A 115,343-nucleotide genomic window follows, 5' to 3' on the forward strand; every position below is an offset into this window, starting at 1 on the left:
ACGATCGCGAGGTCGATCCGCTCGCCGGACAACTGCCCGGCGAGCAGGTCCCGGGCCATCGCCAGGAAGGGGTTGCCGCGCGCCCGCGTCACCCGGTCGGGCCGGAAGCCGATGTCGTGCCCGCGGCTGAGGTCGGCGAAGTACCGGTGCAGCGCGGGAACGTCGATTTCGCGGTCACCCGGACCGAACTCGCGCCGGGTCGCCAGCGCCAGGCGCAGCGGCAACGGCCGCAGGCCCGGCGACGGGGCGGTGGACAGGGTGGTCGCGGACGCGCGGTACATCGCCTAGCGCTCCGCGCCCACCGCGACCGGCGCGGCGAACTCGTGCAGGTGCTGGCGGCGCAGCAGGTCCGCGGGCTGGTCGCGCTCGCTGACCAGGTAGTGCTGTCCGTTGTGGACGATGACCTCGGCCGGGTAGCCGTGGCTGAGGAACAGCACCGGCGACGCCGTCGGGCCGTAGGCACCGGAGCGGGTGACGCCGATCAGGTCGCCGGGACGGACCGGGGGCAGCGCGGCCTTCTTGGCGAGCACGTCGTTGGGCGTGCACAGCGGCCCGGTGATCTGCCAGGTTTCGGTGGCGGGCTCGTCGATGCGGTTGAGCAGCCGGATCGGGAAGTCGCGCTTGACGTAGGAGCCGATGCCGACGGCGGCCATGTGGTGGTTGGTGCCGCCGTCGGCGACGGCGAAGTTCTGGCCCAGCGAGGTCTTCGTGTAGCGGACGCGGACGACGTAGGTCCCGGCCGTGGCGGCCAGGTACCGGCCGAGTTCCATGACCAGCCGCGTCGCCGGGTGCCGCTGCGCGAACTCGTCGATCACCGGGTTCAGCATGGCCGCCAGCCGATCGCGGTCGAGGTCCCGTTCGCCGTCGAAGTAGGCGACCCCGAGGCCACCGCCGACGTCGACCATTTCGAGCGGGAACCCGAGCTGCCGCGAAACGCGTTCGGCGAGCTCGAAGATGCGCCGGGTGTTCTCGACGATCGGTTCCTCGTCGAGGATCCGCGTTCCCATGTAGACCTGCACGCCCATCAGCCGCAGGTTCGGGTGCCGGTCGGCCAGGTCGGTCGCGGCGAGCAGCTGTTCTTCGTCGATGCCGAACTGGCGCGGCTTGCCGCCCATGGTGAGGCCCGAGCCCTTGACCGCGAAGCTGGGGTTCACGCGCAGCGCGACGCGGGCTTCGATCCCGCGCTCCCGCGCGAGGTCGTCGAGGATCCGCAGTTCGCCGAACGACTCGACGACGACGGTGTAGACGCCTTCGTCCAGGCAGGCGGCCAGTTCCGAAGCGCTCTTGCCGGGGCCGAGGAAGATGATGTCCTCGCCGGCGACCCCGGCCCGGCGGGCCGTGATCAGCTCGGCCATCGACGACACCTCGGCCCGGGCACCGTGGGCGTGCAGCAGCGCGCACACCGAGATGTTCGGATTGGACTTCAGCGAGTAGAAGATCTCCAGCCGCGGGTGCAGCCGCTCGCGCAGGCCGAGCAGCCGGCCGCCCAGTTCGTCGCCGTCGTAGACGAAGAGCGGGGTGCCGTAACGCTCCGCGAGCTCGGCGACGCCGACCCCGGAGATCTCGAATTCGACACTCATGCAGCGCTCCTCATTTCCGGAAGACCATGGCGGAGAACGTCGACCCCAGGCCGACGGAAATCATCAGGTAGCGGGCCCCGGGCGCGATGAGCCCGAGGCCGTCGGCGGTGTGGTGGTTGAGGAAGGGGTCGGCGCAGAAGCAGTGCCCGGTCACCCCGACGTTGCGCAGGAAGATCTTCGAGCGCGGGATGCCCAGCGCCGCGCTCGCGCGGACCCAGGAGATCTTGTTGACGTTGTGCGGCAGGACGAGATCGATGTCGTCGACGGTCAGCCCGGCGGCCGCGATGGCTTCCCGTGCGACGTCGGCGACCGCGCCGGGGTAGATTTGCCGGAACTCGGCGGCCTGTTCGTCGTCGAGGATGACTTCGCCGCCGGGCCCGCCGAGGGTGGTGGTGGCGTAGCCGAGCAGGGTGTCCTGGTCGTCCCCCGGGCCGACGAGCACCGCGGCGGTGGCCTCCCCCATGATCGCGGTGTCGGGGATGACCTGCGCGGAGTGGGTGAAAGCCTTTTCGCCGGTGATGATCAGGGCGAGCGCGTCGGGATCGCCGTCGGCGGCCAGCAGCGTGCCGCACAGGTCGACGGCGAGGAGGCCGGACGCGCAGGCGTGGTCGGTGAGGGTGAACAGGGTGGCGTGGGTGAGCCCGAGCGCGGCCCGCACCTCGATCATCGGATCGACGGGATAGGGATTGGCGGCGGGCATCGTCTTGGCGCGCACGACGTACCGGACGCGGTCTTCCCGGCCGCGCAGCGAGTCGAGCTTGCTGACCGCGCCGAGCACCATGTCCGCTTCGGACTCTTCCGACCGGCAGACCTCGTCGAGGCCGTACATCCGCCGGAAACGGCGCAGCTGCCCGGGTTCCAGCGCCAGCTCGTCCTGCAGCGACTCGATCGGAACGGTCGTCGGCACGTACGTGGACACCGCCACCAGCGAAGTCATCGCGCCGTTCAGCTCCCATCGGGGTCCGCCACGGTTCCTCGGTCCGCACAAGGATCGCGGCGCACGCTGACAGCGCACTGACCGGCTGCTGACCGGGTCCGGAGACGCCGGCCCGGGTCGTGACCCCGGCCGGCGTCCCCGGTTCGAGCGCGGCGCTCAGCTGCCGGAGCAGTCCCGGGAAGGGCTCGGTGGGCCGGCGGTCTCCCCGGCCGATGTCCACCCGCCCAATGCTGCCGGCGCTGCCGGGGTCACGGCGTGCCCGTGAACGGGATCAGGTCCCACACCCGGTCGGCGGACTGCGGAGTGCAGTCGTACTGGGCGGCGGCGACGTCGTTGCCCGAGGCGGCCACCCCCGCGCACCGGCCGGTCGCGCGGTTCTTCAGCTGGACGTGCCCGTCGGCCGCGACGACGTCCCACAGCTGGTCGGTGAACTGCGGCAGGCACTCGTACTGCAGCAGCGGCGTCCCGTTGCCGCTGCCGTCCGCGTGGACGATCAGGCACTTCTTGGTGAAGTGGTTGCGCACCAGCACCCCGCCGCCGGCCTGCGGGTCGATCTCCCACGCCTGGTCGGTGAACTGCGGCAGGCAGTCGTACTGGAACGCCGGCGCGCCGTCGGCGTTGTTCGCGCCGTGGACGATCAGGCAGCGGCCCGAGGAGCGGTTCACCGCCTGCACCGGGTCCGGCACCGGCGCGGTCTCCCAGACCTGGTCGGAGTACTGCGGCAGGCAGTCGTACTGGGCGGCGCCGGCCCCGTTGACGTTGTTCGACGCGAACACGACGGCGCAGCGCCCGGTCGCGCGGTTCTTGAGCTGGACCCCGCCGTCGACCCCGACGACGTCCCACAGCTGGTCGGTGAACTGCGGCAGGCACTCGTACTGCTGCAGCGGCGTCCCGTTGCCGCTTCCGTCCGCGTGGACGATCAGACACTTGCCCGTGGCCTGGTTGCGCAGCAGCGCGCCCCCCGCCGCCTGCGGTTCGAGGTGCCACGCCTGGTCGGCGTAGGCGGACGGGCAGTCGGCCTGGAACGCCGGGGTGTCGTTGCCGGGGTTCGCGCCCTGGACGGCCAGGCAGCGCTTCGAGTAGTGGTTGACGAACCGGACGGCCCGCGGGGCGACCTGGTCGGCGATCCAGCTCGCGAGGTCGTCGGTGCGGGCCGCGACCGCGCCCTGCCGCGTCTCGGAGACGGCGAGACAGCCGTGCTGCCACGACCGGCTCAGCACCCCGGCGAGCTCGAGGCCGCCGGCGCCGTCCGGCCGCAGCAGGGGTCCGCCGGCGTCGCCCAGGCACGGGTCCTGGCCGGCCGGGCTGGTGACCGCGACCGTCGTCGGCGTGACGGCGCCGAGGGTGAACGACGCGGTCGTCAGGCGGTTCGGTACCCATTCGGTGGCCGTGCGGCCGTACCCGACGGCTCGCACGGTCTCCGCGGCCGGCGCCTGGGTGCCCACCCGCAGCGGCGCGACGTCGGTGACCGGGTGGGTGAGCTTCGCCAGCGCCACGTCACGGTCGGCGCGGGCGACCACCGTGGCCACCCGGCGGACCTGTCCGTTCGCGGAGCGCAGGTCGGCCTGCCCGGCGTACACGGTGGTGGGCTTCGCGGGTGCGGCCGGCTCGGCGGTGGCGCCCGGGAAGCAGGCCGCCGCCGTGACGATCCACTGTGGAGCGATCAGGGCGCCGGTACAGGCCGCGGTGTCCGTCGTGATCTTGACGGCGAACCGGTCGGCCCCGTCGGCGACCGGCTGCCCGCCGGCGAGGGCGCCGGCCGGGGACGGGACGAGGACCGCCCCGGCGCAGACGGCGGCGGCGACGAACGGGATACGGAATCTTCGCATGGGTTCCCCTGCTGGTAGCTCGGAAGGGTGCGGACGAGGGGCCGGCCTCTAGGTGGCGGCCTCGAGGTGGCGGCCTCGCCCGGCCATCCGGCGCGACGCGCACGACGGCACGGCGAACTCCCAGCACTCTGCGTCCCCCCTCGCGTGCAGATTCGCTGGGCCCAAGCTAGCCAAGAACCGTCGGCGAAACCACCCATTTCGCCAGGCTGTCACCAAGGTGGACGATCGGCTCGGATGTCTCCGGCGCGACCCGCGCCGGGATCAGGCCGGGAGCTCACCGGAGGCCTCCGGCAGCAGCCGGTGCAGCATCTCCGGCTCACCCGCGCCGGGATCAGCCCAGGAGCTCGCCGAACGCCTTCAGCAGCAGCCGGTGCAGCGTCTCCCCGCTCACCCGCGCCGCGATCAGGCCGGGAGCTCACCGAACGCCTTCAGCAGCAGCCGGTGCAGCATCTCCCCGCTCACCCGCGCCGCGATCAGGCCGGGAGCTCACCGGAGGCCTCCGGCAGCAGCCGGTGCAGCATCTCCCCGCTCACCCGCGCCGGGATCAGGCCGGGAGCTCGCCGAACGCCTTCAGCAGCAGCCGGTGCAGCGTCTCCTGCTCCCCGGGACTCAACCGGGCGAGCAGCTCGCCGGTGACCGCGCTCGACACCTCCTCGACCTTCCCCACCGTGGCGTGGCCGTGCTCGGTGAGGGTGAGGACGTGCCGGCGGCGGTCCTCGGTGTCGCGCTCCCGTGACACCCAGCCCGCCGCCTCCAGGCGGTCGAGCACCTTCACCAGGTCGCTGCGGTCGAACCCGAGCCGGTCGGCGACGCGCTGCTGGGACAGCGGGCCCGACTCGCCGATGCAGACGAGGACGTAGTAGTCGCGCACGGCGACGCCGTGGCCGGCCAGCGCCGAGTCGATCCGGCCGACGCCACTGCGGTACAGCTGGCCCATCACGTAGGTGGGCCAGCGCAGCAGGGCCCGGGGCCGGCCGAGCTGGGAAACGGGCATGCCGGCGAGCATAGGACCGGCCGCAGGCCGGCACAATTGGCGGATTCCCCCACAAACCGGACGACGTCGAGGGCCGCTCCCCGTGGGGAGCGGCCCTCGACGTCGGTCAGACGGCGGCCGGGCTCAGTGCCGGCGGCCGAGCGCCTCGCGCTTGACGAACCCGATCACCCCGGTCGCGACGAACAGCACCGCGCCCACGATGATCAGCCAGAACAGCCCCTTGACGACGATGCCGAGCACGACCAGCACGGCCCAGATCACGAGCAGGGCGACGAGGATTCCCATGGCGGTTCCCTTCTGAACGGTCAGGAGGGAAATACCCCGCGCGCGGGCGGTCTACTCATTTCCGGGGCAGGCCCCGCGGGTTGATTTCCGAAGCGGGCAGCGCCTCCGACGTCAGATTCCAGCGCTTGAGGACCTCGGCGTACCGGCCGCTCTTGATCAGGCTGTCCAGCGCCTGCTGCAGGGCCTTCACCAGGCCGTCGTCCTTTTTCGTCATCGCCGCGATGTCCGCCGGGATCGTGCCGCCACCGGACACCGTGCCGACGATCTTCGTCTTCTTGTCGACCGCGACGTGGTAGGCCGACGTCGGGTTCGGGCCGACGTAGACGTCGATGCGGCCGGACTGCAGCGCGAGGTAGTAGTCGGAGGCCGCCTGGTAGTACTGGAACTTGACCGGCGCCAGCCCGGCCGCCTTGTTCTGCTGGTCCCAGCGCAGCAGGATCTGCTCCTGGTTCGTGCCGGCACTGACACCGACGGTCAGCCCGGCGATGTCCTTCGGTTCTTTGACCGAAATGTTCTTTTCGGCCCGGACTTCGAAGGCGATGGTGTCCTGGCGGTAGGTCGCGAAGTCGTATTTGTCCTTTCGCTCTTCGGTCACCGTGATGTTCGAGAAACCGGCGTCGAACTGCCGGTTCTCCACCGAAAGGAACAGGTTCTCCCACGACGACGCCTGCAGGTCGAGCTTGAGGCCGAGGACGTCGGCGACCAGCTGGGCCAGGTCGGGTTCGACGCCGATGACCGTTTTGTCGTCGTCGGCGCGGAACGACAGCGGCGGGGTGCCGTTGCCGGTGGTCCCGACGACCAGGGTGCCACGGGTGCGCACGTCGGCCGGGACGAGCGCGGCGATCGCGTCCACCTTCTGCGCCCGGACGCGGTTCTGGTTCGCGGTGATGTTGACGCCGCCGGGCTGGTCGGCGGCGGGCGCGGTCGCCGCCTCGGGGCTGCCGCACGCGGCGAGCGCGAACACCGAAGCGAGCAGCAGGGTTCTCAGTTTCATGACTCTCCTCAGAGGACTTTTTCCACGAAGGCCCGGGTACGGGCGTGGCGGGGGTGGTCGAGGACCTCGGCGGGCGGGCCCTGCTCGACCACGCGGCCTTCGTCGAGGAACACGACGGTGTCGGCGGCTTCGCGGGCGAAGCCCAGCTCGTGGGTGACGACGACCATCGTGGTGCCCGCCCGCGCCAGGTCGCGGAGCACCGCCAGGACCTCGCCGACCAGCTCGGGGTCGAGGGCGGAGGTCGGTTCGTCGAAGAGCAGGACGTCCGGTTCGAGCGCGAGCGCCCGCGCGATCGCCACGCGCTGCTGCTGCCCGCCCGAGAGCCGCCTCGGGTATTCGGCGGCCTTGTCGGCCAGGCCGACGCGGGCCAGCAGCTCCCGCGCCCGGCCCTCGGCTTCGGCACGCGGGCGGCGTTGCGCGGAGATCGGCGCCTCGACGACGTTCTCCAGCACGGTCAGGTGCCCGAAGAGGTTGAAGTTCTGGAAGACGAACCCGATCCGGGTGCGCTGCTTGAGGATCTCCCGTTCCTTGAGCTCGTGCAGCCGGTCGCCGGAGCGGCGGTAACCCATCAGTTCGCCGCCGACGCTGATGAAGCCGCGGTCGGCGCGCTCGAGGTGGTTGATCAGCCGCAGCAGCGTCGACTTCCCGGACCCGGACGGTCCCAGCAGGACGGTGACCTCGCCGCGGCGCACCCGCAGGTCGACGCCGTCGAGCACGGTCAGGGCCCCGAAGCTCTTGTGGACGCCGCGGACGTCCACCATGTAGTCCGTGCTCACGCCCGCCTCCAGGCCGCACGCAGGCGCTGCCACGGCGTCGGCGGCAGCGTGCGCTGCGTGCCGCGGCCGAAGTGCCGCTCGACGTGGTACTGCGCGACCGACAGGACGGTGGTCAGCGCCAGGTACCAGGCGGTGGCGACGAGCAGCAGCGGGATCACCCGGCCGTTGCGCGTGTAGACCACCTGGACCTGGTAGAAGAGTTCGGGCAGCGCCATGACGTAGACCTGCGAGGTCGCCTTGAGCAGGCCGACGATCTCGTTGGCCGCGGTCGGCACGATGGTGCGCATCGCCTGCGGCAGCACGATCCGGCGGAACTGCCGCCCGGCCGGGATGCCGAGCGCGGCGGCGGCCTCCCGCTGCCCGGCGTCCACCGCGAGGAACCCGGCGCGCACGATCTCCGCGGCGTACGCGCCCTGGTGCAGGGCGAGCCCCAGGCCGGCGGCCAGGAACGGCGGGATCAGGCTCATCGTTCCGACCGACACGAACGACGGGCCGAACGGGACACCGAAGGAAATCTCGTTGTACAGGATCGCCAGGTTGTACCAGAACAGCAGCTGCAGAATAAGCGGGACCGACCGGAAGATCCACGTGTACGTCCAGCTGACCGCACGCAGCAGCGGATTGCGGGAAATGCGCATCAACGCCAGTACGGTCCCGAGCAGGAATCCGGCGACCACGCCGAACAACGTCAATTCGAGCGTCAGCGCGACCGCTTCCAGGATCGATTTCTGGAAGACGAACCGGCTGAAGGTCGGCCAGTCGAAGGCGACGTTCGTCACCAGCGCGTGCCCGGCCATGGCGACGAGCACGGCCACGACGGCGGCGGCCACCCAGGTGACCGGGTGCCGCGCGGGGACGATCTTCAGCGACTCCTCCGGCGCTGCGGCGGGCGCGGGCCGGGTACCGAGATCGCTGCTCACCGGACCCCCACGACGGCGGGCAGTGCCTTGGAAAACTGCAGCGGGGCCACCGGAACGGCGTCGACGTCGAAGTGCGGCGTGTACCCGGTGGCCAGGTACAGCCCGCGTGCTTCGGGCTGGTTCGGCCCGGTGGTCAGGTGGATCCGCCGGTACCCCCGGTGCGCGGCTTCGGCCTCGAGTTCGCCGACGACGCGGCGGGCCAGCCCGCGGCCGCGGTGCGCCCGGTGCGTCCAGATCCGCTTGAGTTCGGCGGTTTCGCCGTCGTACCGCTGGAAGGCTCCGCCGGCGAGGGCCCGGCCGTCCCGCACGAGCAGCAGCAGGCCCCCTTCCGGCGGCGCGAACCGGTCTGCGGGGTATTCGCGGAGTTCGAAGTGGACATCGACGAGCACGCGGTGGTACCGCGTCGAATATTCGCGCGCGAGGTCGGCGAGCAATGGCCGGACCCGCGGATCAGACTGGGCGACCCAGACGGATTCGGGCATGGGAATACCTGCTCCGGAAAAAGGGAGGGAGAAAAGCGCTGACGTCTCCGACCCTAGGAACCCGAAGCGGCCCGGTCAACGAACACCCCGCCGGTTCCAGATCCTGGACGGCGGGGTGTCCCACGCGCTGGGCACCGTTGCGCCGCCGCCCGGCGGGGTGTCCACTGAGCACAGTTCCCGCCGGATCAGTGGACTTCCGCGGCGTAGCCGCCGTCGATGGCCAGGGTGGCGCCGGTGATGTTGCCGGCCACCCGGTCGCTCGCCAGGAACGCCACCAGGTTCGCCACTTCGGCGGGCCGGGTGAACCGGCCGGTGGCGGCGTGCCCGGCCGCCTCCGCCGCGACCGAGTCCGGGTTCGCGCCCGTCGTGGCCGCGAGCGTCTCGGCCACGCCGCCGGCGCCGAGCCACAGGTCCGTCGCGACCGGGCCCGGGTTGATCGCGTTGGCGCGGATGCCGCGGGGCCCGAACTCTTTGGACACCGACTTCGTGAAGTTGACCAGCGCCGCCTTCGCCGCGCTGTAGTCGATGACGCCGGGGTCGGGCAGGACCGCGTTGACCGAAGCCACCGTGACGATGCTGCCGCGGCCCGCGGTCACCATCGTCGGCAGCACCGCCCGGGTCGCGCGGACCGCGCTCAACAGGTTCAGCGTCACCGAGCGCGTCCACTCGTCGTCGGTGACCAGCAGGAAGCCGTTCGGCCGCGGGGTCACCGCGCCGACGTTGTTCACCAGGACGTCGATGCGCCCGTACTCGGCCAGTGCCAGCTCGGCGAGCCGGCCCGGGCCGTCGGCGGTGCCGAGGTCGACGGCGAGCGGGTGCACCTCGCCCGCCTGGGCGAGGGCTTCCAGGTCCGGCCCCGGGTCCCGCGCGCCCGCCACGACGTGGGCGCCTTCGGCGACGAGTACTTCGGTGACGGCCAGGCCGATCCCCCGGCTGGCTCCGGTGACGACGGCGACCGCGCCGTCCAGTCCGAGGTCCACCGGCCTAGATCCCCTGCTCGCGCAGCCAGCCGAGCACGGCGTCGGCGACCTCGCGCCAGCCGCTGTCGATGGTGAGCGAATGCCCGCGGCCCTCGAACTGCTTCAGCTCGGTGACCGCGGCGGAATCGCGGTACTGCTTGAACGTCGAGCGGGTGACGACGTCCGGGACGGTGTGGTCGGCCGTCCCGGAGATCAGCAGGAGCGGGCCGCGGTCCGGGCGGTGGGTGTCCACGGCCGCCTGGGAGTGCAGCACGAAGTTCGCGGCCGCGGCCTGGAACAGCGGCCGGGCCGGGGACGGGATCGTCCAGCGGCGGAACAGCTCCGCCGATTCCTCGTCGCTCAGTGCGTTGCCGAAGCCGAACCGGAACTCCTTTTCGGTCAGGGACACGGACCGGTGCAGGTTCGCCGGGTTGCCCAGGGCCGGCAGGCCCGCGCGCAGCTGGGCCAGTGGCAGCGGCAGGACGCCCTTGATCTGCGCGGGGTCGATGGCGACCCCGGCCAGGCCGATCCCCTGCCCCAGCAGCTTTTCGGTGATCAGGCCGCCGAACGAGTGCCCGATGAGGACCGGCGGGGTGCCGAGGCCGTCGATGATCGAGGCGAAGTGCTCGGTCGCGTCGTCGATGCCGATGTCCGCTACGGCGTCCGGGTCGGCGCGCGCGAGCTCGACCGTCTCCGGCTCGTGCGGCCAGCCGGGCGCGACGGGCGCGTAGCCGGCCGCCCGGAAGTGGTCGAGCCAGGGGGTCCACGAGGTGGCGTGCAGCCACAGCCCGTGGATGAACACGACGGGGGTGTCGGCCATCGGATCCTCCAGTGCGTCCCGGTTGTCCCCGAAGCCAACCCGATCGGCGCGACCGCGTCCAAGACCTGTTGCGCCCGGATCGATAGCCGTGGTGGCATCGTCGGCGTGGACCTCGACCTCAGGCTGGTGCGGTACTTCGTGACCGTCGCCGACGAACTGCACTTCGGCCGGGCGGCGGCCAAGCTCTTCATCAGCCAGCCGACGCTGTCCAAGCAGATCCGCAAGCTCGAAACCGACGTCGGCGGCGCCCTGCTGGTCCGCGACAGCCGCCACGTGGCCCTGACCCCGCGCGGCGACCGGTTCCTGCACCTGGCCCGGCAGCTGCTGGCCACCGCGGACCAGATGCTGCGTGAACCCACCCCGCACCACCTGCGGATGGCGCACATCTTCGAGCTGGACACGAGCCGGGTGGTCGCGGACGCGTTCCACACCGCCCACCCCGCCATCCGCCTGGTCCAGAGCCAGATGGACAGCGCACGCCAGCTCGCGGCGCTGCTCGAAGACCACCTCGACGTCGCGATCATCCGCGTCACGAGCACACTGACGGCGGCCCACCCGGCGGGCTGGCAGCACCGGCTCCTGCGCCTGGAGCCGTTCCGCCTGGTCGGCCGCCCCGGCGACCCCCGGCGGCCGTCGGTCTCGCTGCACGAGCGTCCGATCGAGGTCTTCGCGGACGCCCCGGGCACGGCGCTGTACAACGTGCACGGCCGCTACTTGAGTTCGCTGGAGCAGCACACGGGCCTGGAACTGCGCTGGCTGGGCAACCCGGGCACGTTCGACACGTGCCACGCGGCGCTGACCCGGGCTTCCGACCGCGCCTACCTGCTGGAGTTCGCCAGTTACGCCCGCCGGTACGAAGAGTTCGGGATCCCGGCGTACCGGCCGCGGGAGCTGCAGCCGGTGTACCCGTGGTCGGTGGCCTGGCGGGAGGGCGAGCAGCCGGAGAGCGTCCGGGCGTTCCTGGCGGTGGCCGACGACGTCGCCGCGCGGCTGCACTGGCTGCACCCCGAGCGCGGGGACGGGGTACCGCTGTGGGCGCCGCCGGAGGACCTCGCCGTCGCGTGACCGACCACTCCCCCGCCACCCTCACCCGGCCGGGAACGCCGTGGGGACCGGCTCGAAGCCCAGCCGGTCGATCGCCGCGGTGATGTCCAGGGTGCGTTCCAGCGCGAACTGGCTGATCACGTACCGGTTCAGCCGCCCGCCCGGGAACACGCGGGCCAGGGGCGTCAGCAGCCGGGCCGGGAGGTGGACCGGGCGCGCCCGGACGCCCGCCGAGGCCAGCAGGCCACGCAACGCCCAGTCGATCGTCACCGGGGCGCTGTCTGCGACGTTATACACACTCGGCCACGCCTTCTCGGCCACCGCCGCCAGCAGGCAGGCGCGGGCCAGGCTGTCCACGTGGGTCATGCTGGTCAGCACCTTCCCCGTGCCGGGGACCGGCAGCAGACCGCCCCGCACGTTCTTCAGCAGCCGCGGGAGCAGCGTCGTGTCGCCGGCGCCGTACACCGCGTGGGGCCGCAGGACGACCGGGTCCCGGGCGATGGACAGCACCAGTTGCTCGGCCGCCGCCTTGGCGGCCGCGTACGCGTTCAGGTACCGGTCCACCGGCGCCTCGTGCTCCTTCGCGCGCACGGTCGGCCGGTGCGGGTCGTACACGCTGGCGCTGCTGACGTGGACGAGCCGGCAGACCGGGAACGTCACCAGCACGTGGTGGGTGCCGAGCAGGTTCGTCCGCCAGACCTCGTGGGCCACCCCCGTGTCGGTCGCCGACGCCGCGCAGTGCACCACCGCGTCGACGGCGGGCGGGTCGGCCAGCCGGCCCGCCCCGATGTCCCACGACCGGTACGCGGCCCCGCCGATGTGCCGTGGGTCCGCTTCGGCGCGCCGGCCGAACGCCGTGACCTGCCAGCCCTCGGCCACGGCGGCCCGGCAGACCGCGCCGCCGACGAAGCCGGTCGCGCCGGTCACCGCGAGCCTCACGGCCGGCTCACGGCCGGCTCACGGTCACCAGCTCGCGCAGGCGGCCCCGGTCGAGCTTGCGGGACCGGCCCGAGCGCGGCAGCTCCGGCAGGACGACGATCCGGTCGGGCACGGCTTCGGCGTCGATCAGCCCGGGCAGCTGCCGGCGCAGCCGCCGGACGAGGCGGGCCGGGTCGGCCGCCGGATCGGCCACGACCGCGAGCACCACGGTTTCGTCCTCGGTCACCGGATCCGGCGTCCCGACCATCGCCGCCTCCCGGACGCCCGCCAGCAGCGCGATCGACGGCTCGTACAGCCCCGGGTAGATGTTGTGGGACCCCCGGATCAGCATGTCCTTCTTGCGGCCGGTCATGACGATCCGGCCGTCGCCGTCCAGCCGGGCGAGATCACCGGTGGCGAGCTCGGTCAGCGGCGGCGCGCCGAGGTAGCCGAGGCAGGTGTTGGGCCCGGACACCAGCAGTTCGCCGTCGGCGGCGATGCGGGCGGTCACCCCGCGGGACGGCGTCCCGAGCAGATCGCCGGGCCGGCCCCGCTCGACGTGCGCCAGCTTGTCTTCGGCGCGGGCGACCGCGAGCGGGATCGCCTCGGTCATCGCGTAGATCGAGAGCACCTGGCCGCCGGGGACCGCGGCCAGCGCCTGCCGCAGCACGGCCGGGGCCGCGGGCGCGGACCCCAGCACCAGGTGGCGGACGTGCCCGGGCCACCGCGGGCGGACGCCGAACACCTCGGCCAGGTGCACCGGCACGCCGTAGGCGTGGGTCACCCGCCGGTCCGCGAGGTCCTTCGCGAACCGTCCGGGCGGGGCGGACGGCTTCGGCAGGGACAGCGTCGCCCCGCCGAGCAGGGCGGGCAGGCCCGCCATGATGCCGTCGGCGTGCATCACGTCGCCGGGCGCGAAGGGCAGGTGCTCCCCCAGCATCGTGACCGCCGCGGTGAGCGTTCGCAGTGAATGCACGACACCCTTCGGCTCCTCCGTCGTGCCGGAGGTGAACACGACCAGCGCCGGCGCGTCCGGGTCCCGTTCGGGAAAGCTCGCCGTCGGACGGCCGAGAAGCTGCTTCAACGACAACGCCGAGCGCGGCACCCCCGGCAGGCGCGGTCCGATGTGGACGTGCCGGATGCCGGGGTCGCCGATCGGCTGCCGCAGATCCGGCACGGACCAGCCGCGGCGGCGGCAGAAGGCGCGGACCGGCCCGACCACGCTGGTCGGGTAGAACAGCGACTCCGCGATCAGCCGGCGCGGGCGGCAGGCCCGCAGCCGCGCGGACACCAGGGCCGGGCCGACGGCCGTGTCCGCCGCGATGAGCACCGCACCGGCCTGCAGCGCCCCCAGGAACAGGCCGACCGCCGTCACCGAATTCCGGACGGCGAACAGCACGCCGTCACCGGGCTCGAGACCGTCGGCCCGCAGCCCGGCGCCGACCGCCAGGACGAGGCGCCGCAGGTCGCCGAAGGTCGTCGTCCGGCCGTCCGGGTCGATGACGGCCACCTCGCCGGGGCGCTCGCCCGCCGTGTCCAGGAACCGGGTCACGAAGTCGTTCATGCGCGGCTGACCTCCAGGCGCCGGTAAGCGGGGAAGAGCACTCCGGGTGCGGCCCGGCGGGCGGTGATCCGCAGCGGTCCCGCACCGGACAGGGCGCCGAGGACGGCGTGGATCTCGGCCATGGCCAGCGGGTAGCCGAGGCAGAAGTGCGGGCCGGCCCCGAACCACAGCCGCCGCAGCTCCGGCGGGTGCGCGCGGGCGAGGTCGAACCCGCCGGGCGCCCGGGCGCAGTTGACGGTCGACAAGACGACCCGGTCGCCGGCCCGGACGGCCACCCCGCCGATCCGCCCCGGCCGGACGGCGTTGCGCAGGATGATCGAAGCCGGCGTGATCAGGCGAGCGGTCTCGTGGATCGCGGCCTCGGCCGGTCCCGGGTCGCCGTCGCGGTACGCCGCGGCGACGCCGGCCAGCTCGCCGTGGTCGTGCAGCAGCGCGACCGTCCGGGGCAGCAGGCTGGTGATCGTCTCGGTGCCCGCGATCAGGAACGCCGACGCGAGTCCCCGGGCCTCGGCTTCGGTGAGCCCGAACCGGCGCATCCGGCCGACCGCGGTGGTCTCGTCCCCCTTTTCCCAGGCGAGTGCCGTCGTGACGCCGATTTCCGCGACGATCGCCCGGGCCCGGGCAACCTGCTGGGCCGTCAGGCTGAGCCTGCCCAGCTTGACCAGCCCGATGATCGCCGCGGCCTGGCCGGTCATCCGCAGGTACGCCGCCTCGCGCTCCGCCGTGGACCCGGTCACGGTGAACCCGACCAGCGCGCTCGTCACCGCCCCGGCGACGATCTTCGTCGTCCGCACGACGTCCACCGGGCGGCCGCTGCGCAGCGTCTCGGCCGCGCGGGCCAGCGGTTCGGTGCAGGCCGCCTCGATCAGCCGGCGGACGTAGGACGGCGTGAAGAACTCGGCGAGCTTGCGCCGCATCGCCCGGTGCGCGGGCCCGTCCATGTTGACCAGCATGGACGGGCCGAAGACCGGCGTCCACAGGTCCGCCTCGGTCCCGCCGCCGCTGCGGAAGGTGCCGGTGTCGGTCAGGACTTCCCTGGCCACCGAGGCGTCGTTGACGACGACCCCGAGCCCGGGCACCCGCACCGCCGGGCCGAGCCGGCCGAGGAAGCGGACGACCGGGTACACGAGCGGGTGCGCCGCCAGCTGCAGCCGCAGTTCGTGCCCGCCCGCCCTCATCGGACGTCCACCGGTTCGCCGCGGTAGCCGTGGCTCGTGTACCAGGCGAAGGTGTTGCGGATGCCCCACGCCTTCGTCCGCCGCTGCGACCAGTACACGACCATGTCCCGGCGCCTGCCGTAGGCCCGGGTGACGCACCGGACGCGGTTGACCAGTGTGCGGTCCTCGTGGTCCTCCTCGATGCACGAGCGGGGGTAGCCGCCGCACCGCTCGTACAGGCCGGCCGTGATGGCCGTGTTCCCGCCCGCGCACAGCAGGTACGGCCCGAGGTACGCCGGCCCGCGGTTGGCGCGGCGGAAGCGCGCGGTGTACCCGCCGAACGCCACCAGGAACGCCAGCACGGCCCGCTCGGTCCGTGGTACGGCGAAGTCGTCGGTGCGGGCCTTGAACCGGCCCCCGATCAGTTCCAGCCCGGCCGCGAAGCCCCGCATGACGGCCTCGGTCCACTGTGGAGCAACGAGGCAGTCGGCGTCGGTCCGGGCCAGGTGGGTGGCGCCGTTCGCGATGGCGTGGCGCACGCCGGTGTCGCAGGCGGCCCCGGTCCCCTTCTGCGGCTCGCCGATCACCCGTACGTCCATCTCCGGGTGCGCGGCGGCGAACGCGCGGACGACGTCGCCCGTGGCGTCCGTGCTCGCGTTGTCCACCACCAGCACGGTGAAGTCACGGTGGCGCTGGGCGGCGAGCGAGCGCAGCGGCCCCTCGATCCACTTTTCCTCGTTGTGGGCGGGGATGACGACCCACAGGCGGCCGGTCATGACGGCAGCTCCGCGAACACGGTGCCGATGCTGACGCCGCCGGCCAGCCCGATCAACGCCACCTTGTCGCCGGGACCGCACCGGCCCGACTCGAGCGCGAGGCTCAGCTGCAACGGCAGGCTGCAGGAAGCGACGTTGCCGTGGTCGGCGATCGTCACGACGAGCTTGTCTTCGGGCACCCCGCTGCAGTCGAGGAACACGCGCAGGTGCGAAACGCCGACCTGGTGCACGCAGAAGAGCGCGAAGTCGTCCCGGCTCAGGCCGGTCCGGGCGAGCGCGGCGTCCAGCTGCGGCCGGATGCCGCGCACGACCGACTCCATCAGCGTGCGGCCGTCGCCCCGGAGGTAGCCGTCCGTGCGCGGGTCGCGGGAGTTCGCGCCGCCGTGCCCGGGAATCGAGCTGACGTTCCAGCGCGAGGAATCCGCCGAGAACTCGCGGTGGAAGATCCCCGGCGCGGCCGAGGCCTCCAGCAGCATCGCGGCCCCGGCGTCGGACAGGGTGTACCCGGCGAGCGAGTCGACGAACTGCGCGCGGTCCGCGACCGGCCACCGGACCACCCGGGAACCGGTCTCGCCGGTGCAGACCAGGACGCGGCGGTACTGCCCGGAGCGGATGAGCGCCTCGGCGACCTGCACGCCGTTGAGGAAGCTGTTGCAGGCGTTCTTGACGTCGAACACCGGGCAGGACGCCCCGAGCTTCGCGGCGACGACGTGCGCGGTGGCCGGCTCGACGAGGTCCTGGGACGCGGAGGCGAACAGGAGCAGGTCCACTTCGGCCGCCCCCAGCCCGGCGCCGGACAGCAGTTTCGCGGCCGCGGCCACGGCGAGGTCGGAGGCGAGCTCGCCCTCGGCGGCGCGGTGCCGCGTCCGGATCCCGCTGAGTTTCCGGATGGCTCCCGGCCGCGGGGTGAACCCCGGGCTTTCGCGCGCGATGCGCTGCTCGATCTCCCGGTCGCCGACCAGCGCCGGGGGCAGGTGGGCGGCCACGCCGCCGATCGCCACGTGCATGGAACCGTCCTTTCTAGACACCGGCGAACGCCAGGGTCACGTTGTGCCCGCCGAAGCCGAACGAGTTGCTGACCGCCGCTGTGAGCGTGACGCGGCGGGGTTCGCCCGTCACGACGTCGAGGCCGATGCGGTCGTCGAGCGTTTCGAGGTTGGCCGTGGGCGGAACCAGGCCGTCGCGGACGGACAGGACGGTCGCGATCGCCTCCACCGCGCCGGAGCCGCCGAGCAGGTGACCCAGCGCCCCCTTCGGCGCGGTGACGACCGGGCCGTCGCCGAGGACGCGCCGGATCGTGGCGCTCTCGGTCAGGTCGCCCAGCGGGGTCGACGTCGCGTGTGCGTTCACGTGGCCGATGTCGGCGGCCGCGAGGCCCGCGCGGTGCAACGAGGCGGTGATGGCGGCGCACTGCCCGGCGCCGTCCGGGTCCGGCGCGGTGATGTGGTGGGCGTCGTTGCTCATGCCCGCGCCCGCGAGCCTGGCGTACGCCTTCGCGCCGCGAGCCGCGGCGAAGTCCGCGCGCTCCAGCACGACGATGCCGGCGCCCTCCCCCAGCACGAACCCGTCGCGGTCCGCGTCGAACGGGCGGGAGGCCGTCTCCGGAGTGTCGTTGCGCGTGCTCATCGACCGCGCCCGCGTGAACCCGGCCATGATGGCGGGCGTGATGCACGCGTCCGTGCCGCCCGCGACGACGACGTCGGCCTCCCCCGCCACGATCATCCGCCACGCCCAGGCGATCGCCTCGGCCCCGGACGCGCAGGCCGACATCGGGGCGTGCACCCCCGCGCGTGCCTTGAGCGCCAGCCCGACCAGCGCGGCCGGCCCGTTGGGCATGATCATCGGGATCAGCTGGGGCGACACCGCCCGCAGCCCCCGCTCGCGCAGGGCGTCGTGCTGCGTCACCAGCGTCGTGGCGCCGCCGATGCCGGTGCCGATCACCACGCCGCAGCGCACGGGGTCCACCGTGTCGCCGGCCAGGCCCGCGTCCCGGCACGCCTGCCGGGAGGCGAGCACGGCCAGCTGTTCGGCGCGGTCCATGCGCTTGAGCTCGACGTGGTCCAGCTCTTCGCCGGGTTCGACGGCCAGCCGCGCCGCGATGCGCACCGGGAACGCGTGTGCCCGCGTCCATTCGGTGTCCAGTGTGGACGTTCCGGTGCGGCCGTCGAGCAGCCCCCGCCAGGTGGCGGGCACGTCACCACCCAGTGGCGTGGTCGCGCCGACGCCGGTGACGACGACCTCGACGTCGTTGCGGGGCGGCCCGTTCACGCCGCGGCGCGCAGGTACTCGGCGACGTCGCCGAAGGTCCGCAGCCGGTGCAGGCCGTCCTCGGGGATCGTCAGGCCGTAGCTGAGCTCGATCTCGTCGGTCAGCTCCACCATGGCCAGGGAATCGATGTCCAGTTCGTCGCGCAGCGACAGCCCGGTCAGCGGGCGTCCGGTGGACAGCGCCACGGGGTCGGTGCCGGACACCTTGGCGATCAGCTGGGCCAGGGTGCGCTCGATGTCGTCGGACGGGCTCACGGGTCACCTCTCACGGTGCTGGGGCGGGGAAACCGGGCCGGCAGGGCCACGACGAGCAGGCTGGCGGCGCGCGCTGACCGACGGCTGACGGACCGGGCCGGGCCCGGCCCCGATGTGCGCCGCGCACAACCGATTCGCGGCACCTGCCCACCCCCGGCGGGCTAGGGTCGGCGGATGCCGGGGCATCCGCACGCGTCCAGGAAGGTCATCCGCGAGGTGGCCGCCGTCGTCCTCACCGAGCTGCCGTCGTTCGCCGACCGGCTGACCGAGCGGGGTGCGGTCGAGGAGAAGGCGTTCTACGCGCGCGGAGACCGGGTGGCGCCCGCGGACATGCGGCAGTCGTTCATGGACAACGCCCGCAGCGCGCTGGTCCTGATGACCGAGGGGTTCGACACGCGGGCCGACTGGCTCTCGGCCCCGGTGACCACCGGCCGCCGCCGCGCCGAACAGGGCGTCCCCCTGGAGGCGGTGCTGCACCTGTTCCGGCTGGGCACCGAGCTGCTGTGGGAGATGCTGCTGGCCGCGGCCCGGCGCCGGTCACCGGCCGAGCTCACCGAGTTCGTCGACAGCGTGATGGTGCTGTGGCAGGCGACCGACCGCGTCTCGACGGCGATGGTCGAGGGGTACCGGTCGAGGGAGAGCCGGCTGCAGGCGCGGGCCGACCGGCGCCGGGAGCGGCTGGTCCGGGTGCTCGTCGAAGGCCGGGGTGCCGACCCGGCCGTGGCCGCCGACGTCGAGGCCGACCTGCGCCTGCCCGGGCACGGCCGGTACGCCGTGGTCCTGGTGGCCTGCGACCTGACGGCCGAAGACGTGGCCCCGCCCGGGCCCGAGCTGGCCGCGCTCGGGGTGCGGGTGGTCGCGGCGCCCTACCGGGACCGGGTGGTGTGGCTGGCCGAGCTGGGCGGCGTCACCGCCGGCCGGCTGGCCGGCGTGCTGGCACCGCACCTGCACCACCGCGCCGGCCTGTCCGGCGAGGTCGACGGGCTGGCCGAGATCGGCATCGCCTACCGGCAGGCGGAAATCGCGCTGCACACGCAGGCACCCGAGGTGCCGGGCCTCGCCGTGCTCGACGACCGGCTGCCCGAGGCCCTCGTCGCCGCCAGCCCGCGGCTCGCCCACCGCCTGGCGGCCCGGACCCTGGGCCGCGTCCTCGACCTCGAGGCCGACGAACGGGCCGTGCTGCTGGACACGCTGCGGGCCTGGTTCCGCGCGGACCGGTCCGCCACCCGCGCCGGGGAACTGCTGTACTGCCACCGCAACACCGTGCTCAACCGGCTGCGCAAACTGGAGCAGCTCACCGGCGCGTCCCTCGAGGACGACCGCCACCAGCTGTGCTGCCGGCTGGCCCTGATGGTGCACGGCGAAACGCCGTGAAGGCCACCTCGGGGGAACCCCGAGGTGGCCTTCACGCACTACGGACCGATCAGGAGGCGCTGCAGCTGACGCTGGGCCAGGTCCAGTTCCCGTTGGTCATGATGGTGACACCCCAGTTGTTGCCACTGCCGTTGGGTGTCGCGACCAGCACCTGGCTGCTGGGCCAGGTGGCGTTGATGTTCCACGTCGTGCTGATCCGCTCGGGGCTGGGCACGTTCATCGTGACCGTCCACGAGGACGAGCCGCTCACCGCGACGTTCAGGTTGTACCGGTCACCCCACGACTGCCCGGCCGAAAGCGTTGCGGTGCAACTGCCGCCGCCCGGTGTCGTCGTCGTGGTCGTGGGCCCCGTCGGTGTCGTCGTCGTGGTCGTCGGACCCGTCGGGGTGGTGGTCGGTGTCGCGGTCGTGCCGCCGGCGTTGAGCGCGTTCAGCACCGAGTTGTAGGCGGCCTTCTTGTTGCCGCCGCCGTCGAACAGCAGCGGGCTTTCGCTGGAGCGCCAGGAATCGCTGTCCCGCACACCCCACACGGTGATGCCGACGCAGCGCGCGACGTTCATGCACGCCTGGGTCAGCGCCGAGTACTGCGAGGTGTTCGCGTTCGTGACGTCGACCTCGGTCAGCGCCACGTCGACGCCGAGCGCCGCGAAGCTGGAGATCGTCTGCTGGAAGTTGCCCGGCACCGAGCTGCCGCCGGTGAAGTGGGCCTGCAGGCCGACGCAGTCGATCGGCACGCCGCGGGACTTGAAGTCCTGGATCATCCGGTAGACGCCCTGGGTCTTGGCGTAGCTCCAGTTGTCGATGTTGTAGTCGTTGTAGCAGAGCTTGACCGACGGGTCGGCCGCGCGGGCGGTCCGGAACGCGACCTCGATCCAGTCGTTGCCGGTGCTCTGCAGGTTCGACTGACGGCGGCTGCCGTCTTCGTTGAAGGCTTCGTTGACGACGTCCCAGTAGGCCAGCTTGCCCTGGTAGTGGGCCATCACCTTCTGGATGTGGTTGATCATGGCGTTGCGCAGGTTGCTGCCGCTCATGCTCTGCATCCAGCCGGGTTGCTGCGCGTGCCAGGCGAGCGTGTGCCCCCGGACGCGCGCGCCGTGGCTGACCGCCCAGTTGTAGACCTGGTCGCCCGACGAGAAGTTGAACTGGTTCTGGTTGGGCTCGGTCGCGTCCGGCTTCATTTCGTTCTCGGGCGTCACCATGTTGAACTCGCGTGCCGCGATGGTGGTGTAGGCCGAGTCGCCGAGCCGTCCGGCGGCGATCGCGGTGCCGAAGTACCGGCCCGACTGCGCGGCCGCGGCACCCAGCGTGCTCGCCGCGGCGTCCGCGCCGGGCGCCGCCACCAGGACGGTTGCGGTCGCGGCCACGGTCGCCACGCCCGCCAGTACTCGAGTGGTCGTCGACCGCCACCAGCGCCTGGGGCGCAGGTCCGACGAACTTTCCGCCATCCGTGGTCTCCTTCGGTGAAATTCCCCCGTTACCAGCAGCAGAGCACGCCGCCGGAGCGCCACGCAAAAAGTTTCGATCGACTTTCGGACTCCTCACCCCCCGCCCTGGCCGAAACGTCGAGCGGTCCAGGTGGTGGCCCGGAGGAAGAACCGCCCCTTCGGCACGCGGGCCGTCGTGGCCTCGCCGCCGAAGTCGCGACGCCGGTCGAGATCGGTGAAGGAGCAGGAGAAGTTCGGCGTCGGCTTCCCCCGTGCGTCCAGGAATGGCGCGCGGTGCCCTTCACGGACCGGGGCGCGCTCCTGGTGCACCCGGCGGGGGCGAAGACGGTGTCCCTGAAGGCGACCGCGACCGATCCGGCGGGCAGCCGGGTGGAGCCCGTCGAAGACGAGCGCACCGGCCGCGGTGCCGGTGGTCCTGCTCCTCCGCCCGTGAAACTTTCAGCCGCCGCCGGGCTCCGGCCAGCGGGGACGGCGCGGGGGCCGTGAATCGCTTGCCAGAACCGGATGCCTTGCGAACGATGGTGACGGACCAGCCTGCGAACCGGCGGTTCCTCCTCGGCCGGCGGCGCGCCAGTCCCCTGGCACGGCCGGAGCACCCAGCCCATCGACTTCTGCGACGGAGATCCGATGTCCTTGCGCTTCCCCGGCCGGCGACGGGTGCGGCTGACTGCCGCGCCCCTGCTAGCCGTGACGATGACCGCGGCCACGCTCGTCCCGGCCGCCTCGGCGGCCCCCGCACCGGCGGCCCAGCTGCCGGTCTACCGCGACACGCACTACAGCTTCGCCGAACGGGCGGCCGACCTCGTCGCCCGGATGACTCTGCCCGAGAAGGTGCTGCAGCTGCGCACGAACAGCGCGCCGGCCATCCCGCGGCTCGGCGTGCAGCAGTACACCTACTGGAGCGAGGGCCAGCACGGCCTGAACACGCTCGGCGCGAACACCGACCACGGCACGGCGAGCGGCGGCGTCCACGCCACGAGCTTCCCGACGAACCTCGCGAGCACGATGTCGTGGGACCCGGAGCTGATCCACCAGGAGACGACCGCGATCTCCGACGAAGCCCGCGGCATGCTGGACAAGTCGCTGTGGGGCGTCGCGCAGAACAACATCGGCCCGGACAAGAACAACTACGGCTCGCTGACCTACTGGGCGCCGACGGTGAACCTCGACCGCGACCCGCGCTGGGGCCGCACCGACGAGGGCTTCGGCGAAGACCCGTACCTGGTCGCGAAGATGGCCGGCGCGTTCGTCAACGGCTACCAGGGCCAGAGCGCCTCGGGCCGGCCGCAGACGCCGTACCTCAAGGTCGCGGCCACCGCGAAGCACTACGCGCTCAACGATGTCGAGAACGACCGGCACGCGGACTCCTCGGACACGACCGAGGCCAACATCCGTGACTACTACACCCGGCAGTTCCGGCACCTGATCCAGGACGCGCACGTGTCCGGCCTGATGACGTCGTACAACGCGATCAACGGCACGCCGTCGCCCGCCGACACGTACACGGCGAACGCCATCGCCCAGCGCACCTACGGCTTCGACGGCTACATCACGTCCGACTGCGGCGCGGTCGGCGACGTCTACGCACCGGGCAGCCACAACTGGGCGCCGCCGGGCTGGACCACGTCGACCGCGGGTGCGGCGACGCAGTGGACGAACACCGCGACCGGGCAACAGGTTTCCGGCGCCGCCGGTGGCCAGGCGTACGCGCTGCGCGCGGGCACGCAGCTCAACTGCACCGGCTCGGAAGCCACCGTGGCCAACATCCAGGAGGCCATCAAGGCCGGGGTGCTGTCCGAAGGCGTGCTGGACACCGCGCTGGTGCACGTGTTCACCGTCCGCATGCAGACCGGCGAGTTCGACCCGCCGGACCGCGTGGCGTACACGAAGATCACCAAGGACACGATCCAGAGCGCCGAGCACCAGGCACTGGCGGAGAAGGTCGCCGCGAACTCGCTGGTGCTGCTGAAGAACGACCCGGTCGCCGGCACCGGCGCGCCGCTGCTGCCCGCCGACCCGGCGAAGCTCGGCAGCGTGGTCGTCGTCGGCGATCTCGCCGGCAAGGTCACCCTCGGCGGCTACTCCGGCGAACCCGCGCTGCAGGTGAGCGCGGTGCAGGGCATCACGTCCGCGGTCAAGGCCGCCCGCCCGGACGCCACGGTCACGTTCGACGCGTGCGGCACCTCCACCGGCACCACCACGGCCGCGAGCTGCTCGGCCGGGACCCTGGCCGCGATGAAGACGGCCGACCTGGTCGTCGTGTTCGCCGGGACCGACGGGAACGTGGCCACCGAGGGCCGCGACCGCACCAGCATCGCCCTGCCGGGCAACTACGACTCGCTGATCGACCAGGTCAAGGCGGCCGGCAACCCGCGGACCGCACTCGCCGTGCAGGCGGGCGGCGCCGTTTCCCTCGGCCACGCCGCCGGGATCCCGGGCGTCGTGTTCAGCTCGTACAACGGCGAAAGCCAGGGCACCGCGCTGGCCGAGGTGCTGTTCGGCAAGCAGAACCCGAGCGGGCACCTGAACTTCACCTGGTACGCCGACGACTCGCAGCTGCCCGCCATGAAGAACTACGGGCTGACGCCGTCGCAGACCGGCGGTCTCGGCCGCACCTACCAGTACTTCACCGGCACGCCGGCCTACCCGTTCGGCTACGGCCTGTCCTACACGAACTTCACCTACTCCCACGTGCACGCCGACACCCGGGCCGTCGACGCGAACGGACGGATCACCGTGCACGTCGACGTGACCAACACGGGCCGCACGCCCGGGGCCACCGTCGCCCAGCTGTACGCGGCCACCGCGTTCGGCGTGCCGGGGGTGGAACTGCCGCGGCAGCGCCTGGCCGGCTTCGAGAAGACCGACGTGCTCGCCCCCGGCCGGACCCAGCACCTGGCCATCCCGGTGCGGATCGCCGAGCTGGCGTTCTGGAACGAGGGCCAGCGCCGCGAAGTGGTGTACCCCGGCCCCTACCGGTTCGGCGTGGGCGCGGACTCCGCCCACCTGGCCGGCACCGCGACGGTCGCCGTCACCGGGGCTCTTGCGCCGAAGACGCGGTACGTGACCGTGCAGCCCGGCCAGGTCGTGTTCACGCCGGGCCAGAGCCTGGACCTCACCGGCAAGAACCCGTGGATCGCCGACGACACCGCCCAGGCGGCCCAGCACGCGCCCGCCGACCACGTCGTCGAAGCCGTGCACGACGACCAGTCGTTCGTCGACCTCTCCCGGGCCCGGATCGGCTACCGCAGCAGCGATCCGCGAGTGGCCCAGGTCAGCCGGACCGGCCGGGTGACCATGGTGGCGCCCGGCGTCGCGACCATCAGCGTCACGGTCGACGGCGTCACCGGCACGACGCCGGTGGTGGTCGAGCAGCCGTTCACGCTCACCGCACCGGCCCAGGTGCAGGCCGGCACGACCTACTCCGCCACCACGACGCTGCCGAACCCGGCCGGTGCCCGGCCGCTGCGGGACGTGGCGATGACGCTGAGCGTGCCCGCCGGCTGGACCGTGAAGGCCACTTCGCCTTCGACGTTCGTCACCGTGCCCGCCGGGCAGACCGTCCGCACCACGTGGGAGATCGGCGTGCCCGCGTCGGCGGAACCCGGCAAGTTCGACGTCTCGGCGCAGGCCACGTTCACGTCGGCCAACGGCCGCGGGTCGTCGGTGGACGCGACCACCGTGCTGCTGCCGCACCCGCCGTACCCGTCGTTCGCGGCGGCGTACAACAACGTCGGCGTCAGCGACGACGCCACCCCGGGCGCGGGCAACTTCGACGGCGGCAACGCCAGCTACTCCGCGCAGGCGCTGGCCGCGGCGACGCCGAGCCTCACGCCGGGAGCCACGTTCACCCACGACGGGCTGACGTTCACCTGGCCGGACGTCCCTCCGGGCAGCCCGGACAACGTCGTCGCGGGCAGCTCCGCCGGCGGGCAGACCATCGCCATCTCCGGGTCCGGCCACACCCTCGGCCTCATCGGCGCGGGCGACTACGGCAGCCCGAGCGGCACGGCGACGGTGACCTACACCGACGGGACGACCGAGTCGCACTCGGTGAGCTTCGCGGACTGGTGGTCCAACGCGGCCACCGGCGGCGACGTCCTCACCACGCTGCCGTACCTCAACAACAGCAGCGGGCAGCTCAAGCAGCAGGTGAGCCTGTACTACGCCCCGATCCCGCTGCAGCCCGGGAAGACGGTCCGGTACCTGACGCTGCCGGACGTCAGCGACGGCGCGAACATGGGCACCGCGGCGATGCACATCTTCACCGTCGCCATCGGCTGACCGAGGAGACTGTCCCGCCGGCCCCCCGCCGGCGGGACACTTTCCTTCACCGCACGCAGCGGAAACTCGCCGCGCTGTCCGGGTCACCCCCGCGGTAGCGGGGCCACTCCGGGTAGGCGCACAGCGGCCGGGTGCGCGGGTGGGCCAGGTCGGCGACGACCGGGTGCACCGGCGCCCGGCCGGTGTCGACCCACCGCTCGAGCGCCGACAGCGAGTCCCAGCCGGCCGCGAACGCCGGCGTCCCGAAGTTGGCGTGGTTGGCGCCCGGCACGACGTAGTAGCGCAGGAAGGCATCGGTCGCCCGCGGCCCGGCCACCGCGCGGACCCGCTCGTAGTAGTCGCTCGTCGAGTACGGGGAGACCAGCTCGTCCGCGGCGCCGTGGAGCAGGATCAGCTTGCCGCCGGCGCGGGCGAACGGGCGCAGGTCCGCGTCGTTGCGGTCCTGGACCGCCGACAGGGCGCTGATCCGGGCGAGCCACCGGCCGGGGTGCCGCGGGTCGACGTCCAGCGCGGAGTGGCCCGGATCCCGGGTCAGGAAGTACTTGACCCACTGGTCCCAGTACTGCATGCCGTAGCCGCTGGTCACGGGCATCGGATCGGCCGGTGCGGTGGTGCCGAAACCGAGGAACGGCGTCCGCATGTCCGCTCCCGACAGGAACGGGAAGCCCGGGTACCGGGTTTCCCCGCTGGCGATCCGGTAGGGCCACCGGAACGGCGACGACATCGCCGTCACGGCCCCGATCTGGGCGTCCGACAGGCACGCCGGGCCCGTGTCGGTCCCACCCGGGCAGCGCAGCGCGCGGGGGTCGAACCGGCACCCTCCCGGGTTCGAGACGACTTTGTCGGTGACCCCGTCCAGTCCGTCGCACGCCTTGATGACACTGTCGTAGAGGAGCGTCTGCTTCGCCGGATCGGGGAACGCGCCCGGCCGGGACAGGACCTGCGTGAGGTAGCCCAGGTCGAGGAGCTCGGCCAGGTTGTTCCAGGCCGGGTATGCGGAAATCACGCCGTCGAAGGCGGACGGCCACCGCTGGGCGACGACGAGCGCCTCCCGGCCGCCGGTCGACCCGCCGGCGAAGAACACCTCGGTCGGCGTCGCCGCGTAGGCGCGCCGGATCAGGAACAGGCTCGCGTCCCGCGTCTTCTTCAGGGCGTCCCCGGCGGCGAAGTTCTTCAGGGCTTCGTCGTTCAGCCCGAACGACCCGTCCAGTGACGGCGGCCGTGCGGGATTCTGCTGGTGGCCGGAGTCGCTCGCGAAGGTCGCGTACCCGCGGGCGAGCGGGGCCGGCCGGTCGGCGGGACCGAACGGCACGTTCGCCGTCAGGTCGGGGATGGTCCCGTCGTACCCGCCGCCGCCGAACATCAGCGCCTTGTGGTTCCACGCGCGGGGCAGGGCGACCCGCAGCTTGATGGCGGGCGCGGCCGGGTCGACCGGGAAGAGGTCGGCGTCGACCCGGCAGTAGTCGCCGGGCACGGAAGAAGCCGCCGTGACGACCCCGCCGGACGTCGGCAGGCTCAGCACCGACGCCGGGATCCGCAGCCCGGCCAGCCCGGCGCACGCCGGACCCGCGGGCGACGCGGCGGCGGGCTGCGGGACGCTGGCCGCCAGCACCACGGCGGCCCACACCACGAGCTTCCTCATCGCGACCCCTTTCCGTGGAGGTGTGCGCCCGGTACGGCGTCCGGGTCGGCCCGGACTTCGGGCGGGTTGGTCTCGGGCAGGAACCACGCGCTGGCGAAGGTGATCAGCCCCATCAGCGTGATGTAGAGCGCGACCGGCCACGTGCTCCCGGTCCCGGCGATCAGCGCGGTCATCAGGAACGGCGTCCCGCCGCTGACGACGATCGCGGACAGCTGGTAGGCCAGGGACGCGCCGGAGTAGCGGACGTCGGGCGCGAACAGCTCGCCGAGGAAGCTGGCGATCGGGCCGTAGGTGAGGCACTGGAACACGAACCCCACCGCGACCGCGACGAAGATCAGCGGCAGCGACGCGGTGCCGACCAGGCCGAAGTACGGGAACGCCCAGCCGGCGACGCCCAGCCCGCCGATGAGGATCAGCGGACGGCGGCCCACCCTGTCCGAGAGGTGCCCGGACCACGGAATGGTGGCGAGCATCGCCGCGGAACTGAGCAGCACGACGGCGAGCAGCGAGTCACGCTGGAGCTTGAGCGTGCCGGTGCCGTAGCTCAGCAGGCCGGAAATGCTGACGTAGAACAGGCTGTTGGTGGCCGAGAGCAGGCCGCAGCCGAGCAGGATGGTCCCCCACTTGCTCCGCAGCACCTGCGCGAGGGGCGCCCGGACCACCGGGCCGTCCTGGTCCGCCACTCGTTCCTGCAGCTGCCGGAACTCCGGCGTGTCCTCCACCTTCGCCTGGATGTACAGCACCACACCGAACATCACGACGCTGAGCAGGAACGGGATGCGCCAGCCCCAGCTCAGGAACGCGGCGTCGGGCATCAGGCCGCTGGCCGCGACGAAGATCAGGTTGGACAGGACCACCGCCACCGGCACGCTGGTCTGCCCGAAGGTCCCGGCGAACCCGCGCCGCTTGGGACTGGCGGATTCGGTCAGCAGCAGCACGATGCCGCCCCACTGCCCGCCGGCCGCGAGACCCTGGACGAACCGCAGGACGACCAGCAGCGTCGGGGCGAGCGCGCCGACGCTCGCCGCGCTCGGCAGGCAGCCGATCAGGAAGGTCGCGGCCCCCATGAGCGCCAGGCAGGCGACGACCACCGGCTTGCGCCCGTACTTGTCCCCCAGGTGCCCGGCCAGCACGCCGCCGACCGGCCGCGCCACGAACCCGGCCCAGAACGTGCTGAAGGCCAGCAGGGTCCCGGTCAGCGCGGAGGCGTGCGGGAAGAACACCTTGGGGAACACGAGCGCGGCCGCGGTGCCGTAGAGGAAGAAGTCGTACCACTCGATCGAGCTGCCGATGAGCCCGGCCGCCAGCAGTTTGCGGAAGGCCCGGCGCGGGGCCGCGGGCAAGCCAGTGCCGGACTGCCCTTCGGGTTGGGTGAGCGGAATGGCCATGGTGCCGCCTTCGTCGAGGAGGTCAGGCAGGTGCTGGCGGTGATGGTAGGGCGCCGTTACGCTGCGATCTGAGGTGTGGACCACCCACTCCTCCCGCCGCGGCGGTGGGTCTTTCGCCCACCCGGTGCCCGAGGAGGACAGCCCCGTGACCAGTGCGGCCGAACCGCGCCGGCAGCGTGAACTGGCGTCGTTGTACGCCACCGTCAAGTCGCTCACCGCCCTGGGCGAGCTCGACGAGGTCCTGCGGTCGATCGTCCACCACGCCCACGACCTGATCGGCACGGACTTCACCTACCTCTCGCTGGTCGGCGCGGACGGCCGGCTGTCGGCCCGCGCGTCGGAGGGCACGATCTCCGCGGAGTTCCTCGCGGCGACCATCCCGGCCACCGTGGGCCTCGGCGGCAAGGTGCTGGCCACCAAGAGCCCGCACTGGGTGCGCGACTACGCCACCTCGACGCTCATCCAGCACGACCCCAACTTCGACCGCCTCGTCGTGACCGAGGACCTGGTGGCGCTGCTCGGGGTGCCGCTGGTGATCCGCGGCGAAGCGGTCGGTGCGCTGTTCGCCGCGGACCGCTCCGCACGGTCCTTCCAGGCGGAGGAGATCGCGCTGCTCAACGCGTTCGCCGATCACGCCGCGGTCGCTCTCGACAACGCCCGGCTCTACGAAGCGAGCCGCACGGCGTTGCGGGAAGTGCGGGTCGCGTACGGGAAGATCGAGCGGGCGCAGGCGATCCACGAGGCCCTGACCGGGGTCGTGCTGGGCGGCGGGACCCCGGGCGACGTCGCGCAGCACCTCGCCGAGCAGCTGGGCGGCCGCGTCACGCTCGTCGACCGGACCGGGAGTCCACTGGGGACGGACCTGGCGGGTGCGGTCGCGGACGCCCGCCGCACCGGCCGCTGCACGACGTCGGCCGGCGCCGACGGGACGGACCGCAGCGTCGCGGCCGTCCAGGCGGGCGACAGCTACCTCGGCGCGCTGGTGTGGACCCGGCCGTCGGGCACCGGCGACGACACGGACCTGCGGACCCTCGAGCGCGCCACGCACATCCTCGGGCTGCTCATCCTCAAGGAGCAGGCCGTCGCGGAAGCCGGTGAGCGGCTGAGCGGGGAGCTGCTGACCGAGCTCATGGTCGGCAGTCCGGGGATCGGCCCGGCCCAGCGCGCCCGCGCCCGGGCCCGCAACATCGACGTCGACCGCCTGGACCTGGTGCTGGTCGCGGACTCCCCCGCGGTCGCGCCGGGCGACCTCGCGCGGCACCTGCACGACATCGCCCGCGAGCGCGCCGGGCTGGCCGGCGAGCACCTGGGCCGGGCCACGACGATCCTCCCCGGCGCCGACGCCGAGGCGACCGTCGCGGAAGTCCACACGAGACTCCGGCGGGCGCTGGGCGGCCCGGTGGTCGTCGTCGGGGAACGCGCGGCCGGCCACGACTGGTCGCGGGCGTTCTCCCTGGCCGGGCGCTGCGGGGCGGTGCTGCGCGCGCTCGGGCACACCGACGGGGGCGCGACCACGCGGCAATACGCCCTGTACGCCATGGTCTTCGACCCCGAACGGGCCGGCGAGCTCGACCGGTTCCTGGCCGGCTCGATCGGCCCGCTGCTCGAGTACGACCGGCGGCGGGGCACCGACCTGGTCGGCACGCTCGGCGCGTACTACGTCCACCGCGCCAACGTCGCCGCGACCGCCCGCGCGCTGCACCTGCACGTCAATACGCTGCTGAAGCGCCTCGACCGGGCCGGCACGGTCCTCGGCGGCGACTGGCGCCGGGACGACGACCTGGAGCTGCAGCTGGGCCTCCGGCTGCACCGGCTGCGGGCGAGCACGTCCTGAGGGTCAGCCGGCCCGCACCGAATCCCGCAGGGCCGTCTTCGAAATCTTACCCGTGCCCGTCTTCGGCAGGGCCGTGACGAAGACGAATTCGTCGGGCAGCCACCACTTCGCGACCCTCGGCGTGAGGTGCGCCAGGAGCTCTTCGGCCGTGGTTCGGCTGCCCTCGCGCAGTACCACGTACGCCACCGGGCGTTCCATCCACCGCGGGTCCGGGCGCGCGATCACCGCCGCTTCGAGGACGTCGGGGTGGGCCACGATCGCGCCCTCCAGCTCGACCGAGGAGATCCACTCGCCGCCGGACTTGATCAGGTCCTTCATCCGGTCGACCAGCCGCAGGTAGCCGTCGGCGTCGATGGTGGCCAGGTCGCCGGTGCGCAGCCAGCCGTCGGCGGTGAAGCTGCCGTCGGCGCCCACCCGGTAGTAACCGCCGGCCACCCAGGGGCCGGCGACCTGCAGCTCGCCGACCGCGTCGCCGTCCCGGGGCAGCTCCCGGCCCGTCTCGACGTCGACGATCCGCACGTTCACCAGGGGCAGCGGCTGGCCCTGCGCGGCCCGGACGGCCACCTGGTCCGCTTCGGACGTGCCGCGGTGCTGGGTGCGCGTACCACCGATCGCCCCGACCGGGCTGACCTCCGTCATCCCCCAGGAATGCGTGATGGGCACGCCGATCGCGGCGCGGTAGGTCTCCGACAACGCCGGCGGGACGGCCGACCCGCCGCCGAGCAGGAACCGGGTGGCGCTCAGGTCGTGGTCGCCCAGCCCCGGCGCCATGCTCGTCCACACCGTGGGGACGGCACCGGCGACCGTCACGCGTTCGGCGGCCATCAGCCGCAGCAGGTGGTCCGGGTCCGCGGACGGACCGGGCAGCACCAGCGACGCGCCCGTCATCATCGCGCCGTAGGGCAGGCCCCAGGCGTTGGCGTGGAACATCGGCACGATCGGCAGCACCACGTCGCTTTCGCAGAGGCCGACGAGGCCCGCGGCCAGCGTCCCCAGGCAGTGCAGGACGGTCGACCGGTGGCTGTAGAGCACGCCCTTGGGCGGCCCGGTCGTCCCCGAGGTGTAGCAGAGCCCGGACGCGAGGTGCTCGTCCGCGAGCGTGAACGTGTCCTCGAACGAACCGGGGTGGGGCTCGGCCGCGGCGACCAGTTCGTCGTAGTGCCGGACGCGGGGGTCCGCCGGGATCGGCTCGCCGCTGTCGTCGGGCAGCACCACCCAGTGGCGCACCCGCGGCAGCCGGGCGGCGCTCGGCCAGATCCGCGGGAGCAGCGCGCGATCGACGAACACCACGTCGTCCTCGGCGTGCTCGACGATGTACTCGAGGTGCTCCGCCGTCAGCCGGATGTTGATCGGGTGCAGCACCCGCTTGGTGACCGGGACGGCCAGGTACAGCTCGAGGTGGCGCCGGTGGTTGCCCGCGAAGGTCGCGACCCGGGCACCGGGCGGGACGCCGAGGGCGTCGAGGGCCGTGGCGAGGCGCCGGGTCCCGGCGGCCACCTCGGCGTAGGTGAGCCGCTCGCCCGCCGCCGTGACGACCTCCTTGTGCGCGTAGAGCCGCTCGGCCCGCTCCAGGATGTGGGCGAGGGTGAGCGGCCGCGGCTGCATCAGCCCGTCCATGGCGCCTCTTCCGGTCGGTGGCTGCTGGTCGCGAGTGACTCTAGGAGCGGACCAGGGCCGGACGAGAGGTGCGAACCGCCCACTCGTCCGCCCGCTCCGGTGGTGATCACCTCCACACCGGGCCGTTGCCCGCCGCGGACATCGATCGGGGAATTTTCGGGCAGCCGGATCGCGGCTGAGGTGTCCCGGCGACCAGCGCTGCTAATTTTGCCTGAACTTCAGGTGAAAAGAAGGTCAACAGTGGCGAACCCGTTGGTGGCGGAGACCAAGGACTCGACGAAGGCGTATTCGGGCGTCTCGCTGCTGGAGTCGGCGAACGACCTCAAATCGGCCATCGAAAGCGGCGACTGGGCCTCGGTGGCGCTGGGTGCCGTCGGGACGGCGCTGGACGCGTTGTCGATGGCGATGGACCCCTTCGGCGCGATCCTCGCGGCCGGGGTCGGCTGGCTGATCGAGCACGTGGGTCCGTTGAAGGAAGCGCTCAACGGGCTGACCGGCAACGCCGACGAGATCGCCGCGCAGTCGGAGACGTGGAAGAACATCGCCACCGAGCTGGGCAGCGTCGGCCAGGACCTGACCGGGATGGTCCAGGCCGACGTCTCCTCGTGGACCGGCACCGCCGCGGACACCTACCGGCAGCGCGCCCAGGACACCGTCACGCTGCTGGAGACCGCCCAGAAGGGCTGTGAAGGCGCGTCCAGCGGCGTGAAGACCGCCGGCGAGGTCGTCGCGGCCGTCCGGGCGCTGGTGCGGGACATCATCGCCGAGTTGGTCGGGCACCTGATCAGCTGGGCGCTGCAGGTGGTGTTCACCCTGGGTATCGGCCTGACCTGGGTGGTCCCGCAGGTCATCAACGCGGTGGCGAAGACCGCGTCGAAGATCGCGGACCTGGTGAAGCGGCTGGTCACGGCGTTGAAGGCGCTGATCCCGCTGCTCAAGCGAGCCGGAGACCTGTTCGCGGACGCGGCGAAGGCGCTGAAGAACATCAAGCCGGGCAAGACCGCGCCGCCGCCGAAGCACGCCGACATCAAGAGCGGCCCGAAGGACATCGGTGGCCCGAAAGGCAAGGGCGGTCCGGACGCACCGCCCCCGAAGACCGACCCGCCGAAGACGGACCCGCCGCCCAAGACCGATCCGCCCCCGAAGGGCGACGACAGCACCAGCGCGGCGGGCGCGAAGGCGGATCCGCCCCCCAAGACCGATCCCCCGCCCAAGACGGACCCGCCGCCGAAGAGCGACCCGCCCGCCGACACGCCGCCACCGCCGAAGGGCGACACACCGCCGGGCGGCACGCCGAAGGGCGGCGCCGACGGCGGTGGCAAGCCGAAGGGCGACCCGAAGGGGGACGGCCCGCGCGACCGTGCGGTGCCGGACGACAAGAAGGTCTGCGTCTCCGACCCGGTGGACGTCGCCACCGGCGAGGTCGTGCTGAAGCAGGTCGACCTGACCCTGCCCGGCGACGCGGGCGACCTGGTGCTCTCCCGCACGCACCTGTCGGCCTACCGCGCCGGCCGGTGGTTCGGCCGCTCCTGGGCGTCCACAGTGGACCAGCGGCTGGAGGCCGACCGCCAGCACCTGCGGTTCTTCGCCGAAGACGGCATGGTTCTGGTGTACCCGCGGCCGGACGGCGACCGGCCCGTGCTGCCGCTCGAAGGCCCGCGCCACCCGCTGCGCCGGATCGCCGGGGGCTACCGGCTGTCGACGGGCGCACGCGAGCTGGTGTTCGCCGACGGCCCCGGCCGGGTGCGGCCGCTCGCGGCCATCGAACAGGGCGGCTCCCGCACCACGATCGAGTACGCCGAAAGCGGTGCGCCGCGGCTGCTGCGCCGGGACGACGGCACCGAGATCAGCTTCGAAGCCGGCGGCGGCCGGATCACCGCGCTCGGCGTGCCCGGGGGCGCGCCGGTCGTCCGGTACGGCTACAACCGGCTCGGGCAGCTGACGCAGGTCGCCGGGTTCGCCGGCCGCCCGGTGAACCTCGACTACGACGTCGACGACCGGATCGTCGGCTGGCAGGACCGCACCGGCACCTGGTACCGGTACGTCTACGACGCCGAGGGCCGCTGCGTCCGCAGCGTCGGCGCCGAGCGCTACCTCAACGGCACCTTCGCCTACGACACCGCGACCCGGACCACCCGACACACCGACGCGCTCGGCCACACCTGGACGTACCGGATGAACGAGGCCGGCCAGCTCGTCGAGCGGACCGATCCGCTCGGGCACACGCGCCGGTACTCGTGGACCCGCTACGACGACCTGCTGTCGCAGGCCGACGAGCTGGGCCGGATCACCTTCTACGGCTACGAAAACGGCGTGCTGACGACGGTGACGCGCCCGGACGGCTCGGTGGTGCGGCTGGCGCCCACCGCGACCGGCGAGGTGGAGCTGCGCGCCGGTGACGCCCGGGTCGTGACCGCCGCGTCCGATCCGTACGCTGCCCTCCCGGGCGTCTCGACCCGCCTGCGCGTCGACGGCCCGGCGGACTCCTTCGGCGAGGAACCGGTGCTCACGGCGGCGGTGCGGCCGGGCGACCGCGACCCGTTCGGGCGGCCCCGGCTGGTGCACACCGCGTCCGGCGGCGCGGCCCGGCTGGGCTGGACGGCCGAAGGACAGCGCGCCTGGCGGACCGGCCCGCACGGCGAGCGGGAAAGCTGGCGCCACGACGGCGAAGGCCGCGTCGTCGAGCACCGTGACGCGGCCGGGCGGACGACCCGCCGCACGTACGGCCCGTTCGGCCTGCCGATCGAGGAGTTCGACGCGGCCGGCGCGCGCACGGCGTACCGCTACGACGCCGAGCTGCGGCTGCTCGCCGTCACCAACCCGCGCGGCCAAACCTGGCGCTACACCTACGACCCGGCCGGGCGGCTGGTCGAGGAATCCGACTTCGACGGCCGCCGGCTGACCTACGCCTACGACGAGGCCGGGCAGCTGCGCCGGATGACCAACGGCCTCGGCGAAGTCACCGAGTACCGCTACGACGCGCTCGGGAACGTCGTCGAACGGCGCACCGCGAGCGGGGTCACCGGGTACGCCTACGACGAGCTGGGGCAGCTCGAGTACGCCGTCAACAACGAATCGGTCCTCCAGATCGTGCGTGACGAACGGGGGCGGGTGCGTGAGGAGACCGTCAACGGCGTCGGCGTGCGCTGGACCTACGACGCCGCAGGTGTCCACCGCACCACCTTGTCCGGTGTGGACAGTGAGTGGCGGTACGACGGCGAGCTCCCGGTGGCGCTTCGCGTCGCGGGCCACGAGGTCGCGTTCGAATACGACGAAGCCGGCCGCGAGACCGCTCGTTCGGTCGACGGCTCGGAGGTGCTGCGGCAGGTCTTCGACGCCGCCGACCGGCTCGGCGAGCAGGCGATCACCGGCGTCGGCCGGCGCAGCTACGCGTACACCCCGGACGGCAGGCTCGCCGCGATCGACGACCCGCGGCCGGTCCGGTTCGGGTTCGACGCGGCGGGCCGCGTCGATCAGGTGCACGCGCCCGACGGCGTCGAACGCTTCGGCTACGACGCGGCGGGGCGCCTGACGCCACCGGCCGGGACGCGGTACGGCGTCGACCCGCAGGGCCGGGTGACCAGCCGGGTGCGCGCGACCGCGGCCGGGGAGGAGGAGTGGCGGTTCGTCTGGGACGAACTGGACCGGCTGGTGGCCGTCATCGCCCCGGACGAGTCGTTCTGGACCTACCGCTACGACCCGCTGGGCCGCCGGTTCGCCAAGCGGCGCTGGGAACTCGGCGACGACGGCGCACCGCGGCAGACCGCCGAGACGTGGTTCGTCTGGAGCGGCGCCGAGCTCGTCGAGGAGGTCGAGGTGGCCGACGACGGGTCCTCGCGCGTGCTGACGTGGGAGCGGCACCCGGCCGACGGCCGTCCGGTGGTCCAGGTCGAGCAGCGCGGAGCCGAAGTGCGGTTCCACACGGTGGTGACGTCCCCGGCCGGTACGCCGACCGAGCTGCTGGGCGCGGACGGCCGGGTCGAGTGGCAGGCGCGCACGAGCTTCTGGGGCGAGCTGCTGCCGTCGACGTCCGGCACCGCGCCGATGCCGCTGGCCTTTCCCGGCCAGTACCGCGACGCCGAGACCGGCTTGCACTACAACGTCTACCGCTACTACGACCCGCGGACGGGCCGGTACCTGAGCCAGGACCCGCTCGGCCTGGCCGCGGCGCCGGACCCGGTCGCCTACGTCGGGCAGCCGCACCTGCAGAGCGACCCGCTCGGCCTGGTGCAGAGCCCGTGCGGCAAGACGGGTGGGCCGAAGGCGCCGGACAGCCCGGCGGGCGGCGGCGACGCGGGCAAGCTCCCGCCGGGGGCGAAGAAGCCGGACGGGCTGGCGGAGTTCCGCGACCCGGACGGCAAGATCCGCCCGCACAACATGACCGACGAGCAGTACGCCAAGTTCTCGAAGGAGTGGGACGAGATGATGGCGCCGGGCAAGGACAAGTCGTGGTTCTGGTCGGGCGGCCACATCAAGGACGCGCAGGTCGACCCCGTCACCGGCGCCAAGATTTCGGACGCGAAGTACCACGGTTCGATCGAGGACCCGGCGATCAACCTGGCGAAGAAGAACGGCGGCAACACGCTCGAAGGCCTCCTGAAGGACAACCAAGTCGAGATGCCGAAGTTCTCCGACAACCACCCGAACGGCGAGAAGGTGTGGAAGGACGCGTCGAAGGCGCTGGCGCACAACGCGGAAGGCGACGTCCACATCGCCCTGCCGAACACGCCGGGCAAGTCCAGCGGCTGGCCGAACCAGGGCGACGAGCTGAGCTCCCGCCGTCCCAACAACGTGTTCGACATGGACGAGTTCCCGATCCTCCGCCACAACCCGAAGGTGGACCGGGTCATCGCCCACGACACGAACTACCCGGACGCCCCGCCGGTGGTCATCTGGAACCGCACCACCCGCTGACCACCGGCGATGCCCCTTCGATCACGCCGGGCCCGGTGGGAGGGTCGACGCGCCAAGGCTTCGCCGTGTCGACCCTCCCATCACGCGTGTCGACCCTCCCATCACGCGTGTCGACCCTCCAATCACGCGTGATGCCCCTTCCATCACCCCGGGCTCAGTGCCCGGCCGGGTACATCCGGTTGAAAGGCGGCGGGACGTAGCCCAGATACCGTCCCGCCGCCCCGTCCACCGCGGCGGACAGGGTGTTCATCGTCCGCGGGGCGGTGTCCGGCCAGTGCCCGGTCCGCAGGCGCGTCAGCATCCGGTCGACCGCCGCCTGCTGTTCGCCCGTCGTGTACGTGCAGTGGCCCGCCGTCTGCACGTACGTCTGCCGGAGCAGGGGCTCGTGGCCCGCCCGGCGCACCAGGGAGCCGTACGACTGCTGCTGGGCCACCGTCGAGATCTGGTCGCCGGTGCCGTTGACCGTCAGCACCGGGATCCGGAGGTCACCGGTGAAGACGATGCCGCGCTCCAGGTAGCGGACCGCGGCCGGGTCGGCGGAGACACGGGGTGCCGCGGCCAGCCGGCCGAAGTCCGCGCGCAGGTCGAGGCCCGCGCGCTCGTACAGCCGGCGTACGGCGTTCCGCTGCTCCGGTGCCGCCGACGCGAACTGCTGTGCGTAGTCCACGCCCGTGTTCCAGGACGGGTTGCCGCCCGCCAGCTGCTCGATCGCCCGGCGGCTGCTGACCGCCTGCCCGAGGTACGGCAGGGGGCCGCCCGCCAGCGCGAGGAACATGCCCCGCTCGACGCCGTCGACGTCCCGGCCGTCCGGCACCGGCGTCGGCGAGCCGTCCGGGGCCAGGCCCCAGCCCGGCAGCTGCCCGATCGCCGCCGCCAGCGCGATGCGCGCCCGGCCCGCCGGCGTGTCCTGGGCCGACGCCACCGCCGACAGCCACTGCTGCTGCGTGCCCGGGACGTCGGCCGGGATGCCGGTCACCGGCAGGGCCGAGTCGCGGAACAGCAATGTCTTCAGCGTGAACACCGTGTCCAGCTTCTGGTTCCACTGCCCCACCGCGCCGCCGAGGCCGCCGCACATCGGGATCGCCGCGTCGAACCGGTCCGGGTACACCTGCGCGACACCGGCGGCGACCATCCCGCCCATCGACCGGCCCTCCGCGATCGCGTACCGGGCCCGGCCGAACGCGGTTTCGAAGCGGCCGAGCGCTTCGGCCTGGTTGCCGATGGCCCGCGCGATGTTCCAGCTGCTGACCGTGCGCGTGGTCCCGCCCACCGCGTAACCCCGCTCCAGCAGGCTCGCCGTGAGCGGGCTCGCGAGGCCGCCGGCGGCGAAGTCGAGGTCGACCAGCACGGCCCCGTTCCACCGGGCGGGCTTGGCGAAGGTGTACGGCGTGCCGTCGGCCAGCTGCCCGCCGGTGCACCTCGCGGCCGCGGCCGGGTCCGGGCACGCCGCCCCGGCGTCCGCGGCGCCCGCGGTCGCGGGAAACGCGGCGGCGAGGACGGCGACCGCGGCCAGAAGGGTGATCCTGCTCCCCATGAAAGGCTCCTGTCAGAAGTTCTTGCTGGTGACGGTCCAGCCGGGTGTGGCGCAGAGGCCACAGCCCGCACCGAGGAAGTAGCCGCGCGCGGTGCGGTTGCCGTTGAGCGTGAAGTCGAACCAGGCGACCAGCACCCGGACGGCTTCTTCGCGGACGCTCGGGTCGGGGTTGCCGTCGCGCTGGCCGTAGACGAAGCCGGTGTGGCCCGCGGCCGGGTTGGTCGCGCGGACCGCGGGCACGGTCACGAGGTCGTAGTTCTCCCCGCTGTTGGCGTAGGCGACGTCGTTCGGGCCGCCGTCGGCGAAGAGCACGGGCGTGTGCAGCTTCCGCAGGTTCTCCCGGCCGTAGCCGAGCGTGCCGTCGGCGAAGAACCCGCTGTCGAGCGACAGCACCGACTTCACCCGCGGGTCCGCGCCGGCGACGAGGGCTTCGAGACCACCGCACGAGTGGCCGGCGACACCGATCCGCCGCGGGTCGAGCTTGTTCCGCAGGGCGCTCCCCCGGCGGTCGTTCTCCCGTTCGGCCCAGGTGATCGCGTCGGTGATCACTCCCGGTTGCGGGCTGCCGTTCTCGGTCAGGGCGGGCTCGTCGAACCCGCCGACGGCCACGACGACGAACCCGTGCGCGGCGAGCAGCGTTTCCAGGGTCAGCAGCTCGTCGTTGCTGATGTGCCGGCAGGCCCCGTTGCCGAACACGACGACCGGCAAGCGGCCGTGCAGCGTGTCCAGGTCCGCGGGCCGGTAGACGGTGTACTCGGCGGCGTACGGCCCCGTCTTGGCGGCGGGTTCGCGGACCACCGGGTGGAACACCGTGGACGCGGGCGGCGCGGGTGGAGCGGGCGGCGCCGCAGCGTCCACTTCGGACGGGCCGGGGACGACGGCCGCCGTCACCGCGACCAAGGCCGTCGCCACGGCGACGAGAGCGGGTTTGAGGAAAGCTCTTCCCATGAAATGTCCTTTCTGGACGGTTGATCGCGTCACCCGCGTGTGGCCGCGTCGAAGACCGGCGCCGGGACCGAAACCTGGTTGAGCCCCCAGCGGGACATGATGCCCACGTAGGTGCCGTCGCGGAACAGCTCTTCGAACACCGCCTGCAGGACCGGCCCCAGTTTCGAGGCCTTGGGCACGTACAACGCGAGGTTGTCCTTCGTCGCCCCCTGCGCTTCGGTCTGGGTGACGTACTTGGTCCCGCCCTGCCGCTGGGTGACGTCGATCGCCGCCGCCTCGGTCATGCCCGCGGCGTCCGCCCGGCCCGAGCGCGTGGCCAGCAGCGTGGCGTCGGTGTCGTCGACGCCGACGGTCCGGGGCGCCGGGCGCTTGTTCTCCGTGCAGAAGCGGGAAAGCTTGTTCAGCTGGTCCTCGACGACGCTGGCGGTCACCACCGCGACGCGTTTGCCGCAGAGGTCCTCGGCCCGGGTGATCCCGGCCGTCGACTCGACGGGGAACAGGTAGGCCGTGCGGGTCGTCATCCAGGTGATCGTGTCGAACTGCCGCTCGCGCTCGGCCGTCGCCTTGACCGGGCCGTTGAACGCGTCGTAGCGGCCGCTCAGCATGCCCTGCAGCGCGGCCGGGAGCCCGGCGACGACGACGGTCTGCGTCTTGACGCCGAGCACCTGGCCGATGGCGGCCTGGAAGTCGGCGTCGATGCCGGTGACCGTCCCGTCGGCGGCGACCGTGCGGTAGGGCGGGTGGGAGTCACCGGCGAACCGGAGCACCCCGGCGTCCTTGACCGCCTGCGGCAGCGCGTCGTGCAGGGACTGCACCACCGCCAGGTTCGTCCCGGTGGCCAGCGGCGGCGAACCGGCGCCCACCGTGCACCCGGTCAGTCCCAGGGCGGCGGTCGCGAGGATCGCACTTCGGCTTCTTCGGCGAAGTGAAGATCGCACAGGATTCCTTTCCGGACGGTCAGGCCAAGGAGTCGAGCCATTCGGTCATCCGCGCGGTCAGGTCGTCGCCCGTGCGGGCGTCGACGTTGTCCGCGTGCAGTTCCAGCACCGGGATCCCCGCGGCACGCAGGGCCCGGGTGGTGAAGTAGCTGCCGCGCGCGTCGTCGGAAACGAGGTGGACGACGCCGTCGACGCCGTGGTGCCGGGCCTCCTTGACGTACCACTCGGCCGACCACGGCGGGGTGTAGAGCTGGTCGCCGAACGCGGCGAAGCGGGCGGCCAGGGCACGCAGCGGGTCGTCGCCGTAGCGCAGGTAGCCGTCCGCGGCGATCGCGAGGTACATCGACCACACGAACACCGCGCCGTGCGACTCCTGGAACCGCCGGTAGAACTCGAGGTCGAACCAGAGCCCGCGGCCGACCCACATCAGCCGCAGCCGCTCGTCCGGGCACACGGCGACACCGGCGTCGATCCGGTCGCGCACCTCGTCGTGGAACGCGCGCGCGGCGTCGCGGGCCCATTCGGTGCCGCGGTGCCACTGCGGCACCATGACGCTCGGGATGCCGTCGGTGACGGCGATCGGGCACGGCCGGGCGGCGGCGATCAGGTCGCGGGTGCGGCGGTTCCACTCCTGCTGCTCGTTGACCAGGTCCAGCACCTCGCGGAACCGCGTCTCGGAGAACACCCGGCCGGTGGTCTGCTCGAGGAACCGGATGAGCCCGGTCAGCTCCCCGGTCAGCAGGTCGAGCCGGTCGCTGCCGACGGCCTCCTCCCAGCGGTGCGGCATCAGCTCCCACCACCGCTCGGGGACGGCGTTCTCCGCCGCGCTCTCCAGCGGGTAGTAGGTGACGCCGGGCCGGTCGTCCCAGACGTCGAAGATCTTGCGGGCCGCGTCGCCGGTGGTTTCGCCGAGCACGATCGACGGCTTCGGCAGCCCGCCCCACGGTGCCTGCCCGGGATCGTCCTCGAACGCCGACGCCAGCGACGTCGCGCTGTACTGCTCGATGTAGTCCGGGTAGCCGCGGTCGCGCAGCAGGCCGAGGTAGCGCTGGGTCTGCCGTTTCGCCGCCACGATCGACGCCCACCACTGGTTGACGACGTACGGGATGTCCATCGCGCGGAAGATCTCCTGCGGCGCGTCGGCGTTCACCAGCGCCAGGGGTGCGCCGGCGGCCCGGATCCGGGCGAACCACTCGCGCTGGTAGGCGGTCGCGGTGGTCGCCGAGGCCAGCCGGGCGGTCATGCCGCGGCTCCCGCCGGGACCAGCGCCGCCAGCGCCTCGGCGGTCAGCTCGCCGTACGGCTGGCGCTCGGCCAGCACCGACGGCAGCCCGCTCGCGGCCCGCTGCTCCGGGAAGTCCCACGGCGGGGCGTCGTCGTGGACGCGCGCGTAGGACAACAGGACCTCCGCACCGCACTCGCGGGCGGCCGCGGCGGTGTGCGCGGCACGCTGCCGGATGGACGCGCGGGGCGCGGACGGTCCGTTGTGCTGGTAGCGCTCGGCGAGCGCGAGTTCCGTCGGCGCCGCGCAGGTGCGCGCGAACAGCAGCTCGCCCCAGTCGTGGTCCTCGCCCACGACGAGGAAGCCGTGGCGCTCCAACGTCTCGTACACGCCCGGGGCGTCGTGGGAACTGCCAGTGAGGAACAGCCGCGTCCCGTGGACCTCGGGCAGCTCTTCGGTGAGCAGCCGGTCGACGAACGTCGTGGCTTCGGCGACCGGCAGCGCGGTGGTCGCGGCGACGACCTGCAGGAACCGGGTGCCGCTCAGCCGGTTCGCCCGCCGCAGCAGAGCGAGCCGCGCGAGCGAGCGCCGCAGGTCGTCGTGCGCGGTGATCGCCGCGGCGAGGTCGTCGTCCCCGATCGGCCGCCACTGCCCCAGCCACTCCCGCAGCTGGGCGAGCTTCGCGTGGACGTACCGGGTGGTCGTGTGGTGCGGCAGGTGCAGGACGTCCACCAGCCGCACCGGCGGCAACCCCAGCTCCGGCTCGACCCGGTGCAGCTCGCGCAGGGCGTAGAACAGCCGCAACGACGCTTCGCAGTCGCGGGAGACCACGATGGCTTCGAGCGGGCCGTAGTCCCCGGCGAGGATGCGCGTCAGGATGGACCGGGCGACCGGGTCGACGCCGCGGCCGAGGTAGCGGTCGCCCGCGGTGTGGTCTTCCCCCGGCTTCCCGGCCAGCCGCAGCGGCCGCAGCCCCGCCGCGGTGATCAGCTCGACCGGGACGTCCGCGCCGACGTACCCGACGACCGGCGCGCTCAAATCACCGCCTCCGCGACGAGGTCCGCGAGCTGCTGTTCGGTGTAGCCGAGCAGCTCGCGGTAGACGTGCTCGTTGTGCTCCCCCAGCCCGGGTGCCGGCCGGTCGAGGGCGACGCGGGCGCCGGAGAACCGGATCGGCACCCCGGTCCCGGCCAGGTCGGCCACCTCGCCGTGGCGCGGGTGCCGCAGCGGCACGACCTCCTCGCGCGCGAGCACCAGCGGGTCGCGGACGGCCTCGCGCGGTTCGCGGACCTCGGCCGCGGGCACGCCTTCGGCGGTGAACGCGGCGAGGATCTCGGCCAGGGGCCGTTCCCGGCACCACTCGCGGATGAGCCCGTGCAGCTCGTCCGCGGCGCGGACCCGCTGGTCACGCGTGCGGTAACGGTCGTCCTCGGCCAGTTCCGGGCGCCCGATGGCGCGGAGCACGCCGTGGGCGAAGGCGTCGGTCGGGGCGCACAGGGCGACGTACCCGTCGGCGGCGGGCAGGATCCCGAACGGCGCCAGCCGCGGCACCATCGAGCCGGTGCGCTGCGGCAGGCCGACCGCGTCGAAGGCGTCGAACGGCTCGCAGGCGACCAGCGAAGTCAGCGCGCCGAGCATCGACACGTCCACGTGCTGGCCCTCGCCGGTGTGTTCGGCCTGCAGCAGCGCGGACACCGTGCCGACCACGGCGAACAGCGGGGCGAGCAGGTCGCCGATCGGCAGCCCGAAGCGGACCGGGCCCTCGTCGGGCTCGCCCGCGGTCATCATCACGCCGCTCAGCGCCTGGATGATCGAGTCCATCGCCTTGCCGGACCCCGGCCCGCCCTGGGCGCCGAAGCCGCTGATCGAGGTGTAGACGAGCCGGGGGTTGATCTCCCGCACCCGGTCGTAGGAGATGCCGAGCCGCTCGGTGACGCCCGGGCTGTAGTTCTCGACCAGCACGTCGGCGTCGCGGACCAGGTCGGTGAACACCGCGTGCGAGCGCGGGTTCTTCAGGTCGAGGGTGACGCTGAGCTTGTTGCGGCCCCGCAGCAGCATCGACACCGAGAGGTCGTCGTCGTGCCGGCGGGCGAGGTTCAGCCCGTCGCGGCCGACGTAGGGCGCGTTGTTGCGCGAGGAGTCCCCGCCCGTGGCGGGGTTTTCGACCTTGATCACGGTCGCGCCGAGCCCGGCGAGCAGCAGGGTCGCGTACGGCCCGGCGAGCGCGGTGGTCAGGTCGATGACGGTGCGGCCGGCCAGTGGCTGGTCGGTCATGCGGTAACCCCCTCGGTGAGATCGACGAGCACTTCGCGGCCGCGGGTGGTGAACCGGCCGTTGAGCCGGGCCCCGCGGGTGATGTGCTCGACGTAGTTCGTGACGGCTTCGCCGCGTTCGGTGCCGCCGGCCGGGACCGGACGGCCGCGGTCGTCGATCCAGCACGGGACGAACCCGGCCTCGCGCAGCCCGGAGCCGTCGAAGCGGCAGAAGGCGATGGCAGTGTTGCGGCTTTCGGGGTGGAACGGGAAGAACGGCATGTCCGGGTCGGGCGCGAAGCCGTACAGCTTCGTCCGCCGCTCGGCCCACGCGCGCAGCTCGTCCGCGCCCACGCCCGCCCCCGGGGTCAGGGCGTGGGTGACGGTGGCGAAGTTGCCGAGGCCGTGGAAGATCGGCCGTCCCCGGTGGACTTCGACGCCGCGCATGATGTGCGGGTGGTGGGAGAACACCGCGTCGGCCCCGGCGTCGATCGCCGCGCGCGCCACCGGGCTCTCGTACATCGCGACGACCACCGGCGTGTGGCCGACGCCCTTGTGCAGCGAGACGAGCACGACGTCGGCCTCGGCCCGCAGCCGGCGCACGTCCTCGGCCATCGCCGCCAGGCTGTCCGGGTCGGCGAAGGTGTAGATCTTCGGCGGCCCGCCCGGGCTCGCGTGGTCCAGCTCGTAGTGGGTGAGCACGTGGACGTAGGCGCAGCCGGGCTTGCGGGACGTGGCCCACGAGTCGCGCGGGCCGACGCAGTTGTACGACAGCACGCCGATGCGCAGGCCACCGCGCTCGACGATCGCCGGGCGCCGGGCTTCGGCGAGGTCGGCCCCCGCCCCGGCGGTCGCCATGCCCGCGGCCCGGGCGTGCGCGATCGTGTCGGCGAGCCCCTCGTCGCCGGCGTCGCAGATGTGGTTGCCGGCCAGGGTGACGACGGCGAACCCGGCGTCGGCCACCGCTTTGAGCGCCGCCGGGTCGGCGGGGGGCGCCGGGACGTCGGTGCTGCGCTGGACCGTCGTGGTCGAGTGCGGGACTTCGACGTGCCCGATCGCGAGGTCCAGCCCGCGCAGCACCGGCGCGGCCGGGGCGAGGAAGGACTCCGGCCCGGGCTCGTCCAGGATGAGGTCGCCGACGGCGCCGACGGTGATCACGAAACACCCTCCTTTTCGGACAGATGACGGGACAGGAAGGCGCGCAGCCGGTCGGTCCGGGGCCGGGCGAACAACTCGTCCGGCGGCCCCTCTTCGACGATCCGGCCCGCCTCCATGAACACGCACCGGTCGGCCGCTTCGCGGGCGAAGGCCATCTCGTGGGTGACGACGACCATCGTCGTCCCGGCCGCGGCGAGGTCGCGGAGCACGGCCAGCACCTCGTCGACCAGCTCCGGGTCGAGGGCGCTGGTGGGTTCGTCGAACAGCATGATCCGCGGCCGCACCAGCACGGCCCGCGCGATGGCGACCCGTTGCTGCTGGCCGCCGGAAAGCTGCCGCGGGTAGTGGTCCTCGCGCCCGGCCAGGCCGATGCGTGCCAGCAGTTCCCGGGCTTCCCGCTCGACCGCAGGCCGATCGCGGCCGTGCACGCGGATCGCCGCGTCGGTCACGTTGCGCAGCACGGTGAACTGCGGGAACAGGTTGAACTGCTGGAACACCATGCTCATCCGGCGCCGCTGGGCCGCGATCTTCCGTTCGGTCAGCGCGCGCAGGCCGCCCGGGGTGCGCCGGTGGCCCAGCAGTTCGCCGTCGAGGTACATCGCGCCGCCGTCGAGGGGTTCCAGCTGGTGGGCGCAGCGGACGAGCGTCGACTTGCCGGACCCCGACGGCCCGATCACCACGACGGTCTCGCCCTCGTGCACGTCGAGGCTGACCCCCGCGAGCGCGGTCACCGGGCCGAACTGCTTGCGGGCGCCGTCCAGGCGCAGGACCGGCGCGCTCATCGGGCGCTCCGGTGGCCGCGCGAGAAGTGGCGTTCCAGCCGGCGCTGCGCGGCGGTCAGCACGGTGACCACGACGAGGTACCAGAAGCACGCGACCAGCAGCATCGGCACGATTTCGTAGGTGCGGTTGTAGATCACCTGCACCGAGTGCAGCAGGTCGGACATGGCGATGACCGACACGAGCGCGGTTCCCTTCAGCACGTTGATGAACTGGCTGCCCGCGGGCGGGATGATCACGCGCATGGCCTGCGGCAGCACGATCCGCAGCAGCGTCTGGCCCGGCGGGTAGCCCATCGCGCGGGCGGCGTCGCGCTGGCCGGGGTCGACCGACACGACCCCGGCGCGGAAGATCTCCGCCAGGTAGGCCGATTCGACCAGCGACAGCCCGATCACCGCGGCCGTCAGCGGCGTGATGACGGTGTTGGCGTCCCACGTCCCGAAGACCGGGCCGAACGGGATGCCGAGCGAAAGCTTCGGCAGCAGGTAGGCGAGGTTGAACCAGAAGATCAGCTGCACCAGCGGCGGGATGCCGCGGAACAGGCCCACCCACAGCGTCGCGACCCACCGGGCGGGCGCGAACCCGCTCAGCTGCATCGCCGCCACCACGCCGCCCGCCAGGGATCCGAGCACCATCGCCGCCGCCGCGAGCAGCACCGTGGTGCCCAGGCCGGCCATGACACTCTTCTCGAAGAGGTACTTCGCCACGACGTCCCACTGGAACCGGTCGTTGCCGACGAGGAAGACGACCAGCTGGGCGGTCAGCACGGCCAGCAGGAGCACGAACAGCCAGCGCAGCGGCCGGAAGCGGCCGCGGGCTCCGGCCACGTCGTCCGTGGCCGTCGCCGTCTCCTCCACAGTGGACATCGCGGTCACTTCGCGGACGCCGCGTCGAACACCGGCTGCGGGACGGTCACTTCGTCCAGGCCCCACTGGTGCATGATCCGCTGGTAGGTGCCGTTGCGGAACAGCTCCTCGAACGCCTTCTGCAGCACCGGGCCGAGCTTGGCGGACTTCGGCGTGTAGAGGGCCAGGTTGTCCTTCGTGGCGCCCTGTTCCTCGGTCTGCGTCACGTATTCGTACTGGCCCTTCTGCTGCGTCGTGACGTCGATCGCGGCGGCCTGGGTCATCCCGGCGGCCTCGGCGCGGCCGGACTTCGCGGCCAGCAGGGTGGCGTTCGTGTCGTCCAGCCCGACCACCTGCACGGCCGGCTTCTGTGAGCGCTCACAGTAGGCGGACAGCTTCGCGAGCTGTTCTTCGACGACACTGGCCGTGACGAGAGCGACGCGCTTCCCGCACAGGTCGGCGGCCTGCTTGATGTTCGCGGTGGACCCGGCGGGGACCACGTAGGACGTGCGGGTGGTCATCCACGTGACGGTGTCGAACTGCTTCTCGCGTTCCGCGGTGGCTTTGACCGGGCCGTTGAAGGCGTCGTAGCGGCCGCTCAGCATGCCCTGCAGCGCGGCCGGGAGCCCGCTGACGATGGTGGTTTCCGTGCGCACGCCCAGGAGCTGGCCGAGCGCCTGCTGGAAGTCGTGGTCGATGCCGGTGACGGTCTTGCCGTCCGGGCCGACCGTGCGGTACGGGGGGTGCGAGTCCCCGGCGAACCGGAGGACGCCGGCGTCCTTGACCGCCTGCGGCAGCTGGTCGTGCAGCGCCGGGACGGCGGTGAGGGCGGCGGCGGAGGGGGCGGACGCCGCCCCGTCGTCGACGGTGCACCCGGCCAGGGCGAGGCCCGCGGCGGCCACGGCGAGCGCGCTTCGACGCCATTGACGAAGTGAGGAACCCATGTCGTTTTCTTCCTGCGGAGGCCGCCCGAGAGGGACGGCGAGGAAACCTGGGAGAACGATTGGTTGCTATCTGGGCGCCGATCGTCGCATGATGTGTCGCGTGATTCAACCCCTCGGTTCGGCCGCCCGCCCGGAACTGCCACCATGGACCCCCGCGGCGGACCGGCCGCCGGGACCGACCCCGGGAGAGGCAGGAGCGCGATGACGACGGGCCCGCTGCCCCGCGACCGCCAGGGAGCCGAGCCGCAGCTGCTGCTCACCTCACTGCTCGGCGACTTCTGGTACTGGCGCGACGAGCACATTCCCTCGGCCGCCCTGGTCGAGCTGCTCGGCGAGTTCGACATCAGCCCGGCGAGCGCGCGGGCGGCGATTCGCCGGCTCGCCGGCCGCGGCTTGCTGACCGTCTCGCGCAGCGGCCGGACCACGGCCTACGGCATCCCCGCCCGGACGTCCGAGGTGATCATCGAGCGCACCCACCGGATGCTGACCTTCGGCACGACCGCGCCGGACTGGGACGGTCAGTGGACGGTGGTGACCTTCTCCGTGCCGGAGCAGGACCGCGGGCTGCGCACGGCGCTGCGGTCACGGCTGCGGGTCCTGCGCTTCGCCGCGCTCTACGACGGGGTCTGGGTCAGCCCGCACGACCTCGCCGAGCCGGCCCTGGAGGCCCTGCGCGAGCTCGGCCTGGGGAGTGCGACGGTGTTCCGCGCGACCGAGGTACCCGGATCGGCCGCGGCGGCCACGGCCTTCGACCTCGAGCCGCTGGCCGGGGAGTACGAGCAGTTCGTCGAGCGCTACGAGGAGGTGCTGACCGGCTTGGACGCGGGCCTGATCAGCCCGGCGCAGGCGTTGCGCACCCGCACCGAGCTGCGGGTGGACTGGCGCCGCTTCCCGGAGACCGACCCCGACCTGCCCGCCGAGCTCCTGCCGGCCGGCTGGGCGCGCGACCGGGCGCAGAAGGTGTTCCTGCAGATCTACGACCGGCTCGGCCCGCTGGCCGAGCTCCGGTTCCGCGAGGTGCTGGCGGCCACCGACCCCGCACTGGCCGAACTCGCCGACCACCACGACTCGGCGAAGGTGGCGGCCCTGTTCGCCGCGTTGGGCGACCGTCACCCGGCGGGCGACACGCCGTTCGAGCAGGCGGCCGAAGCCCGGCGTCTGGACGAAGCCCGCCGGCGGTGAGCGGCCCTCCCGGGGCCGGGTGTCCCGGGAGGGCCGTGTTCAGCGAGCCTGCGGGTCGCTCACCCGCGGTGTCCCGCCACTGGTGGCGGGACACCGCGAAAGCACGGTGACCTCACCGTGGCGGGTCCGGCCTGGCCCGCTTCGGCGCCCGGCACGTCAGGGCGGCGAAGCGGGCCAGGCTCCCCGCGGGGTCAGCCCAGCGTCCACTGCTGGTTGCTGCCGCCGTTGCAGGTCCACAGCTCGACCGGGGCGCCATCGGCGGTCGACGCACCCGTCACGTCCAGGCACAGCCCGGACGGGGCACCCGTCACCGTGCCGTTGGCGTTGAAGTTCCACTGCTGGTTGGCCTGCCCGTTGCACGGCCAGGTCACCACCTTCGTGCCCGCGCTCGTGCCCTGGCCGGAGGCGTCCAGGCAGAGGGTCGCCCCGCCGAGCGTGGCCGTCAGCCTGCCGTCCGACGTGCGCGTCCAGGCCTGGTTCGGCTGGCCGGTGCAGCCGGCGATCTGCAGCTGCGTGCCCTGGGTGGAGTTCGGGGCGGAGAGGCACTTGCCGGCGCCGACCGCGTGCAGCGGGCCCGTGCCCGTGCTGCTGCCGCCGGTGCCGTACCCGGCCGCCACGATGTTGGCCTGGACGGCGTTCTCGGTGGCGTCCGACGGGTAGCCGGACGTCATGACGCCTTCGTAGAACGTGCCGGCGGACCCGATGCTGTTGTCGCCGCCCGTACCGAGGATGATGGCGCCTTCCTTGCGCATCGGGTTGTAGCCCGAGACGTTCGGGCGCACGCCGTCGTAGAACGTCGACACGCCGCCGGACTGGGCGTTGCCGCCGCGGATGGCCCAGCGGTTCGGACCGCCCTTGATGATCGCGGTCAGGTACCGGTGGCTGATGCTCGGGTCGTTGGCGTTGTAGTGCTGGTTGACGCCGGAGAACAGGCCGTTCTCCAGGTCCGCCATGATCCACGGGCCGTTTCCGGCACCGTAGCCCCAGACCTTGATGTTGCCGAAGTAGATCGCTTCCATGGTGCCGTTGCCGTTGTCGCGGCTGTTGCGCTCGGCGTTGCCGTAGTCGAAGCAGCAGCCACCGTTGTAGTGCGTGCCGTCGAAGATCGCGTACATGCCTTCCGGCTGGTCACCGGTGGCGATCCCGTTGGTGTTGTTGTTGCGGTAACCCGTTCCCGGAGCGACGTAGACGCCGTAGGCCTTCTGGCCCCCGACGGTCGTCGGGGCCGCCGTCGCGCTGGCCAGGTTGTCGTACCCGCCGGGCGCCGGGCCGGAAAAGCCGCCCGGCGGGGCCTGGGTCAGGTGGTTGCCGCGGCCGGACTGGTCGTAGATGACGGTGATCAGACACGTCGTCCCGGCGCAGAACGAATCCTGGGCCGCCGCGTTCGCGACCCCGCCCGCGCTCAAGACGCCGATGTCCCGCGTCGTGCTGTCCGACGCCCGCCGCACCTGGTAGAGAGAGCCGTTGTACGCGCCGTACAACGCCCGGGTCGTCGAATGCGCGGCGACGCACGGCGTGCCGCCCGCCGCGTAGATGTCACACGGTCCTTCGGTGGCGGCCTGCGCCGTCGTGGCCGAGCCGGCCACGGCGCCCGCGGCGATCACCACGGCCGGCCACAGCCGGTTCCAGCGTGTCCTCATCGGTGAACTCCCTTCGTCCGGGATGGGCGCTAGCTCCGGGTCCACTTCTGCGCGGTGCCGCCGGTGCAGGCCTGCAGCGTCACCGGCGTGCTGTTGGCCGTGCCGTTGCCGGCCGGGGTGAGGCACAGTCCGGATTGGACACCGGTGATCGTCCCGTCGGCGGCGGCGTTCCACTGCTGGTTGGTCCCGCCGGTGCAGTCCCAGATGATCGCCCGGGTCCCGGCGGTCGTGCCCGCCCCCTCGGCGTCGAGGCACTTGCTGCCGTACACCTGCAGCTGCTTCCCGGAGGTGAGCGTCCACTGCTGGTTGCTGCCGCCGTTGCAGTCCCACAGCGACACCTGGGTGCCGTTGGTCTGCGACACGTTGGGGACGTCCAGGCAGCGGCCGGCCGCGGTGTTGCGCAGCACCGAGGTCGACCCGCCGCCCGAGCCGGCGACGGCGAGGTTGTCGAACTGCGCGGTCTCCCCCGTGGCCGTGCCGATCCCGACCTGGCCGGCCGGGAAGGTGCTGTCGGTGACCGTGCCGACCACGGTGCCGTCGACGGAGGCGGTGATGGTGCTGCCGGAGAAGCCGAGGGACAGCTTGTGCCAGCTGCCGGTGCCGAGCGCGGCGGTCGTGCCGCTGCGCAGCGTCGTGATCTGCTGGCTCGTGTTGTTGCGCCGGATGGACCAGGCCCCCGTGTCACTCACCCGGAGGTAGTAGGCGTTCACCGCCCCCTGGTTGCCGGTGTCCTGCGAGCCGACGCGGCCGAGCAGCTCGACGTACCCGGACTTCTCGAGCAGCACGTCCGTGCTGAGCGTGTAGTTGCTCCAGGCCACGTTGCCCAGCAACGCGTACGGATCGGTCGGCTTCTTCCAGGGGATCGCCTTCTGCGGAGCCGCCTGGCGCACGCACGTGCCCGCGCGGCCGGCGCCGCAGGCGGCGGTCTCGAACGCGCCCTCCATGTCCATCAGGTACTTGGCTTCCTTGCCCTTCGCGTACCCGTCGAAGTCGTCGCTATAGGGCAGGTTCAGCGACCCCTGGGGCGGGCTGACCGCGGTGCCCTTGCCCTGTCCGGTGGTGGTCGTGAGGGTGTAGAGGTAGCCGGGCTGGACGGTCAGGGAGAACGCGCCGCCGGACGGCGTCACGTCGGTGCTGTGCACGAAGTGGTCCGCCGGGTTGTTCGAGTTCAGGTTGGTCGCCCACACGTGCACCTGGCCGGTGGACAGGCCGCCGGTGACGTTGAGGTTCAGCGTCTGGGCCGAAGTGGCGTCCATCGTCTCGATGACCGTGCTGTAGTCGGCGCTGTCCGGCGACTTCAGCGAGACGTAGCTGCCGTTGGCGCGGTTCCCGCCGAGGTAACCGCTGGAGGCGTCGAGGTACTTCCAGCCCGGCGCGGTGAACTGCGTCGTGTGCGCCAGCGCCCACGCGTCCTTGCCGACCGAGTAGTAGCCCGACCACGGCTGGTTGGCGAGGATCAGCCCCACGGTCGGCCAGGGGATGTTCGGGGTGACGGCGGCGATCAGGTCCCAGTTGAGGTAGGCGGTCATCTTGCCGTCGAGGTAGACGCGGTTGATCCCGCGGGCCAGCGGCTTGGCGCCGTCGTTGTAGTCCTGGGAGCCGTTTTCGCTCGACCACAGCGTCTTCCCGGTGTTCGTGACGTTGGCCGGGACGCTGCAGGACGTCTGCGCGCTGAGGTAGCCGCAGGTGTAGTGGGCGCTGAGCACATCGGTCGCGTTGCGGTAGGCGGTGTTCGTCGAGATCGCGCTCGCCGGGCCCCAGTCCCCCGGCCACGAGTCACCGGAGATGATCTTCACGGCGCTGTACCCGTTGGCGTTGAGCGCGTTCCGCAGGGTGACGGTCCAGTCGGCGCTCCACTGCTTTTCGTTCTGGACGCTCGTGAGGTAGTCGATGGTCAGCCCGTGCTGCTTCGCGCACCCCAGCCACGACAGGTAGTAGTCGGTGAGGTCGTTGGAGAAGAAGGTGCCGTTGCCGATCCAGCCCGGCGCGCCCCACGGCAGGCCGACGAGCCTGATGCCGGGATTGCGCGCCTTCGCCTGTTCCATGATCCACCACTCGTACCCGCGGTTGCAGTCGAGATCGCCGCGGAAGTGGGCGTGGCTGGGCTCCGCGCCGCTGGTGGAGTTGGTGTCCCCGCCCATTTCGACCTTGAGGATCTGCAGGGCGGCCCCGTAGCCGGGCTTGAAGAGGTAGTCGAGGATCTGGCCGCGCTGCGGCTCGGGGTAGTCGATCAGCAGGCGGCTGTTGCCACCACCGCCGCTGACGGCGCCGACGCCGTCGAACGTGCGCCCGCCCGAACTGCCGTTGATCGTGATCGAGGTGGCGGCCTGGGCCGGCGTCGCGGCGACGGCGACACCGGCCGCCGCCAGGACGACCGCGGCCACCGCCGCCAACGCGGCTCTCGCACTCCGAAGCATGCTGGTCCTCACTTCCGACGAAGGCGGCACCCCGCGAAAGTCTCGGGATGGCCGGCGAAACGATCGGTCGCTCAGCGAAGAGGGAAACGGCCTGCGAGAACCCATCTTCGTCGATGGCGAACACACCGGGCGTTAACGCTAACAGCCGGGCCGTCGCCGAACAACTGTCGGCTCCGGGGTGCGGTGCAGTTTACGAAACTCCCCGTTCCTCGCCGCACGGAACGACAATCGCCGCAGTTCAGCGGCCTTCCCCGGTTGCCCACCGGCGTCGGCGGCAAATGTAATTTTCTCGGCTCGGGGCGAAAACCCGGCCGCCGCCCCTTTCCCGAGCCGCCGTCCCCGGCTACAGTCTTCGATTGCTGGGAGCGCTCCCAGAAACGCCGTATCCGGCGCCACCACCGTTCAAAGGAGAAGGTGCATGCGAAGCAGGACAGTGGCAGCCGGTGGACTCGCCGCGGTGGCCGCGACCGGCGTCGTCGCCGCGACCACGTGGGCCGGCGCGCAGGCCGCCGACTCGGCGTACTACGTCGACCCGGGCACCAACGCGGCCAAGTGGGTCGCCGCGAACCCCGGCGACTCGCGCGCGGCGGTCATCCGGGACCGCATCGCGTCGGTCCCGCAGGCGAGGTGGTTCACCACCACGAACACGTCCACGGTCCGCGGCGAAGTGGACGCCTACACGGGCGCGGCGGCCGCCGCCGGCAAGATCCCGATCCTGGTCGTCTACGACATCCCGAACCGCGACTGCGGCGGCGCGAGCAGCGGCGGCGCGCCGTCCCAAGACGCCTACCGCGCCTGGATCGACCAGGTGGCGGCCGGCCTCGCGGGACGTCCCGCGGCCATCATCCTCGAGCCCGACGTGCTCCCGCAGATGACGAACTGCCAGAGCAGCGACCAGCAGCGCCAGACGACGGCGTCGATCGCGTACGCGGGCAAGAAGCTCAAAGCCGGTTCCTCGCAGGCCAAGGTGTACTTCGACATCGGGCACTCCGCCTGGCTTTCGGCGAGCGAGGCCGCCTCGCGGCTGCGCGCCGCCGACATCTCCAACAGCGCCGACGGCATCTCCACCAACGTGTCCAACTACCGCTCGACCGCGGACGAGGTCGCCTACGACAAGGCGATCCTCAACCAGCTCGGCGACTCGCGGCTGAAGGCCGTGGTCGACACCAGCCGCAACGGAAACGGGCCGCAGGGCAGCGAGTGGTGCGACCCCGCCGGGCGGGCGATCGGCATCCCGAGCACCAACCAGACCGGCGACAGCCAGATCGACGCGTTCCTCTGGATCAAGCCGCCGGGCGAGGCGGACGGCTGCATCGCCACGGCCGGCCAGTTCGTGCCGCAGCGGGCCTACGACCTCGCCGTCGCGGCCGGTCCGGTCCAGACCACCACGCCCACCACGCCGACCACGCCCACCACCCCGACGACCCCCACCACGCCGACCACCACGACCACGCCCACTTCCCCGACCACCACGACCCCGCAGCCGACCGGCGGCTGCACGGTCACCCACCGGGTGGTCAGCAGCTGGCCGACCGGCTACACCGGCGAGATCGTCATCCAGAACCGCGGTGCCGCCCTCAGCAGCTGGACGCTGACGTTCTCCGCGCCCGGCGTGACCGTCACCCAGGGCTGGAACGGGACCTGGAGCGACACCGGCGACGTCGTCAAGGTGGACAGCGCGTCGTGGAACGGCAACCTGGGCACGGGCGCGACCACCACGCTCGGCTACAACGCGACCTACAACGGCGGCACGCCGCCGTTCCTGCAGCCGGCGCTCAACGGGACCTACTGCTCCTGAGCGCGGCGGCGGCCCAGCCGCAGCGCGGAGACGAGGAAGAAGATCCCGCCCAGCGTGGCGTAACCGGCGAGTGACCGAAGCGACGCACCGTCCATTGTGGCCTGGATGATGAAGGAAGTACCGGCCAGCACGGAGATCGCGCCGCTGAGGATCATCGGCCACTGGCCGCCCATGCCGCGCCGGGCGGCTCCGACGACGAGCTGGGCAACGCCGGCCACGATCGCCCAGGTGCCCCACACGCGCAGGACGCCGGGGATCCCGGACGAGGCGGCCACCGCCAGGCCGGCCGCGGCGAGCAGGCTGATCGCGACGTTCACGTAGAGCGCCGCGATCGGCTTGCCCGCCTTCGCCGAACGCGCGTCGAGCACGGCGGCGACCACGTCGAACAGCGGGTACAGCACCAGCAACGCGATGCTCACCGGGCCGAGGCTCGCCGCCGTGGCGACCAGGAATCCCGCCCAGACCAGGGCGAACCCGAACCGGGCGAAGTAGAGCCGCCGCAGGGTCTGCGCGACACCGGCGGCCGGAGTGGTGTTCGTGGTCATGCACTCTCCCGATAGATAGAACGATCTGTCTCGTTCCGCCGACTATGACAGGGCCGCTCCGCCGCCGTCAAGACCGACCGTTCTATCTGCTAGGCTTGAAGGCACGAACCACGGGAGGTGGACCTCGAGTGTCCGAAGCACGCGCACGACTGCTGGCCACCGCGAGCGGGCTGTTCTACGCGGAAGGCCTGCACTCGGTCGGGATCGACCGGGTCATCGCCGGCGCGGGCGTCACCCGGGCCACGCTCTACCGGCACTTCCCCAGCAAGGACGACCTGCTCGTCGCCTACCTGACCGAAGCGGACAACGCCATCCGCGCCCAGGTGGACGCGGCCCGCGCGGAGACGGCCGGCGGTCCACCCGAGGACGCCGTCCTCGCGGTGGCCGAGACGATCGCCGACGGCATCCGCTCGCCGGAGTTCCGGGGCTGCGCGTTCCTCAACGCCGCCGCGGAGTACCCCGATCCGGCCCACCCGGTCCACCGAGCCGTTCTCGCGCACCGGCAGTGGTTCCTGGACACCGTCACGGAACTCCTCGCCGCAGCGGGCGAGCCCGCTCCCGAACCGGCGGCCCGCCACTTCGTCATGCTCCGCGACGGCGCCATGGCGGCGGGCTGCCTCACCGACCCGGCGCCGATCTGCGCCACGTTCCTCCGCGGGGTGGAAGGAATCCTGAAGTACCGGGACACCGCCGTCGGCAAGCGGCGAACCCGGAGCTAGGCGGCCCGGCACGCCCGCTCCCTCGTCGAAGCCGGACCCACCGTACCGCTCGATTGGCCGGGTGGCCGTTTGGGTATTCGTCCGGTCATGGGTGCTTGGGGCAAACGGCTCGTCGCGTTCGCTGTGGCTGTGGTGGTGCTGATCGCCGCGGTACTCGTCGCTTCGGCGGTTCACCTGTTACCCCAATGGCGCAACCCGTTCGCCGAACGGACCGAAGAGCACTCCGGTCCGGTGCTGCTGCAGTCGATCGTCGAGCTCTCGCGCTACGAGGCGGCGAGCGGTTCGTTCCAGGTGGTCGTCGACATCACCACCAGCTCCATCCTGCCCAGCTTCCTCGCGGGCAGCAACACGCTCTTCATCGGCGTCGGCACGGACAACGCCTACGTGGACTTCTCCCGCCTGAAGGGCGACGCGGTCCAGGTCTCCGACGACCGCCAGTCCGCCACGATCACCCTGGGCCACGCCCAGCTGGAGCCGGCGACCCTCGACGTGCACGAGTCCCATGTGTACGCCCAGCAGCAGGGCCTCTTCACGCGCATCGGCGAGTTCCTCAGCGGCAACCCCAACTCGCAGCAGGCGTTGTACGAGCTCGCGCAGAAGCAGATCCAAGCCGCCGCCGCGAAGAGCTCGCTGGTGGCCGACGCCGAGCGGAACACCCGGACGATGCTGACCGGGCTGCTGCAGTCGCTCGGCTTCAAGAACATCACCGTCAAGTACTCCGACGCCAACCCGGGCTGACCGGCGGTCGCGCGGCGGGCCCGGGCGAACGCCGGCAAGACCCGCTGGTCCGACCAGCTGATCGTCTCGACGGTCGCGAGCCTTCTGGTACTACCTGACCAACGGCGTCCAAGGAGGTTGCTGATGACGGGCTTCACCGTCCCGGCGTTGCGATCCGGGCTGCCGATCGGGCCGGGGTGGGTCACCGGCACCGGCTCGGCCCCGGTGGTGTTCCCCTACGACGGGTCGGTGGTGGCGGACGCCCCGGTCGGCTCGGTCGAGCACGCGGTCGCCGCCCTCGACGCGGGCGCGGCGGTGGTCAAGCGGGCCGGCGCGCTGACCTCGGCCGCCCGCCGCTCGATCCTGCTCGACGTCGAGGCCGCCGTCCGCGCGCGGTCGGCGGAGTTCACCGAGCTGCTGGTCGCCGAAACCGGGAAGACCCGCGCCGACTGCGCGTTGGAGCTGTCGCGGACGCTGTTCACGTGGTCGGCGACGGCGGAGGAGGTCGCGCACATCCACGGCGAGACCGTGCCGCTGGACGTCCAGGAGTCCGGCGCCGGGCTGGTCGGCTACTGGACGCGCAAACCGATCGGCCTGGTGGTCGGCATCGCGGGGTTCAACGCGCCTCTGCTGCTGGCCAGCCACAAGATCGCGCCGTCGATCGCCGCCGGCTGCCCGGTGATCTGCAAGCCGGCCCCGGCGACGCCGTTGTCGGCGCTGTGGCTGGCGGAGCTCGTGCGGGAGGCGGCCGAGCGGCACGGGGCACCGCCGGAGATCGTCCAGGTCGTCACGGGCGACGCCGAGGTCGGGCGCACGCTCGTCACCGACCCGCGCGTGGCGGCGGTTTCGTTCACCGGCTCGGCGGCGGTCGGCCACCGGATCGCGAAGGACGCGGCACCCCGCAAGGTGCTCCTGGAACTGGGCTCGAACGCGGCCCTGGTCGTGGCGGCCGACGCCGACCTGGACCAGGCGGCCGACGCGGTCCTCCGCGGCGGGTTCTACTTCAACGGCCAGGCGTGCATCGCGGTTCAGCGCGTGATCGTCTGCGAGCCGGTGCGCGAGGAGTTCGTCGGCAAGCTGACCGCCCGCATCGGCGAGCTCACCACCGGAGACCCCCGCGACCCGGCGACCCGGGTGGCGCCCCTGATCGACGAAGCCAGCACCCGCCGCGCACTGGCCAGGATCGAGCGCGCCGAGCAGGCGGGCGCGAAGCTGCTGGCGGGCGGCCACCTGGCCGGGCGCACGATCGAGCCGACGCTCCTGCTCGACGTCCCCGAGGAAGCGGAGGCGTGGTGCGAGGAGATCTTCGCCCCGGTCGTGGCCATCCGGTCGGTCCCGGACCTGCCCGCGGCGTTCGAGCTGGTCAACCGCTCCCGCTACGGCCTGCACGCCAGCGTGTACACCCGCTCGCTGGCGGCCGCGTTCGCGGCGGTCGAGGAGCTGGAGGTCGGCGGCGTGATCGTGAACGAGGCCCCGGGCTTCCGGTCGGACATCATGCCGTACGGCGGGGTGAAGGACTCGGGCATCGGCCGCGAGGGCCCGCGGTTCGCGATCGAAGAACTGACCGTCACCCGCATGGCCGTCATCCGGCCGGAATGAGCGAAACCATGACCGGCTACGCAGGATTGTTCCGCCTGGAAGGCAAGCGAGCGGCCCTGATCGGCGCGGGCGGCATCGGCCGCGAAGCAGCACTGGCCCTGGCGGCCCACGGCGCCGAGGTGACGTGCCTGGACAAGGACCCGGCCACGGCCGAGTCGACGGCGGCCGAGACCGGCGGAGACGGACGGGTCCTGGACATCACGGACGCGGAAGCGGTCGAGCAGGCGGCCGAAGCACTGGGCGACCTCGACGTACTGGTCCTGACGGCGGCGACGAACGTCCGCAAGAGGATTCTCGACTACACCCCGGCGGAGTTCGACCGGGTGGTCGCCCTCAACCTGAAAGCGACGTTCACGGTGCTGCAGGCATTCGGCCGCCGAATGGTCCGAAGAGGACAGGGAAGCATCATCGTGTTCTCGTCGGTCCGCGGTTTCGTGGTCGAGCCGGGCCAAGCGGTGTACGCGGCAACGAAGGCGGGAGCGATCCAGCTGGTAAAGACGGCGGCGGCGGAGTTCGGCGAGGCAGGCGTAAGGGTGAACGCGATCGCCCCCGGAGTGGTGGAAACCCCGCTGACCGAACAGATCAAGCAGAACCCGGACTGGTACAACGCGTACGCGACGAAGGGCGCCCTGGCCAGATGGGCCCAGCCGGCAGAGCTGGCCGGAGCAGTGGTGTACCTGGCATCGGACGCAGCAACGTACGTAACGGGCTCGACCTTGATGGTAGACGGAGGCTGGACGGCCATCGACGGCCGCTACACACCGCCAACATAAAACCGCGGGATGACAACGAACGGGACAACAAGAGAACCCCACACCTCCCCGCAACCCGATCCGAAGCCAGAACACGGCCGGCGACACCGGGTCAAGGCACGCTTTCCCGCCTTGACCCGGTGTCGCCGGCCGTAGTCACAATGGCAATTCGGGGTAGCAGAACCCAGTGCGGGTAAGCAAAACCGGAAGCCGAACCAGGACCACGCAAACCACCGGAAGCCTTCGGCCTCGGCGCAGGCCTGTTCTTCACCGGTTACGTCCTCTTCGAAGTCCCGAGCAAAGCCGGACGGGACGTCAGCCGTTGCGCACGAGCCGCCACCGGTTGGCCGCGGCGCCGTTGTCCGGGCCCTGCAGGGCGTACGCCCCGGCCGCGGTCGAGCCGTTCTCGATCGTCAGCAGCTTGCCGCTGTTGACGTTGCGGATCTTCGACGTGCCGTCGCCCTGGTCGACGAGCGTCCACCGGTGGTCGGCGGTGCCGTTGTCCGACCACTGGAGGACGCGGGCGCCGTCGGCCGTCGACATGTCCTGGACGCCGAGCACCTTGCCGCTGTTGGCGTTGCGGAACCGGACGGCGCTGCCGTCGGTGACCAGCTCCCAGTTGTGGTCGGCGGTACCGCTGTCCGACCACTGCAGAGCGCGGCCGCCGTCGGCGGTGGACATGTTCTCGACGCCCAGCACCAGCCCGCTGCCCGCGTTGACCAGCCGGTAGGTCGTCCCGCCGGAGCCGCCGGTGTTCCAGTAGACGGTGTAGTTGAAGCCCTGGGCGTCGTAGAACGGCACCAGGTTCACCGCGGCGCCGTTCGCCGTGGCGCTGAAGGTCAGCGCGCTGCTGCTGGTCCGGGTGACCGAGCTCGCGTTCAGCGACGGCAGCGCGCTGAGCGTGCTGTTGCCGTAGTTGCCCGCCAGCACCACCGGACCGTAGGTGACCGCCGCGACGTTCGCGTTGTCGTTGGCGGCCTTCAGCCCCACCTTCATCGGCAGCCGGACGGTGACGGTGTCGCCGGAAGCCCAGGAGCGGGACAGGGTCGCGTAGCTGCCGGGGGTGGCGGTCACGTTCTGCGCGACGCCGTTGACGCTGATCGTCGCCCCGGTCGTCCAGCCCGGGATGCGGATCCGCATCGCCCAGGTCCCGCTCACGCTGCCGGTCACGGTCAGCGTGGTCGTGTCGCTCGCCGGGAACGACGTGGTCTGGGTGACCGTGATACCGCGCTGGGTCCAGTTGAGCACCGAGGGCAGGAACTGGTTCACGATCAGCGTGGTGTCGGCGTAGAAGTAGATCGAGTCCGCCAGCTTCGTCTGGGTCTCCAGGCCGCTGCCCTGGCAGCACCAGAACGAGTTGTAGTCGGTGCTCCACGTGCCGCCGCCCCAGGCGGGGCCGAGGCCGCGGCGGCCGCCCGGGTTGAGCGAGCTGAAGTACGTGATGTGGCCATGGCTGTCGGCCGGGTTCTGCTGGCCGATCATCTGGTTCAGCAGGGCCCGCTCGTAGTAGTCGGCCAGGTCGGCGCGGTCGGGGTACAGCGCGACCAGTTCCCGGGTCAGCTTGAGCATGTTGTAGGTGTTGCAGCTCTCGCACGTGTCCTGGTTGAGGTAGCCGGCGATGGCGTTGGGCGCGCGGAAGTGCTCGGCCTGGCTGTTGCCGCCGATGGCGTAGGTGTGCGCGCCGACGGTGATGTTCCAGGCGTTCGTGGCGATGTCGCGGTAGCGGGTGGTGCCGGTGGCCTTGTACTCGCGCGCGGCGCCGATCCACTTGGGGATCTGCGTGTTGGCGTGCAGGCCGTTGAGCTGGTCGCGGTTGGCGGCCAGCGGGTCGAACACCGCGGCGTGGTCGAACCGCTGCGCGGCGGTCAGCCACCGCGCGTCGCCGGTGTACTGGTAGAGGTCGGTGAGCACCGCGTTCATGCCGCCGAACTCGGTGTTCAGCACCGACTGCATCTGGCTCGAGCTCAGCCGCGCGGTCCGGCGGTCGACCCAGCCGGCCAGGTTGAGCAGCACGTCACGGGCCTGCGTGCTGCCGATGTACCGCCACACGTCGAGCAGGCCGGCCATCGTCTTGTGGACGCAGTAGTACGGGACGTTGCCGTTCGACAGCCGCCCGGCCTCGAGGTTGTCGAAGTCGGACTCGGGGAAGCCCGACAGGTATCCCGCGGCGAACCCGGCGGCGCTGTTGTTGGCCTGGCACTTGGCCAGCTCGGCCACCATCGTCGTGGCCTTGTCGCGGCACGTGGTGTCGTCGGCGACGGCCCACAGCTGGGCCCACGCCGAGAGGAAGTGCCCCTGCACGTGGCTGCGGAACGGGAAGTTCGGCGCGTCCCAGCCGCCGTTGGTGGCCGCGCCGGCCGTGGAGAGCCGGTGGTTGGCGCGGAAGTTGTAGAGCAGCCGGTTGACGTCGACGAACCGCAGGTAGTTCTGCGTCCGGTTCTGGTTGTCCAGCCACCGGCTCGCGGTCAGCCCTACCTGGCCGAGGTCGAACGGGAACGCGGACACCCCGGCGTCCGGACGCACCGGCCCGACGGCGGCGGCGGCCGCGGTCGCCGCCGAAGCGGCCGGGGCCCAGCCGACGGCGGATCCGGCGGCGGAGGCGAGGGCGGTGGCTCCGGCGGCTTGCAGCAACCGCCGCCGGCTGAAGGATGAGGTCACCAGGTGCTCCGATCGTCGGTGAACGGAAGGACGGCGGCAACATGTTAGCGCTAACAAACCGCCTTGTCACCATCCTGGCACACCGGGGCCTCCCCCGGCCCGCCCGGCGCGCACCAGATCAGCCTGAAAACGTTTTCGCAGAACTTTCACGAAATCATTTACCGCGCCGACAGCGGAACTGAAACTTTCATTTCCGGCTGGACGTCCATTCGAAATCCGTGCTACAACCCCCTTGCCCTTGAGCAGCCGTCTCGCGCCGGGGGACCGAGGATTTCCCTGTCGGCCGAAGGGGTTCGCATGCGCACGCCCAGATCGCCGTTCCGGCTCGTCGCAACAGCCGCATTGCTCGTGCTGGCGGTGTGCGGCGCTCCGCAGGGCGCCACCGCAGCCACCTCAGCCACCGCAGCCACCTCAGCCACCGCAGTCACCTCAGCCACCACAACCCCGGCGGCCCAAGCGGCCGCGCCGAGTTCCGGCTGCGGGAAGAACCCCACGCTCACCACCGGCAGGCACACGATCCAGAGCAACGGCAAGAGCCGCAGCTTCATCCTGCAACTGCCGCCCACCTACGACAGCAGCACGCCGCACCGGCTGGCGTTCGGCTACCACTGGCTGGGCGGCACCGCCGAGCAGGTCTCCTCCGGCGGCACCGACGGCTACGCCTGGGCCTACTACGGCATGCAGTCGCAGTCGGGCAACTCCACGATCTTCGTGGCGCCGCAGGGCCTGAACAACGGCTGGGGCAATTCCGGCGGCGAGGACGTCACCTTCACCGACGACATGGTCCGGCTGATCGAGAACGACCTCTGCGTCGACACGACGCAGCTGTTCTCGGTCGGCTTCAGCTACGGCGGCGCGATGAGCTACGCGCTCGCGTGCGCCCGGGCCGACGTCTTCCGCGCGGTCGCCGCGATCGCCGCCCCCGGCGCCATCAGCGGGTGCAGCGGTGGCACCCAGCCCATCGCGTACCTGGGGATCCACGGCGTCTCGGACAACATCGGTGCCGGCCGCGGGTTGCGGGACACCTTCGTCCGCAACAACGGCTGCACCCCGCAGAACGCCCCGGAACCCGCCGCGGGCAGCAAGACGCACTACCTGACCGTCTACTCGGGCTGCCGGACCGGCTACCCGGTGGTCTGGGCCCCGTTCGACGGCGGCCACCAGCAGGGCCCGGTGGACGGCTGCACCGGCTGCGAGAGTGGCGCGCGGAGCTGGACGAAGACCGAGATCTGGAAGTTCTTCAGCCAGTTCGGCGGCGGCAGCGACCCGAACCCGCCCACCTCGCCGGTGCAGGTCGGCGTGAACTACGCACTGGTCGCCGCGCACAGCGGCAAGTCCGCCGACATCAGCGGCGCGTCCACCTCCGCGGGCGCCGCGCTGATCCAGTGGACCTCGCACACCGCGGCCAACCAGCAGTTCGACTTCCTCGCCTCCGCCGACGGCTACTACCGGGTCCGCGCCCGCCACAGCGGCCTCGTCCTGCAGGTCGCGAGCTCGGCCTCCGGCGCGGACATCACCCAGCAACCCGACACCGACGCGGCCACGCAGCAGTGGAAGGTCACCGACTCCGGCGGCGGCGCGGTCAGCCTGGTCAACCGGGCCAGTGGCCTCGCGATGGACGTCTGGGGTGCCTCGACCGCCGACGGTGCCCGGATCTCCCAGTACGCCCCGTCGGGCAACGCCAACCAGCGCTTCCAGCTCCAGCGCGCCTGAGGACGGAGAACGACGATGCCCGACCTGACCCGACGGCAGGCGATCCGGCTGGGTGCCGCGCTGGTGCCCCTCGCGTGGACGGCGACCGCACGGACCGGCTCGGCCGCACCCGCGGACGTGCGGGCGGTGAACGACCTGGCGCTGTGGTACGACAAGCCGGCCGGTACCGAGTGGTTGCGCGCGCTGCCGATCGGGAACGGCAGGCTGGGCGCCATGGTGTTCGGCAACACCGACACCGAACGCCTGCAGCTCAACGAGGACACGATCTGGGCGGGTGGCCCCCACGACTACAGCAACACCCAGGGCGCGGGGGCCCTTTCCCAGATCCGGCAGCTGGTGTTCGCCAACCAGTGGACGCAGGCACAGTCGCTGATCGACCAGAAGATGCTCGGCACCCCGGCCGCGCAGCAGCCGTACCAGCCGGTCGGCACGCTCAGCCTCGCACTCCCCGGCGGCAGCGCTTCCTCGTACCAGCGGTGGCTCGACCTGACGACCGCCACGACGGTCGTCACCTACGTCGTGAACAACGTCCGGTACCGGCGCGAGGTGTTCGCCAGCGCGGTCGACCAGGTGATCGTCGTGCGGCTGACGGCCGAGACACCCGGTTCGGTCTCGTTCTCCGCGTCGTTCGACACGCCGCAGCGGGCGACGGCGTCCAGCCCGAACGGCACCACGATCGCGCTGGACGGCGTTTCTTCGGACAGCCGCGGCATCGCCGGCTCGGTCCGGTTCCTCGCCCTCGCCGGCGTCACCGCCGAGGGCGGGACCACCAGCAGCTCGGGCGGCACGCTGCGGGTGTCCGGCGCCGACGCCGTGACGCTGCTGGTCACGGTCGGCACCAGCTACGTCGACTACCGCACGGTGAACGGGGACTACCAGGGCATCGCGCGAGCGCGGCTGGCCGCCGCCCAGGCGCTTTCCCACGACTCGCTGCGCAGCCGGCACGTGGCCGACTACCAGGCGCTGTTCGGGCGGACCACGCTCGACCTCGGCCGCACCGCGGCAGCCGACCAGCCGACCGACGTCCGGATCGCCCAGCACAACAGCGTCAGCGACCCGCAGTTCGCCGCGCTGCTCTTCCAGTTCGGCCGCTACCTGCTGATCTCCTCGTCCCGGCCGGGCACCCAGCCGGCCAACCTGCAGGGCATCTGGAACGACAGCCTGAACCCGTCGTGGGAGTCGAAGTACACGCTCAACGCCAACCTGCCGATGAACTACTGGCCGGCCGACGTCACCAACCTCCCCGAGTGCTACGAGCCGGTGTTCGCCATGATCGCCGACCTCTCGGTGACCGGGGCCCGCACCGCGCAGGTCGAGTACGGCGCCCGGGGCTGGGTCACCCACCACAACACCGACGGGTGGCGCGGATCCTCCATTGTGGACTTCGCGCAGGCCGGGATGTGGCAGACCGGCGGGGCGTGGCTGGCCACCATGATCTGGGACCACTACCGGTTCACCGGCGACGTCGGGTTCCTGCGCACCCGGTACCCGCTCATGAAGGGCGCCGCCCAGTTCTTCCTCGACACGCTGGTGACCGAACCCTCGCTGGGTTACCTGGTCACCAACCCGTCGAACTCCCCCGAGCTGAACCACCACGCGAACGCGTCCGTGTGCGCCGGGCCGACGATGGACATGCAGATCCTGCGCGACCTGTTCGACGGCTGTGTGGGCGCGTGCCAGGTGCTCGGCGTGGACGCCGCCTTCGCCGACCAGGTGAAGGCGGCCCGGCAGCGGCTGGCGCCGATGAAGGTCGGCTCGCGCGGCAACATCCAGGAATGGCTCTACGACTGGGTCGAGACCGAGCAGACCCACCGGCACATTTCGCACCTGTACGGCCTCTACCCCAGCAACCAGATCACCAAGCGCGGCACGCCGCCGCTGTTCACCGCGGCCCGCAGGACGCTCGAGCTGCGGGGGGACGACGGCACCGGCTGGTCACTGGCCTGGAAGATCAACTACTGGGCGCGGATGGAGGAGGGCAGCAAAGCGCACGACCTGCTGCGGCTGCTCGTGCGAACCGACCGGCTGGCGCCCAACATGTTCGACCTGCACCCGCCGTTCCAGATCGACGGCAACTTCGGTGCGACGTCCGGCATCGCGGAGATGCTGCTGCACAGCCACAACGGCGAGCTGCACGTCCTGCCCGCCCTGCCGCCCGCGTGGCCGGCGGGCAGCGTCACCGGGCTGCGCGGCCGCGGCGGCCACACCGTCGGCGCGGCCTGGAGCGGCGGCGCGGCGACGCAGCTGACCGTCACACCCGACCGCGACGGCGACGTCCAGGTCCGCAGCCGGCTGTTCACCACGGCCTACGAGGTCCTGGACACCACGAGCGGCGCCAAGGTGCAGCCGGTGACCGTCGAGGCGGACCTGGTCCGGTTCACGGGCCAGGCCGGCCACACCTACCGCGCGACGTCACTGGGCGGGCCGCCGCCGGTGGTGGAACCCGGGGTGAACTACCGGCTCGTCGCCCAGCACAGCGGCAAGTCGGCCGACATCAGCGGCGCCTCGACCGCCGCCGGGGCGGCGCTGATCCAGTGGCAGTCCGGCAGCGGGCTCAACCAGCAGTTCGACTTCCTCGCCTCCGACGGCGGCTACCACCGCGTCCGGGCCCGGCACAGCGGGCTGGTCCTGCAGGTCGCGAGCTCGGCCTCGGGCGCGGACATCACCCAGCAACCCGACACCGGCGCGACGACCCAGCAGTGGAAGGTCACCGACGAGGGTGGTGGCGTGGTGAGCCTGGTCAACCGGGCCAGCGGTCTCGCGATGGACGTCTGGGCTGCTTCGACCGCCGACGGCGCCCGGATTTCCCAGTACGCCGCCGGCAGCGGGGCCAACCAGCGGTTCCTGCTATCGCGGGTCTGACCGGCGCAGGCCGTTGACCAGCAGGTTCACCAGGTGCCGCGCGTCGTAGGGCGCCGCCGTTCCCGCACCCGCGCAGAGGCTGCCGACGCCGCGCATGAGCTCGTACGCGTCCTGGCCCGGCACGATCTCCCCGGCCGCGGCCGCCGCGTCCAGCAACCGGGTGCAGACCGGGCCGAGGCGTTCGAGGAAGTAGGCGTGCAGCGGGTCGTAGCAGGGTTCGTCGGACTGCAGCACCGACGCCAGGCCCTGCTTGGTGATGACGAAGTCGACGAACCGGTCGATCCACTTCACCAGCGCCTGGTGCGGTCCCGGTTCCGCCGCCAGCAACGCGGGGCCGGCTTCGGCCAGGGCCTCGACCTGCAGCCGGTACACCGCGAGGATCAGGTCGGCCCGGGTCGGGTAGTGGCGGTAGATGGTCGCCGTCCCCACCCCGGCCCGGGCGGCGATCTCCCGGATCGGCGCCTCGACGCCGGACGTCACGAACACCGCGGCCGCGGCTTCCAGGACGTTCCCGGCGTTGCGCCGCGCGTCCGCGCGCTGCGGCGGTTTTCCTGCCGCCGTCCGGGATCCGCTCACGACCGCATGCTACCGGCCCTTACCGGTTCCCCGACGTCCAGCAGCAACCCGGCCAGCTCGGCGGGCGCGGTGATCATGCAGTCGTGCCCGGTGGCCAGCTCGCGCACGTCCGCCGGCTCGCCGTTCGGCTGCACGGCGGGTACCGGGCGCCGGTCGAAGCCGGCCGGCTTGACCGTGCAGTGGATGTGGGTCCGCGGGATCGCACGCAGCGCCGGGTTGTCCTGGGCGACCGGCTCTTCGAGGCACCGCTGCGACTGGTCGGACAGCATGGTCCGCAGCCAGGCGACGTCGCCGGGATCGGTGACCCCGAACAGGCCGAAGGGCGCGGGCAGTTCGGGCAGCGGCGGGATCCGCCAGCCGGTGCCGAGCATGCTCCGGCTGATCGGCATGACGTCGAGGGCGTTCTCGCCGTCCGCGGGCACCATCGCGTCGAGGTACACCAGCCGCGCGATCCGCTCCGGCACCTCGTTGGCCACCGCGGAGATCACCAGGCCCGCGTAGCTGTGCCCGACCAGGACGACGTCGTGCAGGTCCGCTTCCACCAGCAACCGGACGACGTCGGCGGTGTGCGTGCGGAGGCCCACGTCCGGGCTCAGCAGGTGCCGGGTTTCGCCGTAGCCGGTGAGCGTCGGGGTGAACACCCGCCGCCCGCTCGCCGCCAGCCGGGACACGACCTTCGCCCAGCACTGCCCGGTGTGCCACGCGCCGTGGACCAGCACGTAAGTGATCGCCATGGGAACTCGACTCCTCAAGTGGGACGTTGTCCCGATTACCATACGGGACACTGTCCCACTTGAGTCGCCCGGGTCAGTCCCCGAAGGCCGCGATGTGGGCGGTGGCGCACTCGCCCGGCAGTTCCACCGGCACGACGACGCTGCCGGTGACCGTCGCCGGCGGTTCCAGGGGGATCGCCCGCACCCGGGCCGACCGGATCTCGGCGACCTGATCGGCGGGCAGCACCGTCCAGCCGCGCGGGTCCGAGCCGACCTCGACGACGGTGTCGCGGGCCGTGCCCGCCGGGCGGCCCGCGCGGCCCTCGATCCCGGCCGCCCGCAGGGTGACGGCGTCACCCGACGGGATCCGCAGTTCGCCACCCGCGAGGTCGGCGACCCCGACGACCGGGCGGTCCGCGGCGGGGTGCCGCGCCGACACGACCGCGAAGACCGGCTCCGTCCAGGCCGGCAGCACCCGCAGCCCCGGCGCCGCCTGCACGCCCCTGACCAGCGCGAGATCGGCGTCCCCCTGCCGCACGGCGTTCAGGCGCGCGGCCGGCGGCAGGTCGAGGAGCACGACGTCGAAACCCGGCGCCCGCTCGCGCAGCGCGTCGATCCCGCGTTCCAGCCGCGCGGCGAACTGCCCGGTGCCCGTCCCGATCCGCAGCACGCCCGCGTGCGCCGCGGTCCGGACCCGGTCGACGGCCGCGAGCGCCTCCCGGGCCGTGCCGAGCACGCGCCGCCCGGCTTCGGTGAGCCGCACCCGGCGCGGGGACCGGTCGAACAGCCGGACGCCCAATTCGCGTTCCAGCGCGGCGATCTGCCTGCTGACCGCCGGCTGGGCGATGTGCAGCCGCTCGGCGGCGCGGCCGAAGTGCAGCTCGTCGGCGACCGTGACGAAGTACCGCAGCGCCCGCAGTTCCACCGGCCCGCTCCTTTCCTGCGACGATGCCGCGAAGGTATCGCTGCCCGGCGGAATCGGTCCTGGTTCCCGGACCGCGGGACTGGTGCACTCGCGGCATGGATCTCGGACTGCTCGGCGCCCACCTGCGCGAACACCAAGTGACCCCGGACGCCGCCGTCGCCCTCGAGCACGCCGGCTACGGCACGCTGTGGCTCGACGCCTCTCCCCCGGCCGACCTGAAGCTCGCCGAAGCGCTGCTCGACGCGACCACCCGGCTGGTGGTGGGGACGAGCGTGGTGAACGCGTGGACCGCCGACGCGGCCACGGTGGCGGCCTCCTACCACCGGATCGAGGCGAGCCACCCCGGCCGCTTCCTGCTCGGCGTCGGCATCGGACACCGCGAAGTGCACACCGAATACGCTTCGCCGTACGACACGCTGGTGTCCTATGTGGACACCTTGACCCGCGACGGCGTGCCCGCACCCCGGATCGTGCTGGCCGCGCTCGGGCCGCGGATGCTGCGCCTGGCCGCGGCGCGCACGGCCGGGACGGTCCCGTGCATGATCACCACCGAGCACACCCGGCGCGCCCGGGCGGCCCTCGGCCCGGGCAAGCTGGTGCTGCCGGGTCACTTCGCCCTGGTGGAACCGGACGCCGGCCGGGCGCGGGCGATCGCCCGCTCGGCCCCGCCCGGGACGGCGCTGGGCGTGACGAACTACGCGAGCAACCTCCGCCGGCTGGGTTTCACGGCCGAGGACCTCGCCGAGGCGGGCAGCGATCGCCTGATCGACGCCCTGGTGGCGCACGGCACGCCGGAGGCCGTGGCGGCCGGCCTCACGGCGCACCTGGACGCGGGCGCCGACCAGGTGGGGGTCTACCCGCTCGGGGACGACCCGGTCGCGACTCTGCTCACGGTGGCGGACGCGGTGCTCACCCCGCGACGGCTCGGCTCCCGCTGAGCACCACCACCACGGCCGCCGAAACCGTCCTCACCCCGCGACGGCCCGGCTCCCGCTGAGCACCACCACCACGGCCGCCGGAGCCGTCCTCATCCCGGGACGGCTCGAAGCCCGTTGAGCGCGATCGTCGTGAACCGCCGGGCCGCCGCCACCCGGGCCGCCGGGGAGGCGGCCTGGATGCCGCCGGCCGCCATCAGGATCAGGACCACGTCGTCCACGGTCGTCTCCGGGCGCACCCGGCCGGCCTTCTTGGCCTGGCGCACCAGCTCGGCGAGCGACTTCAGCGCCCGTTCGCGCTCGGCCGTGAAGTCGATCGCGCGGGGGAACGCCGACACCAGTGCCGCCGTGATCCCGCGGTCGCGGGCGTACAGCTCCCCCAGCCGCTCGAGCACCGTGCACAGCCCGTGCCAGGGGTCCGGGTCCGCGAGGCCGTCCTCGACGACCGCGTAGCAGGCGCGCAGCTGCTCCTCGAACGCCTCGGCGAACAGCTGCTCCTTCGCCGGGAAGTGGCGGTAGAGCGTCGCCGGGCCGACGCCCGCCTGGCGGGCGACCTCCCGCATCGGCGCGGCAAGGCCTTCGGCGGCGAACACGGCCCGGGCCGCTTCGAGGAGGCGCTCGCGGTTGTCCCGGGCGTCCGAACGCCGGATCCGAGGCAAACGATCGGTCACCGTCTCACTTTAGCCGAACCGGACGGGGGCGTCCGTTACCGTCGCGGCCGCACCGAACTCCAGGGAGATGACCGTGAAAGCAGTGGAAATCCGCACGTTCGGCGATCCCGGCGGCCTGGCCGTCGTCGACCGCCCCGATCCGCGTCCGGCCGCCGGGGAGGTGGTGATCACCACCGAGGCGATCGGCGTCGGCGGCGTCGACGCCCTCATCCGCCGCGGCGACCTCGCCGCCTTCGGCTTCGAAGCGGGCCACGTCCCCGGCGGCGAGGTCGCCGGCGTGGTCACCGCGCTCGGCGACGGCGTCGACGCGTCGTGGGCCGGGGCCCGCGTCTGGGCCCTCACCGGTCTCGGCGGCGGGTACGCCGAGCAGGCGCTCGCACCGGCCACGACGCTCGTGCCGCTACCGCCGGAGGTGTCGCCGGTCGACGCGGTGACGGTCGCCGGCTCCGGCGTGGTGGCCCGCTTCGGCCTCCGGCACGCCCGCTTCGCGCCCGGTGAATCGGTGCTGGTGCGGGGCGCCGCGGGCGGCATCGGCGTGATGGCGGTCCAGCTCGCGGCGCGCGGCGGCGCCCGCGCGGTCGCGGTCACGACGTCGTCGGCCGAGCGCGGTGCCCGCCTGCGCGCCCTCGGCGCCACCGAAGTCCTGGACCGCTCCGGCGAAGGATCCACAGGCTACGACGTGGTCATCGACATCGTCGCCGGGGAGCAGCTGCCCGCGTTCCTCTCCCGGCTCAACCCCAACGGGCGGCTGGTCGCGGTGGGCGCGGTCGCGGGCCCGCCCCCGGCCCGGCTGGCCGCGGAGATGTTCGCCGCCTTCCGGAAGTCGCTGACGTTCGCCACGTTCAGCGCCGACACTGTGTCCACAGAGGACCGGCGCACGGCCGCCGCCGAGCTGCTGGCCGCCGCGGGACGGGGCGAGGTGGACACCGTTGTCCACGACGTGCTGCCGCTGGCGCACGCCTCCCTCGCCCACCGGCAGCTCGACGCCGGCGGAGTCTTCGGCCGGCTCGCGCTCGTCCCGGCCTGAACTCAGGTGTACCAGGTCGGCGTCGGGTACTCGCCGAGCAGGGCGTAGGCACCCACCTCGCGGCGCTTGTACGGCAGCGGGTCGTGCAGCGAGTGCGTCCGCAGGTTGCGCCAGAACCGGTCCAAGCCGTACTTCGACGCGCTCGCCCGGGCCCCGGTCAGCTCGAAGATCTTCGTCCCGATCTCCAGGCCGGTGTCCACCGCGCGCTGCTTGGCCGCGGCGATCAGCACCGCCACCTCGCCGCGCGCTTCCGGCGTCAGCTCTTCGCGCGGGGCGTGCAGCACACGGGAGATCGCCGCGCCCGCCTTGTCGGCCAGTGCCTCCACCGCCCACAGCTTGGCCTGCAGGTCACCGTAGCCGTCGAGGATGTACCACTCCTCGGCCGCGGCCTGCTTGTCGTCGCCGCCGTAGGGCCAGGCGCGGGTGTGGTCCCGCGTGTAGGCGAGCGCGGTCTCCAGTGCGCCCTGCGCGATGCCGAGGTAGAAGTTGGTGAAGACGAGCTGGATCGCCGGGACGTTGAGGGTGTTGTACACGAGCGGCCGGAACTTCCGGTCGACGTACCCGGCCGCCGACGCCCACGGCACCCGGACGTCGGTGATCGTCACGCTGCCGGACTCGGTGAGCCGCTGGCCGATGTTGTCCCAGTCGTCGTGGAAGGTGATGCCCTCCTGCTGCGACGGGACGATGGCGAAGATGTGGTCCTCGGTCCCCGCCAGGACACCTTCCAGCACCGTCAGGTCGGAGACCTTGCCCCCGGTGGAGAACGACTTGTGCCCGTTGTAGACGATCTCGTCGCCGTCCTCGGTGATCGTCAGGTCGGAGTCGCGCGGGTTCACCGCGCCGCCGAAGAACAGGTTGCCCGTCGTGTACAGCTCTTCGACCGCGGCCACCTGCTCGTCCGTGGCCACCAGGCGCGCCGCCCAGGCCCACAGGTAGTGGTAGCCCAGCAGCTGCCCGATCGAACCGTCGGCCTTGGCGACCTCGCGGATCACCCGGTACGCGGTTTCCCACGTCTGCCCGCCGCCGCCGTGCTCGGCCGGGCCGAGGAGGGTCACCAGTCCGGTGTCCTTCAGCAGCCGGACTTCCTGGTACGGGGTCTCGCCCCGGCGGTCGCGCTCGACGGCGTCGACGGCGAGCTTGGCGGCCACCTCACGGGCGCGTTCGATCCAGTCGGTCATGCTCGGCTCCCCACGGGTTCGGGCGTTGCGGCGCTGCGGTCGATGTCCTTCTCGAGTTCCCGGATGATCGGCAGCACGTGCTTGCCGAAGTACTCGACGTCCTCCTGGAAGTGCAGGAAGCCGAGCAGCAGCAGGCTCGCGCCGCGGCGCTTGTATTCGATGGCGCGCTCGGCGATCTGTTCCGGGGTGCCGATGAGCCGGGTGCGGAACCCGTCGTTGTACTGGACGAGGTCGGCGAACTCCGAATCCGCCCACATCCCCTTCTTGTCCGCCGTCGAGTTGCCCGCCTGCTGCACCGCCGACCGGAAGCCCTCCACCGCTTCCACGTTGGCCTTGGCGACGATCTCGCGCAGCACGTCCCGCGCTTCGGCTTCGGTTTCGCGGGCGATCACGAATCCGTTCAGGCCGAATCGGACGGCGTGGCCGTTCTCGGCGGCGTACCCGCGGACTTCCGCGACCTGCTCGCTGAAGCCGTCGTAATCCTTGCCGTTGCTGAAGTACCAGTCGGAAACGCGGCCGGCCAGCTTGCGGGCGGCCGTGGAGTTCCCGCCCTGGAAAATCTCGGGATGCGGACGGCCGTCACCCGAAAGGGGCTTGGGCTTGATGTCGAAGTCGTGGATCCGGTAGAAGTCGCCGGAGAACTCGGCGTGGTCGTTCGTCCACAGTTCCTTGAGCACCCGGATGAACTCTTCGGACCGGCGGTAGCGTTCGTCGTGCTCCAGCCACGGTTCGCCGAGCCCGGTGAACTCGTCCTTGAACCAGCCGCTGACGACGTTCACCGCGACCCGGCCGCCGGACAGGACGTCCGCGCTCGCGAGGAACTTGGCCAGCACCCCGGGCTGCCACAACCCGGGGTGCACGGCCGCGATCACCTTCAGCCGCTGCGTCGCCAGCAGCAGCGCGAGGCTGAACCCGGTCGATTCGTGTTGGTAGGCGGCGCCGTAACTGGCGGTGTAGCGCACCTGGGTGAGGGCGTATTCGAAGCCGTTGTTCTCGGCGATGACCGCGAGATCCCGGTTGTATTCGTACCCCCAATCGGTGCGCTGTTCGATGTCGCTGGTGACGAGCCCGCCGCTGACGTTCGGCACCCAATAGGCGAATTTCAGTGGTTCGTGGAGCTGGGTCATGACCGGAGAATGGGGCATGGCCTCACGGCTCGGCAAAAGCATCCACGGGCTGGGAAACCGCCCGGCGGCCGGGAATCGCCGCCAGCAGTTCCTTCGTGTACTCCGCCTCCGGTTGTCCCAGGACCCGGGCCGCCGGGCCGAGTTCCACCAGTTCCCCCGCCCGCATGACGCCGACGTGGTCGGCGAGCTGCCGGACCACCGCCAGGTCGTGCGAAATGAACAGGTACGACAGGCCCAGCGAAGCCTGCAGATCGGCCAGCAGGCGCAGGATCTGGGCCTGCACCGAGACGTCCAGCGCCGACACCGGTTCGTCGCACACCACCAGGTCCGGGTGCAGCGCCAGGGCCCGCGCGATCGCCACCCGCTGCCGCTGGCCACCGGAGAGCTCCGCCGGCTTCCGGCGGGCCACCGACGCCGGCAGCGCCACCTGCTCCAGCAGCTCGGCGACGCGCGCCCGGCGGTCCGGCACCCCGAACGCCCGCAACGGTTCGGCGACGACGTCCTCGATGGAGAACTTCGGGTTCAGGGACGCGTACGGGTTCTGGTAGACGATCTGCATCCGCCGCCGCAGCCGGCGCAGCCCGTCGCCGGCCAGCGCGGTGATGTCCCGGCCGTCGAACGACACCGAGCCCGCCGACGGCGTCTCGAGCCGCAGCACCATCCGCGCCGTCGTCGACTTGCCCGAGCCGGACTCGCCGACCAGCGCCAGGGTCTGCCCGCGCGGGATGTCGAACGACACGCCGCCGACCGCGCGGATCCCGCCGTCGAACGTCTTCGCCAGGTCCCGCACCGAGACCAGCGGCTCGGCCGGCGGCGCCGCGGGACGCACTGCGCTCGTCATGCTGGGCGCGGCGGCGAGCAGCTGCCGGGTGTACGGGTGCGTCGGTGCGCTGACGACCGACGGGCCCGCTTCGACGACCGAACCCTGCGAGAGCACCACGATCCGCGACGCCCGGTCGGCCGCGACGCCGAGGTCGTGCGTGATCAGCAGGATCGCCGTCCCCGATTCGGCCGCCAGCGCCGTCAGGTGGTCGAGGATCCGCTGCTGCACGGTGACGTCCAGGGCCGAGGTCGGCTCGTCCGCGATGATCAGCTTCGGCCGCCCCGCCAGCGCCGACGCGATCAGCACCCGCTGCCGCAGGCCGCCCGACAGCTGGTGCGGGTACTGCCGCGCCCGCAGCGCCGGGTCGGGCACCCCCGCCCGGTCCAGCAGCTCGACGGCCTGCCGGGACGCGGTCCGCCGGTCCGCGAGGCCGTGGATCTTCAGCACCTCGGCCACCTGGTCGCCGATCCGGTGCACCGGGTTCAGCGACACCGCCGGGTCCTGCGGCACCAGCGCGATCTCGCGCCCGCGGACCCGGCGCCACTGCTTGTCCGACAGCGCGAGCAGGTCCCGGCCGGCGAAGGTGATCGAGCCGCCGTCGACGCGCCCGCCGCGCGGGAGCAGGCCGATGGCCGCGTGGGCCGTGGTCGACTTGCCCGAGCCCGACTCACCGACGACGGCGACCACTTCGCCCGCGTCGACGTGCAGGCCGACGTCACGCACGGCCGGCACCCCCTGGTAGGACACCGCCAACCCGGAGATCCGCAGCAGGGTCATCGTCCACCTCCGTCCAGCGCCCGGGACAGCCGGTTGGCGGCGAGGACCACCGCCGCGACCGTCAGTCCCGGGAACGTCGTCATCCACCACGCGGTGGCCAGGAAACTGCGTCCGCCCGCGACGAGCGCGCCCCACTCCGGGGTGGGCGGGGTCGCGCCGAAGCCGAGGAAGCTCAGCGCGGACACCTCGAGCACCGCCGTGCCGAGGGTGAGCGTGGCCAGCGCGAGCACCGGGCCGGCCGCGTTGGGCAGCACGTGCCGGAGCAGGACCCCGGACCAGCGCACTCCCCCGGCGCGGGCGGCCTCGACGAACACGCCGGTGCGCACCCGGAGCACCTCCGCGCGCATGACCCGCGCGAAGGAGGCGAGGTTGGCGATCCCGACGGCGATCGCCACGTTGGTCGTGCCGAACCCCAGCGCCGTGACCAGGGCCAGCGACAGCAGGATCGGCGGGATGGCCAGGAAGACGTCGACGACCCGCATGAGCACCGTGTCGATCCGGCCGCCGCGGAACCCGGCCAGCAGGCCGAGCGCCGAACCGGCCAGCAGCGCCACGACGACGGCGATCGCGGTGGCCCGCAGCGACAGCGATGCGCCGTGGATCACCCGCGCGTAGACGTCGCGGCCCGTTTCGTCGGTGCCGAACAGGTGCCGCGGCGACGGGCCGTGCAGCCGCTCGGCCGGGACACCGGCGATCGGGTCGTACCCGGTCAGCAGGGCCGGCACGAAGGCCGCGAGCAGCACGAACGCCAGCACCGCGCCCGCCACCACCAGCCCGGGCGGCACTCTTACGGGAAAGTGCGGCCTCGCGAGGGTCAGGTCAGCCATGGGGCACCGCCTCCGGGGTGCGCGCGATGCGCGGGTCGAGCAGCGGGTAGAGCAGGTCGACGGCCAGGTTGAGCACCACGAACACGAGCGCGGCCAGCACGATCACCGCCTGCACCACCGGGACGTCCTGCGCGGTGACGGCGGCCGCGGTGATCCGGCCGACGCCGTCGCGCGAGAACACCGTTTCGGTGATCACCGAACCCGCGACGAGGTTGCCCGCCACCACGCCGGCGACGGTCAGCGCCGGCACGGCGGCGTTGCGCAGGAGGTGTCCGAAGTGGACGCGCCAGCGGCTCGCCCCCTTCGCCGCGGCGATCTCCGCGTACGGCTGCTCCTGCTGGGTGGCGAGGCTCTTCGCCAGTACCTGCCCGATGATCGCGCCGGTCGGCAGGGCCAGCGTGACGGCGGGCAGGATCAGCGCGGAGAAGCCCTGCGTGCCCAGCGCCGGCAGCAGCCGCAGGCGGAACGAGAAGAACTGGATCAGCAGCAGTCCCACCCAGAACGGCGGCAGCGAGATCGCCAGCGACGGCAGGGACAGCAGGGCCTGGCGCAGCCAGCGGAACCGCGTGAAGGTGCCGAGGAACGCCGTCCCGCCGCCGAAAGCCACCGCGAACACCAGGGCCAGTCCGGTGACCGCGAGCGTCGGCGGCAGGGCCGTGAGGACCATGTGCGTCGCGTCGTCGCCGGTCGCGACGCTGCGCCCGAAGTCCCCGTGCAACGCCGACACCAGGCGCTTCAGGTACTGCAGAGGCAGCGGCGAGTCGAGACCGTACTCCGCGCGGGCGGCGGCGAGCTGCTGGGGCGTCGCCGACGAGCCCGCCTCGCCACTGGCGAGCTTCGCGGAAACGGCGTCCCCCGGCAGCAGGTAGAGGATCAGGAACGACAGCGTGAACGCCGCCCACAGCACGAACACCGCCTGCCCGACGCGGCGGAGCAGGTAACGGCTCACGACAGCCACGCGTCGAACAGCTGCAGCCGTGACGACGCCTCGAAGTCGACGCCGTGCGCCTTGGAGCTGAGCGCGACGACCTGGGTCAGTTCGAACACCGGGATCGCGTAGGCGTGCTCGACGATGAGCCTCTGCGCCTCGTCGGCCGACGGCTTCCGCTTGGCGAGGTCCACAGTGGACGACTGGGCGTCCAGCGCGGCGTCGAGCGGGTTGCCCGGGGTGAGCTTGCTGCGGTTGCCGGCCTTGGTGGAGAACTGGCTGCGCAGGATGTCCGGGTCGGCGCGGGTCACGTTGTACCAGAGGAAGTCGTAGTTCCCGCTGAGCTGGATCTGCGTGGTCTCGGCCGTGGTGTGCTGCTCGATGCGCAGGTCGAAGCCGATCTTGCGGAGCTGCTGCTGCACCAGCTCGAGCACGCTGCGGTTCTGGTTGAACACCGGTGAGAACACCACCGCGGCACTCAGCTTCTGGCCGTTCTTGGCGCGGATGCCGTCGGGGCCGGGCACCCAGCCGTCGGCGTCCAGCAGCGCCGCGGCGCCCTTCTGGTCGTACGCCAGCTGCCGCGAGAGATCGCCGACCAGCGGGGTCGCCGAGCCGAGGATGCTCGTGGCGGCCTTGTAGCTGGGCGTCAGCACGGTGTTCACCACCTCGGTGCGGTCGACCCCCTTGAGCACGGCCTGGCGCACCTTCTCGTCGGCGAGCACCCCGCGGGTGGTGTTGGCGTGCAGGTTGAACACGACACCGGGATTGGGCCGGATGTTTTCGGTGAAGCCGTTGCCGGTGAACTGCGGCTCGTCGACCGGCTGGATGTCGGTCGCGGCGTCGAGCTGGCCGGAGGCGAGGCTGCCGGTGCGGACGCCGGGCTCGGGCACGATCTTGTAGTCGATCTTGTCCAGGTAGGCCTCGCCCTGGTGCTTGAACAGCGCCGAGCCCCAGCTGTAGCCCGTGCGCTTGGCCAGCACGATCTCCTGGTTCTGCTTCTGGCTCTCGAACACGAACGGCCCGGAGCCGATCAGGCCGTTGCCCTGGCAGCGCTGTTCCGGCGTCTTCCGGTACGCCGCGGGCGCCAGGACGCCCAGGGAGACGGTCGAACTCGCCTGCAGGAACTGCGCGCTGGGCGCGGAGAAGTCGAGGCGGACGGTCCGCGGGTCGACGACCGCCGAGCCCTTGTATGCGGCCAGGTAACCGAAGCCGAGCTGAGCCTTCGTGCCCAGGGCCTTGATGCCGTCGAAGCTCGCCTTCACGGCGGCCGCGTCGACCGGGCTGCCGTCGGAGAACGTCGCGCCGGAGCGCAGGTGGAAGGTGAACGCCGTGGAATCGGCGTTGGTCTCCCACTTCTCCGCCAGCCACGGCTTGATCTCGCCGGTCTTCGGGTCCTGGTCGGTGAGCGAGTCGGCGAGCTGGCGGGCGACGTTGATCGACGCGTTCGTGGCGGTCTGCTGCGGGTCGATGCAGTCGGGCGCCGACGAGATGCCCAGGCGCAGCGTGCCGCCGGGCCTGGGCGGGCCCGCGTCGGCCGCGGATTCACCGCCCGCTGCCGAGCAGGCGGTCAGCAGCACGGGCAGGACGAGCAGGGCCGCGGCGTAGCGGGCACGGGAAAGAGGGGACACCGGACGGCCTCCAGCGGGGAGCGGTTGCAGCTTTCGGAACGCGACGCTAGCCATGCGCCGGACCCCGTCCCACAGTGCGAACCGGCGTCCCAGCCACTGGCACCACGCCGAGACGCCCTTGACACGCAAGCGTTTCGGGCTCCGGCACCGAGCGCGGCGTCCACATCCTGAACTCGGGTGCACCGCGGTGGCGCGCCGGATAGCTGTGGAGCCATGACTTCGCACAGCCTGCACGTCGCCGTGGAGCTGGACGGCGAGCTGTCCCCCGGCGCGCTGGCGGGCACCGTCACGGCCGCCGAACGGGCCGGGTTCACCTTCGCCACCTTCGACGACTCGCCGCTCGGCGGCCCGCGGCTGGACGCCACCAGCCGGGCGGCCTACGTGGCCACGCTGACCGATCGCCTCGGGCTCGCCCCGGCGTCGAACGTCACCACGGCCGAGCCGTTCCACCTGGCCGCGCAGCTGGCCGCCCTCGACCACGCTTCGCACGGGCGCGCCGCGTGGGTGGTCGGGGCCGACGGCTCGGCCGAGGCGCTGGCCACCGTCGGCGGCTCGCGGCTCGACCCGGACGCGCTGCACCACGAGGTCGCCGAGGTGGTCGAAGTCGTGCGCCGGCTGTGGGACTCCTGGGACGACGACGCCGTCATCAAGGACGTCGCCACCGGCCGGTACCTCGACCCGGACCGGGTCCACCACGTCGACTTCACCGGGACGCGGTTCTCGGTCAAGGGCCCGTTGATCACCCCACGGCCCCCGCAGGGCCGTCCGGTCGTGCTCGCGTCCGACGCACTGGCCGAGGCCGCCCGCCCGGACATCGTGCTCGTGGGCGGCGCCGGCCTCGACGACGTCCGCAACCGCGCCCGGCGCGCCCGCGACACCGGGGCCGCCCTGGTCTTCGCGGAGGTCGACGTGGTCCTCGACGCGCCGGCCGGGCGACGGCCGCAGCAGGACCGGTTGCGCTACACCGGCTCCGCGCCGGGCTTGACGGAGCTGCTGGGCTGGCTGGCGACCAGCGTCGACGGCGTCCGGCTGCACCCGGCCGCGACGGCGGCGGACCTGCCGGTCCTGGCCGGGGAGGTCCTGCCGGCTCTGCGCGCCGAAGGCCTGCTGACCTCGCCGGAACCGGGCGCCACGCTGCGGGAGTCACTCGGGCTGGCCCGCCCGGTGAGCCGGTTCGCCACCGGAGGTGCGGCATGACCGCGCGGCTGCACCTCGGCGTCTTCTACACCGGCGTCGGCCCGCAGTTCCTGTGGGACGACCCGTCGAACGCGGACCACACCGCGATCGAAACCTACGTCTCGGTGGCCCGGACCCTCGAACGCGGCCTGTTCGACGCCTTCTTCCTCGGCGAAGGCCTGCGGGTGCGGGAGAACCGCGGCCGCGTGCACGCCCTCGACGTCGCCGGGCGGCCGGACGCGATCACGCAGCTGAGCGCGCTGGCCGCCGCGACCACGCGGATCGGGCTGGTGGCGACCCAGAACACGACCTACAACTTCCCCGCCGACCTCGCCCGGCGGCTGTCCTCTTTGGACTTCCTCTCCGGTGGCCGGGCGGGCTGGAACATCGTCACCACCGACAACGCCTGGACCGGCGCCAACTTCCGGCGCGGCGGCTGGCTGGCCCACGAACGCCGGTACGAGCGGGCCGAGCAGTTCGTCGAGGCCGCGCTCGCGCTGTGGTCCGGCGGCGGGCTGGTGGACCGGCACACCGATCTGGTCAACCTGCGCGCGGCCCCGACCGTGCCGCCGAGCCCGCAGGGCCGTCCGGTGCTGTTCCAGGCCGGCGACTCCCCCGGCGGCCGCGAGCTGGCGGCGAAGTACGCCGACGTCGTCTTCTCCGCGAACACCGCCTACGACAAGGCCCTCGCCTACGCCGAGGACCTGCGTGCCCGGCTCGCCCGCCACGGCCGGCCCGCCGACGCCGTCCGCATCCTGCCCGGCGCGACGGTGGTCCTCGGCGACACCCCGGCCCACGCGGCCGAGCGCGCGGAGGACATCCGGCGGCGTCAGCTCACCCCGCAGCGGGCGCTGGCCTTCCTGGAGCAGTACTGGGGCCGGGACCTGTCGGCCTACGACCCGCACGGCCCGCTGCCGGACGTCGAACCCGCCGAAGGCGAACTCGACCCGTCCCGCGGGACGATCTCGATCGAGGACCGGACGGGCAAGCTGGAGCGGATCCGGCGGTGGCGGGAGCTGGCCGAGGCGAAGAAGCTGTCGATCCACGAGCTGGTCCTCGAGGTCCAGCCGCGGCAGCACGGTTTCGTTGGCACGCCCGGGCAGGTCGCGGACGAGTGGGCGCGGTACGTCCGCACCCGCGCGGTGGACGGGTTCAACATCAGCCCGCACCTGGTCCCGGCGGCCCTCGACGACATCGTCGACCGGCTGGTCCCCGAGCTGCAGGACCGCGGCGTCTACCGGACCGAGTACCAGGGCACGACACTGCGCGAGCACTTGGCACTGCCGTAGCGCGTGTCCACCCCGTGGGCGCGCTTGCGCCGTCGCGGCGCGGGCGGGTCCACTCGGCTCAAGCACATTCGCCCACCGGAAGGATCGGCATGTCCGTCACCGACGAGCTCCTGGCCAACAACGCCGCCTACGCCGCCCGGTTCTCCGGGCCGCTGCCGCTGCCGCCCGCCAAGCACGTCGCCGTGCTCGCCTGCATGGACGCGCGCATCAACGTCTACGGCGTCCTCGGCCTCCAGGAGGGCGAGGCCCACGTCATCCGCAACGCCGGCGGCGTGGTGACCGAGGACGAGATCCGCTCCCTGGCCATCAGCCAGCGGCTGCTGGGCACCGAGGAGATCATCCTGATCCACCACACCGACTGCGGCATGCTCACCTTCACCGACGACGCCTTCAAGCAGTCCATCAAGGACGAAGTGGGCATCAAGCCCCCGTGGGCGGCGGAGGCGTTCGCCGACCTCGACGACGACGTCCGCCAGTCGATCGCGCGGATCAGGAACAGCCCGTTCATCCCGAAGAAGGACTCGGTCCGCGGCTTCGTGTTCGACGTGGCGACGGGCAAGCTGAACGAAGTCGCCTGAGTCAGTGCTGCAGTGATCCGGCGAGCTGCCAGGTGCGCAGGCGTTCGCGGGGTGAGCGCATCCCGGACTGGATCAGGACCACCTCCGTGGCACCGGCGTCGAAATACCGGCGCAAGCCCGCCGCCACCACGCGCTCGTCGCCGACCAACGCCAGGTCGGCGGCGTGCGCCACCCCCTCGATCTCCAGAATGCGCCGATAGGACGGGATGTCGCCGTAGTACCCCAGGTGGACCGCCGCGATCTGCCGGACCGTCTCGACGTCGTCGGTCACCACCGCCGGGACCGCCGCGATCACCCGGGGTTCCGGGCGGCCGGCGTCCGCCGCGGCCTTCGTGAGCGTGGGCACGATGTGCTCCGCGAGGGCGCGGGGACCGGCCAGGAACGGGAGCGTGCCGTCGGCCAGCTCGCCCGCCACGCGCAGGGCCTGCCGGCCCATCGCCGCGACCACGATCGGGACGTCGCCGCCGCCGGGGACGGTCGTGGGCAGCGGTGGGCACGCCGTCAACGTCTCGCCGTCGAACGCCGGCGGGCGGCCCTCGAAGATGTCGCGCAGCACCGTCAGGGATTCGCGCAGGGACGTGATCGGGGGCGGGTATTCGAAGCCGAACGCCGGTTCCAGCAGGCTCTGCACGCCCAGGCCGAGGCCCAGGGTGAACCGCCCGCCGGTCGCGGCCTGCACCGTCTGCGCCTGGGCCGCGAGGTGGAGCGGGTGCCGCGGGTAGAGGGGCACGACGGCGGTGCCGACGGCCACTTCGGGCACCTCGCGCCCGGCCAACGCGGCGAGCGTGAGGGCGTCGTGGTCGAACAGCTGGGAAAACCACACCGAACGCAGGCCGGCGGCGGCGGCTTCCCGGGTCTGGGCGAGCAGCGCTTCGACGCTGTTGGCGGCCCCGGTCAGGTCGCCGGCGGGCAGGGCGGCACCGATGGTCATGAGCATTCCTTTCCGGATGGGGTCAGGCTTCCTCGGGGTATTCCGACTCCCGCCGCCACGAAATCGGGCGCGGGCGCGGCAACCGGCGGTGCCCGGCGCGGCCTGCCGACCTCGGTGCGCCGTCGGGCTGCGCGCGGTCGGCCGCCAGCTCGAACTGGTTGCGTCCCACCGTGAGCCGCGGTGAAGCCGTGCGGTTGCCCGGCACGGGATCCAGCGACGACGGTGTCAGCTGCACCGGCGCGGAGGCCGCCACCGCGGCTCGCGCCCGGTCGACCCCGGCCAGGACCTGGCGGACCAGTTCGTCCCAGCTCACGCCACCGGCCTGCTCGCCGGCGGTCAGCGCGCGGGTGATGCGGCCCGCCGCGTCGGCGAACCGGCTTTCCCGGACCGCCAGTTCGCCGAGGGACTGTTCGAGCGCGGCCTCCGTCCGGCGGTCGCCCGTCGGGGCCACCGCGCGCAACGCCGTTTCGGCGCTCTCCCGCCAGTCCGCGTACCGGCCGCGGTCACCGGCCAGCTCGGCCACCGCCAGCGCGAGTTCCGCGCAGTACTCCGGTTCCCCGGCGTCGGCGGCTTGGCGCACCGCGGCCAGCAGGCCGGCGGACTCGCGGTCGTACCAGGTGCCCGGGTCGCCGAGCTCGGCCACCACCGCGGTCCGCGGCACGCCGCCGTCCGCGACCCCCCGGACGGCGTCGGTCAAGGACAGCCACCCGCCGAAGAGCCGCCGGGCGGCCGCCGCGCGCGCCGGTTGTGGTTGCGCCGCCAGCAGTTCCAGGGCGAGCAGCCGGGTCAGCGACGGCAGCCGGTAGCGGGCGCCGGCGACGTCGACGAGCCGCGCGTCGACCAGCGCCTCGAGCGCGTCGGCCGCTTCGGCCGGGCCGAGGTCGGCGAGGGCCGTCGCGGCCCAGGCCGCCCAGCTGCCCGCCGGGAGCAGGGCCAGCCGCGCGAAGAGATCCTGCGCCGGGGCGGGCAGCTCCGCCAGGCCGCGGCCGACGGCGGCGCGGACACCCGCGCCGAGCCTGCCGATCCGGTCGCCTTCGGCCCGCAGCCGCGCCACGGCCTGCGCCAGCGTGCGGCCCGGCCGCGCCGCGACGTGCGTGGCGGCCGCCGTCACCGCCAGTGGCAGGCCGCCGCAGAGCTCGACCAGCTCCACCGCGTCCGACAGCTCCGCCGTCACGCGGTCTTCGCCGACCAGCGCGGACAGCAGCTCGACGCCCTCCGCGCCGTCCAGCACGTCGAGCTCGGCCACCGCGACCCCCGGCAGCGAGGGCACGCGGGCGTGCGTGGTGACGAGCAGCCGGCAGCCCTGGGCGTCCGCGACGAACGGCGTGACGCGGGCGAGGCTCGCCGCGTCCTCCAGCACGGTCAGGACCCGGCGCCCGGCGAGGACGCTGCGGTACAGCGCGGCGCGGCCGTCCAGCTCGTCGGGGATCTCCGCGGCCGGTACGCCCAGTGCGTGCAGGAAACGCGCCAGCACCTCGCCCGCGTCCTCCTCGGCGAGCCGGGCGTAGAGCACGCCGTCGGGGAACGAGGCCGCGGCGCGGTGCGCGGCCTCCGCCGCCACCGCGGACTTGCCGGCCCCGCCGCGGCCGGTCAGGACCGTGACCACCGCGGCGCCGGGGCCGTCGTCGGTGAGCCCGCGCCGCAGCCCCGCCAGGAGGCGCTCGTGCCCGGTGAAGTACGGCAGGCGCGCGGGCAGCATCCGCGGGACCGCGCGGGCGCTCGCCGGCGCTTCGCCCGCCCCGGCGAGGATGTCCTGGTGCAGTTCGCGCAGGGCGGCACCGGGCTCGAGGCCCAGTTCGTCGACGAAGCGGCGGCGCACGGCCCGGTAGGCGGCGAGCGCCTCGACCCGGCGGCCGCACCGGTGCAGCGCGGTCATCAGCTGCAGCACGAACCGCTCGCGCAGCGGGTGTTCCTCGGTCAGCACCGAGATCTCGCCGACGACCTCGCGGTGCAGGCCCAGGGCCAGTTCGGCGTCGAGGCAGTCCTCGAGCACCTCGACCCGCCGCTGCGCGATCCGGACCTGGTGGGCGCGCACGACCCCGCTGTCGATGCCGGTGAGCGGTTCCCCGCGCCACAGCGCGAGCGCCTCGCGGAAGGCGGCGCGTGCCTCCTCCGGCCGCCGCGCGGCCCGCCCGCGCGCCACCAGCGTCTCGAACTCGTGCAGGTCCAGCTCCCCCGGGGCCAGGTCGAAGCAGTACCCGCTGCCGCGCGCCGAGATCCGTTCCCCGAGGCCGGCTTTCGCCAGCGCGCGCCGCAGGGCCGACACACAGGTCTGGACCTGCGCCCGGGCCGTCGCGGGCGGCTCGGCGCCCCACAGCGCGTCGAGCAGCACTTCCACGGGCACCACGCGGTTGCCGTTGAGCAGCAGCAGCGCGAGCACCACCTGCTGGCGGCGGGCGGTGACGACGACCGGCTCGGTGCCGCGGACCTGCAGCAGGCCGAGCACGCGGAAGCCGGGGTCGGCACCGCCTTCGTGGCGGGGGTTCCGGGTGGCGGAGCCCCCGGCCCGGGGCGGAGCCCCGGTTGTCACTGCGGCGCGGAGCACGGGGGCTCCGGCGGTCGGCACGGTGGTCTGCACGGTGTTCCCTCCGGGGTCAGACGAGGACTTCGGGCGGCGCCGGGTGCCCGAGGAAGGCGGTGGGGCTGGCGGTCAGGCCGTAGGCGCCGGCCTGGAAGATCGCGATCAGGTCGCCGATCGCCGCGCCGGGCAGGGAAACCCGGTCGCCGAGGAGGTCGAGCGGGGTGCACAGGCAGCCGACCACGGTCACCGTCTCTTCGGGACCGCCGGGCGCCGAGGCCAGGGCCAGGGGGTAGTTGCGCCGGATGGCCTGGCCGAAGTTGCCGGACGCGGCCAGCTGGTGGTGCAGGCCGCCGTCGACGACGAGGAACGTCGTGCCGCGGGAGACCTTCCGGTCGACCACGCGGGTGAGGTACACCCCGGCCTCGCCGACGAGGTAGCGGCCGAGCTCGATCACCACCCGCGCCTCGGGCAGCGCGGGCCGCAGCGAGACGTCCAGCAGCTTCGCCAGGTTCTCGCCGACCTCGTCGAGGTCCAGTGCGGTGTCGCGGGCGGTGTAGGGGATGCCGAAGCCGCCGCCGAGGTTGACCGACCGCACCGGGCCGGGCGCGGACTCCGCGAGTTGCAGCACCAGGTCGACCGTCGCGCGCTGGGCCTCGTAGAGGCTCTCGGCGCGCAGGTTCTGGGAGCCGGCGAAGACGTGGAAGCCCTGGAAGTCCAGGCCCGCGGCGCCGACCTCGGCGAGCACGGCGGGGACGCGCTCGGCGTCGATGCCGAACTGCTGCGGGCCGCCGCCCAGGCGCATGCCGGACCCGCGCACGGCGAAGTCGGGGTTCACGCGCAGCGCCACGCGCGGGGTGAGGCCGAGGCGGTCGCCCGCTTCCCGCACGCGGGCCAGCTCGGTCGTGGACTCCAGCTCGACCGTGACACCGGCGGCGACCGCCCGGGCCAGCTCGGCCGCGGTCTTGCCGGGCCCGGCGAAGCTGATCCGTTCCGGCGGGACGGTCGTGTCGAGCGCCTGCCGCAGTTCCCCGGCGGAGGCGACGTCGAGCCCGTCGACGATCCCGCTCAGGTGGTGCAGCAGCGCGGGCATCGGGTTGGCCTTGACCGCGTAGCTCAGCTCGACGCCGTCGGGCAGCGCGGCCCGCACCCGCTCGACGCGGGTCGTGACCAGCGAGCGGTCGTAGGCGAAGAAGGGGGTGGTGCCGACCCGCGCCGCGAGCCGGTCCACGGGCACGCCGCCCACGGTGAGCACACCGCCGGCGCGGCCGAACGGCGCCGCCGCGGCTTCCGTCGTGTTCGCCATCGCTTTCCTTTTCTTCGAGCACGGGAAATGACAACCGGGAAAAGCACCACCGGCAGTTCCGCCGGCGGTACGGGGACCACTGAAGCAACTACCCACCCACCCGGGCATGGGTAGTCCTCACCCAGATTCGGCGCGGCCGTGGGGACGGGGGCACCCAGGTGTACCTGCCGTGTCCGGCCGGTCACTCCGGTGACACCAACCGGTCCGGATGGGACACTCGTTTTCGCAGGTCACGGCAATTGACCACACCGTTCGGCGCAGTCACCCACCCCCGCTGCTCCAGCCGGGTGGCCCGCTGGCGGTGGCAGCTTCCTGCCGTCGCCTGCCTGCCACCGGCCGCGGTGGGAACACCCCTTGACGAACGGGGTGCGCAGCCCGCACGATCGGAATCCACCGGCGCTGCCCCGGAATTACCGGGACCCGGCGCAATTCGGTCAGCACGACGCTTTCCCCGATTTCCGCGATCCCTTCCGACGATGGGTGAACTATGTCTTCCCTGCCTGCTCCCGGTGAGCCGATCGCGGTGGTCGGCATGTCCTGCCGGCTGCCCGGCGCCCCCGGCCCGGCGTCGCTGCGCCGGCTGCTGGCCGAGGGCCGTGCGGCCGTCGGCGACGTCCCGCCGGGCCGGTGGCCGGACGGCGACGGGACCGGGCGCGGCGGCTTCGTGTCCGATGTGGACGGTTTCGATGCGCCCTTCTTCGGGATCTCCCCGCGCGAAGCGGCGGCGATGGACCCCCAGCAGCGGCTGGTGCTGGAGCTGGCGTGGGAGGCCTGCGAGGACGCGCGGATCGCGCCCGGAACGCTGCGCGGCAGCGGCACCGCGGTGGTGGTCGGCGCGATCGCCGGCGACTACGCCCTGCTGCACGACCGCCTCGGCGCGGGGCCGCACACGCTCACCGGCACCCACCGCAGCCTCATCGCGAACCGCGTCTCCTACGTGCTCGGGCTGCGCGGCCCGAGCCTGACCGTCGACTCCGGACAGTCGTCGTCGCTGGTGGCGGTGCACCTGGCGGCCGAGCAGCTGCGCCGCGGCACCGCGGCCGTCGCGCTCGCCGGCGGGGTCAACCTCAACCTCCTGGCCGCGGGCACCGAGACCGTGGACCGCTTCGGCGCGCTGTCCCCGCAGGGCCGCTGCCACACCTTCGACAGCCGCGCCGACGGGTACGTCCGCGGCGAAGGCGGCGGCCTGGTCGTCCTCAAGCCGCTGAGCGCCGCGCTCGCCGACGGCGACCGGGTGCACGCGGTCCTGCTGGGTGGCGCGGTGAACAACGACGGCGGCGGCGCGGGCCTCACCGTGCCGCGGGCCGAGGCGCAGACCGAGGTCATCCGCCTGGCGTGCGCCGATGCCGGTGTGACGCCGGCCGACGTCCAGTACGTCGAGCTGCACGGCACCGGCACCCCGGTCGGCGACCCGATCGAGGCGGCGGCCCTCGGGGCGGCGTTCGCCGGCGACCGTCCCGGGCCGCTGCAGGTCGGGTCGGTGAAGACCGTGGTCGGCCACCTCGAAGGCGCCGCCGGCATCGCCGGGCTGCTTAAGGTCCTGGTGTGCCTGCAGGAACGCCGTCTCACGCCGAGCCTGAACTTCGCCACGCCGAACCCGGCCATCCCGTTCGGGACGCTCAACCTCGAAGTGGTCCGGGAGGGCCGGGACTGGCCGCGGCCGCAGGACCGGCTCGTCGCCGGCGTGAGCTCGTTCGGCGTCGGCGGCACCAACTGCCACCTCGTCGTGGCCGAGGCCCCCGTGGTCCCCCGGCCCGAGGACGTCACCGCCGACGAGGTCCCGCTGGTGGTGTCGGCCCGGTCGGCCGCGGCCCTGCGCGCCCAGGCCCGCGCGCTCGCCGGCCACCTGGCCGAGCACCCCGAACTGACCCACGGCGATGTCGCCCGGTCACTGCTGCGCACTCGGGACCTCTTCGAGCACCGCGCGGTCGTGTTCGACGACCTGGCCTCGCTGGCGGCCGGGACACCCTCGGAGAACGTCGTGACCGGGCGGACCGTCAACGGCACCGACGGCACCGACGTCCTCGTGTTCCCCGGGCAGGGATCGCAGTGGCCGGAGATGGCCCGCGCGCTGCTGCGCGACTCGCCGGTGTTCGCCCGCCGGCTGGCCGAGTGCTCGGCCGCGCTGGCCGAGTTCGTCGGCTACGACCTGCTCGGCGACCTGCGCGCCGGCACCGCCGACCTCGACCGCGTCGACGTCGTGCAGCCCGCGCTGTGGGCGGTCATGGTCTCGCTGGCGGAGGTCTGGCGCGCCGCCGGGCTGACGCCGTCGATCGTGGTCGGGCACTCGCAGGGCGAGATCGCCGCCGCCACCGCGGTCGGCGCGCTGTCGCTGGCCGACGGCGCCCGCGTGGTCGCCCTGCGCAGCCGCGTGATCGCCGGGATGCCGCGCGGCGGCGGGATGATGTCGGCCGGCGTGCCCGAGGACGTCGTCCGCCCGCTGCTGCCCGCCGGGGTGTCGGTGGCCGCGGTGAACGGGACGCGGTCGGTGGTGCTGTCCGGGCCGTCGGCTGCCCTGGCCGGGCTGCACACCACGCTCACCGAGGCCGGTCACCGCGCGAAGATCCTGCCGGTCGACTACGCGTCGCACTCGGCGGCGGTGGACCCGCTGCGGGCGGAGATCCTGCGCCTGCTGGCCCCGGTGCGTCCGGTGTCCACTTCGGTCACGTTCGTTTCCGCGCTCACCGGCGAGCCCTTCGACACCGCCGGACTGGACGCCGAATACTGGTTCGAAAGCCTGCGCCGTCCGGTCCGGTTCGCCGCGGCGACCGCCGGGGCCCTGGTCGCCGGCGGCGCGCGGTTCGTCGAGTGCAGCCCGCACCCGGTGCTGCTGGGCAGCATCGAGGAGACCGCCGAAGCGCACGACCGGACCGTTGCCGTGGTCGGCACACTCCGCCGGGACGACGGCGGCGGCGACCGCCTGCGCCGCAGCTTCGCCGAGGCGTTCGCCGCCGGAGCCGGGGTGCGGTGGGAAGTACCGGGCGACCGGCTCGTCGACCTGCCGACGTACGCCTTCCAGCGGACCCGGCACTGGCTCGGCGAAGAGGTGGCCGCCACGCCGGTGGCCGTCGACCCGACGCAGGTCGCGGACCTGGTGCTCGCCACCGCGGCGGCGGTCCTGGGCCACGCGGACACCGGCGGCATCGACCCCGCGTCGACGTTCAAGGACCTCGGGTTCGACTCGGTGAGCGTGGTGGAACTGCGCACCCGGCTGCAGGCCGCCACCGGGCTGAAGCTGCCGACCACGCTGCTGTTCGACTTCCCGACCCCGAACCACCTCGTCGCGCACCTGCGGAAGCCGGGTGCCCCCGTGGTGGCGGAAGCCGGGCCGCGGCAAGGAGATCCGATCGCGATCGTCGCGATGGGCTGCCGCTTCCCCGGCGGCATCACCTCCCCCGCCGAACTGTGGGACCTGGTGTCCACCGGCGGCGAGGCCGTCACCGAACTGCCCGCGAACCGCGGCTGGGACCTCGACACGCTCCTCGGCGAGGCCGGGCCGGGCTCGTGCGCCACCCGCTTCGGCGGGTTCCTCCACGACGCCGACCGGTTCGACCCCGCCTTCTTCGGCCTGAGCCCCCGCGAAGCCCTCGCGATGGACCCGCAGCAGCGGGTGCTGTTGGAGATCAGCCACGAGGCGATCGAGCGGGCCGGGCTCGAGCCGGGTTCGCTGGCCGGGACCGACACCGGCGTGTTCGTCGGCGCGATGGCCATGGACTACGGCCCGCGGCTGCACGAGCCGACCGGGCTCGTCGACGGCCACCGCCTCACCGGCACTTCCCCGAGCGTCGCCTCGGGCCGGATCGCCTACACCTACGGGCTGCGCGGGCCGGCGCTCACCGTCGACACGGCGTGCTCCTCGTCGCTGGTCGCGATCCAGCTGGCGGCCGACGCGCTGCACCGCGGCGACTGCTCGCTGGCCCTCGCCGGCGGTGTCACGGTGATGGCCGCCCCCGGCAACCTGGTGGACTTCACCCGCCAGAACGGGCTGTCCGCCGACGGCCGCGCGAAGGCGTTCTCCGCCGACGCCGACGGCACGGCGTTCGCCGAGGGCGCGGGCATGCTCGTGCTGGAACGCCTGTCGGACGCCCGCCGCCACGGCCACCCGGTCCTGGCGGTGCTGCGCGGCGGCGCAACCGGCTCCGACGGCGCCAGCAACGGTCTGACCGCCCCCAACGGCCAGGCGCAGCAGCAGGTGATCCGCCGGGCACTGCGGGCGGCGGGACTGTCCACACAGGACGTCGACGTGGTCGAGGCGCACGGCACCGGCACCGCGCTCGGTGACCCGATCGAGGCGCACGCGCTGCTGGCCACGTACGGGCAGGACCGCGAAACGCCGCTGTGGCTGGGTTCGCTGAAGTCCAACATCGGCCACACCCAGGCGGCGGCGGGGGTCGCCGGCGTGATCAAGATGGTCGAGGCGCTGCGGCACGACACGATCCCGCGGACCCTGCACGCCGAGGTGCCGAGCCCGCACGTGGACTGGGCGAGCGGCCGCGTCGAGGTGCTGTCGGCCGCACAGCCGTGGCCCGAGCTCGGGCGCCCACGCCGGGCGGCGGTGTCGAGCTTCGGCATCAGCGGGACCAACGCGCACGTGCTGCTGGAGTCGGTGCCCGCCGAGGAGCCCGCGTCGACGCCTGCCGAACCGCGGCCCGCCCACGTCCCGCTCGAAGCCGCGCCCGCCGAAGGATCCGCGTCCGCGCCTGCCGAATCGCGGCCCGCCCACGTTCCGCCCGGAGCCGCGCCCGCCGAGCCACACCATCCCCGCACCACCATGCACACCAGACCCGAGGCCGCATCCACCGATGCGCCTGCGCCTGCCAAGCCGTTGGTCTGGGCCGTGCACGCCCACACCGGCACCGCCCTCCGCGCCCAAGCCGCCCGGCTGCGTGCCTACGCCGAAACCGCGGCCGACCGCGACATCGCCGCCACCGCCGCGATCCTCGCCCGGCGCCGTCCGGGGGCCTTCCGGGCCGTCGTCGTCGCCGATGACCGGGCCGAACTGGCCGCCGCCCTCACCGCTCTCGCCGAGGGTGCCCCGCACCCCGCGCTCGTCACCGGCACCGCCGCGGGCGACACGCAGCCGGTCTTCGTCTTCCCCGGCCAGGGCGCCCAATGGCCGGGCATGGCCGCCGAACTGCTCGCCACCGATGCGGGCTTCGCGCGGCTGCTCACCGACGCCGCCGAGGCCCTGCGGCCGCACACCGGCTGGTCGGTGCTCGATGTGCTCACCGGCGCGGACGGCGCGCCGGGCCTGGAGGGGACCGACGTCGTGCAGCCGGTGCTGTTCGCCGTCATGGTCGCCCTCGCCGGACTGTGGCAGGCCGCCGGGGTCGCTCCGGCCGCGGTGGTCGGCCACTCCCAAGGCGAGCTGGCCGCGGCCGTCGTCGCCGGGGCGCTCCCGCTCGCCGACGCCGCCCGGATCATCGCCGTGCGCAGCCGGCTCCTCACCGCCGAGCTGGACGGCACCGGCGGCATCCTCGCCGTCGGCCTGCCGGTCGCGCAGGTGCGGGAGCGGCTCGCGCCGTGGGCAGGGCGCCTGTGGCCGGCCGTCGACAACGGCCCCACCGGCACCGTCGTCGGCGGCGACCTGGCCGCCATCGAGGAGTTCGCCGCCACCTGCGCCGACGTCCAGATCCGGCGCACGCCGGTGGCGTACGCGGCGCACACACCGCACGTCGAGGCCGTCCGGGAGGCCCTGCTCACCGAGATCGGCGAGCTCGCACCCGCCGACACCGCGACCACGATCTGCTCCTCCTGCACCGGCGGCTTCCTGCCGGGCTCGGAGCTGACCGCGGGCTACTGGTACCGCAACCTCGCCGAGCCCGTCGAGTTCGACACGGCCGTCCGCGCCTTCGCCGGCTACCGGCGGCCGCTGTTCGTCGAGGTCAGCCCGCACCCCATCCTCGCGGGCGCCGTCCAGGAGATCCTGGCCGACGCGGGCATCGACGGCACCGCCGTCGGCACCCTGCGCCGCGGGGAGGGCGGGTACCGCCGGTTCCTGCTCGCCCTCGCCGCCGCGCACGTGCGGGGCGCCGCCGTGGACTGGCCGCGGCTGCTCGGCCCGGTCACCCGCCACCCGGACGTCCCGACCTCGGCGTTCGACCGGCAGCGCTACTGGCTCACCGACGCCTCCGGCGGCCTGCTCGGCGCCCCCACGCCGGTCGCCGACGGCGACGGCCTGGTGGCCACCGGGAAGCTCTCGCTCACCTCGCTCCCGTGGCTGGCCGGGCACGCGGTCCGCGGCACGGTCCTGTTCCCCGGCACCGGGTTCGCCGAACTGGCCCTCGAAGCCGCGGACGGCGGGAGCGTCGAGGACCTGACGCTGGAAGCGCCCCTGGTGCTGCCCGCCTCGGGGGTCGTCGAGGTCCAGGTCGGCCTCGGCGGCGCGGACGACCGCGGCCGCCGCCCGCTGACCGTCCACTCGCGACTCTCCGGCGGCTCGTGGACCCGGCACGCGACCGGCACGGTGAGCCCGGAGCAGCGGCCCGGCACTCCCCTGCCGGTCTGGCCGCCCGCCGGGGCCGAGCGGGTCGACCTCGACGGCGCCTACCCGCGGCTCGCCGAACGCGGCTACGAATACGGGCCGGCGTTCCAGGGCCTCACCGCGCTGTGGCGCGACGGCGAAGACCGCTACGCCGAGGTCGAACTGCCCGCGGAGGGCGAGTTCACCGCCCACCCCGCGGTGCTCGACGCGGTGCTGCACGCGCTCGTCCTCGACGGCACCGACCTGCTGCTGCCGTTCTCCTTCGGCGGGCTGCGGATCTCGTCGCCGCTGCCGGGTTCGGTGCGGGCCCGGCTGTCCGGCTCGGCCACCACCGGCGTCGAAGTCACGCTCTACGACACCGCCGGCACCCCGCTCGGCGGCGTCGAGTCGCTGCTGCTGCGGCCCGCCGCCGAGACCGTCGCCACCGCGGAGCTCCACCGAGTGGAGTGGACGCCGGCTTCGGTGGGTGGCGGTACCGACCGCGAGTGGACCGTGATCGGCACGGAGCTGCCCGAGGTCGTCCCGCCCGTCGTGCTCACCACCGCGCACGAGCTGCCGGCGGTGCTGGACCTCGTGCAGCGCTGGCTGCTCGACGAGCGCTGCGACGGCTCGAAACTGGTGTTCCTGCAGGACCCGGGCTCGCCCGCAGGCGCGCCGGTGTGGGGGCTGGTGCGCTCGGCGATCGCCGAGCACCCCGGCCGCTTCGCCCTCGCCGGCGCCCGGCCCGGCGCCCCGCTGTCCGCGGCGCTGGACGCCGAAGAGCCGCAGTTCGCCGTCCGGGACGGCGCGGTGCTCGTGCCCCGGCTGGCGCGGTGCGCCGCCGAACCCTCCACAGTGGACTTCGGCGACGGCACGGTGCTGGTGACCGGCGGCACCGGCGGGCTCGGCGCGCTGGTGGCCGAGCGGCTGGTGACCACGCACGGCGTCCGCGACCTGCTGCTGGTCTCGCGCCGCGGCGGTGCCGTCCCGGCCCGGCTGGCCGGGCTCGACGCCCGCGTCCGGGTGGTGGCGGCCGACGTCGCCGACCGCGCCGCTCTGTCGGCCGTCCTGGCCGGGGAGACGCTCACCGGGGTGGTGCACGCGGCCGGCGTCCTCGACGACTCGACCATCACCGGGCTGACCCGCGACCGGCTGGACACCGTCCTGCGGCCCAAGCGCGACGCCGCCTGGCTGCTGCACGAGCTCACCGAAGACCAGCCGCTCGCGGCGTTCGTGCTGTTCTCCTCGATCGCCGGGGTGCTCGGCAACCGCGGCCAGGCGAACTACGCCGCCGCGAACGCGGCCCTCGACGCGCTGGCCGAGCACCGGGCGGCGCGCGGGCTGCCCGGCGTGTCGATCGCGTGGGGCCTGTGGGACACGGCGACCGGGATGACCGCCGCGATGACCACCACCGACCGGGCGCGCCTGACCGGCGTCCGGCCGATCACCGAGGCGCAGGGGCTCGCCGCGTTCGACGCCGCACTCGGGCTGTCCGGCACGGTGGTGGCGGCCGGCTGGGACACCGCGGCCCTGCGGGCGGCCGACGACATCCCCGCGGTGCTGCGGAGTCTCGTGCCGGTGCGCCGCGCGGTCCCGGCCGCTCCGGTGGCGGCCGGCCTGGCCGGGCAGCTCGCCGGGCTGGACCGGGAAACCGCCGCCGCGACGGTGACCGGCTTCGTCCGCACCGAGGTGGCGACGGCGCTGGGGCACCGGTCGCCGGCGTCGGTCGAGGTCGCGAAGCCGTTCAGCGAACTGGGGATCGACTCCCTGACCTCGGTGGAGCTGCGCAACCGCATCGGGGCCGGCACCGGGCTGCGGCTGCCCGCGTCGCTGCTGTTCAACCACCCGACCGTCGAGCTGCTGGCCGAGCACCTGCTCGGCGAGCTGCTCCCGCCGCCGCCGGACCCCGCGCAGCGGCTGCGCGAGGCGCTCGGCGAAGTGCTGCCCGGCGCCGGCGGCGAGGACCGCGTGCGCCTGGCGGAGGTGCTGCGGGAGGCCCTGGACGGGCTCGGCGGCTCGCCGTCGCTCGACCTCGCTTCGGACGACGAGCTCTTCGCCTTCATCGACAAGCTGTGATCTTTTGCGAACGGATAGGGGTTCGATCATGACCGGCGAAGACAAGCTTCGCGACTACCTGAAGCGGGCGACGGTCGAGCTCGCGGGCGCGCGCCGCCGGCTGGCCGAGTACGAGGCCCGCGAGAGCGAGCCCATCGCCGTGATCGGCATGTCCTGCCGGTTCCCGGGCGCCCCGGACGTCGAATCGTACTGGCAGCTGCTGCGCGAAGGGCGGGCCGCGGAAGTCGGCGACGTCCCGGCCGGCCGGTTCGACCACGTGCCCGGCACCACCGGCCGCCGCGGCGCGTTCCTGTCCGAAGTGGACGGCTGGGACGCCGGGTTCTTCGGCTACGCCCCGCAGGAAGCGCTGCGGATGGACCCGCAGCAGCGGCTGCTGATGGAGCTGGCGTGGGAGGCGATGGACGACGCGGGCACCCCGGCGCCGCGGCTGCGCGGCAGCCGCACCGGCGTGCTGCTCGGGTTCTCCGACGCGTTCCAGTACGGCCAGGTGGAGGCCGAGCGCGAAGGCCTCGGCGTGTACGCCGACCCGTACATGGGCCAGGGCAGCCTCGCGAGCGTCGTCGCCGGGCGGCTGGCGTACCACTTCGACCTGCGCGGGCCGGCGTTCTCGCTGGACACGGCGTGTTCGTCGACGCTGGTCGCGGTGCACCTGGCGGCCCGCGCGCTGCGGGCGGGTGAATGCGACTACGCCCTGGCCGGCGGCGGATTCCTGGCCCTGCACCCGTTCCTGTACGTCTACAGCAGCCGCAACGCGCTGCTGTCCCCGACCGACCGCTGCCACACGTTCGACACGAGCGCGGACGGCTACATGATGGGCGAGGGCGGCGGGATGGTCGTGCTGGCCCGCCTGTCCGACGCCCTGCGCGACGGCCACCGCGTCCGCGCGGTGATCCGCGGGTCGGCGGTGAACCAGGACGGCCGCAGCAACGGCCTGACGGCCCCCAACCGCAGCGCCCAGGTCGACGTGATCCGCCGCGCCCTGGCCGACGCCGGGGCCGCCCCGGGTGACGTGGACTTCCTGGAGGCGCACGGGTCGGGCACCCCGCTGGGCGACGAGATCGAGCTGGGCGCACTGGGCGACGTGTTCGGCGAGCGTCCGGCTTCCCGGCCGCTCACGGTCGGGGCCGTGAAGACGAACATCGGCCACACCCACACGGCGGCCGGGATCGCGGGGCTGATCAAGACCGTCCTGGTGCTGGAGAACGGTGAAGTGCCGCCGAACCTGCACATGACCGACCCGGCGGAGCAGGTCCTGGCGAGCCCGGCGGTCCGCCCGTCGGCCGCGCTCACTTCCCTGCCGGATGACGGACGCCCTCCGGTGGCGGGGGTGAGTTCGTTCGGCTGGTCGGGCACGAACGCCCACCTGGTGCTGGAGGCGGCACCCCCGGCCTCGGCCCGGGCGGAAAGCGCGGAGCCGGTCGCGGAGCTGATCCCCGTCTCGGCCGCGTCGGAAACCGCGTTGCAGGCGCAGCTCGCCCGGCTCGGGGAAAACACCGGAATCCCGCTGGCCGATCTCGCGCACACCCTGCGCGAGGGGCGGGCGCACCTGGACCACCGGCGGGCCGTCGTGGCCACCAGCCTCGGCGATGCCGCCCGGCAGCTGACCGCCGCGGCCGAAACCCCCGGCGTGCACCGCAAGCCCGGCTCGCCGAAAGTCGCCTTCCTGCTCCCCGGGGTCGGGGACCAGTACCGCGGCCTCGCCACCCAGCTCTACCGGGACGAACCCGTGTTCGCCCGAGCCGTGGACGAGTGCTGCACCATCGCCGCCGAGCGGTGCGGGATCGATCTGCGGGGCGCCTTCTTCGCGGAGCCGCGAGCCACCGAAGCGTCCTTCTTCGGCGCCGGCCCCGCCGATGAGCTCCTCGACCGCGCCGAAGTCGCGCACCCGCTCCTCTTCACCGTCGAGTACGCCCTCGCGCAACTGCTCGCCGACCGGGGCGTCAAGCCCGATCTGCTCGTCGGCTACAGCCTCGGCGAGTACGTCGCCGCCTGCCTCGCCGGGGTCTTCACCCTGGCCGACGCCCTGCACGTCGTCACCGGACGGGCCCGCCTGATCGGCCGCGCGCCCGCCGGGCGGATGCTCGCCGTCGCCGCCTCCGCGGACCAGGTCGCCGATGCGCTGAGACACACCACCACCGACGTGGCCGCGCTCAACGGCCCGCAGATGACCGTCCTCAGTGGATCCCCCGAAGACGTCGAAGCCGCGGCCGCGCACCTGAAAGCGGCCGGACTCGCCGCGCGGGCCCTGCGCTCGGCCCACCCGTTCCACTCCACCCTCCTCGAACCCGCCCGCGACGAACTCGCCGCGCTCGTCGCCTCCGTGCCCCGGCAGGCCCCGCGGATCCCGATCGTCTCGAACGCGACCGGGACCGTCCTCTCCGACGCCGAAGCCATCGACCCGCAGTACTGGGCCGGTCACCTCTGCCGCCCGGTGCGGTTCGCCGACGGCGTCCGGCACTGTGCCGGCGAGGACGTCGACGCCTACGTCGAGCTCGGCCCGGGGCAGACGCTCGGCGGCCTGGTCCGCCAGAACCTCGCCGACACGCGGCCCACCGTCCTCGGCACCCTCCCCGCGCCCTGGCCCGTCGAGAACCGGCCGGCCGAAGGCACCGCCTTCCTCGAAACCCTCGCGCGGCTGTGGGAACTGGGTGTCGCCGTCGACTTCGCGAGCCTGCAACGGGACGGCCGAACGGTCAGCCTCCCCGGCTACCCCTTCCAGCGCACGAAGTTCTGGCCCCAAGCCACCCGCACGCAAGCCGGACCGGTCGACGAAGAAGGCCGGCTCTACGCCCCGGTCTGGCGGCTCGACCCGACCCGGCCGGCGACCACCCCGCGCGGCTCGCTGATCACAACCAACCGCGCCCTCGCCGCGCTGGCCGCGAAAGCCGGGATGGCCGTCGGCACCGACCCGGCCCAGCTCCCCCCGCCGCTCCACGTCGTCCACGACGGCGGCTTCGACGACCTCGTGCGGACCGTCCAGGCCCTGCAGGGTCACGACGTCCGGCTGCTCACCGTCACGACCGGCGCGGCCGAGATCACCGGCGGCGACCTCACCGACCCCGACGCCGCCGGAGTGCACGGCCTCGGCCGCGGCGTCCGCGCCGAGTACCCGGGCCTGCGGTGGCGCGGTGTCGACGTCGAACCCGGCACCCCCGCCACCCACCTGCTCGAAGAACTCGCCCGGCCGTGGCCCGAAGAGGCGGCCCACGAACCCGTGCTCGCGGGCTGGCGCGGCGGACGCCGGCGCCTCCAGGAGTACACCGAGCTCACCCTCGACGACGTCACGCCCGACTGGGGCGGCACGCACGTCATCACCGGCGGCACCCGCGGCCTCGGCATGATCGTCGCGAAGCACCTCGTCCGCCACGGGGCCCGCAAACTCGCCCTGGTCAGCCGGACCGGCGAGGCGGACGAAGGCGACCTCAACGCCTTGGAACCAGCCGAGGTGCTGGTCCTCACCGCCGACGCGGGCGACCCGGCACAACTGGCCGAAGCCCTGGCCGAGGCCAAACGAAGGCTCGGCGAGTTCGACTCGATCGTGCACGCCGCCGGCCTGCCCGGCGGCGGCCTCGCCCAGCGCCGCACCGCCGAGGACATGCACCGCACCCTCGCCCCGAAGGTGAACGCGGTCGGCCCGCTCCTCGGCGCCCGGCCCCGGCGGCTGGTGCTGTTCTCCTCGATCGTCACGGTCGTCGGCGGCATCGGCGAAGCCGACTACTGCGCGGCCAACAGCGTCCTCGACGCCCACGGCGCCGCCCTGTCCACAGCGGACACCCAGGTCGTCACCGTCGCCTGGGGACACTGGCAGCACGACTCCTGGGCCGACGCGGCCACCGGCGAAGCCCGCCTCGCCTACCGCCGCCGCTACGGCTTCACCGCCGAAGCGGGCTGCGCGGTGCTGGACCGGCTCGTCGGCCACGGCTTCCGCGGCACGGTCGTGGCCCTGCGCCAGGACCTGCCGAGCGCCCGCCGCGAGCTGGCCGAGCTCAACGACCTCGGCGGCTTGGTCGAGGCCGCACCGGCCGCGAAGACGCGTTACCCGAGGCCACCATTGCGCACCGAGTACGCCGCCCCGCGCGGCGAGCTCGAGACCGACATCGCCGGCGTCTGGGGCGAGTTCCTCGGCATCGACGCCGTCGGCGCGCACGACCCGTTCTTCGACCTCGGCGGCAACTCCCTGGTCGGCATGGCCATGGTGGCCGCGCTGGAAAAGCGCCTCGGCCGCCCGATCGCCCCCGCCGTCCTCTTCGGCCACCCCACCGTGGCCGCGTTCGCCGCCGCACTGACCGACACCGACGCCCCCGCCCCGCGGGCGGCCACCACCGGATCCGCGCGGGGCCAGCGCCGCCGCCTGGCCGGCACCCGGAAATGAGGGACACCGTGACCGACACCAGCAGCGAAATCTCGCCCACGGACATCGCCGTGGTCGGCATGGCCGGCCGCTTCCCGGGCGCCGACGACGTCAGCGCGTTCTGGGAGACCGTGCGCGCCGGCCGCTCCGGCATCACCCGCTTCACCGACGAAGAGCTCCTCGCCGCGGGCGTGCCCGCCGACCGGCTCGGCGACCCCGCCTACGTCAAGGCCGGCGCCGTCGTGCACGGCGTCGAGGACTTCGACGCGGGTTTCTTCGGGATCAACCCGAAGGAGGCCCAGATCCTCGACCCGCAGCACCGGCTCTTCCTGGAGCACAGCCAGCACGCCCTGGAGGACGCGGCCTGCGACCCGGCGCGCTTCGACGGCGCCATCGGGGTGTTCGCCGGCTGCGCGTGGAGCACCTACCTGACCCACAACCTCACCCCGGCGAACGCGGCCCGCGAGATGGGCGAGATCGCCATCGCCCTCGGCAACGACAAGGACACCCTGGCCACCCGGGTCTCGCACACGCTCGGCCTGGCCGGGCCCGCGTTCAGCATCCAGAGCGCCTGCTCGACGTCGCTGGTCGCGGTGTCCGTCGCGGCGAGCAGCCTGGCGAACTTCGAATGCGACGTCGCACTGGCCGGTGGCGTGTCGATCGGCGTGCCGCACCGCGTCGGCTACCTCTACCAGCAGGGTGGCATCGCGCCGCCGGACGGCGAGTGCCGCGCGTTCGACGCCGCGGGCCTCGGTGCCCCGCTCGGCGGCGGAGTAGGCGTGGTCGCGCTGCGCCGGCTGGAGGACGCGCTCGCCGACGGCGACCGGGTGTACGCGGTGCTGCGCGGCTGGGCGGTCAACAACGACGCCGGCCGCAAGGTCGGCTTCACCGCGCCCGGCGTCGAGGGGCAGGCCACGGTGATCGCCGAGGCCCTCGCCGCCGCCGGGCTGGAGCCGCAGGACATCGGGTACGTCGAGGCGCACGGCACCGGCACCGCGCTCGGCGACGCCGCCGAGATCGCCGCGCTGCAGCAGGTCTTCGCGGGCCGGTCGGTGCGGATCGGCTCGGTGAAGACGAACGTCGGGCACCTCGACCGCGCCGCCGGTGTGACGAACCTGATCAAGGCCGCGCTCGCGCTGCACCACGAGGAGATTCCGCCGACGCGCAACCTCGGCACGCCGAATCCGCAGCTCACCGCGGGGGACGCCGAGCTGACCGTGGTCACCGAGCGCACGCCGTGGCCGCGCACGGACACCCCGCGCCGCGCCGGCGTCAGCGCGTTCGGCATCGGCGGCACGAACGCCCACGTCGTGCTGGAAGAGGCCCCGCTGCCGGTGCCGACCGCGACGACCGGGCCGGAGCTGCTGGTGTGGTCGGCCCGTTCGGCCGCCGCCGCCGACGCGGCCACCGCGAACCTCGCCGCGCACCTGGCGACGTCCGGTGACGCGCTCGCCGACGTCGCCCACACGCTCCAAAGCGGACGCACGACGTTCGGGCACCGGCGGATGCTGGTGGCCGGTTCGGCGGCCGAGGCGGCGCAGTCGCTGCGGGAAGGGGCCGTGTCGGCCTCGAGCGACGCCGGCACCGGCCGCCGGGTCGGGTTCCTCATCGCGGGCACCGGCGAGCAGTACCCGGGCCTGGCCGCCGAGCTGTACGAGACGGCACCGGTGTTCCGCGCCGAGCTGGACCGCTGCCGCGCGCTGCTGGACACGGACTTCCTCGCGGAGATGCTCGGCGAACGCGAAGGCTCGGGCGGGCTGGCGGCGTTGCTGGGCCGCAGCTCCGGCAGCGAGCGCGCGGGCGACCGCACCGACGTGCTGCACCCGGCGCTGTTCGCCGTCGAGTACGCACTGGCGCAGCTCGTGCGCTCGTGGGGTGTCAAACCGTCCGTCCTGGTCGGCTACAGCCTCGGCGAGTACGTCGCCGCCTGCCTGGCCGGGGTGCTCACCCTCGAGGACGCCCTCAAGCTGGTGGCGCACCGCGCGAAGCTGATCGCCGCACTGCCCGGCGGGGCGATGGCGGCCGTGCCGCTGCCCGCCGCCGAGGTGGGCCTGCGGATCGCGGGCACGGAACTCGACATCGCCGCGCTCAACGGCCCGCAGCTGACCGTCGTGTCCGGCCCCGCCGAGGCGATCGCCGAACTTCGCGCGGCGCTGGCCGCCGAGGACGTGCCGTGCCGCCCGCTGGCCACCACGCACGCCTTCCACTCCCGGCAGCTCGCTCCGCTGCGCGACGAGCTGACGACCTGGGTGTCCGCGAACGTCACGCTCGACGCGCCCACCATCCCGTACGTGTCCAACGTGACGGGCGAGCTGATCACGGCCGCGCAGGCGACCGACCCGGCGTACTGGGCCGAGCACATGTGCGCGCCGGTCCGGTTCGACGACGCACTGGCCACGCTGCTGGCCGACGAGGACACCGCGCTGCTGGAGCTCGGCCCCGGCCGTTCGCTGGGCGCGATGGTGCGCGGGCACCGGGCGTGCGCGCCGAAGCGCTGGGCGTCGGTGATCCCGACGCTGCCCGGCGCCGACGACCCGACGGCGGCAACGGCCGCGCTGGCCGAGGCGGCCGGCCGGCTGTGGCTGGCCGGTGCCGACCTCGACTGGACCGGTGTCCGCGGCGGCCGCGAGGCGCGGCGCGTCGGCCTGCCGGGGTACCCGTTCCAGCGCGAGCGCTACTGGATCGACGCCCCCGGCACGGTCACCCCCGAGGTCCCGCGGCTCACGGCCGAAGCCGACGAGCACGTGCAGCTGCTGACGCCGTCGTGGCGGCCGCAGCCCGCGCCCGCCGCCGGCACCACCGGCCGCGTCGCGATCCTGCCGGACACCGGCGGCGTCGCGGAGGCGCTCACCTCGCTGCTCGGCGGCGTGGTCGACGTGGCCGAAGCGGACACCGTGGTCGACCTGTCCGTGCTCGACGTGGACGAGGATGTGGCCGCGGTGCACGCGGTGTCCCGCACCCTCGCCACGGCGGCCGGTGACGGGTCGCGCGCGGTCCGGGTGCTCGTCGCCACCCGCGCGGGCCAGGCGGCCGGGCCGGGCCAGGTGCGCCCGGCCCAGGCGGCGGTGGCCGTGCTGCCGGTCGTCGCGAACCAGGAGCACCTCAACCTCGACGCGGGCGCCGTCGACCTCGACGCGGCCCACAGCGCGGCCGAAGCCGCGGCCGTGCTGGCCGCCGAACTGCGCTCGCCCGGCACGCCGCTGGTCGCCTACCGCGGCGACCAGCGGCTCGTCCCCGAATACCGCCCGGCCGAACCCGCTGCCCCGCCCGCGATCCGCAAGGGCGGCAGCTACCTCATCACCGGCGGTCTGAGCGGCGTCGGACTCACCGTCGCCGAGCACCTCGTCACCCGCGGCGCCCGCCGCCTGGTGCTCGCCAGCCGCAGCGGCGGCACCGACGCCGCCGTGGCCCGGCTGCGCGCGCTGGGCGCCGACGTGCACGCCCCTCGCGTGGACGTCGGCGACCCGGCCGCGGTGCGGGAGCTGCTCACCGAGCGCTTCGACGGCATCGTGCACGCGGCCGCGGACTCCGATCCGGCCGGCTTCCGCTCGCTGTCCGAAGTGGACGAAGCGGGGATCGCCCGGCACTTCGCCGCCAAGGTCGGGGGCGCGCGGGTACTGGGCGCGGCCCTGGCCGAGCTGCCCGCCGCCGACCGTCCCGAGTGGACACTGCTGTTCTCCTCGACGTCGGCGCTGCTCGGCGGCGTCACGTTCGGCAGCTACGCCGCCGCCAACGCGGCGCTGCTGGCCGAGGCCCACGGCCGTCCCGGCTGGCTCGCCGCGGCCTGGGACACCTGGCCGGGCACCCTCGAACGGCTCGACTCCCGGCTCGGCGCCTCCATGGCCAAGCACGCCATGACCCGCGCACAGGCCCTGACGGCGTTCGACCGGCTCACCGCCCACGCGGGCCCCGCCGTGATCGTCGCCGCCGGCGGGCTCGACGAGCGCCTTCCCGGCGCGGCGATGCCCACGAAGCAGACCACCGCCGACCGCTTCCCGCGGCCCGACCTGCCCCAGCCGTACACCCCGCCGATGACCGCCACGGAACGCGGGCTGGCCGAGGTCTGGTCGGCCGTGCTCGGTGTCGAACCGGTCGGCACCCGGGACAACTTCTTCGACCTCAACGGCAACTCGCTGCTCGCACTCCAGATGCTCGCGCTGGTCAAGGAACGCTTCGGGGTCGCGATCCCCACCGTCACCCTGTTCGAGCTGCCGACCGTCCAGGCGCTCGCCGCCACCCTCGACGAACAAGCACCGGTCGTGGCCCCCGCGAAACCGGTCGTCGTCGCGGACCCGGACGACGACGAGCTCGACCGGCACATCGCCATCGTCGGCATGGCCGGCCGGTTCCCCGGCGCGGGCACGGTCGACGAGTTCTGGCGCAACCTCTGCGACGGCGTCGAGTCGATCACCTTCTTCAGCCCCGACGAGCTCATCGCCGCCGGGGTCGACCCGGCCCAGGTCCGCGACCCGGCGTACGTGCCGGCCCGGCCGGTGCTCGACGACGTCACCGGCTTCGACGCCGCGTTCTTCGGCCTCAGCCCGCGCATGGCGGCGCTGACCGACCCGCAGCAGCGGCTGTTCCTCGAGGTCTGCTGGGAAGCCCTGGAGGGGGCCGGGTACGCCCGGGCCGGCGACGAGCGCGGCCGGGTCGGCGTGTTCGGCGGCTGCAACCTTTCGACGTACCTGCTCGGCATCGCCGGGCAGTTCACCTCCGACGCCGACGCCAGCATCTACGAGCTGGTGATGGGCAACGACAAGGACGCGCTCACCACCACCGTGTCCTACCTGTTCGACCTGCGCGGCCCGAGCATGGCGGTGCAGACGTTCTGCTCGACGTCGCTGGTCGCGGTGCACACCGCGATGCGCAGCCTGCGGGCGGGCGACTGCGAGATGGCCCTGGCCGGCGGCGTCTCGGTCCGGGTGCCCGACCGGATCGGGCACCTGCACTCCCCCGGCGGCCAGGAGTCGCCGGACGGGCACGTGCGCACCTTCGACGCCCAGGCCCACGGCAGCATGTTCGGCGACGGCGCCACCGTCGTCGTGCTCAAGAAGCTCGGTGCCGCCCTGCGCGACGGCGACCACATCTGGTCGGTGATCCGCGGCTCGGCGATGAACAACGACGGCGCCCTCAAGGTCGGCTACACCGCGCCGAGCGTGGGTGGCCAGTCCCGGGTGATCGCCGACGCGATGGCCGACGCGCGCGTCGCCGCCGAAGACGTCGGATATGTCGAAGCGCACGGGACCGCGACCGAGCTGGGCGACCCGATCGAGGTCGCCGCGTTGACCCGCGCGTTCGGGGAGACGGCCGAGAAGCAGTACTGCGCCCTGGGCTCGGTGAAGCCGAACGTCGGGCACCTCGACCGCGCCGCGGGCACGGCCGGGCTGATCAAGGCGTCGCTGGTGGTCCGCGAGGGCCTGATCCCGCCGACGCTGCACTACACCGCGCCGAACCCGGAGATCGACTTCGCGCACAGCCCGTTCCGGGTGGCCGCCGAGCTGGCGCCGTGGAGCACCGACGGCGGCCGTCCGCGGATCGCCGGGCTGAACTCGCTGGGCATGGGAGGCACCAACGTGCACGTCGTCGTCGAACAGCCGCCGGACCGGCCCGCGCTGCCCCCGGGCGACCCGGACACCGAACGCCGCTACCAGGTGCTGCCGGTGTCGGCCCGCACCGCGGACGCGGCCGACGCCGCGGCCCGGCGCCTCGGCGAGCACCTCGCCGGCACCCCGGACGTGCGGCTCGCGGACGTCGCGTTCACCCTGCAGGAGGGGCGCAAGACGTTCGAGCACCGGCGGGTCGTCGTGGCGTCCGATGTGGACGGTGCGGCCGCGGCCCTGACCGGCGCTCCCGCGACTCGCGTGGAATCCGTGCAGGGCCGGCCGGTGGCGTTCCTCTTCGCCGGGGTCGGCGAGCAGTACCCCGGCCTGGTCGGCGAGCTGTACCGGCGCGAGCCGGTCTTCCGTGCCCATCTCGACGACTGCCTCGTGCACCTCGACGGCGACCTCGTCACCGGCGAGCGCGGCGGCGGGCCGAGCCTGGCCGCGCTGCTCGGCCGTGGCGGCGACGAGGACCCGCGGGCCGAACGGCTTCAGCGCACCGAACTGGCGCAGCCGCTGATGTTCGCCGTGGACTACGCCCTGGCCCGGACGCTCATGGACTGGGGGCTGCGGCCCGCCGCGATGCTCGGCTACAGCCTCGGCGAATACGTCACCGCCTGCCTCGCCGGGGTCCTTTCGCTCGAGGACGCCCTCGCGCTGGTCGCCAAGCGTGCCGAGCTCATCGCCGCCCTGCCGGGTGGTTCGATGGCCGCCGTCCCGCTGTCCGCCGCCGACCTGGAGGCGCGGTTCGGGCTCGCCGCCCGTGGCCTCGACGTCGCCGCCGTGAACGGGCCCGAGCTGGTCGTGGTGGCCGGGCCGGGCACGGCGGTCGAGCAGCTCGCGCAGGATCTGCGGACCGCCGACGTCCCGTGCCGCCCGCTGCGCACCAGCCACGCCTTCCACTCGCGGATGCTGGCGCCCGCGGCGGCCGAGCTCACCGCGTGGATCGCCGCGAACGTCACGCTCAGCGCACCCGAGCTGCCCTACCTGTCGAACGTCACCGGCGGTCACGCGACCGCCGAGCTGGTCACCGACCCCGGCTACTGGGCACGGCACATGTGCGAACCCGTCCGGTTCGCCGACGCGGCCACCGAGCTCCTGGCCGACGAGCACCTGGCCGTCGTCGAGATCGGCCCCGGCCCGTCGCTCGGCGCCCTGCTGCGGGGGCTGAGCCCGGCGACCCGCTGGCCGCTGATCACCGCCACGCTCCCCGCCGCCGACGACCCGCGGCCCGCCGACGAGGTCCTCACCGACGGCCTCGCCCGGCTGTGGCTGCTCGGCGCCGACCTCGACTGGTCGGCCTACCACGGGCGGGGCACGGCGACGCCGGTCTACCGCGGGACCGCCCCGGGCCGCGTGCCGCTGCCGACGTACCCCTTCCAGCGGCAGCGCTACTGGATCGAGGCGAAGCCGGCCGCGGCCGGCAGCACCCGGCTCGAAACGCCCGGCACAGACGGCCCCCTGGAGGAGTTCGACCGGATCCCGCTGCTGCCGGAAGAGCAGTGGCTCAGCCTGCCCGTGTGGCGCCAGACCTCGGCCGCGCCCGCCGCGCCGCAGCCGGCGTCCTGGCTGGTGTTCGCCCGTCCCGGCCTGGCCGAGGACGTCCTCGACGGGATCCGCCGCACCGGCGACCCGGTGACCGTGGTCCGGCCGGGCGCGGGGTACCGGCCGGGCCCGGACGCCACCGTCCGCCCCGGCGACGTCGACGACCTGCTGAAGCTGCTGCGCGACCTCAAGCGCGGCGGCACCCGGCTCGACCGGGTCGTGCACCTGTGGAACCTCGACGACGACTCCCTGTCCCTCGGCCTGCACACGCTGGTCGCGCTGGCCCGCGCCGCCGGTGAGCTCGGGATGGGCGGCTGGACGCTCGACCTCGCCGCCACCGGCACCCAGCGCGTCCTGCACGACGGCGAGCTGCGGCCCGACGCGGCTACGCTCACCGGGCCCAACCTGGTCATCCCGATGGAGTACCCCGGGGTGCAGACGCGGCTGATCGACGTCGACGCGGCCGCCGGTGCCGCCGCGGTGGTCGCCGAGCTGCACCGCCCGGCGCCCGGCCGCACGGTCGCGCTGCGCGGTTCGCGGCGCTGGCTGCCGGGCTACGAAGTCCTGTCCCCGCAGCCGATCGAGCAGGCGAAGGGCGTGCTGCGCGACCAGGGCGTCTACCTGATCACCGGCGGCCTCGGCGGGATCGGGCTGGCGATGGCCGAGCGCCTGGCCCGCGACAGCCACGCGAAACTGGTGCTCTTCGGCCGCCGCGGCCTGCCGCCGCGCGAGCGCTGGGCCGGGATCGCCGACGGCACCGACGAGGTGCCCGGCACGATCCGCGACCGCGTCGACCGCGTGCGGGAGATCGAGGCCCTCGGCGGCGAGGTGGTGGTCGTCGAAGGCGACGTCGCCGAAGAGACCGACGTGCGACGCGCGGTCGCCGTGGCCGTCGAGCGGTTCGGGGCGCTGCACGGCATCCTGCACACCGCGGGTGTGCCGGGCACCGGGCTGATGCAGTTCAAGCAGCCCGGCGACGCCGACCAGGTGCTCGCTCCGAAGCTGCCCGGCTCCCGGGCGCTCAGCGCGGCCACCGACGGCCTGGACCTCGACTTCGTGGCGCTGTTCTCCTCGATCACCTCGGTCACCGGCGGCGGTCCCGGCCAGGTCGACTACTGCGCCGGCAACGCGTGGCTCGACGCCTACGCCGCCCGTCACGGCGGCCGCACGGTGTCGATTTCGTGGGGCGAGTGGACCTGGAACGCCTGGGACGAGGGGCTGTCCGGGTACGAGGAGGACATCCAGACCTACTTCCGCGAGCACCGCGCCAAGTTCGGCATCGACTTCGAACAGGGCTGGCGCACGCTGCTGCGGGCACTGGCCTCGGGCGAACCGCACGTGGTGGTGTCCACACAGGACCTGGACGCGGTGACCGCCGTGGCGGCCCGCTTCAGCGTCGACGCGGTCACCTCGGCCGCCCACGGCGGCTCGACGGGCGACCGCCACCCGCGCCCGGAGCTGGTCACCCCGTTCCAAGAGCCCGAGGGCGACGTCGAACGGGCCGTCGCGGAGGCGTGGTGCGAAATGCTGCGCCTGGACCGCGTCGGTGTGGCCGACAACTTCTTCGAGCTCGGCGGCACGTCCCTGCTCGGCATCTCGCTGCTGGCGACGCTGCGCACCGCGTTCCCGGACGCCGAGCTGCCGCCGCACATCATCCACGAGGCCCCGACCGTCGCCGCGCTCGCGAAGATCGCCGCCGGCGACCCCGGGACCCCCGAACCCGCACCCGACAGCAGCGCGCAGGGACAGCTGCGCCGCTCCGGCATCAAGGCCGCGGCCGCCCGACGGCGCCGGGCCTGAAACCAGCAGTCCGTCCACAGAAAGGGAACAGTCATGGCAGTCACGGGAGTGGTGGGCGCCGGCGTCATGGGCATCGGCGTCGCCCAGGACTTCGCCGCCGCCGGCCACGAGGTCGTGCTCGTCGACAAGGACGAGCGCATCCTCGAGGAGGCGCGGGCCGCGATCACGCGCAACTGCCGGCTCAGCCGGCTCATGGGCGGCCCCGCGCTCGACGCGGACGAGATCCTCGCCCGGATCACCACCGCGGTCGGCCTGGCCGCGCTGGACAAGACCGAGATCCTGGTCGAGAACGTCACCGAGGACTGGGCCATCAAGGCCGCGGTGCACGCCGAGCTCGACGAGGTCTGCGGTCCGGACACGGTGATCATCGCCAACACCTCCGCCGTGCCGATCACCCGGATCGCGTCGGTCGGGAAGAACCCGGGCCGCGTCATCGGCGTGCACTTCATGAACCCGGTGCCGCAGAAGCCCGTCGTCGAGCTGATCCCCGGCTTCCACACCACGCCGGAGACCATCCTGCGCACCCGCGAGCTGCTGACCAGCATCGGCAAGCGCTGGGTCGACGTGAAGGACGCGTCGGGCTTCGTGTCCAACCGCGTGCTCATGCTGACCGTCAACGAGGCCGCCTACCTGGTGCACGAGGGCGTCGCCACCGCCGAGTCGGTCGACGAGGTGTTCCGCGGCTGCTTCGGCCACCCGATGGGCCCGCTGGAGACCGCCGACCTGATCGGCGTCGACACGATCCTCTACAGCGTCGAGGTGCTCTACGAGCACTACGCCGACTCGAAGTACCGCCCCTGCCCGCTGCTCAAGCAGATGACCGACGCCGGCCTGCACGGCCGCAAGAGCGGCCGCGGCTTCTACACCTACAGCTGACCCCTTTCGAACCAGAAGGAGAACGACCATGTCCGAGACCACCGGCGACATCCTCGCCTTCATCACCGGCCGCTTCCCGCAGGCGGAGATCACCGAGACCGAGGACATCTTCTCGCTCGGCTACATCAACTCCCTGTTCGCCATGGAGCTGGTGATGCACCTGGAAAAGACGTTCGGTGTCACCATCCCGAACGAGGAGCTGCGGATCGACAACTTCCGCACCGCGGCGGCGATGACCGAGCTGGTCGGCCGCCTCCGCCCGGCCGCGACGGTGGGCTGAGCCGTGCCGGAGGTACTGGCAGCGGTCCGCGCGCCCGGCCGCGAGGCCGCGCGGGCCTTCGTGGACGAGCACGTCGTGCCCCACGCCGACGCCTGGGACAAGGCCGGGCGGATCCCCGAGGACCTGCTGGACAAGATCGCCGAGGCCGGGCTGTGGGCGCCGTTCCTGCCGCCCGCGCTCGGCGGTTTCGGCCTCGACATGGTCACCCTCGGCGAGATCCACGAGGAGGTCGGCCGCGGCTGCTCGTCGGTGCGCAGCCTGCTGACCGTGCACACCATGCTCTCCTGGGCGTTGCTGCGCTTCGGCACCGAGGCGCAGCAACACCGCTGGGGCCCGGAGCTGGCGAGCGGGCGCGTCCTCGGCGCGTTCTGCCTGTCCGAGCCCGGCGCGGGCAGCGACACGGCCGCGATCACCACCACGGCCACCCCGGACGGGGCCGGCTGGCGGCTCGACGGCCTCAAGAAGTGGACCACCAACGGCCAGCGCGCGGACCTGTTCCTCGTCTTCGCGAAGGGCCCGGCCAGCACGATCGCGCTGCTCGTGCCGCGCGACGCGCCCGGCGTGACGGTCACCCCGATCGACGACATCCTCGGGACGCGCTCGTCGATGCTGGCGTCCATCGAGTTCGACGGCGTCCGGCTGGGCGCCGACGCGCTGCTCGGGCCGAGCGGGTTCGCGTCCGGCATGGTCCTCACCGGCACGCTCGACCTCGGCCGCTACAGCGTGGCGGCCGGGTCGGTGGGCATCATCCAGGCGTGCGCCGACGCGTGCGCGGACTACACGACCAAGCGGACGGTCGGCGGGCAGCCGCTCAAGGACCTGCCGCTGATCCAGGCGAAGCTGTCGGACATGGTCACCGACGTCCGGGCGGCCCGGCTGCTGCTGGCCGAGGCCGGCCGGCTCAAGGACCGGGGCGACTCGGCCACGATCATGGCCACCTGGGTGGCGAAGTACTTCGCCTCGGTCGCGGCCGCGAAGCACGCGTCGGAGGCCGTGCAGGTGCACGGCGCCAACGGCTGCAGCGGGGACTACCCCGTCGCCCGGTTCTACCGGGACTCGAAGGTCATGGAGATCATCGAGGGCAGCACCGAAATCCAGCGGATGACCATCGCCGCCGAGGCCTACCGGAAGCAGGTACCGTGACCAGTCTCGTTTCCCCGGCACCCGTGGCCGCCAAACCGGTGCAGGGCAAGATCAAGTGCGTGGTGTGGGACCTCGACAACACCGTCTGGGACGGGGTCCTGCTCGAGGACGGCGACGTCCGGCTGCGGCCGTGGGTCGTCGAGCACGTCAAGCGCCTCGACGCGATGGGCGTGCTGCACTCGGTCGCCAGCAAGAACGACCACGACGCCGCGATGGCGAAGCTGCGCGAGTTCGGCCTGGACGAGTACTTCCTGTTCCCGCGCATCTCGTGGAACGCGAAGTCGGTGTCGATCGGCCAGATCGCGCAGAAGCTCAACCTCGGGCTGGACGCGTTCGCGTTCGTCGACGACCAGGAGTTCGAGCGGGCCGAGGTTTCCTTCGCGCTGCCGCAGGTGACCACAGTGGACATCCTGGAGGCCGACGAAGTGCTGCGGCGCCCGGAGTTCGCGCCGCGGTTCGTCACCGACGAGTCGGCGCAGCGGCGGGGGATGTACTTCAGCCAGCTCGCGCGCGACGACGTCGAGGCGGATTTCTCCGGCACCGGAGAGGACTTCCTGGCGTCGCTGGACCTGCGGTTCACCATCGCGCCGGCCAAGCGGGAGGACCTGCAGCGGGCCGAGGAGCTGACGATCCGCACCAACCAGCTCAACTCCACCGGGCGGACGTACTCCTACGACGAGCTCGACGCGCTGCGGTCGTCGGAGGACCACGTGCTGCTCGTCGCGTCGCTGACGGACAAGTTCGGCTCCTACGGCAAGATCGGCCTGGCGCTGCTGGAAAAGGGCACGCCGGACTGGAAGCTCAACATGATGCTGATGTCGTGCCGCGTGATGTCGCGGGGGGTCGGCACGGTGCTGCTGGGCCACGTGATGGGGTTGGCGCGGGCGGCGGGCGCCGGGCTGCGCGCGGACTTCGTCGAGACCGGCCGGAACCGGATGATGCAGATCACCTACGCGTTCAGCGGGTTCCGCGAGGTTTCGCGCGAGGGCTCGCACGTGGTCCTGGCGGCGGACCTTTCGGCCGTCCAGGAGCCGCCGGCGTACGTGACGCTCGAGGTGGAGTCGTGACGACGGCCGTCGCAAGCCGCTGGCTGCCGTTCCCCGTGACCGCGGGGAACGTGCGGCTGTACTGCCTGCCGCACGCGGGCGGCTCGGCGTCGGCGTTCCGCTCGTGGATCGGGCGGCTGCCCGGGGTGACGGTGTGCCCGGTCCAGCCGCCCGGCCGCGAGACGCGGCAGCGGGACACCCCGCACACGGCGATGTCCGCGCTCGTCGCGGACCTGGCGGACTTCGTGCTGTCGGACGACTCGCCTTACGCGGTCTACGGCCACAGCCTGGGGGCGCTGGTCGGGTTCGAGCTGGTGCGGGAGATCGCGCGCCGCGGCGCCGAACTGCCGGTGCACCTGGTCGTGTCGGGCTGCCCGGCCCCGCAGTGGCTCACGCCGGACGACCCGATCGTGGCCGGCATGGGCGACGCGGAGATCGTGGCGCTGCTGCGGAGCCTGGGCGGGACGCCGGAGGTGTTCCTGAACGACCCCCGCGTCCTGCGGCTCATCCTGCCCCCGATCCGGGCGGACCTGACGGTCAAGAACACCTACGCCTACACCCCCGGCCCGCCGCTCGAGTTGCCGGTCACGGCCCTGGCGAGCACGTCGGACGTCCGCGCGAGCGTGGAGTCGGTGCTGGCCTGGCGGGAGCAGACGGTCCGCCCCTTCCGCGGCCACGTCCTGGACGGCGGCCACTTCGCGGTCTTGGAGCAGGAGGACGTGACCCTCACGCACCTGGCCGCCGCCCTCCGCCCCTGGTCCTGACCCGGGCACCACGCGTGCTTGGCGGGGCATCGCGGTGATGCCCCGCCAAGCACGGGTGATGCCCGCTCAATCACGTGAGATTCCCGCTTGATCGCGTGTGAAGCCCCGTCGATCGGGGTGCTGAACACCCGGAACGTGGTGGGTCCGCCGCCAATACCCCTGGCGGCGGGCCCATCACCCATAGCGAAAGGGCCCCTTCCCGAATCCCGGGAAGGGGCCCTTTCGCTATGGGTCAGGAACGCTCGGCGATGCGGGCGGCGAGCAGGCGGACCGTCGGGAGCTCGACCACCGCCGTCGCGGGGAGGTTCCAGTGGGCGGCGATGCGGACCGCGCCCGCGGAACGGCCGCCCAGCTCGAAGAAGTTGTCGTCCGCGCCGATCTCCGCGTAGCCCAGTGCGGCGGCCCAGCGGGCCGCCACCTCCTGCTCGAGGCCCGGCTCCGGCTCGACGAACGGCGTGCCCAGCGCCGGCCGCGGCCGGACCGAAGCCGACGCTTCGGTGGACTCGGTGGACTCGGCGGACTCGGTGGACTCGGCGGCCGGCACCGGCCGGGTCAGCGGCACCCCGGAGAGCACGACCTCGGTCAGGTGGTCCGCCGCGGCCACCGCGCCGAGGATCTCCGGAGCGGGGTCCGACGCGGACACCACCGTGGTCCACAGCCCGCGGCCGGCGAGCCGGGCCACCCGGGCCTCGGCCGCCAGCTCACGCCCGGCCGCGTCCGGCCGGACGACGAGAATCCCCCGCCGTCCGCCCAGGTCGGGCAGGACGGCACCGGCGGGCTCCCCCACCCTGGCCGGCCCGTCTGCGGCTCGGTACACCGCGGCGTCCGCGTGCCCCGCCGGCGAGTACGGCTCGTGGTGCGGCCGCCACGACTGGTCGCCGCGCACCGCCAGCGGGGTCTCCGCCCGCAGCACCGCCGCCAGCACCTGGTCGACAGACGCGTCCGCGCCGACATCGACGTGCCGCGCGGTCAGCGCCGTCAGCCCCGCGTGCGACGGCGTGGTCAGGTCGGGGCCCAGCACGCCGACCGCGCCGGAGGTCAGCGTGACCATTCCGGGCCACAACCCGGCTGCCTCCGAGACGTCCCCGGGCGAGCCGCCCAGCGCGAACCCGTGCACGACCGTTCGCGGAACCACGACGAGCGCCCGCAACAACGCGGGCAGGTCGCCCGGCCCGACGACGAAGTCACCGGTGTCCAGGAACGCGAACCCGGGCCCCGGCCGCACGGTGGTCACTTCGCCGCCCGCCAGGGTGATGCGGGAAGCCAGCGCCTCGCCGACCGGATCCGCGGCGAACACCAGCCACGGCCCCGCCGCCCGCGCCCGGCGCTCCAGGCCGGCCAGCGGCTGCGGGTCGAGCCGCCACGACGGCACGTGGGCGACCGGCCGCGGCGCTTCGGCCGACTCGACCCAGAACCGCTTGCGCTGGAAGGGGTACGGCGGCAGCTCGACCCGCCGGGCGGCGCCGCGGTGCAGGGCCGCCCAGTCCACGGTGCAACCCGCGAGCCACAGCCGGGCCAGCATCTCGAGCAAGTCCCCGGAGGCCGCGCCGCCGTCGAGGACCAGCTCGTCCGAGGCGTTCTCGTCCAGCCGGATCCCGAGCCGGGTCAGCCCGGCGGTCAACGCCGACAGCGCGCCGGCGCGGGTCGGGGCGGGCTCGGGGACGTCCTCCCCGGCGAGCAGGCGGTGGACGGCCGAAGCCGTCGAAGCCCAGTCCGAGCCGGTGCCCGCGACCAAGCGGAACCGCGGGTCCCGGCGGCGCGTTTCGCCGTCGATCCAGCGTCCGGGGTCGGCCAGCGCCGCCACCGCGTCCGGCACGTCCCGGACCACCACCGCCCGCCGCAGCGCGAAGTGGCCGCGCGAGACCTGCAGCGTGAAGGCGACGTCGCCGGGATCCACGTCCGGGTGCGACGCCAGGTGGGCGCGCAGCCGGGCGGTCACCTGGTCGAGGGCGGCGGCGTCACCGGCGGAGAACGTCAGCAAGTGGGAACCACCCGACGGCCGAGGCAGCCGAGGTGGGGGCTCCTCGAGGACGACGTGCGCGTTCGTCCCCCCGACGCCGAACGAGCTGACCCCCGCGCGGCGCGGTGTCCCGTCGGCGGGCCACGGCCGATCCGCCGGCAGCACGGTGAACCGGTCGGCCATCGCCGGGTTGGGCGTGCGGAACCCGGCCGTGCCCGGCAGGACGCCGTCACGCAGGTTCAGCGCCGCCCGGATGAGCGAGGTGACGCCGGACGCGCGGTCCAGGTGCCCGATGCTGGGCTTGACCGAGCTGAGCACGCACGGGGCCGCGCGGCCGGGCCCGAAGACGCGGCTCAGCGCGGCCAGCTCGATCGAGTCGCCGAGCGGCGTCCCGACGGCGTGACACTCGACGTACCCGACCGTCTCGGGTTTCACCCCGGCCACGGCCAGTGCGGTGTCGACCACCGCGGCCTGCCCGGCGACGCCGGGGGCGGGGTAGCCGGCGCGGTCGCGGCCGTCGTTGTTGACCGCGGAGCCGAGGAGCACCGCGTGCACGACGTCGCCGTCGGCGAGGGCGTCCTCCAGGCGTTTCAGGGCGACGACGGCGGCACCGGAACCCATCACGGTGCCGTTCGCGTCGGCGTCGAGGGCCCGCACCCGGCCGTCGGGTGACAGGATGCCGCCCTCTTCGAAAGCGTGGCCGCCGGTCTGCGGCAGCGGCAGCGCGGCGCCGCCGGCCAGGGCGAGGTCGCACTCGTAGGTCAGGAGGCTCTGGCAGGCCAGGTGCACCGCGACCAGCGAGGTGGAGCAGTACGTCTGCACGGTGATCGCCGGGCCGCGCAGGCCCAGCTTGTACGACACGAGCGACGTCAGCGAGTCGCGCTCGACACCCGCGGAAAGCAGGGGTTTGCCGCCCGGTTCCGCGGCGAGGCCGGCGAGGTTGCGGGTCAGGTAGTCGGGGAACGCGCAGCCGGCGAACAGCCCGACGGGCAGGCCGGGGTCGGTCGGCCGGTACCCGGCCCGTTCCAGCGCCTCCCACGAGCATTCGAGCAGCAGCCGGTGGTGCGGTTCCAGGGTTTCCGCCTCGCGTGCGCTGAGCCCGAAGGCGGCGGCGTCGAAGGTCTCGACGCCGCCGGCGACCGGCCCGCCGACGCGGACGTGGCCCGGGGTGGCCGGGTCCACGCCCGCGGCGGCGAGCTCTTCGTCGGTCAGTTCCCGCAGGCCGGGGCGCC

The 115,343-nt window shown here is 73.2% G+C and carries 77 protein-coding genes (2 of these 77 cut by a window edge); 26 read left to right on the plus strand and 51 right to left on the minus strand.

The genetic code is table 11. The features are described 5' to 3' along the window. The 12 genes from ACLJOU_RS33395 to ACLJOU_RS33450 all read right to left on the minus strand — a co-directional run. Positions 1-281 carry the beginning of a hypothetical protein gene (locus ACLJOU_RS33395; RefSeq protein WP_410573162.1) on the minus strand. Its footprint begins 529 nt before the window's first position, so only the first 281 of its 810 coding nucleotides appear in the window; it begins with the start codon at positions 279-281; the stop codon falls past the left edge of the window. A 3-nt stretch (positions 282-284) separates the two neighbouring features. Further along, positions 285-1,580 carry a diaminopimelate decarboxylase gene (gene lysA, locus ACLJOU_RS33400; RefSeq protein ID WP_410573164.1) on the minus strand — a complete coding sequence of 432 codons (1,296 nt, stop codon included), beginning with the start codon at positions 1,578-1,580 and terminating at the stop codon, positions 285-287. Positions 1,581-1,590: 10 nt separating this feature from the next. Next, complete coding sequence (locus ACLJOU_RS33405) at positions 1,591-2,517, minus strand: 3-oxoacyl-[acyl-carrier-protein] synthase III C-terminal domain-containing protein (RefSeq protein WP_410573166.1); 927 nt, start codon at positions 2,515-2,517, stop codon at positions 1,591-1,593. A gap of 248 nt (positions 2,518-2,765) precedes the next feature. Next, complete coding sequence (locus ACLJOU_RS33410) at positions 2,766-4,346, minus strand: RICIN domain-containing protein (protein WP_410573168.1); 1,581 nt, start codon at positions 4,344-4,346, stop codon at positions 2,766-2,768. A gap of 544 nt (positions 4,347-4,890) precedes the next feature. After that, positions 4,891-5,340 (minus strand): MarR family winged helix-turn-helix transcriptional regulator, encoded by a 450-nt coding sequence (locus ACLJOU_RS33415; RefSeq protein ID WP_410573170.1) that lies wholly within the window; start codon positions 5,338-5,340, stop codon positions 4,891-4,893. 123 nt (positions 5,341-5,463) lie between these two features. After that, positions 5,464-5,625 carry a hypothetical protein gene (locus ACLJOU_RS33420; RefSeq protein ID WP_308676469.1) on the minus strand — a complete coding sequence of 54 codons (162 nt, stop codon included), beginning with the start codon at positions 5,623-5,625 and terminating at the stop codon, positions 5,464-5,466. A 55-nt stretch (positions 5,626-5,680) separates the two neighbouring features. After that, a complete protein-coding gene (locus tag ACLJOU_RS33425; RefSeq protein ID WP_410573173.1) occupies positions 5,681-6,619 on the minus strand; it encodes an ABC transporter substrate-binding protein in 939 nt (312 codons plus the stop codon). Between the two features lie 8 nt (positions 6,620-6,627). After that, positions 6,628-7,380: an amino acid ABC transporter ATP-binding protein gene (locus ACLJOU_RS33430; protein WP_410573338.1), complete on the minus strand. Its 753-nt coding sequence runs from the start codon at positions 7,378-7,380 to the stop codon at positions 6,628-6,630. Positions 7,381-7,391: 11 nt separating this feature from the next. Further along, positions 7,392-8,315: an amino acid ABC transporter permease gene (locus tag ACLJOU_RS33435; RefSeq protein ID WP_410573175.1), complete on the minus strand. Its 924-nt coding sequence runs from the start codon at positions 8,313-8,315 to the stop codon at positions 7,392-7,394. Further along, complete coding sequence (locus tag ACLJOU_RS33440; protein ID WP_410573177.1) at positions 8,312-8,797, minus strand: GNAT family N-acetyltransferase; 486 nt, start codon at positions 8,795-8,797, stop codon at positions 8,312-8,314. The genes ACLJOU_RS33435 and ACLJOU_RS33440 overlap by 4 nt, the downstream gene beginning before the upstream one ends. A gap of 185 nt (positions 8,798-8,982) precedes the next feature. Beyond that, positions 8,983-9,777: an SDR family NAD(P)-dependent oxidoreductase gene (locus tag ACLJOU_RS33445; protein WP_410573179.1), complete on the minus strand. Its 795-nt coding sequence runs from the start codon at positions 9,775-9,777 to the stop codon at positions 8,983-8,985. 4 nt (positions 9,778-9,781) lie between these two features. After that, positions 9,782-10,576, minus strand: coding sequence for an alpha/beta hydrolase (locus tag ACLJOU_RS33450; protein ID WP_410573181.1), 795 nt, complete (start codon positions 10,574-10,576; stop codon positions 9,782-9,784). A 105-nt stretch (positions 10,577-10,681) separates the two neighbouring features. On the opposite strand from ACLJOU_RS33450, the gene ACLJOU_RS33455 reads away from it, so the two are divergent. Continuing rightward, positions 10,682-11,641 carry a LysR family transcriptional regulator gene (locus ACLJOU_RS33455; RefSeq protein ID WP_410573183.1) on the plus strand — a complete coding sequence of 320 codons (960 nt, stop codon included), beginning with the start codon at positions 10,682-10,684 and terminating at the stop codon, positions 11,639-11,641. A 21-nt stretch (positions 11,642-11,662) separates the two neighbouring features. Here the strand turns inward: ACLJOU_RS33455 and ACLJOU_RS33460 are convergent, their stop codons facing one another. The 7 genes from ACLJOU_RS33460 to ACLJOU_RS33490 are packed head-to-tail and all read right to left on the minus strand — an operon-like array spanning position 11,663 to position 18,557. Continuing rightward, positions 11,663-12,559, minus strand: a complete 897-nt coding sequence (locus tag ACLJOU_RS33460) for an NAD-dependent epimerase/dehydratase family protein (RefSeq protein WP_410573185.1) — start codon at positions 12,557-12,559, stop codon at positions 11,663-11,665. A 7-nt stretch (positions 12,560-12,566) separates the two neighbouring features. Next, entirely contained in the window at positions 12,567-14,102 is a 1,536-nt protein-coding gene (locus ACLJOU_RS33465) for a class I adenylate-forming enzyme family protein (RefSeq protein ID WP_410573187.1), read from the minus strand. Beyond that, entirely contained in the window at positions 14,099-15,280 is a 1,182-nt protein-coding gene (locus tag ACLJOU_RS33470; RefSeq protein ID WP_410573189.1) for a cytochrome P450, read from the minus strand. Before ACLJOU_RS33470 ends, ACLJOU_RS33465 begins: the two co-directional genes overlap by 4 nt. Then, entirely contained in the window at positions 15,277-16,035 is a 759-nt protein-coding gene (locus ACLJOU_RS33475; protein WP_410573191.1) for a glycosyltransferase family 2 protein, read from the minus strand. Before ACLJOU_RS33475 ends, ACLJOU_RS33470 begins: the two co-directional genes overlap by 4 nt. Continuing rightward, positions 16,032-17,042, minus strand: a complete 1,011-nt coding sequence (locus tag ACLJOU_RS33480; RefSeq protein ID WP_410573193.1) for a 3-oxoacyl-ACP synthase III family protein — start codon at positions 17,040-17,042, stop codon at positions 16,032-16,034. Before ACLJOU_RS33480 ends, ACLJOU_RS33475 begins: the two co-directional genes overlap by 4 nt. Positions 17,043-17,055: 13 nt before the next feature. Continuing rightward, positions 17,056-18,303 carry a beta-ketoacyl-[acyl-carrier-protein] synthase family protein gene (locus ACLJOU_RS33485; protein WP_410573195.1) on the minus strand — a complete coding sequence of 416 codons (1,248 nt, stop codon included), beginning with the start codon at positions 18,301-18,303 and terminating at the stop codon, positions 17,056-17,058. Continuing rightward, positions 18,300-18,557 (minus strand): phosphopantetheine-binding protein, encoded by a 258-nt coding sequence (locus tag ACLJOU_RS33490; RefSeq protein WP_410573197.1) that lies wholly within the window; start codon positions 18,555-18,557, stop codon positions 18,300-18,302. The genes ACLJOU_RS33485 and ACLJOU_RS33490 overlap by 4 nt, the downstream gene beginning before the upstream one ends. A gap of 174 nt (positions 18,558-18,731) precedes the next feature. On the opposite strand from ACLJOU_RS33490, the gene ACLJOU_RS33495 reads away from it, so the two are divergent. Next, positions 18,732-19,931 (plus strand): PucR family transcriptional regulator, encoded by a 1,200-nt coding sequence (locus tag ACLJOU_RS33495; RefSeq protein ID WP_410573199.1) that lies wholly within the window; start codon positions 18,732-18,734, stop codon positions 19,929-19,931. A gap of 49 nt (positions 19,932-19,980) precedes the next feature. Here the strand turns inward: ACLJOU_RS33495 and ACLJOU_RS33500 are convergent, their stop codons facing one another. After that, complete coding sequence (locus tag ACLJOU_RS33500) at positions 19,981-21,375, minus strand: endo-1,4-beta-xylanase (protein ID WP_410573201.1); 1,395 nt, start codon at positions 21,373-21,375, stop codon at positions 19,981-19,983. Positions 21,376-22,002: 627 nt separating this feature from the next. Here ACLJOU_RS33500 and ACLJOU_RS33505 point away from each other — a divergent pair. Next, positions 22,003-25,659: a glycoside hydrolase family 3 C-terminal domain-containing protein gene (locus ACLJOU_RS33505; RefSeq protein ID WP_410573203.1), complete on the plus strand. Its 3,657-nt coding sequence runs from the start codon at positions 22,003-22,005 to the stop codon at positions 25,657-25,659. Between the two features lie 46 nt (positions 25,660-25,705). Here the strand turns inward: ACLJOU_RS33505 and ACLJOU_RS33510 are convergent, their stop codons facing one another. Together ACLJOU_RS33510 and ACLJOU_RS33515 are read right to left on the minus strand one after the other, a co-directional pair. After that, entirely contained in the window at positions 25,706-27,301 is a 1,596-nt protein-coding gene (locus tag ACLJOU_RS33510; RefSeq protein ID WP_410573205.1) for a tannase/feruloyl esterase family alpha/beta hydrolase, read from the minus strand. After that, positions 27,298-28,689: an MFS transporter gene (locus ACLJOU_RS33515; RefSeq protein WP_410573207.1), complete on the minus strand. Its 1,392-nt coding sequence runs from the start codon at positions 28,687-28,689 to the stop codon at positions 27,298-27,300. The genes ACLJOU_RS33510 and ACLJOU_RS33515 overlap by 4 nt, the downstream gene beginning before the upstream one ends. A 145-nt stretch (positions 28,690-28,834) precedes the next feature. Here ACLJOU_RS33515 and ACLJOU_RS33520 point away from each other — a divergent pair, with 145 nt between their 5' ends. Then, positions 28,835-30,523 carry a helix-turn-helix domain-containing protein gene (locus tag ACLJOU_RS33520; RefSeq protein ID WP_410573209.1) on the plus strand — a complete coding sequence of 563 codons (1,689 nt, stop codon included), beginning with the start codon at positions 28,835-28,837 and terminating at the stop codon, positions 30,521-30,523. A gap of 3 nt (positions 30,524-30,526) precedes the next feature. Here the strand turns inward: ACLJOU_RS33520 and ACLJOU_RS33525 are convergent, their stop codons facing one another. Next, a complete protein-coding gene (locus ACLJOU_RS33525) occupies positions 30,527-32,140 on the minus strand; it encodes a long-chain fatty acid--CoA ligase (protein ID WP_410573211.1) in 1,614 nt (537 codons plus the stop codon). A 240-nt stretch (positions 32,141-32,380) separates the two neighbouring features. On the opposite strand from ACLJOU_RS33525, the gene ACLJOU_RS33530 reads away from it, so the two are divergent. Next, positions 32,381-37,054 carry a DUF6531 domain-containing protein gene (locus tag ACLJOU_RS33530; RefSeq protein ID WP_410573213.1) on the plus strand — a complete coding sequence of 1,558 codons (4,674 nt, stop codon included), beginning with the start codon at positions 32,381-32,383 and terminating at the stop codon, positions 37,052-37,054. 154 nt (positions 37,055-37,208) lie between these two features. Here ACLJOU_RS33530 and ACLJOU_RS33535 read toward each other — a convergent pair whose 3' ends face one another. The 10 genes from ACLJOU_RS33535 to ACLJOU_RS33580 form a co-directional block, all read right to left on the minus strand. Next, the gene (locus ACLJOU_RS33535) at positions 37,209-38,588 is read right to left on the minus strand and encodes a hypothetical protein (protein WP_410573215.1); all 1,380 of its coding nucleotides are present in this window, start codon (positions 38,586-38,588) and stop codon (positions 37,209-37,211) included. Between the two features lie 12 nt (positions 38,589-38,600). Next, positions 38,601-39,536: a hypothetical protein gene (locus ACLJOU_RS33540; RefSeq protein ID WP_410573217.1), complete on the minus strand. Its 936-nt coding sequence runs from the start codon at positions 39,534-39,536 to the stop codon at positions 38,601-38,603. 29 nt (positions 39,537-39,565) lie between these two features. Continuing rightward, positions 39,566-40,399, minus strand: coding sequence for a transporter substrate-binding domain-containing protein (locus tag ACLJOU_RS33545; RefSeq protein WP_410573219.1), 834 nt, complete (start codon positions 40,397-40,399; stop codon positions 39,566-39,568). A gap of 94 nt (positions 40,400-40,493) precedes the next feature. Further along, entirely contained in the window at positions 40,494-41,717 is a 1,224-nt protein-coding gene (locus ACLJOU_RS33550) for a 2-hydroxyacyl-CoA dehydratase (protein ID WP_410573221.1), read from the minus strand. Next, positions 41,714-42,733, minus strand: a complete 1,020-nt coding sequence (locus ACLJOU_RS33555; protein ID WP_410573223.1) for a 2-hydroxyacyl-CoA dehydratase — start codon at positions 42,731-42,733, stop codon at positions 41,714-41,716. The genes ACLJOU_RS33550 and ACLJOU_RS33555 overlap by 4 nt, the downstream gene beginning before the upstream one ends. Next, on the minus strand, positions 42,730-43,968 hold the full coding sequence (locus ACLJOU_RS33560) for a CaiB/BaiF CoA transferase family protein (RefSeq protein WP_410573225.1): 1,239 nt from the start codon (positions 43,966-43,968) through the stop codon (positions 42,730-42,732). Before ACLJOU_RS33560 ends, ACLJOU_RS33555 begins: the two co-directional genes overlap by 4 nt. Next, complete coding sequence (locus ACLJOU_RS33565; protein WP_410573227.1) at positions 43,965-45,104, minus strand: CapA family protein; 1,140 nt, start codon at positions 45,102-45,104, stop codon at positions 43,965-43,967. Before ACLJOU_RS33565 ends, ACLJOU_RS33560 begins: the two co-directional genes overlap by 4 nt. Next, on the minus strand, positions 45,101-45,886 hold the full coding sequence (locus tag ACLJOU_RS33570; RefSeq protein ID WP_410573229.1) for an amino acid ABC transporter ATP-binding protein: 786 nt from the start codon (positions 45,884-45,886) through the stop codon (positions 45,101-45,103). The genes ACLJOU_RS33565 and ACLJOU_RS33570 overlap by 4 nt, the downstream gene beginning before the upstream one ends. After that, positions 45,883-46,749 carry an amino acid ABC transporter permease gene (locus ACLJOU_RS33575; RefSeq protein ID WP_410573231.1) on the minus strand — a complete coding sequence of 289 codons (867 nt, stop codon included), beginning with the start codon at positions 46,747-46,749 and terminating at the stop codon, positions 45,883-45,885. Before ACLJOU_RS33575 ends, ACLJOU_RS33570 begins: the two co-directional genes overlap by 4 nt. Positions 46,750-46,754: 5 nt before the next feature. Continuing rightward, positions 46,755-47,672 carry a transporter substrate-binding domain-containing protein gene (locus ACLJOU_RS33580; RefSeq protein ID WP_410573233.1) on the minus strand — a complete coding sequence of 306 codons (918 nt, stop codon included), beginning with the start codon at positions 47,670-47,672 and terminating at the stop codon, positions 46,755-46,757. A 201-nt stretch (positions 47,673-47,873) separates the two neighbouring features. Here ACLJOU_RS33580 and ACLJOU_RS33585 point away from each other — a divergent pair, with 201 nt between their 5' ends. Then, a complete protein-coding gene (locus tag ACLJOU_RS33585) occupies positions 47,874-48,854 on the plus strand; it encodes a PaaX family transcriptional regulator C-terminal domain-containing protein (protein ID WP_410573235.1) in 981 nt (326 codons plus the stop codon). A gap of 191 nt (positions 48,855-49,045) precedes the next feature. Here the strand turns inward: ACLJOU_RS33585 and ACLJOU_RS33590 are convergent, their stop codons facing one another. Both ACLJOU_RS33590 and ACLJOU_RS33595 read right to left on the minus strand, forming a co-directional pair. Continuing rightward, on the minus strand, positions 49,046-50,494 hold the full coding sequence (locus ACLJOU_RS33590) for an arabinofuranosidase catalytic domain-containing protein (RefSeq protein WP_410573237.1): 1,449 nt from the start codon (positions 50,492-50,494) through the stop codon (positions 49,046-49,048). A gap of 29 nt (positions 50,495-50,523) precedes the next feature. After that, positions 50,524-52,911, minus strand: coding sequence for a ricin-type beta-trefoil lectin domain protein (locus ACLJOU_RS33595; protein WP_410573239.1), 2,388 nt, complete (start codon positions 52,909-52,911; stop codon positions 50,524-50,526). Between the two features lie 433 nt (positions 52,912-53,344). Here ACLJOU_RS33595 and ACLJOU_RS33600 point away from each other — a divergent pair, with 433 nt between their 5' ends. After that, complete coding sequence (locus ACLJOU_RS33600; protein WP_410573339.1) at positions 53,345-54,709, plus strand: glycoside hydrolase family 6 protein; 1,365 nt, start codon at positions 53,345-53,347, stop codon at positions 54,707-54,709. On the opposite strand, the gene ACLJOU_RS33605 is transcribed toward ACLJOU_RS33600, so the two are convergent. Beyond that, positions 54,697-55,254 (minus strand): hypothetical protein, encoded by a 558-nt coding sequence (locus tag ACLJOU_RS33605; protein WP_410573241.1) that lies wholly within the window; start codon positions 55,252-55,254, stop codon positions 54,697-54,699. The genes ACLJOU_RS33600 and ACLJOU_RS33605 overlap by 13 nt on opposite strands. Positions 55,255-55,382: 128 nt before the next feature. On the opposite strand from ACLJOU_RS33605, the gene ACLJOU_RS33610 reads away from it, so the two are divergent. The 4 genes from ACLJOU_RS33610 (at position 55,383) to ACLJOU_RS33625 (ending at position 59,062) form a co-directional block, all read left to right on the plus strand. Continuing rightward, entirely contained in the window at positions 55,383-55,973 is a 591-nt protein-coding gene (locus ACLJOU_RS33610) for a TetR/AcrR family transcriptional regulator (RefSeq protein WP_410573243.1), read from the plus strand. Positions 55,974-56,060: 87 nt separating this feature from the next. After that, positions 56,061-56,711 carry a DUF4230 domain-containing protein gene (locus tag ACLJOU_RS33615; protein ID WP_410573245.1) on the plus strand — a complete coding sequence of 217 codons (651 nt, stop codon included), beginning with the start codon at positions 56,061-56,063 and terminating at the stop codon, positions 56,709-56,711. 123 nt (positions 56,712-56,834) lie between these two features. Continuing rightward, entirely contained in the window at positions 56,835-58,289 is a 1,455-nt protein-coding gene (locus ACLJOU_RS33620) for an aldehyde dehydrogenase family protein (RefSeq protein ID WP_410573247.1), read from the plus strand. Then, positions 58,286-59,062 (plus strand): SDR family NAD(P)-dependent oxidoreductase, encoded by a 777-nt coding sequence (locus ACLJOU_RS33625; RefSeq protein WP_410573249.1) that lies wholly within the window; start codon positions 58,286-58,288, stop codon positions 59,060-59,062. The genes ACLJOU_RS33620 and ACLJOU_RS33625 overlap by 4 nt, the downstream gene beginning before the upstream one ends. Before the next feature lie 294 nt (positions 59,063-59,356). On the opposite strand, the gene ACLJOU_RS33630 is transcribed toward ACLJOU_RS33625, so the two are convergent. Next, positions 59,357-61,699: a beta-L-arabinofuranosidase domain-containing protein gene (locus tag ACLJOU_RS33630; RefSeq protein ID WP_410573251.1), complete on the minus strand. Its 2,343-nt coding sequence runs from the start codon at positions 61,697-61,699 to the stop codon at positions 59,357-59,359. A 297-nt stretch (positions 61,700-61,996) separates the two neighbouring features. Here ACLJOU_RS33630 and ACLJOU_RS33635 point away from each other — a divergent pair, with 297 nt between their 5' ends. Together ACLJOU_RS33635 and ACLJOU_RS33640 are read left to right on the plus strand one after the other, a co-directional pair. After that, positions 61,997-63,412, plus strand: coding sequence for an RICIN domain-containing protein (locus ACLJOU_RS33635; protein ID WP_410573253.1), 1,416 nt, complete (start codon positions 61,997-61,999; stop codon positions 63,410-63,412). Between the two features lie 15 nt (positions 63,413-63,427). Beyond that, on the plus strand, positions 63,428-66,274 hold the full coding sequence (locus ACLJOU_RS33640) for a glycosyl hydrolase family 95 catalytic domain-containing protein (protein WP_410573255.1): 2,847 nt from the start codon (positions 63,428-63,430) through the stop codon (positions 66,272-66,274). Here the strand turns inward: ACLJOU_RS33640 and ACLJOU_RS33645 are convergent. The 3 genes from ACLJOU_RS33645 to ACLJOU_RS33655 form a co-directional block, all read right to left on the minus strand. Next, complete coding sequence (locus ACLJOU_RS33645) at positions 66,260-66,850, minus strand: TetR/AcrR family transcriptional regulator (RefSeq protein ID WP_410573257.1); 591 nt, start codon at positions 66,848-66,850, stop codon at positions 66,260-66,262. The genes ACLJOU_RS33640 and ACLJOU_RS33645 overlap by 15 nt on opposite strands. After that, a complete protein-coding gene (locus tag ACLJOU_RS33650; protein ID WP_410573259.1) occupies positions 66,847-67,584 on the minus strand; it encodes an alpha/beta fold hydrolase in 738 nt (245 codons plus the stop codon). Before ACLJOU_RS33650 ends, ACLJOU_RS33645 begins: the two co-directional genes overlap by 4 nt. Positions 67,585-67,657: 73 nt before the next feature. Beyond that, a complete protein-coding gene (locus ACLJOU_RS33655; RefSeq protein ID WP_410573261.1) occupies positions 67,658-68,488 on the minus strand; it encodes a LysR family transcriptional regulator in 831 nt (276 codons plus the stop codon). A gap of 95 nt (positions 68,489-68,583) precedes the next feature. Here ACLJOU_RS33655 and ACLJOU_RS33660 point away from each other — a divergent pair, with 95 nt between their 5' ends. Further along, a complete protein-coding gene (locus ACLJOU_RS33660) occupies positions 68,584-69,426 on the plus strand; it encodes a TIGR03620 family F420-dependent LLM class oxidoreductase (protein ID WP_410573263.1) in 843 nt (280 codons plus the stop codon). A gap of 89 nt (positions 69,427-69,515) precedes the next feature. Here ACLJOU_RS33660 and ACLJOU_RS33665 read toward each other — a convergent pair whose 3' ends face one another. After that, a complete protein-coding gene (locus tag ACLJOU_RS33665; RefSeq protein ID WP_410573265.1) occupies positions 69,516-70,094 on the minus strand; it encodes a TetR/AcrR family transcriptional regulator in 579 nt (192 codons plus the stop codon). Positions 70,095-70,161: 67 nt separating this feature from the next. Here ACLJOU_RS33665 and ACLJOU_RS33670 point away from each other — a divergent pair, with 67 nt between their 5' ends. Next, a complete protein-coding gene (locus ACLJOU_RS33670) occupies positions 70,162-71,121 on the plus strand; it encodes a zinc-binding dehydrogenase (protein ID WP_410573267.1) in 960 nt (319 codons plus the stop codon). 2 nt (positions 71,122-71,123) lie between these two features. Here ACLJOU_RS33670 and ACLJOU_RS33675 read toward each other — a convergent pair whose 3' ends face one another. The 6 genes from ACLJOU_RS33675 to ACLJOU_RS33700 are packed head-to-tail and all read right to left on the minus strand — an operon-like array spanning position 71,124 to position 78,409. Beyond that, a complete protein-coding gene (locus ACLJOU_RS33675; protein WP_410573269.1) occupies positions 71,124-72,299 on the minus strand; it encodes an acyl-CoA dehydrogenase family protein in 1,176 nt (391 codons plus the stop codon). Further along, the gene (gene sfnG, locus ACLJOU_RS33680) at positions 72,296-73,426 is read right to left on the minus strand and encodes a dimethylsulfone monooxygenase SfnG (RefSeq protein ID WP_410573271.1); all 1,131 of its coding nucleotides are present in this window, start codon (positions 73,424-73,426) and stop codon (positions 72,296-72,298) included. Before sfnG ends, ACLJOU_RS33675 begins: the two co-directional genes overlap by 4 nt. Before the next feature lie 22 nt (positions 73,427-73,448). Continuing rightward, a complete protein-coding gene (locus ACLJOU_RS33685; RefSeq protein WP_410573273.1) occupies positions 73,449-75,026 on the minus strand; it encodes a dipeptide ABC transporter ATP-binding protein in 1,578 nt (525 codons plus the stop codon). Next, complete coding sequence (locus ACLJOU_RS33690; protein ID WP_410573275.1) at positions 75,023-75,853, minus strand: ABC transporter permease; 831 nt, start codon at positions 75,851-75,853, stop codon at positions 75,023-75,025. The genes ACLJOU_RS33685 and ACLJOU_RS33690 overlap by 4 nt, the downstream gene beginning before the upstream one ends. Further along, positions 75,846-76,802, minus strand: a complete 957-nt coding sequence (locus ACLJOU_RS33695) for an ABC transporter permease (protein ID WP_410573340.1) — start codon at positions 76,800-76,802, stop codon at positions 75,846-75,848. Before ACLJOU_RS33695 ends, ACLJOU_RS33690 begins: the two co-directional genes overlap by 8 nt. Further along, positions 76,799-78,409 carry an ABC transporter substrate-binding protein gene (locus tag ACLJOU_RS33700; protein ID WP_410573277.1) on the minus strand — a complete coding sequence of 537 codons (1,611 nt, stop codon included), beginning with the start codon at positions 78,407-78,409 and terminating at the stop codon, positions 76,799-76,801. Before ACLJOU_RS33700 ends, ACLJOU_RS33695 begins: the two co-directional genes overlap by 4 nt. A 213-nt stretch (positions 78,410-78,622) precedes the next feature. Here ACLJOU_RS33700 and ACLJOU_RS33705 point away from each other — a divergent pair, with 213 nt between their 5' ends. The 3 genes from ACLJOU_RS33705 (at position 78,623) to ACLJOU_RS33715 (ending at position 81,452) form a co-directional block, all read left to right on the plus strand. After that, on the plus strand, positions 78,623-79,606 hold the full coding sequence (locus ACLJOU_RS33705; RefSeq protein ID WP_410573279.1) for an LLM class flavin-dependent oxidoreductase: 984 nt from the start codon (positions 78,623-78,625) through the stop codon (positions 79,604-79,606). Then, positions 79,603-80,874 carry an LLM class flavin-dependent oxidoreductase gene (locus ACLJOU_RS33710; RefSeq protein WP_410573281.1) on the plus strand — a complete coding sequence of 424 codons (1,272 nt, stop codon included), beginning with the start codon at positions 79,603-79,605 and terminating at the stop codon, positions 80,872-80,874. The genes ACLJOU_RS33705 and ACLJOU_RS33710 overlap by 4 nt, the downstream gene beginning before the upstream one ends. Positions 80,875-80,963: 89 nt before the next feature. Then, the gene (locus tag ACLJOU_RS33715; RefSeq protein ID WP_410573283.1) at positions 80,964-81,452 is read left to right on the plus strand and encodes a beta-class carbonic anhydrase; all 489 of its coding nucleotides are present in this window, start codon (positions 80,964-80,966) and stop codon (positions 81,450-81,452) included. A gap of 1 nt (position 81,453) precedes the next feature. Here the strand turns inward: ACLJOU_RS33715 and ACLJOU_RS33720 are convergent, their stop codons facing one another. From ACLJOU_RS33720 to ACLJOU_RS33730, 3 genes are read right to left on the minus strand one after another with little or no spacing between them, the layout of a single operon-like run. Further along, positions 81,454-82,383, minus strand: coding sequence for a TIGR03564 family F420-dependent LLM class oxidoreductase (locus tag ACLJOU_RS33720; RefSeq protein ID WP_410573285.1), 930 nt, complete (start codon positions 82,381-82,383; stop codon positions 81,454-81,456). Between the two features lie 22 nt (positions 82,384-82,405). After that, positions 82,406-84,928: a BTAD domain-containing putative transcriptional regulator gene (locus tag ACLJOU_RS33725; RefSeq protein ID WP_410573287.1), complete on the minus strand. Its 2,523-nt coding sequence runs from the start codon at positions 84,926-84,928 to the stop codon at positions 82,406-82,408. A 49-nt stretch (positions 84,929-84,977) separates the two neighbouring features. After that, the gene (locus ACLJOU_RS33730; protein ID WP_410573289.1) at positions 84,978-86,207 is read right to left on the minus strand and encodes a pyridoxal-dependent decarboxylase, exosortase A system-associated; all 1,230 of its coding nucleotides are present in this window, start codon (positions 86,205-86,207) and stop codon (positions 84,978-84,980) included. 487 nt (positions 86,208-86,694) lie between these two features. Here ACLJOU_RS33730 and ACLJOU_RS33735 point away from each other — a divergent pair, with 487 nt between their 5' ends. Genes ACLJOU_RS33735 through ACLJOU_RS33770 form a run of 8 tightly spaced genes read left to right on the plus strand, consistent with a single transcriptional unit; the run spans position 86,695 to position 112,151 of the window. Further along, complete coding sequence (locus tag ACLJOU_RS33735) at positions 86,695-94,746, plus strand: SDR family NAD(P)-dependent oxidoreductase (protein ID WP_410573291.1); 8,052 nt, start codon at positions 86,695-86,697, stop codon at positions 94,744-94,746. A 28-nt stretch (positions 94,747-94,774) separates the two neighbouring features. Next, the gene (locus tag ACLJOU_RS33740; protein ID WP_410573293.1) at positions 94,775-99,118 is read left to right on the plus strand and encodes a type I polyketide synthase; all 4,344 of its coding nucleotides are present in this window, start codon (positions 94,775-94,777) and stop codon (positions 99,116-99,118) included. An 8-nt stretch (positions 99,119-99,126) separates the two neighbouring features. Further along, complete coding sequence (locus ACLJOU_RS33745) at positions 99,127-108,042, plus strand: SDR family NAD(P)-dependent oxidoreductase (RefSeq protein WP_410573295.1); 8,916 nt, start codon at positions 99,127-99,129, stop codon at positions 108,040-108,042. A 33-nt stretch (positions 108,043-108,075) separates the two neighbouring features. Next, positions 108,076-108,918 carry a 3-hydroxyacyl-CoA dehydrogenase family protein gene (locus ACLJOU_RS33750; protein ID WP_410573296.1) on the plus strand — a complete coding sequence of 281 codons (843 nt, stop codon included), beginning with the start codon at positions 108,076-108,078 and terminating at the stop codon, positions 108,916-108,918. 28 nt (positions 108,919-108,946) lie between these two features. Beyond that, on the plus strand, positions 108,947-109,198 hold the full coding sequence (locus tag ACLJOU_RS33755; RefSeq protein ID WP_410573297.1) for an acyl carrier protein: 252 nt from the start codon (positions 108,947-108,949) through the stop codon (positions 109,196-109,198). A 3-nt stretch (positions 109,199-109,201) separates the two neighbouring features. Then, positions 109,202-110,341, plus strand: coding sequence for an acyl-CoA dehydrogenase family protein (locus tag ACLJOU_RS33760; RefSeq protein ID WP_410573298.1), 1,140 nt, complete (start codon positions 109,202-109,204; stop codon positions 110,339-110,341). Then, positions 110,338-111,408: an HAD-IIIC family phosphatase gene (locus tag ACLJOU_RS33765; protein ID WP_410573299.1), complete on the plus strand. Its 1,071-nt coding sequence runs from the start codon at positions 110,338-110,340 to the stop codon at positions 111,406-111,408. Before ACLJOU_RS33760 ends, ACLJOU_RS33765 begins: the two co-directional genes overlap by 4 nt. Further along, positions 111,405-112,151 (plus strand): thioesterase II family protein, encoded by a 747-nt coding sequence (locus tag ACLJOU_RS33770; RefSeq protein ID WP_410573300.1) that lies wholly within the window; start codon positions 111,405-111,407, stop codon positions 112,149-112,151. The genes ACLJOU_RS33765 and ACLJOU_RS33770 overlap by 4 nt, the downstream gene beginning before the upstream one ends. Positions 112,152-112,383: 232 nt before the next feature. On the opposite strand, the gene ACLJOU_RS33775 is transcribed toward ACLJOU_RS33770, so the two are convergent. After that, positions 112,384-115,343, minus strand: the 3' portion of a protein-coding gene (locus ACLJOU_RS33775) for a beta-ketoacyl synthase N-terminal-like domain-containing protein (RefSeq protein WP_410573301.1). Its footprint extends 103 nt past the window's final position; the window shows 2,960 of its 3,063 coding nt (coding positions 104-3,063); its start codon lies beyond the right edge, outside the window — the gene reads right to left on this strand; it ends in the stop codon at positions 112,384-112,386.

Source organism: Amycolatopsis sp. cmx-4-61, assembly GCF_046548775.1.
Lineage (GTDB): Bacteria > Actinomycetota > Actinomycetes > Mycobacteriales > Pseudonocardiaceae > Amycolatopsis.

Bases quoted from the DNA above. Each gene is read 5' to 3' on its own strand.
- ACLJOU_RS33415 (WP_410573170.1), bottom strand. From the start codon at position 5,340: ATGCCCGTTTCCCAGCTCGGCCGGCCCCGGGCCCTGCTGCGCTGGCCC.
- ACLJOU_RS33425 (WP_410573173.1), bottom strand. From the start codon at position 6,619: ATGAAACTGAGAACCCTGCTGCTCGCTTCGGTGTTCGCGCTCGCCGCG.
- ACLJOU_RS33570 (WP_410573229.1), bottom strand. From the start codon at position 45,886: ATGAGCGCGCCGGTCCTGCGCCTGGACGGCGCCCGCAAGCAGTTCGGC.
- ACLJOU_RS33735 (WP_410573291.1), top strand. From the start codon at position 86,695: ATGTCTTCCCTGCCTGCTCCCGGTGAGCCGATCGCGGTGGTCGGCATG.
- ACLJOU_RS33615 (WP_410573245.1), top strand. From the start codon at position 56,061: ATGGGTGCTTGGGGCAAACGGCTCGTCGCGTTCGCTGTGGCTGTGGTG.
- sfnG (WP_410573271.1), bottom strand. From the start codon at position 73,426: ATGACCCAGCTCCACGAACCACTGAAATTCGCCTATTGGGTGCCGAAC.
- ACLJOU_RS33675 (WP_410573269.1), bottom strand. From the start codon at position 72,299: ATGACCGACTGGATCGAACGCGCCCGTGAGGTGGCCGCCAAGCTCGCC.
- ACLJOU_RS33685 (WP_410573273.1), bottom strand. From the start codon at position 75,026: ATGACCCTGCTGCGGATCTCCGGGTTGGCGGTGTCCTACCAGGGGGTG.
- ACLJOU_RS33585 (WP_410573235.1), top strand. From the start codon at position 47,874: ATGACGACGGGCCCGCTGCCCCGCGACCGCCAGGGAGCCGAGCCGCAG.
- ACLJOU_RS33720 (WP_410573285.1), bottom strand. From the start codon at position 82,383: ATGACCATCGGTGCCGCCCTGCCCGCCGGCGACCTGACCGGGGCCGCC.
- ACLJOU_RS33635 (WP_410573253.1), top strand. From the start codon at position 61,997: ATGCGCACGCCCAGATCGCCGTTCCGGCTCGTCGCAACAGCCGCATTG.
- ACLJOU_RS33710 (WP_410573281.1), top strand. From the start codon at position 79,603: ATGACCGCGCGGCTGCACCTCGGCGTCTTCTACACCGGCGTCGGCCCG.
- ACLJOU_RS33590 (WP_410573237.1), bottom strand. From the start codon at position 50,494: ATGAGGACACGCTGGAACCGGCTGTGGCCGGCCGTGGTGATCGCCGCG.
- ACLJOU_RS33440 (WP_410573177.1), bottom strand. From the start codon at position 8,797: ATGCCCGAATCCGTCTGGGTCGCCCAGTCTGATCCGCGGGTCCGGCCA.
- ACLJOU_RS33730 (WP_410573289.1), bottom strand. From the start codon at position 86,207: ATGGCGAACACGACGGAAGCCGCGGCGGCGCCGTTCGGCCGCGCCGGC.
- ACLJOU_RS33550 (WP_410573221.1), bottom strand. From the start codon at position 41,717: ATGACCGCCCGGCTGGCCTCGGCGACCACCGCGACCGCCTACCAGCGC.
- ACLJOU_RS33625 (WP_410573249.1), top strand. From the start codon at position 58,286: ATGAGCGAAACCATGACCGGCTACGCAGGATTGTTCCGCCTGGAAGGC.
- ACLJOU_RS33670 (WP_410573267.1), top strand. From the start codon at position 70,162: ATGACCGTGAAAGCAGTGGAAATCCGCACGTTCGGCGATCCCGGCGGC.
- lysA (WP_410573164.1), bottom strand. From the start codon at position 1,580: ATGAGTGTCGAATTCGAGATCTCCGGGGTCGGCGTCGCCGAGCTCGCG.
- ACLJOU_RS33475 (WP_410573191.1), bottom strand. From the start codon at position 16,035: ATGACCGGCCGCCTGTGGGTCGTCATCCCCGCCCACAACGAGGAAAAG.
- ACLJOU_RS33640 (WP_410573255.1), top strand. From the start codon at position 63,428: ATGCCCGACCTGACCCGACGGCAGGCGATCCGGCTGGGTGCCGCGCTG.
- ACLJOU_RS33750 (WP_410573296.1), top strand. From the start codon at position 108,076: ATGGCAGTCACGGGAGTGGTGGGCGCCGGCGTCATGGGCATCGGCGTC.
- ACLJOU_RS33660 (WP_410573263.1), top strand. From the start codon at position 68,584: ATGGATCTCGGACTGCTCGGCGCCCACCTGCGCGAACACCAAGTGACC.
- ACLJOU_RS33605 (WP_410573241.1), bottom strand. From the start codon at position 55,254: ATGACCACGAACACCACTCCGGCCGCCGGTGTCGCGCAGACCCTGCGG.
- ACLJOU_RS33705 (WP_410573279.1), top strand. From the start codon at position 78,623: ATGACTTCGCACAGCCTGCACGTCGCCGTGGAGCTGGACGGCGAGCTG.
- ACLJOU_RS33505 (WP_410573203.1), top strand. From the start codon at position 22,003: ATGTCCTTGCGCTTCCCCGGCCGGCGACGGGTGCGGCTGACTGCCGCG.
- ACLJOU_RS33560 (WP_410573225.1), bottom strand. From the start codon at position 43,968: ATGACCGACCAGCCACTGGCCGGCCGCACCGTCATCGACCTGACCACC.
- ACLJOU_RS33575 (WP_410573231.1), bottom strand. From the start codon at position 46,749: ATGTCCACTGTGGAGGAGACGGCGACGGCCACGGACGACGTGGCCGGA.
- ACLJOU_RS33515 (WP_410573207.1), bottom strand. From the start codon at position 28,689: ATGGCCATTCCGCTCACCCAACCCGAAGGGCAGTCCGGCACTGGCTTG.
- ACLJOU_RS33465 (WP_410573187.1), bottom strand. From the start codon at position 14,102: ATGAACGACTTCGTGACCCGGTTCCTGGACACGGCGGGCGAGCGCCCC.
- ACLJOU_RS33580 (WP_410573233.1), bottom strand. From the start codon at position 47,672: ATGGGTTCCTCACTTCGTCAATGGCGTCGAAGCGCGCTCGCCGTGGCC.
- ACLJOU_RS33740 (WP_410573293.1), top strand. From the start codon at position 94,775: ATGACCGGCGAAGACAAGCTTCGCGACTACCTGAAGCGGGCGACGGTC.
- ACLJOU_RS33620 (WP_410573247.1), top strand. From the start codon at position 56,835: ATGACGGGCTTCACCGTCCCGGCGTTGCGATCCGGGCTGCCGATCGGG.
- ACLJOU_RS33535 (WP_410573215.1), bottom strand. From the start codon at position 38,588: ATGGGGAGCAGGATCACCCTTCTGGCCGCGGTCGCCGTCCTCGCCGCC.
- ACLJOU_RS33495 (WP_410573199.1), top strand. From the start codon at position 18,732: ATGCCGGGGCATCCGCACGCGTCCAGGAAGGTCATCCGCGAGGTGGCC.
- ACLJOU_RS33480 (WP_410573193.1), bottom strand. From the start codon at position 17,042: ATGCACGTGGCGATCGGCGGCGTGGCCGCCCACCTGCCCCCGGCGCTG.
- ACLJOU_RS33540 (WP_410573217.1), bottom strand. From the start codon at position 39,536: ATGGGAAGAGCTTTCCTCAAACCCGCTCTCGTCGCCGTGGCGACGGCC.
- ACLJOU_RS33410 (WP_410573168.1), bottom strand. From the start codon at position 4,346: ATGCGAAGATTCCGTATCCCGTTCGTCGCCGCCGCCGTCTGCGCCGGG.
- ACLJOU_RS33470 (WP_410573189.1), bottom strand. From the start codon at position 15,280: ATGAGGGCGGGCGGGCACGAACTGCGGCTGCAGCTGGCGGCGCACCCG.
- ACLJOU_RS33405 (WP_410573166.1), bottom strand. From the start codon at position 2,517: ATGACTTCGCTGGTGGCGGTGTCCACGTACGTGCCGACGACCGTTCCG.
- ACLJOU_RS33650 (WP_410573259.1), bottom strand. From the start codon at position 67,584: ATGGCGATCACTTACGTGCTGGTCCACGGCGCGTGGCACACCGGGCAG.
- ACLJOU_RS33510 (WP_410573205.1), bottom strand. From the start codon at position 27,301: ATGAGGAAGCTCGTGGTGTGGGCCGCCGTGGTGCTGGCGGCCAGCGTC.
- ACLJOU_RS33715 (WP_410573283.1), top strand. From the start codon at position 80,964: ATGTCCGTCACCGACGAGCTCCTGGCCAACAACGCCGCCTACGCCGCC.
- ACLJOU_RS33450 (WP_410573181.1), bottom strand. From the start codon at position 10,576: ATGGCCGACACCCCCGTCGTGTTCATCCACGGGCTGTGGCTGCACGCC.
- ACLJOU_RS33595 (WP_410573239.1), bottom strand. From the start codon at position 52,911: ATGCTTCGGAGTGCGAGAGCCGCGTTGGCGGCGGTGGCCGCGGTCGTC.
- ACLJOU_RS33500 (WP_410573201.1), bottom strand. From the start codon at position 21,375: ATGGCGGAAAGTTCGTCGGACCTGCGCCCCAGGCGCTGGTGGCGGTCG.
- ACLJOU_RS33690 (WP_410573275.1), bottom strand. From the start codon at position 75,853: ATGGCTGACCTGACCCTCGCGAGGCCGCACTTTCCCGTAAGAGTGCCG.
- ACLJOU_RS33755 (WP_410573297.1), top strand. From the start codon at position 108,947: ATGTCCGAGACCACCGGCGACATCCTCGCCTTCATCACCGGCCGCTTC.
- ACLJOU_RS33420 (WP_308676469.1), bottom strand. From the start codon at position 5,625: ATGGGAATCCTCGTCGCCCTGCTCGTGATCTGGGCCGTGCTGGTCGTG.
- ACLJOU_RS33430 (WP_410573338.1), bottom strand. From the start codon at position 7,380: ATGGTGGACGTCCGCGGCGTCCACAAGAGCTTCGGGGCCCTGACCGTG.
- ACLJOU_RS33525 (WP_410573211.1), bottom strand. From the start codon at position 32,140: ATGGACGGGCTGATGCAGCCGCGGCCGCTCACCCTCGCCCACATCCTG.